At 45.5% G+C, this 115,343-nt stretch carries 100 protein-coding genes, 1 other RNA gene and 5 pseudogenes (1 of these 106 running past the window's edge); 25 read left to right on the top strand and 81 right to left on the bottom strand.

The window, feature by feature from the left end; translation table 11 throughout:
• Positions 1–103: 103 nt before the first annotated feature.
• From sufB to ABR335_RS05260, 12 genes and pseudogenes are all read right to left on the bottom strand, one after another.
• Positions 104–1,501, bottom strand: coding sequence for a Fe-S cluster assembly protein SufB (gene sufB, locus ABR335_RS05315; protein WP_014097530.1), 1,398 nt, complete (start codon positions 1,499–1,501; stop codon positions 104–106).
• A gap of 6 nt (positions 1,502–1,507) precedes the next feature.
• Positions 1,508–1,951 carry a Fe-S cluster assembly sulfur transfer protein SufU gene (gene sufU / locus ABR335_RS05310; protein ID WP_014097529.1) on the bottom strand — a complete coding sequence of 148 codons (444 nt, stop codon included), beginning with the start codon at positions 1,949–1,951 and terminating at the stop codon, positions 1,508–1,510.
• Positions 1,941–3,170, bottom strand: coding sequence for a cysteine desulfurase (locus tag ABR335_RS05305; RefSeq protein ID WP_014097528.1), 1,230 nt, complete (start codon positions 3,168–3,170; stop codon positions 1,941–1,943). The genes sufU and ABR335_RS05305 overlap by 11 nt, the downstream gene beginning before the upstream one ends.
• Positions 3,170–4,480 (bottom strand): Fe-S cluster assembly protein SufD, encoded by a 1,311-nt coding sequence (gene sufD, locus ABR335_RS05300; protein ID WP_017552017.1) that lies wholly within the window; start codon positions 4,478–4,480, stop codon positions 3,170–3,172. The genes ABR335_RS05305 and sufD overlap by 1 nt, the downstream gene beginning before the upstream one ends.
• A gap of 16 nt (positions 4,481–4,496) precedes the next feature.
• Positions 4,497–5,282 (bottom strand): Fe-S cluster assembly ATPase SufC, encoded by a 786-nt coding sequence (gene sufC, locus ABR335_RS05295; RefSeq protein ID WP_014097526.1) that lies wholly within the window; start codon positions 5,280–5,282, stop codon positions 4,497–4,499.
• Positions 5,283–5,617: 335 nt separating this feature from the next.
• Complete coding sequence (locus tag ABR335_RS05290; protein ID WP_014097525.1) at positions 5,618–5,974, bottom strand: hypothetical protein; 357 nt, start codon at positions 5,972–5,974, stop codon at positions 5,618–5,620.
• Between the two features lie 248 nt (positions 5,975–6,222).
• Positions 6,223–6,531 carry a thioredoxin family protein gene (locus tag ABR335_RS05285; protein WP_014097524.1) on the bottom strand — a complete coding sequence of 103 codons (309 nt, stop codon included), beginning with the start codon at positions 6,529–6,531 and terminating at the stop codon, positions 6,223–6,225.
• A gap of 58 nt (positions 6,532–6,589) precedes the next feature.
• Positions 6,590–6,973, bottom strand: a complete 384-nt coding sequence (gcvH, locus tag ABR335_RS05280; RefSeq protein WP_014097523.1) for a glycine cleavage system protein GcvH — start codon at positions 6,971–6,973, stop codon at positions 6,590–6,592.
• Between the two features lie 70 nt (positions 6,974–7,043).
• Positions 7,044–7,403 (bottom strand): arsenate reductase family protein, encoded by a 360-nt coding sequence (locus tag ABR335_RS05275; RefSeq protein WP_014097522.1) that lies wholly within the window; start codon positions 7,401–7,403, stop codon positions 7,044–7,046.
• A gap of 103 nt (positions 7,404–7,506) precedes the next feature.
• Positions 7,507–9,291 carry an acyl-CoA dehydrogenase family protein gene (locus ABR335_RS05270; protein ID WP_014097521.1) on the bottom strand — a complete coding sequence of 595 codons (1,785 nt, stop codon included), beginning with the start codon at positions 9,289–9,291 and terminating at the stop codon, positions 7,507–7,509.
• Positions 9,292–9,556: 265 nt separating this feature from the next.
• Positions 9,557–10,735: an acetyl-CoA C-acetyltransferase gene (locus ABR335_RS05265; RefSeq protein WP_061086882.1), complete on the bottom strand. Its 1,179-nt coding sequence runs from the start codon at positions 10,733–10,735 to the stop codon at positions 9,557–9,559.
• Positions 10,736–10,913: 178 nt separating this feature from the next.
• A pseudogene (locus ABR335_RS05260) lies at positions 10,914–13,297 on the bottom strand (3-hydroxyacyl-CoA dehydrogenase NAD-binding domain-containing protein).
• Positions 13,298–13,495: 198 nt separating this feature from the next.
• On the opposite strand from ABR335_RS05260, the gene ABR335_RS05255 reads away from it, so the two are divergent.
• From ABR335_RS05255 to ABR335_RS05245, 3 genes are all read left to right on the top strand, one after another.
• Positions 13,496–13,627, top strand: a complete 132-nt coding sequence (locus ABR335_RS05255) for a YuzL family protein (RefSeq protein WP_013860151.1) — start codon at positions 13,496–13,498, stop codon at positions 13,625–13,627.
• A gap of 70 nt (positions 13,628–13,697) precedes the next feature.
• A complete protein-coding gene (locus ABR335_RS05250; RefSeq protein ID WP_133536911.1) occupies positions 13,698–13,952 on the top strand; it encodes a hypothetical protein in 255 nt (84 codons plus the stop codon).
• Positions 13,953–14,270: 318 nt separating this feature from the next.
• Positions 14,271–14,618: a spore coat protein gene (locus ABR335_RS05245; RefSeq protein WP_014097517.1), complete on the top strand. Its 348-nt coding sequence runs from the start codon at positions 14,271–14,273 to the stop codon at positions 14,616–14,618.
• A gap of 35 nt (positions 14,619–14,653) precedes the next feature.
• Here ABR335_RS05245 and ABR335_RS05240 read toward each other — a convergent pair whose 3' ends face one another.
• Positions 14,654–15,808, bottom strand: coding sequence for an FtsW/RodA/SpoVE family cell cycle protein (locus tag ABR335_RS05240; RefSeq protein WP_014097516.1), 1,155 nt, complete (start codon positions 15,806–15,808; stop codon positions 14,654–14,656).
• Between the two features lie 236 nt (positions 15,809–16,044).
• On the opposite strand from ABR335_RS05240, the gene ABR335_RS05235 reads away from it, so the two are divergent.
• Positions 16,045–16,365, top strand: coding sequence for a thioredoxin family protein (locus ABR335_RS05235; protein ID WP_014097515.1), 321 nt, complete (start codon positions 16,045–16,047; stop codon positions 16,363–16,365).
• A gap of 40 nt (positions 16,366–16,405) precedes the next feature.
• Here ABR335_RS05235 and ABR335_RS05230 read toward each other — a convergent pair whose 3' ends face one another.
• The gene (locus ABR335_RS05230) at positions 16,406–17,845 is read right to left on the bottom strand and encodes a phospholipase D family protein (RefSeq protein ID WP_014097514.1); all 1,440 of its coding nucleotides are present in this window, start codon (positions 17,843–17,845) and stop codon (positions 16,406–16,408) included.
• A gap of 124 nt (positions 17,846–17,969) precedes the next feature.
• On the opposite strand from ABR335_RS05230, the gene ABR335_RS05225 reads away from it, so the two are divergent.
• Both ABR335_RS05225 and ABR335_RS05220 read left to right on the top strand, forming a co-directional pair.
• The gene (locus ABR335_RS05225; protein WP_014097513.1) at positions 17,970–18,125 is read left to right on the top strand and encodes a lmo0937 family membrane protein; all 156 of its coding nucleotides are present in this window, start codon (positions 17,970–17,972) and stop codon (positions 18,123–18,125) included.
• 374 nt (positions 18,126–18,499) lie between these two features.
• Positions 18,500–21,697, top strand: coding sequence for an efflux RND transporter permease subunit (locus ABR335_RS05220; protein ID WP_026683847.1), 3,198 nt, complete (start codon positions 18,500–18,502; stop codon positions 21,695–21,697).
• Between the two features lie 1,535 nt (positions 21,698–23,232).
• Here the strand turns inward: ABR335_RS05220 and ABR335_RS05215 are convergent.
• Positions 23,233–24,264, bottom strand: a complete 1,032-nt coding sequence (locus ABR335_RS05215; protein WP_035189616.1) for an EAL domain-containing protein — start codon at positions 24,262–24,264, stop codon at positions 23,233–23,235.
• A gap of 307 nt (positions 24,265–24,571) precedes the next feature.
• Here ABR335_RS05215 and ABR335_RS05210 point away from each other — a divergent pair, with 307 nt between their 5' ends.
• Positions 24,572–26,065, top strand: coding sequence for a catalase (locus tag ABR335_RS05210; protein ID WP_014097509.1), 1,494 nt, complete (start codon positions 24,572–24,574; stop codon positions 26,063–26,065).
• Positions 26,066–26,565: 500 nt separating this feature from the next.
• Here ABR335_RS05210 and ABR335_RS05205 read toward each other — a convergent pair whose 3' ends face one another.
• The 7 genes from ABR335_RS05205 to ABR335_RS05175 all read right to left on the bottom strand — a co-directional run bounded on the left by ABR335_RS05205 (position 26,566) and on the right by ABR335_RS05175 (position 32,883).
• Complete coding sequence (locus ABR335_RS05205) at positions 26,566–27,144, bottom strand: undecaprenyl-diphosphatase (RefSeq protein WP_350346641.1); 579 nt, start codon at positions 27,142–27,144, stop codon at positions 26,566–26,568.
• Positions 27,141–27,884: a polysaccharide deacetylase family protein gene (locus ABR335_RS05200; protein ID WP_350346640.1), complete on the bottom strand. Its 744-nt coding sequence runs from the start codon at positions 27,882–27,884 to the stop codon at positions 27,141–27,143. Before ABR335_RS05200 ends, ABR335_RS05205 begins: the two co-directional genes overlap by 4 nt.
• A complete protein-coding gene (locus tag ABR335_RS05195) occupies positions 27,860–29,143 on the bottom strand; it encodes an MGDG synthase family glycosyltransferase (protein WP_014097506.1) in 1,284 nt (427 codons plus the stop codon). The genes ABR335_RS05200 and ABR335_RS05195 overlap by 25 nt, the downstream gene beginning before the upstream one ends.
• Positions 29,144–29,456: 313 nt before the next feature.
• Complete coding sequence (locus ABR335_RS05190; protein WP_013860166.1) at positions 29,457–30,335, bottom strand: hypothetical protein; 879 nt, start codon at positions 30,333–30,335, stop codon at positions 29,457–29,459.
• Positions 30,336–30,338: 3 nt separating this feature from the next.
• Positions 30,339–30,845, bottom strand: coding sequence for an anti-sigma factor family protein (locus tag ABR335_RS05185; protein WP_017552009.1), 507 nt, complete (start codon positions 30,843–30,845; stop codon positions 30,339–30,341).
• A 4-nt stretch (positions 30,846–30,849) separates the two neighbouring features.
• A complete protein-coding gene (locus ABR335_RS05180; RefSeq protein ID WP_014097504.1) occupies positions 30,850–31,383 on the bottom strand; it encodes an RNA polymerase sigma factor in 534 nt (177 codons plus the stop codon).
• A gap of 339 nt (positions 31,384–31,722) precedes the next feature.
• The gene (locus tag ABR335_RS05175; protein ID WP_230090553.1) at positions 31,723–32,883 is read right to left on the bottom strand and encodes an MGDG synthase family glycosyltransferase; all 1,161 of its coding nucleotides are present in this window, start codon (positions 32,881–32,883) and stop codon (positions 31,723–31,725) included.
• Positions 32,884–33,548: 665 nt separating this feature from the next.
• Here ABR335_RS05175 and ABR335_RS05170 point away from each other — a divergent pair.
• The gene (locus ABR335_RS05170) at positions 33,549–35,780 is read left to right on the top strand and encodes a glycosyltransferase family 39 protein (RefSeq protein ID WP_014097502.1); all 2,232 of its coding nucleotides are present in this window, start codon (positions 33,549–33,551) and stop codon (positions 35,778–35,780) included.
• Positions 35,781–36,013: 233 nt separating this feature from the next.
• Here the strand turns inward: ABR335_RS05170 and ABR335_RS05165 are convergent, their stop codons facing one another.
• The 21 genes and pseudogenes from ABR335_RS05165 to ABR335_RS05065 form a co-directional block, all read right to left on the bottom strand.
• On the bottom strand, positions 36,014–37,846 hold the full coding sequence (locus ABR335_RS05165; RefSeq protein ID WP_326242786.1) for a glycoside hydrolase family 25 protein: 1,833 nt from the start codon (positions 37,844–37,846) through the stop codon (positions 36,014–36,016).
• Between the two features lie 444 nt (positions 37,847–38,290).
• Positions 38,291–39,307, bottom strand: a complete 1,017-nt coding sequence (gene bioB, locus ABR335_RS05160; RefSeq protein WP_035184106.1) for a biotin synthase BioB — start codon at positions 39,305–39,307, stop codon at positions 38,291–38,293.
• A gap of 197 nt (positions 39,308–39,504) precedes the next feature.
• Positions 39,505–40,476: a sugar kinase gene (locus tag ABR335_RS05155; RefSeq protein ID WP_017552002.1), complete on the bottom strand. Its 972-nt coding sequence runs from the start codon at positions 40,474–40,476 to the stop codon at positions 39,505–39,507.
• A gap of 161 nt (positions 40,477–40,637) precedes the next feature.
• Positions 40,638–41,468, bottom strand: a complete 831-nt coding sequence (gene kduI, locus ABR335_RS05150; RefSeq protein WP_026104668.1) for a 5-dehydro-4-deoxy-D-glucuronate isomerase — start codon at positions 41,466–41,468, stop codon at positions 40,638–40,640.
• Positions 41,469–41,521: 53 nt separating this feature from the next.
• Positions 41,522–42,298: a 2-dehydro-3-deoxy-D-gluconate 5-dehydrogenase KduD gene (gene kduD / locus ABR335_RS05145; protein ID WP_014097497.1), complete on the bottom strand. Its 777-nt coding sequence runs from the start codon at positions 42,296–42,298 to the stop codon at positions 41,522–41,524.
• A 168-nt stretch (positions 42,299–42,466) separates the two neighbouring features.
• Positions 42,467–43,312 (bottom strand): sugar phosphate isomerase/epimerase family protein, encoded by an 846-nt coding sequence (locus ABR335_RS05140; RefSeq protein ID WP_285958787.1) that lies wholly within the window; start codon positions 43,310–43,312, stop codon positions 42,467–42,469.
• 99 nt (positions 43,313–43,411) lie between these two features.
• Positions 43,412–44,206 (bottom strand): gluconate 5-dehydrogenase, encoded by a 795-nt coding sequence (locus ABR335_RS05135; protein WP_285958788.1) that lies wholly within the window; start codon positions 44,204–44,206, stop codon positions 43,412–43,414.
• Between the two features lie 53 nt (positions 44,207–44,259).
• Complete coding sequence (gene kduI / locus ABR335_RS05130) at positions 44,260–45,090, bottom strand: 5-dehydro-4-deoxy-D-glucuronate isomerase (protein ID WP_211161877.1); 831 nt, start codon at positions 45,088–45,090, stop codon at positions 44,260–44,262.
• Between the two features lie 53 nt (positions 45,091–45,143).
• Positions 45,144–45,263 (bottom strand): annotated as a pseudogene (locus ABR335_RS05125) (2-deoxy-D-gluconate 3-dehydrogenase); the annotation flags it as partial.
• A gap of 293 nt (positions 45,264–45,556) precedes the next feature.
• On the bottom strand, positions 45,557–47,590 hold the full coding sequence (locus ABR335_RS05120) for a polysaccharide lyase family protein (RefSeq protein ID WP_350346639.1): 2,034 nt from the start codon (positions 47,588–47,590) through the stop codon (positions 45,557–45,559).
• Between the two features lie 89 nt (positions 47,591–47,679).
• Entirely contained in the window at positions 47,680–49,011 is a 1,332-nt protein-coding gene (locus ABR335_RS05115; protein WP_350346638.1) for a glycoside hydrolase family 28 protein, read from the bottom strand.
• 286 nt (positions 49,012–49,297) lie between these two features.
• Complete coding sequence (locus tag ABR335_RS05110; RefSeq protein ID WP_350346637.1) at positions 49,298–49,984, bottom strand: rhamnogalacturonan acetylesterase; 687 nt, start codon at positions 49,982–49,984, stop codon at positions 49,298–49,300.
• 142 nt (positions 49,985–50,126) lie between these two features.
• Complete coding sequence (locus ABR335_RS05105) at positions 50,127–51,680, bottom strand: MFS transporter (RefSeq protein ID WP_350346636.1); 1,554 nt, start codon at positions 51,678–51,680, stop codon at positions 50,127–50,129.
• Positions 51,681–51,732: 52 nt separating this feature from the next.
• A complete protein-coding gene (locus tag ABR335_RS05100; RefSeq protein WP_350346635.1) occupies positions 51,733–52,851 on the bottom strand; it encodes a glycoside hydrolase family 88/105 protein in 1,119 nt (372 codons plus the stop codon).
• Positions 52,852–52,950: 99 nt separating this feature from the next.
• The gene (uxaC, locus tag ABR335_RS05095; RefSeq protein ID WP_350346634.1) at positions 52,951–54,363 is read right to left on the bottom strand and encodes a glucuronate isomerase; all 1,413 of its coding nucleotides are present in this window, start codon (positions 54,361–54,363) and stop codon (positions 52,951–52,953) included.
• Positions 54,364–54,397: 34 nt separating this feature from the next.
• Positions 54,398–55,888: a UxaA family hydrolase gene (locus ABR335_RS05090; RefSeq protein ID WP_350346633.1), complete on the bottom strand. Its 1,491-nt coding sequence runs from the start codon at positions 55,886–55,888 to the stop codon at positions 54,398–54,400.
• Positions 55,878–57,314, bottom strand: coding sequence for a tagaturonate reductase (locus tag ABR335_RS05085; protein WP_350346632.1), 1,437 nt, complete (start codon positions 57,312–57,314; stop codon positions 55,878–55,880). The genes ABR335_RS05090 and ABR335_RS05085 overlap by 11 nt, the downstream gene beginning before the upstream one ends.
• 118 nt (positions 57,315–57,432) lie before the next feature.
• Positions 57,433–58,437: a sugar kinase gene (locus tag ABR335_RS05080; RefSeq protein ID WP_350346631.1), complete on the bottom strand. Its 1,005-nt coding sequence runs from the start codon at positions 58,435–58,437 to the stop codon at positions 57,433–57,435.
• Positions 58,430–59,107: a bifunctional 2-keto-4-hydroxyglutarate aldolase/2-keto-3-deoxy-6-phosphogluconate aldolase gene (locus tag ABR335_RS05075; protein ID WP_014097491.1), complete on the bottom strand. Its 678-nt coding sequence runs from the start codon at positions 59,105–59,107 to the stop codon at positions 58,430–58,432. Before ABR335_RS05075 ends, ABR335_RS05080 begins: the two co-directional genes overlap by 8 nt.
• A 148-nt stretch (positions 59,108–59,255) precedes the next feature.
• Positions 59,256–60,026, bottom strand: coding sequence for an IclR family transcriptional regulator (locus ABR335_RS05070; protein ID WP_014097490.1), 771 nt, complete (start codon positions 60,024–60,026; stop codon positions 59,256–59,258).
• A gap of 470 nt (positions 60,027–60,496) precedes the next feature.
• Complete coding sequence (locus tag ABR335_RS05065; protein ID WP_350346630.1) at positions 60,497–62,017, bottom strand: IS5-like element ISBco3 family transposase; 1,521 nt, start codon at positions 62,015–62,017, stop codon at positions 60,497–60,499.
• 91 nt (positions 62,018–62,108) lie between these two features.
• Here ABR335_RS05065 and ABR335_RS05060 point away from each other — a divergent pair.
• Positions 62,109–62,288: pseudogene (locus tag ABR335_RS05060) on the top strand (hypothetical protein); the annotation flags it as partial.
• Positions 62,289–62,517: 229 nt separating this feature from the next.
• On the opposite strand, the gene ABR335_RS05055 reads toward ABR335_RS05060, so the two are convergent.
• Both ABR335_RS05055 and ABR335_RS05050 read right to left on the bottom strand, forming a co-directional pair.
• On the bottom strand, positions 62,518–63,036 hold the full coding sequence (locus ABR335_RS05055) for a DUF6431 domain-containing protein (protein ID WP_225620988.1): 519 nt from the start codon (positions 63,034–63,036) through the stop codon (positions 62,518–62,520).
• Positions 63,037–63,238: 202 nt separating this feature from the next.
• On the bottom strand, positions 63,239–63,367 hold the full coding sequence (locus ABR335_RS05050; RefSeq protein WP_225620997.1) for a fumarylacetoacetate hydrolase family protein: 129 nt from the start codon (positions 63,365–63,367) through the stop codon (positions 63,239–63,241).
• Positions 63,368–63,705: 338 nt separating this feature from the next.
• Between ABR335_RS05050 and ABR335_RS05045 the strand changes: the two are divergent.
• Together ABR335_RS05045 and ABR335_RS05040 are read left to right on the top strand one after the other, a co-directional pair.
• Positions 63,706–65,223: pseudogene (locus ABR335_RS05045) on the top strand (IS1182 family transposase); the annotation flags it as partial.
• Between the two features lie 542 nt (positions 65,224–65,765).
• The gene (locus tag ABR335_RS05040; protein WP_014097488.1) at positions 65,766–66,965 is read left to right on the top strand and encodes a S53 family peptidase; all 1,200 of its coding nucleotides are present in this window, start codon (positions 65,766–65,768) and stop codon (positions 66,963–66,965) included.
• 90 nt (positions 66,966–67,055) lie between these two features.
• Here the strand turns inward: ABR335_RS05040 and ABR335_RS05035 are convergent, their stop codons facing one another.
• From ABR335_RS05035 to ABR335_RS05015, 5 genes are all read right to left on the bottom strand, one after another.
• A complete protein-coding gene (locus ABR335_RS05035; RefSeq protein WP_014097487.1) occupies positions 67,056–67,277 on the bottom strand; it encodes a YdbC family protein in 222 nt (73 codons plus the stop codon).
• Positions 67,278–67,387: 110 nt separating this feature from the next.
• A complete protein-coding gene (locus ABR335_RS05030) occupies positions 67,388–68,995 on the bottom strand; it encodes an IS1182 family transposase (protein ID WP_434063188.1) in 1,608 nt (535 codons plus the stop codon).
• Between the two features lie 132 nt (positions 68,996–69,127).
• The gene (locus ABR335_RS05025; RefSeq protein WP_230090472.1) at positions 69,128–69,496 is read right to left on the bottom strand and encodes a hypothetical protein; all 369 of its coding nucleotides are present in this window, start codon (positions 69,494–69,496) and stop codon (positions 69,128–69,130) included.
• A 155-nt stretch (positions 69,497–69,651) separates the two neighbouring features.
• Positions 69,652–70,014: a transfer-messenger RNA gene (ssrA, locus tag ABR335_RS05020) on the bottom strand.
• A gap of 345 nt (positions 70,015–70,359) precedes the next feature.
• A complete protein-coding gene (locus ABR335_RS05015; RefSeq protein ID WP_014097486.1) occupies positions 70,360–70,710 on the bottom strand; it encodes a hypothetical protein in 351 nt (116 codons plus the stop codon).
• A gap of 479 nt (positions 70,711–71,189) precedes the next feature.
• Between ABR335_RS05015 and ABR335_RS05010 the strand changes: the two genes are divergently transcribed.
• The 5 genes from ABR335_RS05010 to ABR335_RS04990 all read left to right on the top strand — a co-directional run bounded on the left by ABR335_RS05010 (position 71,190) and on the right by ABR335_RS04990 (position 73,661).
• Positions 71,190–71,501 carry a hypothetical protein gene (locus tag ABR335_RS05010; protein ID WP_035191206.1) on the top strand — a complete coding sequence of 104 codons (312 nt, stop codon included), beginning with the start codon at positions 71,190–71,192 and terminating at the stop codon, positions 71,499–71,501.
• Positions 71,492–71,716 carry a hypothetical protein gene (locus ABR335_RS05005; protein WP_017550734.1) on the top strand — a complete coding sequence of 75 codons (225 nt, stop codon included), beginning with the start codon at positions 71,492–71,494 and terminating at the stop codon, positions 71,714–71,716. The genes ABR335_RS05010 and ABR335_RS05005 overlap by 10 nt, the downstream gene beginning before the upstream one ends.
• Before the next feature lie 68 nt (positions 71,717–71,784).
• A complete protein-coding gene (locus tag ABR335_RS05000) occupies positions 71,785–72,312 on the top strand; it encodes a hypothetical protein (protein WP_017550735.1) in 528 nt (175 codons plus the stop codon).
• A gap of 211 nt (positions 72,313–72,523) precedes the next feature.
• Positions 72,524–73,441: an Rpn family recombination-promoting nuclease/putative transposase gene (locus ABR335_RS04995; RefSeq protein WP_350346629.1), complete on the top strand. Its 918-nt coding sequence runs from the start codon at positions 72,524–72,526 to the stop codon at positions 73,439–73,441.
• A 1-nt stretch (position 73,442) separates the two neighbouring features.
• Entirely contained in the window at positions 73,443–73,661 is a 219-nt protein-coding gene (locus tag ABR335_RS04990; RefSeq protein WP_035190577.1) for a hypothetical protein, read from the top strand.
• Here the strand turns inward: ABR335_RS04990 and smpB are convergent.
• The 16 genes from smpB to fdhF form a co-directional block, all read right to left on the bottom strand.
• Positions 73,642–74,106 carry an SsrA-binding protein SmpB gene (gene smpB, locus ABR335_RS04985; RefSeq protein WP_017551314.1) on the bottom strand — a complete coding sequence of 155 codons (465 nt, stop codon included), beginning with the start codon at positions 74,104–74,106 and terminating at the stop codon, positions 73,642–73,644. The genes ABR335_RS04990 and smpB overlap by 20 nt on opposite strands.
• A gap of 39 nt (positions 74,107–74,145) precedes the next feature.
• Complete coding sequence (gene rnr, locus ABR335_RS04980; RefSeq protein WP_350346628.1) at positions 74,146–76,434, bottom strand: ribonuclease R; 2,289 nt, start codon at positions 76,432–76,434, stop codon at positions 74,146–74,148.
• A 27-nt stretch (positions 76,435–76,461) separates the two neighbouring features.
• Positions 76,462–77,211 carry an alpha/beta hydrolase gene (locus tag ABR335_RS04975; protein WP_013860182.1) on the bottom strand — a complete coding sequence of 250 codons (750 nt, stop codon included), beginning with the start codon at positions 77,209–77,211 and terminating at the stop codon, positions 76,462–76,464.
• A gap of 194 nt (positions 77,212–77,405) precedes the next feature.
• Positions 77,406–77,639, bottom strand: coding sequence for a preprotein translocase subunit SecG (secG, locus tag ABR335_RS04970; RefSeq protein ID WP_017551316.1), 234 nt, complete (start codon positions 77,637–77,639; stop codon positions 77,406–77,408).
• 226 nt (positions 77,640–77,865) lie between these two features.
• The gene (gene eno, locus ABR335_RS04965; RefSeq protein ID WP_350346627.1) at positions 77,866–79,161 is read right to left on the bottom strand and encodes a phosphopyruvate hydratase; all 1,296 of its coding nucleotides are present in this window, start codon (positions 79,159–79,161) and stop codon (positions 77,866–77,868) included.
• A 228-nt stretch (positions 79,162–79,389) separates the two neighbouring features.
• On the bottom strand, positions 79,390–80,925 hold the full coding sequence (gene gpmI, locus ABR335_RS04960) for a 2,3-bisphosphoglycerate-independent phosphoglycerate mutase (RefSeq protein ID WP_017551318.1): 1,536 nt from the start codon (positions 80,923–80,925) through the stop codon (positions 79,390–79,392).
• A complete protein-coding gene (gene tpiA / locus ABR335_RS04955; RefSeq protein WP_013860187.1) occupies positions 80,918–81,679 on the bottom strand; it encodes a triose-phosphate isomerase in 762 nt (253 codons plus the stop codon). Before tpiA ends, gpmI begins: the two co-directional genes overlap by 8 nt.
• 26 nt (positions 81,680–81,705) lie before the next feature.
• Positions 81,706–82,890, bottom strand: coding sequence for a phosphoglycerate kinase (locus tag ABR335_RS04950; protein WP_017551319.1), 1,185 nt, complete (start codon positions 82,888–82,890; stop codon positions 81,706–81,708).
• An 89-nt stretch (positions 82,891–82,979) separates the two neighbouring features.
• Complete coding sequence (gap, locus tag ABR335_RS04945) at positions 82,980–83,987, bottom strand: type I glyceraldehyde-3-phosphate dehydrogenase (protein ID WP_017551320.1); 1,008 nt, start codon at positions 83,985–83,987, stop codon at positions 82,980–82,982.
• Between the two features lie 65 nt (positions 83,988–84,052).
• A complete protein-coding gene (locus ABR335_RS04940; RefSeq protein WP_017551321.1) occupies positions 84,053–85,081 on the bottom strand; it encodes a sugar-binding transcriptional regulator in 1,029 nt (342 codons plus the stop codon).
• 135 nt (positions 85,082–85,216) lie between these two features.
• A complete protein-coding gene (locus ABR335_RS04935; protein WP_014097470.1) occupies positions 85,217–85,462 on the bottom strand; it encodes a glutaredoxin family protein in 246 nt (81 codons plus the stop codon).
• A 193-nt stretch (positions 85,463–85,655) separates the two neighbouring features.
• Positions 85,656–86,990, bottom strand: coding sequence for an RNA polymerase factor sigma-54 (gene rpoN / locus ABR335_RS04930; protein ID WP_017551322.1), 1,335 nt, complete (start codon positions 86,988–86,990; stop codon positions 85,656–85,658).
• Positions 86,991–87,189: 199 nt separating this feature from the next.
• Entirely contained in the window at positions 87,190–87,315 is a 126-nt protein-coding gene (locus ABR335_RS04925) for a hypothetical protein (protein WP_014097468.1), read from the bottom strand.
• A gap of 14 nt (positions 87,316–87,329) precedes the next feature.
• Positions 87,330–87,548: a heavy-metal-associated domain-containing protein gene (locus ABR335_RS04920; RefSeq protein WP_014097467.1), complete on the bottom strand. Its 219-nt coding sequence runs from the start codon at positions 87,546–87,548 to the stop codon at positions 87,330–87,332.
• A complete protein-coding gene (locus ABR335_RS04915) occupies positions 87,541–88,047 on the bottom strand; it encodes a DUF1641 domain-containing protein (RefSeq protein ID WP_014097466.1) in 507 nt (168 codons plus the stop codon). Before ABR335_RS04915 ends, ABR335_RS04920 begins: the two co-directional genes overlap by 8 nt.
• A gap of 71 nt (positions 88,048–88,118) precedes the next feature.
• Positions 88,119–91,112 carry a formate dehydrogenase subunit alpha gene (gene fdhF, locus ABR335_RS04910; protein ID WP_017551324.1) on the bottom strand — a complete coding sequence of 998 codons (2,994 nt, stop codon included), beginning with the start codon at positions 91,110–91,112 and terminating at the stop codon, positions 88,119–88,121.
• Between the two features lie 129 nt (positions 91,113–91,241).
• Here fdhF and ABR335_RS04905 point away from each other — a divergent pair, with 129 nt between their 5' ends.
• Positions 91,242–91,460 (top strand): PCI domain-containing protein, encoded by a 219-nt coding sequence (locus ABR335_RS04905; RefSeq protein ID WP_014097463.1) that lies wholly within the window; start codon positions 91,242–91,244, stop codon positions 91,458–91,460.
• A 308-nt stretch (positions 91,461–91,768) separates the two neighbouring features.
• On the opposite strand, the gene ABR335_RS04900 is transcribed toward ABR335_RS04905, so the two are convergent.
• From ABR335_RS04900 to ABR335_RS04880, 4 genes are all read right to left on the bottom strand, one after another.
• Positions 91,769–93,067, bottom strand: a complete 1,299-nt coding sequence (locus tag ABR335_RS04900) for a globin-coupled sensor protein (RefSeq protein ID WP_017551326.1) — start codon at positions 93,065–93,067, stop codon at positions 91,769–91,771.
• Positions 93,068–93,307: 240 nt separating this feature from the next.
• On the bottom strand, positions 93,308–93,541 hold the full coding sequence (locus tag ABR335_RS04895) for a hypothetical protein (protein ID WP_017551327.1): 234 nt from the start codon (positions 93,539–93,541) through the stop codon (positions 93,308–93,310).
• Between the two features lie 230 nt (positions 93,542–93,771).
• Positions 93,772–94,686, bottom strand: coding sequence for a DUF4351 domain-containing protein (locus ABR335_RS04885; protein ID WP_350346626.1), 915 nt, complete (start codon positions 94,684–94,686; stop codon positions 93,772–93,774).
• A gap of 210 nt (positions 94,687–94,896) precedes the next feature.
• Positions 94,897–96,993 carry a transglycosylase domain-containing protein gene (locus tag ABR335_RS04880; RefSeq protein WP_350346625.1) on the bottom strand — a complete coding sequence of 699 codons (2,097 nt, stop codon included), beginning with the start codon at positions 96,991–96,993 and terminating at the stop codon, positions 94,897–94,899.
• Positions 96,994–97,221: 228 nt separating this feature from the next.
• On the opposite strand from ABR335_RS04880, the gene ABR335_RS04875 reads away from it, so the two are divergent.
• Both ABR335_RS04875 and ABR335_RS04870 read left to right on the top strand, forming a co-directional pair.
• A complete protein-coding gene (locus ABR335_RS04875; RefSeq protein ID WP_350346624.1) occupies positions 97,222–97,725 on the top strand; it encodes a universal stress protein in 504 nt (167 codons plus the stop codon).
• A gap of 298 nt (positions 97,726–98,023) precedes the next feature.
• Positions 98,024–98,104: pseudogene (locus tag ABR335_RS04870) on the top strand (YjcZ family sporulation protein); the annotation flags it as partial.
• Positions 98,105–98,243: 139 nt separating this feature from the next.
• Here the strand turns inward: ABR335_RS04870 and ABR335_RS04865 are convergent.
• The 7 genes from ABR335_RS04865 to ABR335_RS04835 form a co-directional block, all read right to left on the bottom strand.
• Positions 98,244–99,260 carry an ABC transporter ATP-binding protein gene (locus ABR335_RS04865; RefSeq protein WP_017551330.1) on the bottom strand — a complete coding sequence of 339 codons (1,017 nt, stop codon included), beginning with the start codon at positions 99,258–99,260 and terminating at the stop codon, positions 98,244–98,246.
• Between the two features lie 132 nt (positions 99,261–99,392).
• A complete protein-coding gene (locus ABR335_RS04860) occupies positions 99,393–100,301 on the bottom strand; it encodes a C40 family peptidase (protein ID WP_350346623.1) in 909 nt (302 codons plus the stop codon).
• A gap of 163 nt (positions 100,302–100,464) precedes the next feature.
• Positions 100,465–102,075, bottom strand: coding sequence for a peptide ABC transporter substrate-binding protein (locus ABR335_RS04855; RefSeq protein ID WP_046721103.1), 1,611 nt, complete (start codon positions 102,073–102,075; stop codon positions 100,465–100,467).
• A gap of 97 nt (positions 102,076–102,172) precedes the next feature.
• A complete protein-coding gene (locus ABR335_RS04850) occupies positions 102,173–103,180 on the bottom strand; it encodes an ABC transporter ATP-binding protein (protein ID WP_017551332.1) in 1,008 nt (335 codons plus the stop codon).
• 5 nt (positions 103,181–103,185) lie between these two features.
• The gene (locus ABR335_RS04845) at positions 103,186–104,139 is read right to left on the bottom strand and encodes an ABC transporter permease (RefSeq protein ID WP_014097449.1); all 954 of its coding nucleotides are present in this window, start codon (positions 104,137–104,139) and stop codon (positions 103,186–103,188) included.
• Positions 104,140–104,285: 146 nt separating this feature from the next.
• Positions 104,286–105,215, bottom strand: coding sequence for an ABC transporter permease (locus tag ABR335_RS04840; protein WP_350346622.1), 930 nt, complete (start codon positions 105,213–105,215; stop codon positions 104,286–104,288).
• Positions 105,216–105,465: 250 nt separating this feature from the next.
• The gene (locus tag ABR335_RS04835) at positions 105,466–106,170 is read right to left on the bottom strand and encodes a gamma-glutamyl-gamma-aminobutyrate hydrolase family protein (protein ID WP_046721104.1); all 705 of its coding nucleotides are present in this window, start codon (positions 106,168–106,170) and stop codon (positions 105,466–105,468) included.
• A 273-nt stretch (positions 106,171–106,443) separates the two neighbouring features.
• On the opposite strand from ABR335_RS04835, the gene corA reads away from it, so the two are divergent.
• Positions 106,444–107,394: a magnesium/cobalt transporter CorA gene (corA, locus tag ABR335_RS04830; RefSeq protein WP_014097446.1), complete on the top strand. Its 951-nt coding sequence runs from the start codon at positions 106,444–106,446 to the stop codon at positions 107,392–107,394.
• A 79-nt stretch (positions 107,395–107,473) separates the two neighbouring features.
• Here corA and ABR335_RS04825 read toward each other — a convergent pair whose 3' ends face one another.
• A complete protein-coding gene (locus ABR335_RS04825) occupies positions 107,474–107,740 on the bottom strand; it encodes a YhdB family protein (protein WP_014097445.1) in 267 nt (88 codons plus the stop codon).
• Positions 107,741–108,112: 372 nt separating this feature from the next.
• Here ABR335_RS04825 and ABR335_RS04820 point away from each other — a divergent pair, with 372 nt between their 5' ends.
• On the top strand, positions 108,113–109,522 hold the full coding sequence (locus ABR335_RS04820) for a SpoVR family protein (RefSeq protein ID WP_071452027.1): 1,410 nt from the start codon (positions 108,113–108,115) through the stop codon (positions 109,520–109,522).
• Between the two features lie 115 nt (positions 109,523–109,637).
• Here ABR335_RS04820 and ABR335_RS04815 read toward each other — a convergent pair whose 3' ends face one another.
• Positions 109,638–110,621: an acyltransferase family protein gene (locus ABR335_RS04815; RefSeq protein ID WP_017551337.1), complete on the bottom strand. Its 984-nt coding sequence runs from the start codon at positions 110,619–110,621 to the stop codon at positions 109,638–109,640.
• Positions 110,622–110,928: 307 nt separating this feature from the next.
• The gene (locus ABR335_RS04810; RefSeq protein WP_328229003.1) at positions 110,929–111,630 is read right to left on the bottom strand and encodes an SGNH/GDSL hydrolase family protein; all 702 of its coding nucleotides are present in this window, start codon (positions 111,628–111,630) and stop codon (positions 110,929–110,931) included.
• A gap of 437 nt (positions 111,631–112,067) precedes the next feature.
• On the opposite strand from ABR335_RS04810, the gene ABR335_RS04805 reads away from it, so the two are divergent.
• Together ABR335_RS04805 and ABR335_RS04800 are read left to right on the top strand one after the other, a co-directional pair.
• Positions 112,068–112,496: a disulfide oxidoreductase gene (locus tag ABR335_RS04805; RefSeq protein ID WP_014097440.1), complete on the top strand. Its 429-nt coding sequence runs from the start codon at positions 112,068–112,070 to the stop codon at positions 112,494–112,496.
• Between the two features lie 19 nt (positions 112,497–112,515).
• Positions 112,516–112,998: a thioredoxin family protein gene (locus ABR335_RS04800; RefSeq protein ID WP_014097439.1), complete on the top strand. Its 483-nt coding sequence runs from the start codon at positions 112,516–112,518 to the stop codon at positions 112,996–112,998.
• A gap of 61 nt (positions 112,999–113,059) precedes the next feature.
• Here ABR335_RS04800 and ABR335_RS04795 read toward each other — a convergent pair whose 3' ends face one another.
• Positions 113,060–113,455 (bottom strand): YhcU family protein, encoded by a 396-nt coding sequence (locus ABR335_RS04795; RefSeq protein ID WP_026104608.1) that lies wholly within the window; start codon positions 113,453–113,455, stop codon positions 113,060–113,062.
• 337 nt (positions 113,456–113,792) lie between these two features.
• Here ABR335_RS04795 and ABR335_RS04790 point away from each other — a divergent pair, with 337 nt between their 5' ends.
• Both ABR335_RS04790 and ABR335_RS04785 read left to right on the top strand, forming a co-directional pair.
• Complete coding sequence (locus tag ABR335_RS04790; RefSeq protein WP_014097437.1) at positions 113,793–114,413, top strand: DUF47 domain-containing protein; 621 nt, start codon at positions 113,793–113,795, stop codon at positions 114,411–114,413.
• Between the two features lie 12 nt (positions 114,414–114,425).
• A protein-coding gene (locus tag ABR335_RS04785) for an inorganic phosphate transporter (protein WP_014097436.1) crosses the window boundary here: on the top strand, positions 114,426–115,343 show its 5' portion. 81 nt of this gene lie beyond the right edge of the window; the window shows 918 of its 999 coding nt (coding positions 1–918); the start codon lies at positions 114,426–114,428; the stop codon falls past the right edge of the window.

The raw sequence follows: 115,343 nt of genomic DNA, 5'->3' as shown, positions 1-115,343 counted from the left end.
TCACCGTTTAAAACTAGGCTTTACAGCAATATATGAGGGGTGATTTGTGGGTAAATCGCACCCCTACGTTCAAAAACTCTCTATAACCGTTGATATATCAAGGTTATCCAATCGAACCTTCCATTTCAAACTTAATCAAACGGTTCATTTCGACGGCGTATTCCATCGGGAGTTCTTTTGTGAACGGTTCGATGAAGCCCATAACGATCATTTCCGTTGCTTCCTGTTCGGAAATGCCGCGGCTCATCAAGTAAAAGAGCTGTTCTTCCGACACTTTTGATACTTTTGCTTCGTGTTCCAAAGAAATATTGTTGTTTAAAATTTCGTTATAAGGCACGGTATCTGATGTGGACAGGTGATCCATAATCAGCGTGTCGCATTCGACATTGGAACGCGCGCCGTCCGCTTTCCGGCCGAAATGCACCATGCCGCGGTATGTGACTTTTCCGCCGTGTTTTGAAATCGATTTGGATACGATCGTGGACGACGTATTCGGCGCAAGATGGTACATTTTCGCGCCGGCATCCTGGTGCTGGCCTTTTCCGGCGATCGCGATCGACAGCGTCATACCGCGCGCCCCTTCGCCTTTCAGCAGCACGGAAGGATACTTCATCGTCAGTTTTGAACCGATGTTGCCGTCAATCCATTCCATTGTCGCATTCTCTTCACATACGGCGCGTTTCGTTACAAGATTATAAACGTTGTTCGCCCAGTTTTGGATCGTCGTATAACGGCAATACGCATTTTTCTTAACGATGATTTCAACGACTGCGCTGTGGAGCGAGTTTGTCGAGTAAACCGGCGCCGTGCAACCTTCGACATAGTGGACGGAGGCACCTTCGTCAACGATGATAAGGGTCCGTTCAAACTGCCCCATATTTTCCGAATTGATCCGGAAATAAGCTTGCAGCGGGGTATCCACTTTTACACCCGGCGGAACGTAAATGAAAGATCCTCCCGACCAGACAGCCGAGTTTAAAGCCGCAAATTTATTGTCCGTCGGCGGAATGACGGTTGCCCAGTATTTGCGGAAAATATCTTCATTTTCTTTTAAAGCGGAGTCCGTGTCTTTGAACACAATCCCGAGTTTTTCGAGATCCTGCTTCATGTTATGATAAACGACTTCCGATTCATACTGTGCGGAAACGCCGGCCAGGTATTTTTGTTCCGCTTCCGGAATGCCAAGTTTATCAAATGTATTTTTGATTTCCTGTGGTACTTCATCCCACGAACGGCCGGCATGTTCCGTCGGTTTGACGTAATACGTAATGTCGTCGAAATTTAACGCGGAGAGATCGCCGCCCCATTGCGGCATCGGTTTATTGTAAAAGTGTTCAAGAGACTTCAGACGAAAATCAAGCATCCATTGCGGTTCTTCTTTCATTTTTGAAATTTCTTCCACAATTTCTTTCGTCAATCCGCGTTTTGCACGGAAAATGGAAACATCTTTATCATGAAAGCCGTACTTGTAATCACCGATTTCCGGCATTTTTTTAGCCATCAGCCATCATTCCTCCAATCCTTTTTCGCTTCTTACCCCTTTTTCCATTGCTTTCCATGCCAAAGTTGCACATTTGATCCGGGCAGGGAATTTGGATACGCCGTGTAACGCTTCAATATCGCCAAGATCTTCAGCCTCTTCATAGTCTTTTCCCTGCACCATTTCCGAGAAAATGTGGGAAAGTTTCAGCGCTTCGTCTACTGTTTTTCCCTTTACGGCCTGCGTCATCATGGAGGCCGATGCCATCGAGATGGAACAACCTTCACCAGTAAATTTCGCATCTTGGATGAGGCCGCCCTCCACTTTCAATGTCAAATGAATCCGGTCGCCGCAAGTTGGGTTATTCATATCGACTGTCAGGCTTCCATCTTCCAAACTGCCCCTATTCCGCGGATTTTTATAATGGTCCATAATCACACTGCGGTAAAGCGCATCAAGATTAGAAGACATTTGTAAAATACTCCTTTGCTTTCACGATACCGGCAACAAGTTTGTCAATATCTTCTTTCGTATTGTATAAATAAAAGCTTGCACGTGCGGTCGCTGTCACGTCCAGCCATTTCATCAACGGCTGTGCGCAATGGTGGCCCGCGCGGATCGCAATGCCTTCCGCATCGAGGATGGTCGCGGCATCATGCGGATGCACGTTTTCTAAATTAAACGTCACAAGGCCGGCGCGTTCGTCTGCGCTTTCCGGGCCGTACACCGTAATCCCTTCTATTTCAGAAAACTGACTGAGGCAATAGGCACTTAAATCCTGTTCATGCGCCGTAATTTCATCAAGCCCGATTTCTTCGAGAAAATCGATGGCTTCCCCGAGCCCGATTGCACCGGCAATCACCGGAGTGCCGCCTTCAAACTTCCACGGAAGTTCTTTCCAGGTGGAATCGTACAGGCCGACAAAATCAATCATTTCGCCGCCGTATTCGAGCGGTTCCATCTCTTCAAGCAGCGCCTTTTTGCCGTACAGGACGCCGACGCCGGTCGGACCGCACATTTTGTGACCGGAGAAAGCAAGAAAGTCGCAGTCAAGATCCCTTACGTCCACTTGCATATGCGGCGCACCTTGGGCGGCATCGACGACCATGTAAGCACCATGGCTGTGTGCGATTTTCGCTATGTCTTTTACCGGGTTAATGGTGCCAAGCACGTTTGAGACAAGCGCTGCAGCCACGATTTTCGTCCGCTCCGTAACCGTTTTTTCCACATCTTCAAGTCGCAGCGTACCGTTTTTTTGCATCGGCACATATTTCAAAACGGCGCCTTTTCTTTTGGCGAGCTGCTGCCACGGGATGAGGTTGCTGTGATGCTCCATGTAGGTAATGACGATCTCATCGCCTTCCTGCACTTGTGCATCGCCGAAACTGTGGGCAACAAGGTTCAGCCCGGCTGTCGTCCCTTTTGTAAAAATGATTTCTTCCGTTGATTCGGCACCGATAAATTTGCGGACTTTTTCGCGCGCGCCTTCGTAATGGTCAGTCGCTTTTGTCCCAAGCGTATGGACGCCGCGGTGAACGTTCGAATTATATTCACGGTAGTATTGGTTGACGGCTTCAATGACACGGAGCGGCTTTTGTGAAGTCGCAGCACTGTCTAAATAAACAAGCGGGTGGCCGTTTACTTCCTGGTCCAATATGGGAAACTGCCGGCGAACTTCATTGATATCCATTATCTGACTTTCCTTTCAATGACTTCCGTCAATTGTTTTTTTACACTTTCGATCGGGAGCTGTGTGACAACCGGTGCAAGAAAGCCGTGGATGATCAGCCTTTCCGCTTCATTTTTCGAAATCCCGCGGCTCATCAAATAGTAAAGCTGAACCGGATCGACACGGCCGACAGATGCGGCGTGACCGGCCATCACATCATCTTCATCAATGAGCAACATCGGGTTTGCATCGCCGCGCGCTTTTTCGCTTAGCATGAGCACGCGCGATTCCTGCTCAGCGTCCGATTTGCTCGCGCCGTGCTCGATTTTGCCGATCCCGTTAAAAATCATCGTCGACGCGTCTTTGACAACGCCATGTTTTAAAATAAAGCTTTCTGTATTTTTCCCGAAGTGGGTAATGCGCGTCGTAAAGTTTTGCGTCTGCTTGCCGCGGCTGACCACAACCGTTTTGGAATGGGAAACGGATCCGTCGCCGACAAGGTTGGTCGTATTATCTGAAATCGTATTGCCGTCGTTCATCATGCCGAGCGCCCATTCAATTTGGGCATCGCGCCCGGTGTAACCGCGGCGGTTCACATATGTGGTGACCCCTTTTGCAAGCGTATCAACCGCGCCGTATTCGATCTTTGCATTGGCGCCGGCAATGACTTCCGTTATGATGTTCACAATGCCTTTCGCGCCATCGTTTGCCGAAATATAGTTCTCCACATAGGTGACGGCACTGTTTTCTTCGGCAACCACCAGCACATGGTTGAAAAGCGGTGCCGTTTCATGGTCGTGCACATAAATGGCCTGAACCGGTTCTTCAAGCACAACATTTTTTGGCACATATAAGAATGTCCCGCCGTTCATGAGTGCAGCATGTAGTGCCGTCAAACGGTGTTCATCGACTTTAACCGCCTCTGTCATGAAAAATTTTTGGACAAGCTCCGGATGTACTTTGACCGCTGTCAATATATCGGTCAAAATGACGCCTTGTGCTTTTGCGCTTTCCGACAAGGACAGATAAGCCGGTGTCTGGTTATGCTGGATATACAAATTTTGCTTCGCGTTTTCGAGATCCACGAGTGCCTTCACTTTTTCCGGCAATTCGTTCAAAGCGCTGTAGGTTGTGCTTTCCACGCTAAAATCGGTAAATTGTGTAAAGTTCCACTTGTTCAGTTTTGTCTTGTCCACTTCCGGAAGCGGCAGGACCTGGGCCCGGGCGAATGCCTGGAGGCGGAACTCCTTCAGCCATTCCGGTTCACCGTTTTGTTCGGAAAAGGTGCGGACATCTTGCTCGTTCATTGCTAATTTCGTTTCTGTCATCAAGTCTCTCGCCCCCTGCTTAAGCTTCCTGGCCGACCGTTTCGTCTTCGATGCCAAGTTCCTGTTTAATCCATTCGTAGCCTTCCGCTTCAAGGCGGTTTGCCAGTTCAGGACCGCCCGATTTGACGATGCGCCCCTGCATCATGATGTGGACAGCATCCGGTGTAATATAGTCTAACAAACGTTGATAGTGGGTAATGATGATGCATCCGAAATCTTCGCTGCGCATCGAGTTGATCCCTTTTGCGACAACCTTCAATGCATCGATGTCAAGGCCGGAGTCGATTTCATCGAGAATCGCAATTTTCGGTTCGATCATCATGAGCTGTAAAATTTCGTTCCGTTTTTTCTCACCGCCGGAAAAGCCTTCATTCAAATAGCGTTGCGCCATGTTCGTATCCATTTCAAGATATTCCATTTTTTTGTCGAGTTCGCGGATAAATTTCATCAGTGGAATTTCATTGCCTTCGCCGCGGCGCACGTTAACCGCCGAGCGTAAAAATTCCGCATTCGTCACGCCGCTGATTTCGCTTGGGTATTGCATGGCGAGAAACAGGCCGGCTTTCGCACGTTCATCCACTTCCATTTCCAGCACATTTTTTCCGTCAAGCGTGATGGTCCCCTGGGTGACGATGTATTTCGGATGCCCCATAATGGCAGAAGACAGCGTCGATTTCCCTGTTCCGTTCGGGCCCATGATCGCATGGAATTCACCGCTGTTTACTTCAAGATTGACCCCTTTTAGAATTTCTTTTCCCTCTACTTCGACGTGAAGATCTTTTATTACGAGTTTTGATCCTGCCATAAAAAATTCCTCCGTTATTTGTATATTCAGTTCCAATTTATTCTCAATTTATTCTCATTATTATTTTATAACAAATGAAAACTATGCGCAACTAGTAAAAACCTGTGGATAACCATGGCATGCCATCTTTTTTCCGCGGTTTTCCGGCCTTGCTTATTCATTAATCATAGCACAAAATGTACCCGGCATAAAATTCCTGATACAGATTTCTTGAATTTCCCTGTATTGCACATTGGAAATCCGGCAAGCTGCCTGAAACAGCATAAAAAAAGCCGGGATTTGTTTTGCAATCCCGGTTATGCTGTGATTCTCATTTTCAGCCTGTTATTTGATAATCAGGCGGATTTGGCCTTACTTTTTGGTGCAGGTTGCGGGGTTCCTGAAAGCCAAAACAAAGATTCCAGCAGCAAAAAATGGCGGTACGTGCCCCTGTACCGGAGTTCGCCCATTTTCAGAAATGTGCCGAGGCGCGCGCGGCGGGAAAGGAGCTGTTCGAATTGCCGGAGCGCCATTTCCAGTTCAAAATCGGCATTGCCGGTTTCAAGCTGCACGCATCGCTCCTTGGAAAAAGCAACGAGGCAGCATTCGTCCCCATCACGGAATAATACGGTAACAGGCACCGCCGGCAGCAGCATTCGCAATTGTTTTTTCCGTGCCAGGCTATTCAGGAAAAATTGGATGGTCTGTTTCATGGCAACACGCTCCAATCATTATTTCCTTTCCCTATTCTGCACAGACGCTGCTGATCCTGCTGAAATCGTTCAACAAATCGTGCGCTTTCCCGGCTGATTTTGGCGGCCATGCTCGAACGGTGTCTGAAAAAAGTTTTTTCTGCGGTTGAACGGCGTTTCCGCGCAAAAGCCCTGCCATTTTTTTCGCCATTCAAGCGAGGTTTCCGTTTATGAATGCCCACACCGGATTGGTTTGCGCTGTTGTCTCATTAAAAAGAAGACAATTTTTCAAATAGTGACGGGACGGATTGAAAAGCGTACACTTTGTCTATTACTTTCCCGTTTTTGAGCAGGAGCAGGCACGGCACGCTTTCGATCTGGTATTTTTCCGCCATTTGCGGCACGTAATTCAGATTGGCTTTGGCATAAGGAAATCGGGGGACAGCCTGTTCTGCAATCTCCAGCATCCTCCCCGCCAGCTGGCATGTACCGCATAATGGCGTGTAAAAGTACAGGGCAAGTTTTTCTTCCTGCAAAATCCGTTCCTCCAGTTGTTTTTCCTTTGTCCAGTCTTGCATCGTAATCCATCCTTTACACAAAAAGGCACCGCAGCTTGGTGTGCAGTGCCTGTTATTTTTATGCTTCGTTGATCATTTCCTCGTACTGTTCCGCCGTCAGCAAATCATCCAATTCAGCCGGGTCGGACGGTTCAACGACAATCATCCACGCTTTTTCGTACGGGGATTCATTAACGAATTCCGGGCTATCGCTTAAATCTGCGTTGACCGCAACGACTTTGCCGCTGACCGGCGCATACAGTTCCGATACCGTTTTCACGGATTCGACACTGCCAAACGGTTCTTTTGCCGTGACTTCATCGCCTTCTTCCGGCAGCTCAACAAATACGATATCGCCGAGTTCGGCCTGGGCAAAATCGGTGATGCCGATCCGGACATGGCCGTCTTCTTCTTTCACCCACTCATGATCTTCCGTATACCGCAGTTCCTCAGGTACCGCCATCTCAATCCCTCCGTTATGTATCCGTAATAGCCTTCAGTTTTAAATTACCGAAAAACAGCGCTTAAATCAATCACTTTTTCAGCAATTTTTCATACGCATCCTCTTTAAATCCGAACACGGCAAAGGCATCGCCTGCAAGAATCGGCCGTTTGATCAGCATGCCGTCGGAAGCCAGCAGTTCAAGCGCTTCTTCTTCGCTCATTTCCGGGATCTTGTCTTTCAAACCGAGTTCGCGGTACTTCTGCCCGCTCGTGTTGAACAGCCTTTTGATCGGCAGCCCGCTTTTTTCATAAAAGTCCTTAAGAAGTGCTTTTGAAGGGGGATTTTCGACAATGTGCACCGCTTCATAGGCAACGTCATGTTCGTCCAACCATTTTTTCGCTTTCCGGCAAGTCCCGCATTTCGGATACCAATAGAAAGTAAGGGCCATTTTTGTCCACTCCTGTCATCTTGTCTTATCTGTATGTTAGCTGATTTTTCCCGGCGATGCAAAAGAAAAGGGACTCCGGCCGGGCCGGAAATCCCTTCTTTTATTACAGCACATAGCGTTCTGCATCGATCAATTTATCCGCGGCTTCGCGTTTTTTCGCAATGACATTGGTTGGCGTATGGCGCGTCAGCTTGCGGAGGGCGGAAAGCGTCATTTGCAGCTGGTCGCCTTCAAGGCAGGCTGCGAGCGATTCTTTTGCAATTTGTTCGCATTGATTGAACGCTTCCTGTGTGAAAATTTGGGTATACAGCAGTTTTTGGTTCTGTTTTTCGGCACCATCTTTGTTGATTGCTTTTTCCGTCCGAAGCACGCACGATTCTGCCGCATATATATTCGAAACGAGATCTGCCACGTTGGCAAGCAGTTCCTGTTCGTTTTCGAATTTTTTGCCGTACGTTTGCAACGCAGTGCCTGCGACGAGCAGGGCGATCTTCTTCATGTTGCGGACGAGGTATTTTTCCTGTTCAAGCGGCGCGTCGCCGACTTGTTCCGGCATCATCATCATGAGTTCTTCCTGCAGGCTTTGCGCTTTTTGTAACAGCGGCAGTTCCCCGCTGAACGCTTTTTTCACGTATGTGCCCGGTACGATCAGGCGGTTGATTTCGTTTGTTCCTTCAAAAATGCGGTTAATCCGGGAATCGCGATAGGCACGCGAGACTTCGTATTCGTCCATAAAGCCGTAACCACCGTGGATTTGCACCGCTTCATCGACGACATAATCCAGCACTTCAGAAGCGAAGAATTTGTTCAGCGAGCATTCAATCGCATATTCGGCGATCGCATTGGCCACTGCCCGCCCGTCTTTTTCTTCTTCCGGTGTAAAGTGGCTCATTCTTTCATCGAACAATCCGACTGTCCGGTAGACGGAGCTTTCGGCTGCATACAGTTTCGATGCCATCGTGCCGAATTTTTCTTTTGTCAGGTTAAACTGCGAGATCGGTGTTTTGAACTGCTGGCGGCCGTTCGCATATTTTAAGGCGATTTCAAGCACGTGTTTGCTGGAGCCGACCGCGCCGACGCCTAATTTATAACGACCGATGTTTAAAATGTTAAACGCGATTTTATGCCCTTTGCCGATTTCCCCAAGCACGTTTTCAACCGGAACCGGTACGTCTTCCAGGATAAGCGTTCTTGTGGAAGAAGATTTGATCCCCATTTTCTTTTCTTCCGCTCCCGTTGAAACGCCCGGGAATGTGCGTTCCACGATAAAGGCCGTGAACTTGTCGCCGTCAACCTGCGCATACACGGTGAAAACATCAGCAAATCCGGCGTTCGTGATCCACTGTTTTTCTCCGTTTAAAATATAATGCGTGCCGGCTTCGTTTAATCTTGCAACCGTTTTGGCGCTCCGTGCGTCCGAGCCCGAGCTTGGTTCCGTTAAGGCATAAGCCGCAAGCCATTCGCCGGTTGCGAGTTTCGGCAAATATTTTTTCTTTTGTTCCTCGTTGCCGAACAAAACGATCGGAAGCGAACCGATGCCGACGTGCGCGCCGTGGGAAATGGCAAAACCGCCGACTTTTGCGAGCTTTTCGGAAATCAGGGCGGAGCTTACTTTATCAAGGGCGAGACCGCCGTATTCTTCCGGGACATCGGCGCTCAAAAGCCCGAGTTCGCCTGCTTTTTTCAACAATTTGACAGAGCGGTCAAATTCATGGTTTTCCAGATATTCAATTTGCGGGACCACTTCATTGTTCGTATAGTCTTCCGCCGTTTTGGCGATCATTTTTTGTTCTTCTGTCAGCTCTTCCAGCGTAAACACTTGGTCCGGTGTGATGTCCTCAATTAAAAAACTGCCGCCTTTTACAAATGCATCCGTTTTGTTTGCCATTTACAATTCCTCTCCTTTTTATCTATAATGATCGGCCGCAGATGTGCTCCGCGGCTCTTATTTCCATTAATAACGATTCAACAGGCGGATCCGGCTCCGGCGTTTTGCCTTTAGAAACAGCTGATCCGCTTTTTACCATGGTCCGGTGTTTTGCCGTTCGGAACCGGCTGCTCTGCTTTTGGCCCCGGCATCTATCCATTTCATGATCCGGTACCTGCACGTTTCCATTTGAAACCGGCTGGCCGCCTGCTTTGGTCCATTGCCATCAAGACACGAGTTCAAATACACCAGCTGCACCCATGCCGCCGCCGATACACATCGTGACAACGCCGAACTGCACGTTTCTGCGCTTCATTTCATGGGCAAGCGTCAAAGTCAGCTTGGCGCCTGTGCAGCCGAGCGGATGGCCGAGGGCAATTGCGCCGCCGTTAACATTGACGATGTCTTCATTAAGGCCGAGCTGGCGGATAACCTGGATGGACTGGGAAGCAAAAGCTTCATTCAGTTCGAACAACCCGATATCCTCAAGGCTCAGCCCTGCCAGTTTCAAAGCTTTCGGCACAGCTTCCACCGGGCCGATCCCCATGATTTCAGGCGGCACCCCGGCAACGGCGAACGAGCGGAATTTCAACAGCGGCTTAAGCCCGAGCGATTCAGCCTTTTCTTTATCCATGAGCATTACTGCAGCCGCGCCGTCGCTTGTTTGCGACGAGTTCCCGGCTGTTACGGTTCCGGTTACCGAGAATGCCGGGCGCAGTTTTCCGAGCGTTTCTACATTTGTATCCGGCCGGACCCCTTCATCCTGCGAAAAGACGACTTTCTTTTCAACAAGTTTGTTGTCTCCGCCGACCGAACGCAATGTGACCTCAACCGGCACAATTTCGTCTTTGAATTTGCCTTCTGCAATCGCTTTTGCCGCTTTTTGGTGGCTGCGCACGCTGAAGGCATCCTGGTCTTCGCGGCTGACGCCGAATTTTTTGGCGACTTCTTCGGCCGTATGCCCCATGCCCATATAATATTCCGGCGCAGTTTCTGCAAGGCGCACATTCGGGCGGACGACATGGCCCATCATCGGGACAAGGCTCATCGATTCCGCACCGCCGGCAATGATCGTGTCAGCGTGGCCGAGCATGATCCTTTCGGCGCCGTAAGCAATCGCCTGCAGCCCGGATGAGCAGTAGCGGTTGATGGTAATCGCCGGCACCGTATCCGGCAATCCTGCCAGGGCCCCGATATTGCGTGCCATATTGAGCCCCTGTTCCGCTTCCGGCATGGCGCAGCCGATAATCAAATCATCAATATTTCCTTCATAGTTGCCGGCGCGTTTTAACGTTTCTTTTACGACAAGTGCACCTAAATCATCCGGCCGTGTTTGTGCGAGCGTCCCTTTTTTTGCTTTGCCGACCGGCGTTCTCGCCCCTGCAACAATGACAGCTTCCCTCATCACATTCCCCTCTTTCCGTGTTTTTGTAAAAGGCCCTTTCATCACCGCCTGGGGTGATGAATCGGGGTTTTCCCATATACAGCCGCTTTCCTTGGGAGAACCCCTTTATGTTGTATGTGAAAAATTTGGACGGGATCTTTTCCTGCCAGAGGACCGGCATTCGCCAATCCGTGTGGCTTTAATTCCGTAACGGTTTTCCTTTTAACAGCATGTGCTGCATCCGCTGCTGCGTTTTCGGTTGTGCAATCAGGCTCAGGAACGCTTCCCTTTCCAAATCGAGCAAGTATTGTTCATCTACTTTTGTCCCGAACGGCACTTTTCCGCCTGAAAGCACAAAGGCGATCTTTTTCGCGATTTCAAGGTCATAGTCGGAAATATAGCCCGACAGATGCATTTGCTGGGCCCCGAGCAACAGCGCCGCATAACCGGATTCACCTGTGACCGGCACTTTTTCGCGGACAGGCGGTTTGTACCCTGCGTCAGCAAGGCGCAGCACAGCCTGTTTTGCATCATAAATCAGATGGTCCTGGCTAAAGCTGACGCCGTCCGTCCGGTCAAGGAAGCCGGACTCGCGCGCTTCTTCAGCAGAAGTGGACACTTTCGCCATTGCAATCGTTTCAAATACCTTGTTCACGACATTTTGCAAGTCAAACTGTACGCCTTCCGGAATGTTTTTCAAATGCTTGATGTACAGCTCTTTGTTACCGCCGCCGCCCGGAAGCAGGCCGACACCGGTTTCGACAAGACCCATATACGTTTCGCTTGCCGCCTGGATATGCGCCGTATGCAGGCATACCTCCGCGCCGCCGCCCAAAGTCATCGCAAACGGTGCCGCGACAACCGGTTTTTGGCTGTATTTGATCTTCATCATCGTGTTCTGGAACTGGCGGACGACCATGTCAAGTTCAAAAATATTGTCATCCTGCGCTTCCATCAGCATCAAAGCAAGGTTTGCGCCGACACAGAAGTTTTTGCCCTGGTTGCCGATCACAATTCCTTTGTAATGCTTTTCTGCTTCGTCCACGGCATAATTGATCATTTGCAAAATGTCGAGCCCGATTGCGTTGCTCTTTGAGTGGAATTCAAGCAGCAGCACCCCGTCGCCGATGTCGATTAAGCTTGCGCCGGCATTTTCTTTCAGCACTTTGCCCTGCGTTTTCAAAGCTTTGAGATTGATTGCTTTCGGATTGGCTGGGAGCGGCTTGTATGCTCCATTGTCATAGTACGAGACAACGCCGTTTTCTTCTTTGTAAAAAGACGTGAAGCCTTTTTCCAGCATGCCTTTCACCCAGCCGGGCACTTGAAGGCCGTCCTGCTCCATTTTTTGCACAGATTTTTCAACGCCGATTGCATCCCATGTTTCAAACGGGCCGAATTTCCAGCCGAAGCCCCATTTCATCGCCTGGTCGATGGCGAGAATATCATCGGCAATCTCGCCTGAAAGTTCTGCCGAATACACAAGGCAAGGCGCGAGAATATTCCAGAGCAGCCGTCCGGCACGGTCATCCGCATACACAATCGTTTTGATTTTATTGGCAGTTCCTTTTGCCTGCCGGGCTGCTTCCAAAGAAGCCGCTTTCATTTTCGTGCGTTCGCCGTATTCCAGCGTTTCCGGATTTAATTCATAGATTTCTTTTCCTTTTTTTCATAAAAGCCTTTGCCGGTTTTGCTGCCAAGCCAGCCGTTTTCAACGAGTTTGTGCATGAATGCCGGCACTTTAAAAACTTCTTTTTCTTCGCCTTCCGTTTTTTCATACACGTTATTCGCAACATGGACGAACGTATCGATCCCGACCACATCGAGCGTCCGGAACGTTGCGCTTTTTGGCCGGCCGATCACCGGGCCTGTCACGGAATCGACTTCGCCGACCGTGTAGCCGCCTTTCATCATCTCCCGCACGGTGACAAGCAGGCCGTATGTACCGATGCGGTTGCCAATAAAGTTTGGCGTATCTTTTGCAAGCACGACACCTTTTCCGAGCACATCTTCGCCGAACTGTTTCATAAATGAAGTGACGTCCGGGTCGGTGTCAGCGGTCGGAATCACTTCGAGCAATTTCAAATAGCGCGGCGGGTTAAAAAAGTGGGTCCCGAGAAAATGCTTTCTGAAATCTTCGCTCCGCCCTTCCGCCATCGCTTCGATCGAAATGCCGGACGTGTTTGAGCTTACAATGGTTCCCGGCCGGCGGAAGCGTTCCACTTTTTCGAATACTGATTTTTTAATATCCAAACGTTCTGTTACCACTTCAATAATCCAGTCGGCTTCTTTCAGCCGTTCAAGATCGTCTTCCAGGTTGCCCGCTTCAATAAGCGCCAGGCTCTTTTTCGATGTAAGCGGGGCCGGTTTCTGTTTTAACAGCTTCTGCAGCGCAGACTGGCTGAAGCGGTTTCGGACGGTTTTGTCCTCCAATGTGTACCCCTTTGCTTTCTCTGCTTCCGTGAGTGCATTCGGGACGATGTCGAGCAAAAGTACCGGAATCCCGATGTTTGCCAGATGTGCGGCGATGCCCGATCCCATTACACCGGAACCGATGACAGCCGCTTTTTGAATGGTATACCGCATAGTGCATCCCCTTTCTTTTTGAATGAATGCTCATTCATTAAGCGCTAAAAAAAATAACGCTTTCATCTTTAATAATAATATATACGAATTTTTTCATTCTATCAATCACTTCATCTCAAAAAATCGCCATTTTTTAAAATTTTTTATATGTCTAGCCGTTTTGGGCAAGCTAAACGAAAAGCGTGGGGAGGTGAACCAATGGCAAAACTAAAGAAAAATCCGTCAAAAGCGGGTGTGAGCGCGGCAAGCGTAAAAGGCAATGCCGGCCCGACAGTGGAGCGTGACGGCGGCGGAAAAGTAAACAGCCAAAACAACCAGTACAAAAAATAAGCAGGCGGCTGCATAGGATCCGCAGCTCATTCAAACAATAAAGGAAGACTTGGATAAAGGAGGAAATGGAATGCAACAACAGCCTTTTTCACAACAGCAAAACGGGCAAACGGTTTACAACGCTCCGCCCGATCGTATGTCAACAAAAGATTTGGCCTATGTGGATGATATGCTGGCCTGGAATCTGCTGGCGATGAAAAAAGCGCATGATGCGGCAACGCGCTGCCAGGACAATGAATTGAAAGCTGTTTTTGAAGCATGCGGGCAAATGCACCAGCGCCACTACAACCAGATTTTGGGGCATTTGAAAAGCCACTTGCAATAACAAAAACGAATGCCAGCCTGCCACAAAAAGCGAACCCTGCTTTTCCCGTTCATAAAGGGCATGCGTTCGCACCCGGAAAGGGGCAGGCACCCCGCTCCGGAATGCGCGCACAGCTCGGGCCAAAGAAAAAAGCAGGCTGTCCGTCCGGGGCAACCGCACTTCCCGGCCTGAATTGGCCGCCCCGGCAACCGTGATTAACGGAAAACGGGCGCTGCCCCGTCCGAGCCCTGGCAGGCGAATCTGCACGTGTCTCGCGGCAGAGATACCTAAATGCGGAACGCGCATAATACGACCATTTTAAAAAAGGAGGTACAACATTTGGATTCCCAACAACAGCAGCAGCAAAAAATTCAAAACCCGAAGACACAATTTCCTGAAACACCAGAAATGAACGACCGCGATCTTGCCAATGACCTGCTTTCGATGGAAAAATATATGACCGCTTCTTATAATACTGCTATGAACGAAGCGAGCCACGAAAAACTGTATCGCGATCTTCTGACCATTTTTACGGAAACGCAGAATGAGCAGCGCAAATTGTATGAGACGATGTTCCAAAAAGGCTGGTACAGTATGGAAGCGGCAGAACAGCAAAAACTGCAACAGTCTTTCCAGCAGCACCAAGGCTACGCTTCGCAATTCCCGTACGGCGGGCAGGTGCAATAGCCGCAAAAAACAGGCGGCACGATGCCGCCTGTTTTTTATTTTTCGTTAGAAAACATATATTTTCTGTAATGGTAACGGATTGAAAAAATAAATCCGACCGCAAGCATATTCCCCATCAGCGAACTCCCCCCGTAGCTGATAAACGGCAGCGGGATCCCGGTAATCGGCAGCACCTGGATCGTCATGCCGATATTTTCAAACACATGGAACGTAATCATCGCAATGACGCCTGCGCAAATGTAGGAATAAAAATCATTTTTCGTCTCAAGCCCTGCTTTTATAATATGGTAAATAAGCATAAAAAACAGGCCAATAACAATGCTCCCGCCGATAAAGCCGAACTGCTCGCCGATCACGCTGAAAATAAAGTCCGTCTGGTTTTCCGGAAGGCTCACTTCAGTTGTGCCAAGCCCCTTTCCAAACGTCTGGCCGGAACCAATGGCCAAAAGGGACTGAATCAGGTGGTAGCCGTCTGTATTGGAATAGTTATAAGGATCAATCCAGGCATAGATCCGGCCAAACTGGTACGAACGGACGCCAAGATATTTTTCGAGAAGTGCCGGCTGCCAGAGGACGAGATAAAAAATCAATCCTGCCAGTGCCGCGCCGCTGCTAAAAATCGGAAGCAATAGTTTCCATGTGATGCCTGACACAAATACAAGCCCGAAAAATATCGCAATAAACACAAGTGACGTTCCCAAATCCTGCCCAATGGTCAACATGAGCGGCACAAACAAGCAGATGCCGAGTTTCACAAACAGCCAGAAATCCGATTTTACTGACCGGTTCAGCACTTTTTCATTATGATCGGAAATAAGGCGCGCCATTGCTAAAATTAAAAATGGCTTCATGATTTCAGAAGGCTGGAATGTCCCAATTACCGGAAACACAAACCAGTTTTTCGCCCCATTACGCTCCGGGGCAATGCTGGCTGGTGCCAGGATCAGCAAAATCAACAGCAAAATCCCGAACCCGTAACCGTACCACGATATTTTTTTCAGCTGGTCGGAGTCAAGGCGGATCACCAATGCGATAATGATCGCGCCGACCACATAGTTGATGACTTGTTTTATCAGAAAGCTGCTGTCAGCCGTATAAATGGCAACAAGGCTGACAATGCAGAACAACATCAGCGTTAAAACCAGCCCGTAATCAATTTTAGAACCTTCATCCCGCGAAGACAATTCCATCACCTGACTTCTCAATGCCGGAACCGCCGGCCGTAAAATAAAATAAATGATACGGATCCTTCAAAACAACTGACCCCCATCATTTTTTCATACAAGCTTTATTATACATCATACGTGAAGAAGCACAATCCTTTTCGTTTTGGAAATATTTCTTTGGCAGGTTGAAAAATGTTGAAATTCCTCTGCCGCTCTATATACAATAAGAAAGAATGATGAAAGGATGGAGATGGTCTGGAGTGGAAGCGATTAAAAGTGCGGAAGAATTTAAAACGGTAACGGGAGGAGAAGCACCGGTTATCGTGAAATTTTATGCAGATTGGTGTCCGGATTGCAAAGTGATGAATCTGTTTATTGGTGATGTGATCAAGGACTATCCGCAATATAAATGGTATGAAATCAACAGCGACGCGTTCCAAGCGATTGCGGATGAAAACCAGGTGATGGGGATTCCGAGCCTGCTCGTTTTCCAAAACGGCGAGAAAAAAGCGCATCTGCACAGTGCAAATGCAAAGTCGCCGGAAGAAGTACGCGAATTTTTAAATCATGTCGTATTGTAAAAAAAGGACCCGGAGCCGGGGAAGGCGTTCCGGGTCTTTTTTAATACGTTGTCAGTTTCAGCACTTCCTGGAGGCGGTAAAGGACTTTTAACAAATAAGTGGAGAAGCCTTCGTGTTTTTTGTACGGGACGGTAAAAGCGCCGTCTTCATTGTTCCACAGCCGCCCGAAGTACCGGCGGATCTCTTTTGTGATGGCCGCATCATTCGGTGCCTTCACAAATAAATCGGTCTCCAAATTATAATCGTCCAGGTTGCGAAGCGTTAAATTGGTCGACCCGCCGAAAAAGAGCGAGCGGCCGGGCTTTTCAATCCAGACCAGCTTCGGATGGAATTGCTCGAGCCCGGTATTATACCAGCGGATTTTGATCTTTCCATCCGTTTTCTTTACGAGTTCCTGTGCAACAGGCTGGTTGGGAAGCCCGATTTTTTTATGCCCGAACGCGTTTAAATTCGGGTCGAGGATAAGCCGGATGCGGACGCCGCGGGAAGATGCCTTCTCAAGCGCACGGACCACTTTCCGGTCAGCCAAATAAAACATCGCCATCGAAATCGAATCGCCTTTTTTTGTCGCCTTGATTTCTTTCATCATCCGGTCGTAAACTTTCCCCTCCGTTAACAGCTGGACGGCAATCCTGCCTTTTCCCCTCTCTTTCCCTTTGTATTGCGGCAGCTCCGGGCCGTCCGACATATCGGAAGCCGCCTGCTCCGATTCCAGAACATCCCGAATGACCGGCCCTTTTACAAGAAAAGCGATATTGGAATGCCAGCCGCTTGCGTCATGCGGGTTGCCGGATGCAATGACCGTGCCGTTTTCAGTCGTAAACGTTTTGCGGTGGTTCGCTTTAATATTAAAAAGTTCAAGATACGAGCGGAGCGTCATCTTCGGCGCATTGTCCCCGAAAGCATTTGGCAGCCAGCCGGTCCCGCCCTGGCCGAACCACTGGAAAAACATATGCCAAATCCCGGAATAAAGCGGCGTCGGGTCACGCAGCGAGTCCAAATGCGTAAAGACCACACGGATGCCATGTTCCTTTAGCCGTTTTAAAATGCCAGCTTCATGGGACCCGTAAGAAGTATTGATCGGATCGGTGATGACGATGATGCGGATACCAGGTTCTTTTTCTTTTTTGGCAATCAGCCGGTCTGCAAGCCTCTCAGCAAGCGGCGGCACTTTCATCTTTTGATCATGGTAGCCGTTAAAAAGGAAGAGATCGGCGACGATATATTGATGGGCTTGGTCAATCATCCGGTAAATTTCAGGATAGACGGTCTGCTCCACCTTTCTTTTTCCTGTCCCCTTTTCCCGGTATGTTAAATCCGAAAGAAAACGGATGTCTTGATCGTGAACGTTATATGTTCTGCCTTCATAGGAAATCCCTTTTGGCAGCGGCTTATATGTATGGTACAGCATGACAGCCGCATAAATGGCAATTAAGACAAGCAACCCATAAGACAGCCATTTCTTTCCGCTTTTTTTCATTATAACCCTCCCGTTTTCCTGTATCTTTCCCTTACACCACGCCTGGCAAACATGCAGGCAAGCGTTTGAAAAGCAACGGAACGGGTAACATAAAAGTACTTTAATTTAGAAAGGAAAAGGCTATATGATCTGGACAATTATTGGGATTTTGCTCGTACTTTGGATTTTAGGCATTGTTTTTCACATCGCCGGCGCTTTTGTGCACCTTCTGCTTGTCATCGCCGCCATTGTGCTGCTGTTTAAAATTTTTTCAGGCATGCGCGGAAATAACAGCCGATAGAGGCTGAGGGTATAGATATATAAAATAAACTTAAGTTTTTACTCAAGCCCGAGCACCAATTTGCATCATGACTACTTTTTACAGTAGGCAACAGAGCTAAAGAAATTTTGTTCATTTTATATAGAAGGTTGAGCCGCACCAAAGGCTTTAACCTTCTTTTTTTAGGCAACCCTTTCTTTATCCAATATTCCTTCCGAAAGCTCCGCTCTTTTTCTAAGCGATCCATCAAGTACTGCAATTCTATCCTGTATCTATAGAAGATGCCGGAAAATACTGGCGCATTTTTGGGTTTAAAGGTATAACTATAATGGAGATAGGCTAGCCCATTTCTATCCGGCTCTAGAACGAAAAGACAAAGGAGTGTTGTAAACACTGTGAAGAAGATCATCCAGTTTTGCCTAAACAACAAATTTGCCATTTGGCTGATGACCCTCATTGTGGCGGGTGCTGGGATTTATGCCGGCATGAATATGAAAATGGAAACCATTCCGAATATCGACGCGCCATACATGCTGGTGACAGCCTCTGATCCGGGTGCCACACCGGAAGAAGTCGAAAATAAAATTACGCAACCGATCGAACAACGGCTGAAAAACCTCACCGGCGTCAATACGGTCTCCACTTCCTCGACGGAAAGCAATTCCCAGATCCAGCTTGAGTATAAATATGGCACGGATATGGATCAAGCGAAAAAAGACATCCAGGATGCGCTCGAAAAAGTGGACCTGCCGGATAATATTGACAAGCCGTCCGTAACAAGGATCAGCATCAATGATTTTCCGATCCTGTCTTTAAGTGTGTCGGATAAAAGCCGGTCTTTTCAGCACTTAACGAAAATTGTCGAAGAGGATCTTGTTCCAAAACTGCAGAGCATTGACGGCGTGTCCGATGTGCAGGCTTCCGGCCAGTACGTGCAGGAAGTCCAGCTGACCTTTAAACAGGACAAGTTGAATGCACTGGGGCTCGATGAGGACACTGTCAAAAAAGCGATCCAGGGCGCAAACGTTTCGGTACCGCTCGGCCTCATCAACTTCGGAAAAGAAAACAAATCGGTAGAAATCGATGGAAACGTGAAATCGCTGAAGCATTTTGAGAATCTGAAAATCCCGTACACCCCGAAAACGGGTGCAGCTTCCGCTTCGTCCGCAGCCGCGCAGGCTTCAGGGGCACAATCCCCAAATGCGGCGCAGACTTCAGGAACGCAGGCCTCGGGTGCGCACGCTTCAGGGGCGCAGCAACCGGCGAATGCCGGAACGCAAGCGACGCAAGCCAACGTCGGTATGCCAACCGTTGCGTTAAAAGAGATTGCCGATATCAAAGTTGTCGGCAAGCATGAATCGATTTCTAAAACGAACGGGAAAGATTCAATCGGCATCCAAATTACAAAAGCTCCGGATGCAAACACGGTGGATGTTGCCGATGCAGTAAATAAAAAAGCCGCACAGTTTAAAGCGGACTATAAAGGCACACAAATTTCCACCATTCTGGACCAGGCAACACCTATCAAAGACTCCGTCAAAACGATGTTCGAAAAAGCAATCATCGGGGCCGTATTTGCGATTGTGGTCATCCTGCTGTCTTTGCGGAATGTGCGTTCCACCATTATCGCGGTCATCTCGATCCCGCTCTCGGTGCTGATTGCTTTTATTATTTTGCACCAGCTTGACATCACATTAAACGTGATGACACTCGGAGCCATGACGGTGGCAATCGGGCGCGTTATTGATGACTCGATTGTCGTCATTGAAAATATCTACAGACGCCTGACGTTGCGGGAAGAAAAACTGCGCGGAAAAGCGCTGATTCGTGAAGCGACGGTTGAAGTTTTTAAACCGGTTATGTCTTCCACGATCGTAACCGTCATCGTCTTTGTCCCGCTTGCACTTGTGAGAGGGATGGTCGGGGAACTGTTCATGCCGTTTGCCCTGACGCTAATTTTTGCCTTGCTAGCATCGCTTCTTGTGGCGATCACGGTGGTGCCGATGTTTGCCCATTCGTTATTTAAGAACGGGTTGAAGAAAAACACGCGGACTACGAACGAAGGGCACGGCCGGATCGCTTTATTTTACAAAAAGATTCTGAACTGGTCGCTCAACCATAAGCTGGTCACGTTCGGCATCGCATGCCTGCTTCTTATCGGTAGTTTGTTTTTAATCCCGCTTATCGGCGTCAGCTTTATTGAAAACGAAGGCCAGAAAGTCGTGTATGCCACCTATGCGCCGGAACCAGGGGAAACCCTTTCCGATGTGAAGAAGATAGCAGGAAAAGCGGAGGATTACTTAATCCACCGTAAAAATGTAAAAAATGTGCAATATTCCATTGGGGAGTCGGCTTTCAGCACCAACAGCAACTCCGCCATCTTTGTTGTCGAATATGACCAGGATACCAAAAATTTCGACCGCGAACCGGAAAAAGTCATTAAAGCCCTGCAACAAAGGACGGACCAGGGTACATGGAAATCACAGGACTTCGCATCTATGTCGAATGATGATTTAACGATGTATGTCTATGGCAACAATCTGGATGAAATCAAACCGGTCATCCATAAAATTGAAAAAGTCATGAAAAACAATGACAACTTGAAAAATGTTGAAACCAGCCTTTCCGAAACTTATCAGCAATACACGCTTGTCGCCAACCAGAACAAACTGGCTGCTCTCGGGTTAACAGCCGGCCAGCTCGGAACCGGCCTTGCGCAAACCGGCAACCGGACCGTGCTTACAACCGTTGAAAAAGGCGGAGAAGAATTAAATGTTTACGAACAGAACAAAACCGGGCATTACGACAATATTGGCGATCTGACCAATCAAAAAGTCACGTCGCCCCTCGGCACAAAAGTAGCGCTAAAGGATGTCGTGGACGTGAAAAAAGGCGAAACACCGGATGCAGTCTCGAAACGGGACGGCAAAATCTATGCCAGTGTAACCGGCAAGATCAAGACAGCTGACGTTGCGAAAGTGACACAACAAGTTCAAAACAAAGTGGATAAACTCGATATTCCAAAATACATCCATGTCGAAACCGGCGGCGTAACGGAAGACATCAATGACTCGTTTACAAAGCTCGGTTATGCGATGCTGGCTGCTGTTGCGATCGTTTATCTTGTGCTCGTGATTACATTCGGCGGGGCCCTCGCGCCGTTTACCATTCTTTTCTCGCTGCCATTTGCCGTGATCGGTGCACTCATAGCCCTGTTCCTGGCGCATGAAACGATCAGCGTCACCGCCATGATCGGCGCCCTGATGCTGATCGGCATCGTGGTGACGAATGCCATCGTGCTGATCGACCGGGTGGTGCATAAAGAAAAGGCGGGGCTGTCCACCCGCGAAGCATTGCTTGAAGCAGGCGCAACAAGGCTGCGGCCGATTTTAATGACCGCCTTCGCAACAATCTTTGCCCTGATCCCGCTTGCTCTGGGCTACGGCGGCGGCGGACTCATTTCGAAAGGGGTCGGCATCACAGTAATTGGCGGCTTGACCAGCTCCACTTTACTGACGCTGATCATCGTCCCGGTTGTCTACGAATTTTTAATGAAGTTCAGGAAAAAAGAAAAACATCCGGAAGAAGTATGAAAAAAGAGGTTGCCGGGGGGCAACCTCTTTTTTTGCATCAATGGAAGCTGCACCGGCGCTTGCGTTCGGATCCGGCAAAACTTGGGAAAGCCGGGATTTATCTGCAAACCCCGGTTCCTGTTCGATTTAGCTTCTTTCAAGTAGGGATGAATAAGCAAAATTCTTAGATTTGGTAAGAATGCTGGAGGCCGGTTTTTTTTCGTGCTTCTTTAACGTAGACGCGCTCTATGTGAAGGAAGGCCTTCGTTTTTCCACGCTTCCTTAACGTAGACGCGCTCTATGTGAAGGAAGGCCTTCGTTTTTCCACGCTTCCTTAACGTAGACGTGCCCTATGTGAAGGAAGACCCTCGTTTTTGCTTGCTTCCTTAACGTAGACGGGGTCTATGTTAAGGAAGGGCTTCGTTTTTCCATGCTTCCTTAACGTAGACGGGGTCTATGTTGAGGAAGGACTTCGTTTTTCCACGCTTCCTTAACGTAGACGCGCTCTATGTGAAGGAACGCCTTCTTTTTTCCATGCTTCCTTAACGTAGACGTGCCCTATGTTAAGGAAGACCCTCGTTTTTGCTTGCTTCCTTAACGTAGACGCGCTCTATGTGAAGGAAGGTCTTCTTTTTTCCACGCTTCCTTAACGTAGACGTGCTCTATGTGAAGGAAGGTCTTCTTTTTTCCACGCTTCCTTAACATAGGGCTTGCTGAATCACCAAACTTCCTAGATTTGGAAAAACTTAATACAATGTGCAAGGGTTAAAGATGGATTCTTCTATATTTTGAAAAAGAGCTTGCTGACAAATTGGGTACAAATTCAGAATCGGATTCGTTCACCAAGCCCCAAGTAGGACATTTCGAGCCAGGATGCAGCTCCTTTTGTCCTTTTGACGGCTTCAAAAGGACATTTCGGGCTCGGATGCAACGTGTTTTGTCCTTTTGACGGCTACAAAGGGACATTTCGAGCCCGGATGCTGCTCCTTTTGTCCTTTTGATAGCTTCAAAAAGACATTTCAGACCCGGATGCTGCTCCTTTTGTCCTTTTGATAGCTTCAAAAGGACATTTCGAGCCCGGCTGAAGCTCCGTTTGTCCTTTTGGCAGTTTCAAAAGGACATTTCGGGTCTGGATGCAACGTGTTTTGTCCTTTTGACAGCTTCAAAAAGACATTTTGGGCCCGGGTGGAGGTCAATTTGTCCTTTTGACGGCTTCAAAAGGACATTTCGAGCCAGGATTCAGCTCCGTTTGTCCTTTTGACAGCTTCAAAAGGACATTTCAGACCCGGATGCAACGTGTTTTGTCCTTTTGACAGCTTCAAAAAGACATTTCGGACCCAAACGCGACTCCTTTTGGTCCTTTTACATCACGCAAAAGAACAATTTGACCTCACTGTACGGCTAGTTTCTCTTTTTTTGCCAGGTCCGCTGATTCGCATCCTTGCTGAAGAAATTAAAAAAGCCGACCTATCTTTCAGGTCCAGCCTCGTAAACGCAATGAAGATTCATTTTTTAGCAAACGCTACAAAAACGGCCATTGCAAAACCCGAAAGCCCCTAATTTCCCCCAAGAATGATCGCAGCGGGTTCGGGAGCGGGTTTTCCAATATAGTACCCTTGCGCCAAATGCATGCCGATCGATTTGCAATAGAGCAGTTCTTCTTCGCGTTCAATTCCTTCCGCTAGCACATAAATACCGGTTTCTCCCGCAATTTCCATGACTTCCTGCAAAAAGCGCTGTTTGACCTTATTCTCGTCGCAATGGGAAATAAAAAAACGGTCGATTTTCACATAGTTCGGATTTAAGATTTTCAAAGTTTCAAGCGTTGCGTACCCCGAACCGAGATCATCAAGCGCCACGCTGACGCCAAGATCACGGTAAATCCCGAGTATCTTTTTTAAAAAGTGGACATCGTTGATCTTCTCGGTTTCCACGACTTCAAAGACAAGGTCCTCGGGGGAAATATCGTACTGTTCAATCAAAGTGAACGTATGCCGCAAGCAAAACTTGTAATCATAAATCGAAGCGGGCAAAAAATTGATAAAGCTCTTCACGCCGCGGGGCAGTTTCTCAACACGGGCTTTCAGTGCCGCTTCCCTGGCGCGCAAATCCAATAACGAATGCAGCCCGGTTTTATGGGCGGCATCAAATAACAGGCCTGGGGGAATGTTCCGGTTCGGCAAACGGGTGCGCAGCAAAGATTCATAGCCGTATATTTGGTTGTCCTGAATGCGGATGATCGGCTGAAAATAACTCGTCAGGCTGCCGGAAATAATCACTTTCACAAGCATCTCATAGCGGATGCGCTCTTTCAATTGAGAAAGCGGCAGGGAGAGCGTCGAAAATCCGGATCCGGACGGATGGACACTGGTGAAAAGATCAACCGTTTCGGGCATATCTTTTATGATATCAAATAAAGTATCCTTTGCTTCAAACGGAATCATTAAATACTCGGAAAGAACTTCGTATACACAGGATTTCTGCGTCATATATTCAATGACAGCCTGCGTTTTTTGTATGTATAATAAACCGCTTTCCGGAATATGAAAAGATGCATCGTTCTCCAGGTTTGGCTTCTCATTCAGCATATGATTCATCCTTATCCAGTCGTTTAACTTATTTATACCAAAAAATGCCCGGCAAAGCCACTATTAAAAGCAGGCGGCATCATCCCGGCCGGAAAAAGCGTCCAAAAGCGCTTTTTCTCCCTTTCCTATTCCGCAATTGAGAATTAAATATCGAAAATGAAAATAGAAAATTTCTATCTCACTTCTATTTCCACCCCTTTTCTTTTGATATAAAAAACTTTACTTTAAATTTATTATAAATAAATATTGATTTTTATAATGAATCAGTTATAATATAGACATCAAAATAGCAAAAGGTGGGAAAATGATGAGTGATCAAAAAGACAACAAAAAAATGACAACTGCATTCGGTGCCCCGGTTCCGAATGACACAGATTCAAAAACCGCCGGCAAAAGAGGGCCGTTATTGATGGAGGATGTCTGGTTTATTGAAAAGCTGGCCCACTTCGACCGAGAAGTGATCCCGGAGCGGCGGATGCATGCAAAAGGTTCCGGCGCCTACGGGACATTCACGGTGACAAACGATATAACGAAATATACGAAGGCAAAACTTTTCTCAAAAGTCGGCAAAAAAACCGATATGTTCATCCGTTTCTCAACCGTTGCCGGCGAACGCGGCGCGGCGGATGCCGAACGCGATATCCGCGGAACGGCCATGAAATTTTACACAGAAGAAGGCAATTGGGACCTTGTCGGGAACAACACGCCTGTATTTTTCCTCAGAGACCCGAAACGTTTCCCGGATTTGAACCATGTCGTCAAACGCAACCCGCGCACCAATATGCACAGTGCACAGGCAAACTGGGATTTTTGGACGCTGCTTCCTGAAGCGCTCCACCAAGTAACGATTACGATGAGCGACCGTGGCATTCCGGCAAGCTACCGGAATATGCATATGTTCGGCAGCCATACGTACAGCATGTTCAACGCAAACAATGAACGCGTCTGGGTCAAATTCCACTTTAAAACACAACAGGGCATCAAAAACCTGACGGATGAAGAAGCACAGGAAATCATCGGCCGCGACCGCGACAGCCATCAGCGCGATTTGTACGAAGCGATTGAAAGCGGCGACTATCCGCGCTGGACGATGTACATCCAGGTGATGACGGAAGAAGAGGCGAAAAACCTTCCGTATAATCCGTTCGATTTAACAAAGGTATGGTACCATAAAGATTTTCCGTTGATTGAAGTGGGTATCGTGGAACTGAACCGCAACCCGGAAAACTATTTTGCAGAAGTCGAACAGGCCGCGTTCGCCCCGACCAATATTGTGCCGGGCATCGGGTTCTCGCCGGATAAAATGCTGCAGGGCCGCCTTTTCTCTTACGGCGATGCGCAGCGTTACCGGTTAGGCGTCAACCACTGGCAAATTCCTGTCAACTATCCGAAAAAAGCGGAACACTTCCATCCGTACCACCGCGATGGCGCAATGCGGGTTTTCAATCCGGCTGAAGGCGGTTCCGTTTCATACAGCCCGAACAGTTACGGCGAATGGGAAGACAGCAAGGAGCACGCAGAACCGGCACTCGATATTTTAGGTACGGCTGACTATCACAATTTCCGTGAAGATGACGACAACTATTATGAACAGCCCGGCAAACTGTTCAGGCTGATGGCGCCGGAAGAACAGCAACGACTGTTTGCAAACACCGCCCGCAATATGCAGGGAACGACAAGAGAAGTCCAGCTCCGCCATATTACGAACTGTTATTATGCAGATCCGGCATACGGCGAGGGCGTCGCGCGCGCACTCGGCATTCCGATGAGCGAAGTAGAGGCGGCTGTTTCGAGGAAATAACTGGCGGATGAAGGTTTGCGGTGCCGCTAAATGCACATTTATAAAATGCTCTTCAGTTTTTGCATCAAGCCCGCGCACCAATTTGCCGGATGATGACTTTTTGCGGCAGGCAAAAGAGCGGCAACATTTTGTTCACTTTATATAGGGCTTGCTGAACGAATCCGGTTCTGAATTTGTACCCAATTTGTCTGCAAACTCCATCGCAAAATATATGCGAAAATGCGTGAGTTTGTCTTCTCCATACGTTGAATCGGCTTTCGCGTGCAGGCATTTCCCTGGATTTGTTGTAAAACCTTTGCATTTAAATGGTTGCCAAAGCTGTCAGCATCCTTTCCAAATCTAGGAATTTCGCTTATTCAGCAAGCCCTATATAGATATAAAATACAAAAGACGTTGAGGCACCATTTCGATTCGTGCCGCAACGTCTTTTAAATTGATTTAGAGTGACAGGGCACAGTGCTAGATGGTGTCCCGCCCTCTTTTCGATAGATTTTGCCGGGTCATTTATATCCTTTTTTTGTAATTTTCGCCCATATGTCATGATACCAGCCGATCAGCGTGCTAAAAGCCGGGTCAAACAACCCTTTCATTTTTTGGATGGTCCATACTGTGAACAAGGCAACAATAATGCTTGCCGCAATATCCCCCGGATAATGGTGCCCGACCCATACACGGGAAATGCCGGTCAAAACGGCACAGAGCATCATCGCTAATCCGAGTTTCCGGTTCCGCACCCATAAGGCGAAAGCCATGGCAAACGTGCCTGTCGCATGGTCGCTCGGAAATGAGTCGTCGGCCGCATGCGGAATTAAAATGCTGGTATGATACGTGACAAATGGCCGCGGTTCATAATAAACAAGCGTAATCAAATAATTGACCAGCAAAGCGGCAATACCGGCAATGCCAGCATAAAGTACCATGTTTTTCATTCTATCATTGCCTAAAAACCACACAATCAATAAAACAGCGGCAAAAAGCGGCAAGGCATCCTGTGTAAAAAAAATCATGATGTCATCCAGTAATTTGTCATGCCCTGACAAGTTGTGGACCATAAAAAACAATCTGGCGTTCTCATTCATGGCTCCATTTCCTTTCTTCTATAGCTGGTATTGATAGAAGAATGTTTGTCAAACATTTCGTCCATCCGCACGAACCGGAAGCCGCGCGCTTTTAATGCCGGAATCGCAACCCGCAAACCTTCAATTGTATACTGCGGGGCATCCTCATCTGCGCCCGGCGTGACGCCGCAATCATGCAGCAAAATCACATCGCCGCTTTCCACCCGGGTGATCAGGCCGTTTGAAACCTTTTCCGAACCGCCTTTTCTCTTCCAATCGCGGAACATTTTCGACCAGTGCACCATGCGGAACTGCTTGTGCAGAAAAAAGTCCAGCAGATGCATCATTCCCCACGGCGGGCGGTAAAAAACCGGTCTCTCGCCGGTGATGTTTTCAATAATCCGTGCCGACTGCTCAAGCGTGCGCGCATTTTTCCAAGGGCTGATCAGCCAGTTGCACTGGTGCTTATAATTATGAAGGCCGATACAATGCCCTTCACGCGACATGCGCAAAACGAGTTCCGGATACCGGGCCGCCCTTTCCCCGACGAGAAAGAAAGTGGCCTTAATTCTTTCCCGCTTTAAAAGATCAAGCAGTACCGGCGTATAGACCGGGTCCGGCCCGTCATCAAAGGTGAGCGCAATCTCCGCATCTTTTTTTCCTTTCCAACATACCCAAAAACCGAGTTTGGCCGCTAAAACATATGGAATAATAGCATATATGAGAATGAATAAAATCAATACCCAGATGATGACTTCCAAACCGTGCCGCTCCTTTCATCCAAAGATTCATGCGGGTGATGCACAAGCAAAGCCTTTTTTCGCATCCTTGCATACTTTCCGTGCGCGGTATCCGGCATTTCCGGATCAGACGCATGAATGAGCCGTGCATATTTCGCCTGGTCAATAACGGAAAGCACCCGAAAAGCGGCCTCTCTGTTTTGAATCGATAGCGTGTTTCTTTTCATCTTCGCAAGCTGTGCCCTGTTTTCATTCAGGCGGGCTAAACACCGGATTAACGTGCCTTCATCTGCTGCCTCAACTGCTGCGCCCGCTTGTGTTAAAAAGGCTGCGTTATCTTCTTCCTGGCCCGGCAGCGCTTTGTATAAAATCATCGGCAGTTCCATGGCCAATGCTTCCGCTGTTGTCACGCCGCCCGGTTTCGTAATCATCACGTCCGAGACAGCCATTAAATCACGCACATAATCAATATAGCCGAGCACGAAAACCTTATGCTTCGTCCCTTTCAGATCATCCATCAGGCGGGCGCGTAGTTTTTCATTATGCCCGCACACGATCAACAGCTGCATGCGGAAAGGTACCTCGTCCAGTTTTTCAGCCGTGAACAGCCCGTCTCCGAACAGGCCTTCCCCGCCGCCCATGACAAGCACGGCCGGTAACGCCGGATCGAGGCCGTATTTTTTGTACAAAGCCTGCTTGTTCACCGGTTTCAGGAAACTCGGTTTAATCGGGATCCCTGTACAGGAAATTTTTCGGCCGGGAATGCCGAGCCTGATCAACTGCCGGCGCAACATATGCGAACCAACGACATAGTGATCTGTGTACGGGTGCAGCCATGAACTGTGGTGCGTATGGTCGGTAATGACGGTAACGAGCGGAATATCCGTAAGCCCGTATTCCTTTAATTTTGAAATCATAGAAGACGCAAAAGGATAGGTGCTGACAATAACGGATGGGCGTATCGTTTCGAGCATCCGCAGCGTCTTTCTCATCCCCGTTGAAAATAAGCCGGTCAATGTTTTTGACAGGGCATTCCTTCCATACGTTTTACGGTACAAATACCCGTAAAGATTCGGGAACTTTTCAATACCTTTCATATAAACATAGTGGCTGACCGGGAATAAGGTGGGATGGACCCATTCCATGAAATCGACGACAACCGGGTCTGCTTTTGGGGAACGAATTTTCATCGCCTGTTCAATTGCCCGGGCGGCCTGCAAATGCCCTTCCCCAAAAGCGCCTGTTAATATCAACACTTTGTCTTTTTTCTTGTTGGCCATTCTCTTTTCCCCCCTGCTTTTCGGTCTGTTTACAGAAAACGCGCCGCTTCTCCTTCTCATGCGGCCTCTTTCGATACAATACAATAGACTTTGAGGGTAAAAGAAAAGTTCATTTATAGGCGATAAAAATTTGCGGTCATTGTTTTCCTACTCTTCCATTTAAACGAATTATGGAAAACACTGTAAAAATTTGCTTCGAAAAAAAGAAACAGGCAAGGCTTTTTTCGGAAACAAAAACCCCGTTTGGAATTTTTTTTCAACAAGGACAGGCAAAAAAACGCAACCGGGTACTCACAAAAAAACATGCGGCTCCTTATTTTGCGGCCGCATGTTTTTTCCTGTTTCTCCATTTTTGAAATAGCCATGTGACCGAAAGCCCGAGCGAGTACCAGAACAAAATCAGGAAAATGACTTCCCCGACGAGCGGGATGCTGCAAAGGGCAATCAGGATCGTCACACCCGTTAACAGTTTCAGCCATTCCTGCCTGCCGTTTAAAACGGCAAAGGTGCTACCGATTTCCCGGCCAAGAAACACGAGTCCTGCCAGGAGGGATACAAAAACAGCAAGGCATAACAGAAGGACAACCGGTATTAATACCACTGTAATCGTCAAAAACAGGCTGAGCGCAAGGACGACAAGCGACAGCAGGCAGCCGGTAATGATCATCCTTCCGGGCCGCGTGTAGAAGGACCGAATCCCAGAAAAAAACGGTTTTTTCGCGACTAAGCCGAACAAAACAGTGCACACAATCAACAGTAGGCTTGCGGAAAGCCGGAAAAACCAGAGGGCAAGAAGCATGACAGCGGCAAAAATCATACTGTCAAGCGTTTTATTGTTCATATTGATAGATAGGACATGTTCCGTTACACGGGCACCCGGCTGCTGTTTGATATTTCCACCGAGCACAAATACAGAGCCGCGGATATCCGCTGACTTACGAATATTCAAATTCCCATTGATCACAATGACGGCTGTTTTGACATATCCGCTGACGGTCGCGTTATTCCCGATCACAACGACATTTTCGACTTTTTCATTTTTCGGGATGACCGTATGCCGGTCGTGGATGATGATTCTCATTCTTTTTTCCTTTGCAAACGCAGGGTGGAAACCCGCCCCTGCGCTCAGAAAAAGCAGGAGCAAGGACAATAAGCAAATCAATATTTTTGCGGCTTTCATTTTTTTCTCCATCCCCTACTCCTTCACCGGCTTCATGGTGAGAAGGCCAAACAAAATCCAGATACAAACGGCCAAAATCACCGCTATCACCACCATAATCCCCGCAGACAAAGCCGGGAGCGCGGAAAGAATGGAAAGCGCAATATGAAAGCCGCTTGAAAGAATATTGAAGAGGGCCTGAAAAATATTCATGCCGACATAAAACGGTTTTCTCATCACCGGGTAGGTGGCAAGCACAGAAGCGGCACAGCAAACCGCAAAGAACCAGACAAACACGCGGTAATGCATCGCCAATTTTTCCTGCGGCATAATTTTAGCCAGAACCGCCTTTTCAAACTGGATTCCCGGCACCTCAACCGAATGGTAAAAACGGCTGATTTCCGCCTGGACCGCCTCCAATTCTTCCAGTTCGCGGCGGCAATCCGGGCAAAGGGCAAGATGGGCTTCAACCTTTTTTCGGTCCGTTTCACTTAACGCATCATCCATGAAGGCCGGCAATAAATCCCGGACGTGTGTTTCCATGTGATCACCCTCTTGAAAGTTCTTTTTTCAAAATATTTCTCGCTGTGTTGATGCGCGACTTGACGGTACCAAGCGGGATGTTCAAGATGTCTGCGATCTCTTCATAGGAATAGCCCTGGATATCGCGCAATACGATCGCTGCCCGGTGTTCCGGCGACAATTTTTCCATCGCGCTGCGGATGTCAAATCTCAAATTGGCGTTGTCGATATTGGAAGTTGGCCTCCTAAGCGGCTCCTCTTCTATTTCCGCCTGAAGATCCACTTTTTTTCGCATTTTTTTCAGCCGGTCATAGCATAAATGAGAGACGATCTTCGACATCCAGGAGGCAAAAGCATAGGCATGTTCCAGTTTATCCAGGGCGTACCAGGCTTTCACAAATGCTTCCTGGGCGATATCTTCCGCTTCCATCCGGTCGCCTGTCATGGCATATGCATGCCGGAACACCTCCCCTTTAAACCGGGCCACCAGCACGGCAAACGCATCTGTATCTCCTGCTTTTGCCTGCCGGATCAACTGTGTTAAATCCTGCTCCACCATTTTCAACTCCCTGCTTAAGCAACGCGATCTTTTGTCGTTGCCCGGGCATGTGCAAAAGCGGCCGGGAAATTGCAGGTGCACTTGCCCATTTCATTCCATGTTCATTATGGCATATTTTCCTTTCCGCCATCAGGAAGTTTTTTTCATCCGCTTAGCGCCTCATTTGGATAGGAGTACCCCATACCGGCCGGAAAACGGGCGGCAAAAAGCCGATGCAAGCGTTGGGCCGGCCTGAAACATGCGCCCGAACTCCACGGCAGGAAGATGGTAAAAGTACCCGGAAACAAAAACGACAAGTCCTTTCCAGCAATACGGCCCCATAGACGCCCCGCAAAAAAATCAATAAGAGGTTGAAACATAGTACTGGTCCTTCAGCACTTTATCCGGCGTTTGGTTTGCTTTGCGGCCGAGCAGACCGCGGATCAATACATCAAATTCTTTCCCCCTGAGTTCGATTTCGCTCCCGTATTGGCGCAGCCGCCGGTAAAACCGGGCCAGTTGCTTCCCGTCTTCCAAAATTTCCATCACCTGTTCCTCCACCGGTTTGGTGAAGTCCAGTTCAAAGACAAGACCGTGTTGTTTCAAAAAAGCAAGATTGATTTCTTCCTGACCGGGGAGGACGGAGTGGATAAAAATCGGCAGCTTTTTTTGAATCACTTCGCTGATCGTGACACCGCCCGGCTTTGTAATGATCGCATCCGCTTCATCGTACAGCCGGCTCATTTCCTTTCTGGACTGGATATAGGGAACCGGGATGATATGTTTCATCCCCCATCCATTCAGCTTGTTATACAGTTTTTCGTTTTTTCCGCATAACACATAATAATCGGCCCTGCCCGGCTGTTCCCGTTTCAATGCTTTCAGAAGGCGGTACAGATCGCCGAGGCCGCTGCTGCCACCGGATATTAAGATTTTTTTTCGTGACGTATGGCGCAAAACCGTTCTTTCTTTAAACGCTTCATGAATCGGAATGCCGGTGACAAAAATGTTTTGTTCGGGAACGCCGTTACAGATGAGCGTCGTTTTGATCGTTTGGTTCGGCACAAAATGGATGTCAATTTCTTTCTTTCCCCACAAGCCGTTGACGAAAAAATCAGTGTATGCATTGATAACCGGGACATCAATTTTTCCTTTTGACTTCAGCCGGCTGAGCAGCATCGACGGAAAACTGTGCGTGCAAATGACAAGATCCGGATTTTCCTCGGCAATCAGTTTTTCCATTTGCTTAATAAAAGAGAGTTCATAGAATTTCATTAATGCGGTCTGGTCGGCATCCGCATAAATAAAATGTTTGTACACCCATTGGTATGTCCGCGGTGCTTTCTGGATCCATTTCAAATACATTTTCGTGACGATTTTCTCCAGCGTCCCGCTCGTATAGGAAATCAAATCAACTTTTTTCATTTCAATGGTACTGTCCATACATTTCAATTTATGCATTAACGCCTCTGCGACCTGATGATGGCCGGACGGCATTTTTAAAAGCGGTAAAATGAGCACTTTAGCCAAGCTGTCTTCCTCCTTTTCCGGAAGCCTGTTCTTTTTACAATAAATAGACTTCCGCAATTGCCGGGAAGTTCATTCTGTTTTTTACCAAAAAAGCAGATTTTAAACAATTGAATTGTATACCGGATGGATGTCTTACAACAAGTATTTTGCCAATATTGGCCGTATTTTGAGCAGCAGCCGCCTGCACGGCTTTTAAGGGCGTTTTGGACCAACATTTCACCTCCTTAAAACGACCATGCAAAAGGATGGAAATCAACCGACAATTTTTTCTAAATATATCGCAGTTCTGTTGCCTGCTGTAAAAAACAGTCATCGTGCAATTTGGTGCTCAGGCTTGATGTAAAAACTTATATAGAACCGTGCTGCGCGGTATTTCGCTCGGAAAACCTTTCACGTAAATCACCGGCCGGCTTGTCGCCAGTTTCCCGCGTGCCGCATTGGTTGCTGAAAAACTGCGGGTTTTTTCATTGAATTCTCACGGTTTATTCAGAATAAGCCGCTATACTGGTCCCTTGAGAAACCTGGAAAATTATGCAAGAATACGAAGTGCAGGCGGCGGGGCATGATAAAAAAGACTGTTTTCATGCACCACCAACCCATTACACGCCAGAGAATGGATTCTATGCGTAAAGAACATTACATGAGGTGAGTCCTCCATGTTCGTGAAGAAGATAACCATTAGTCTTTTCAGTATCATATTTACGGTGTCATGCGCTCTTATCACAATCGGCAGTTTCTTTATCGCACCGCTGTGGGCCAAAAAAGATGACCCGCATTTCGTGCTGCTTGATGGAAAATGGAATATTTCAACGGGGCAGATGGCAGCGCTGTTCCTCTTTTCCGTAGTGGCCATCCTGTTTTATCTTGGCTGTTGCCGCATTTTTGCAAGGCTTTCAGACAAAGGGCTGAAAAGAATGGCAGCCTTTTTGTTTGCCGTTATTTTGTCTATTGAAACGGCGATTCTTATCCTGTTTCACGGGGTGCAGCCGCCCAAGGTGGATGGTGGCCATATTTATCTGGAAGCTTTGTATTTATTAAAGCACGGGACATTGCTCGGAAATGAGTACTATTTACAGCTGTACCCGAACAATGTACCGATTACCATTGCCCGTTACCTGCTTTACCGTTATGCTGCGTTTGGAAATCCGGACTGGTTTTTGATTGTTGATAAGCTGGCAGCGGCTTTGTTCCTGAATATTGGGATCTTTTTTCTCTGGCTGCTAGCGGTGAAAACATCCGGCCGCAAAACGGGAAATTTACTGCTTGTTTTCACAATCACATGGCTGCCGCTCTTTCTTTATATCCCGTATTTTTATACAGAAAGCCTTGCGATCGCCTTTCCGTCCATGGCGGTGTATTTTTGGTACTGCCACAGCCGTACGGGGCGCCCGGTATACCTTTTTCTGCTTGGTGCAGTGCTTGCTGTTGGATGCCAATTAAGGGAAAATATGGTATTGCTTTTGCCTGCCCTTTTGATCTACATGCTCTACACGCTCCGGCTGAAACAAACCGTGCTGCGAATAGCGTTCATTATGCTTGTTTTTTTGCCTGTCACTTTTGGGGCAGAGGCGTATTACCATCATCTCGGCTACCGGGAAAACGCGACCATCAAGGCACCGGTAACCCACTGGCTGGCGCTTGGCCTTTCAAATGAAGGCCGATACAATGTCGCGGATACGAGATTGTCAGAAAGTCTTCCCACCCAACAGGCAAAAAAACAGGCGGATTATGCACTGATCAAACAGCGGATCGAAACGAGGGGTACATCCGGTCTGCTCAAGCTTTGGGCGGTAAAAGCCTTCCGCACATTTTCACAAGGCGATCAGGCCTACGCCAAGTACAATCAGCGGATGGACCATTACAACGCCGCATACCGTTATGTTTACGGAGACCAGAATCAAGTGCTGTTGTTTATCATCCAGGTATTTCATATCGCAACGCTCTTTTTGCTGGCCGTTTCGGGCTTAACGTTCTTCCGTAAAATAAGATTTGATGTTCAATTACTCATGCAAATTTGCTTATTTGGCAGCTACTTGTTTTTCATTTTTATTTGGGAAGCAGAACCGCGCTACTCCCTCCTGTTCACGCCATTGATGATTTTTTGCGCTGCACGGGGTCTTGAAAAGATGCATCAGTTCTTGGAAGCAAAAAAATGGCTGCCGGCACAAAAAAGATGGAAACTGCAAACAGCAGGAAACTGGCTGCTCGTTTTAAGCCTTATTGTCCTGCTCGCCGTTTGCGCCAAATGGAATGAAAAAGCATTCACAGGAACAACCGAAAAATACGAGGATTATATCGTCAACCAGCAGGCGGCCAGAGGAAAACCTGTTGCGCTTGTTGACCGGCATCATACCGTTACCCAAACGTTTATCGCAGACAAAGCTTTCGACCGGGTCGCTTTTATGCCTGCCCGATTCCACGGTAAAGCCGCATACCGCGTTTCTTTATGGCATAAAAGCGGCGGGCGGCAAAAAATGGTGTTTGAACGAAAATTTACAAACCATAAGCGAAAAACAAACGGCTATAAGGCATTTCTTTTGAAAAAAGCCTTGCCCGGTGAAAACAGGCATTATGCACTCCGGGTCGAACAACTCTACGGACCGGCGCATGCCCGGATGTTCCTTCATGCGAACGGCCCAAGCGGACATTTTGAGCAGATGGATTTGTACGGAGGGGGCCAATTTTACCAAAACGGCAAACCGATGGCAAAAACAGACCTTACGTTTACCGTATCAAAACAGATTACCGGTCCCCATATAAACCGGCACCTGTACAGATGGCTGTTTGGATGTGCTTTCTTTATGCTTTTACTCTATGGGCTTACTGTCCTGCCGGGAGGGGCAAGCAGAAAAGCAGCTAAAAAAATCCGCGAATTTGCGGATGCCTGATCAAAATCTCCCCGCCTGAGCCGTTTGGCAGCCCGGCGCTTGACCAATAGAAAAGTTGGCAGATGCGAAAGACCTGAGCCGGCAACAAACGGGAAGCTTGTGGAGGCCTGAACCAGCGGGCGGGGAAAATTTCTGCGATCATACCGCGCGCTGGCCCGGATGTTCCAATGCTGATGGAAGCCAAATCAAAACGGCGAGAGCAGTTTCTCGCCGTTTTTTTTTGAGAACATCTTTTAAAAATCAGGATCATAGCTGATATCAAGGTCAAAATGGCCGGTGATGCCATCGATCGTTCCGGTTTCGGTGTACTGCCAAACGTCTGCATTCGTACCGAGCGTGATGTTATATCGTGCCAGCCAGATTTTGGTATTGCTAGGCCAAGAATCTGTATGGCCCTCAAGATAGCTTTTCCAATTAAAGTAGCCGGCATAAATGCCCACTTTCGCCTGCCCGAGCGTCTGCATTTCATTTAAGAAATAGCCAGCACAAGCCGGGGCCGCATTTGCCCACCAAGTTGTTGTAATGCTATTCGTCCCGGTAGGTTCTATATCTTCGAAAGCGTAGCCCGTAAACGCATAGCCGGTTTTCGCCTTTGCTTGGGCCAGCACTTGATAAAAATGCTTGGCTTCTGCAATATGCTGTGCGGAAGTGGTGGTGGAATTGCCGATCATATGATAAGCATGGACCGACAAGCCGGCGTTTCTGGCATACTTATAATAGGTATAAAACTTCGAATCCGTATATCCGCTTCCTTCTGTTGCTTTCAGAATGATAAAATTGTAGCCCTGGCTCTTCATAAGGTTAAAACTGTCTTGTGTCAGAGTTTGATAATGGCTGACATCCAGTCCCTTTGTCGTCGTGGCGGATGCAGTGGCTGATCCGGTACTGCCCGCTGTGGTCGTTCCGGACGTAGAACCCGATCCGGTGTTGCCCGTTGTGGTCGTTCCGGATGCAGAACCCGATCCAGTGTTGCCCGTTGCGGTCGTTCCGGATGCAGAACCTGATCCGGTATTGCCGGTTGTAGTCGTTCCGGATGCAGAACCTGACCCAGTGTTGCCCGTTGTAGTCGTTCCGGATGCAGAATCTGATCCGGTACTGCCCGCTGTGGTCGTTCCGGACGTAAAACCCGATCCGGTGTTGCCCGCTGTGGTTGTGCCGCTCGTTGCTGTGACAGACCCTATTGTGCCGGACGCAGATCCGGACGTGCTGCCGGTTGCCGTTCCCGTCGTTTTCCCACCCGCTGCCGGTGCAGGTTTTGTGAAGTGGCTCGTATAAATCCAGCCGCTTTGGGTCGTCCCAACGACGCAGATATGGGACATATTTTGGCTACTTTCTTTCACATACACTTGCTGATTCGGTCTAATCACAGCCGTGTACTTTGTATGGGATGAAGTGGTATACAGTTTGGAAGAAGCATAGACCGTTTTTTTCGCGAGCAAGCCGGTTAAGTTGTTCGCATAAATATATCCGGAGCTATTGCCTGCTTTTACTTGGTAACGACCGTGCGACCCGTTAAAAACCGACACCTTTTGCCCATCTTTAATCGTCTTGTTATACGAATTTCCGATTGCGGATGTGTATAATTTAGACGGCATCCACGTATATTTTACAACTGGTTTAATAAAATGGGTTTTGTCAACATAGCCGCTGTATCCGGTTCCGATCAAGTGGGCCAGATACATGCCGTTTTTCGTTGCTTCCATTTTGATATACATCATCTTCCCCGCCGGTACGGAAGCAACATACGGGCCGCCTGCCGCCTGCTTATAAATTTTCGAACCAAAATAGTCCTCTTTTTTCACTTTGCTCCTTGTCAGGTTATCAGCATAAATGTAACCTGTTTTCCCACCTGCTTTCACCTTATAGCGCTTGCCTGACTTGCTGTAGACGGTTACCGCTGTCCCGCTGTTCACATTTCTGGAGTAAGCCGCGCCGGACGCCGTTTTATAAAGCTTCGACGGTGTCCACGTATACATGGTAGACGAGGCGGCTGAAGCAGGCTTCACAAAACTTAGCGCAAACAGCAATAAAAAACCCGCACCCCCGAAAAAAATCAATCTTCGCAATCTGTCTCCTCCTTTTGTTCTATGTATCAAACACCATTATAATCAATAAATCTCGTAAATTTTATCCCGAATTTGAAAAAAATAGTGAACAATCATTCTAAATGAGTCTATATACCTATACAGGGTTACATTTTGCCTATTTGAAAGGGGATCGATCAAAAAAATTGCAAAAACCACTCCAAAACGGAGAATTGCCTGGATTGAGAGAAGAAATTTATCCGCAGCAACTGAGATTTAAACCATTTAGACTGAAATATTTCCGCGAGATCACGAGAGAATGATAAAAAGAATGGTTTGGGGGGCGCCACAGTTTTTACCATTCCATAGCTAAAAAGCATTCCTTTCCTTTGGCAAGTGGATCAGTACCAAAAAAAGAATGCTTTTCATTTGCTATGAAAAAAGGTCGCCAAGCGTGAATTAGGGGTGTTTAAGAGTGAAGCGTATCTACGAATGATACAAAGTGAACTGCTGGCCTTCTGTTTCGAACGGATTTTCTTCTATTTCAAATCCGAGATCTTCAATTAACTGGTAATCTTCTTTTGCGTCCTGGCCCTCTGTCGTTAAATAATCACCAATAAAAATGGAGTTGGCAATAAATAGCCCTAAATTCTGCAAAGAGCGCAAATGATATTCCCGCCCGCCAGCAATCCGAATTTCCTTTGTGGGATTGATAAACCGGAACAAGGACAAATTCTTTAAACAACGAATCGGTGTCAATTCGTCCATATTTTCAAGTTTTGTTCCCTTAACAGGATGCAGAAAGTTGACCGGAATGGAATCAGCGTCCAAATCCTTGAGCGCGAATGCCATATCAATTATGTCCTGATCCGTTTCCCCCATGCCACAAATCACACCGGAACACGGGGAGATTCCTGCTTTTTTTACGTTTTCAATGGTGTTGACCCTATCTTCATAACAATGTGTGGTTGTAATATTCGGATGGTGATTTGCACTCGTATTAATATTGTGATTAAATCGGTCCACACCCGCTGCCTTCAGCTTAAACGCCTGCTCTTCAGTAACGAGTCCCAAACAGGCACAAATTTTTAATGGTTCCACATCACGTTTAATTTCCTCAACTGCCGCAATCACTGCATCCACTTCACGGTTGGTTGGTCTGCGCCCACTCATCACAATGCAATATGTACCAATTTTATTCTTTTTCGCTTCCTTTGCCCCTTCCACAATCGTTTGTTTGTTGACCAAAGGATACCGGTCGATTTTTGTTGCTGCCTTAATCGATTGTGCACAGTAGCCGCAATCCTCAGGGCAAAGTCCGCTTTTGGCGTTAATAATCAAATTCAACTTTACCTTTTTTCCATAAAAATGCCGGCGAATCTGATAGGCTCCATGGACAAGTGCCAATACTTCATGATCACGAACCATTAAAATTTCCTTGGCCTCTTCTTCCCTTATCACATACCCTTCAATCACCTTTTCTGCCAATTTCGACCAATCCACTACCGTCACCCCTTTTTATATGTCAACCTAAAATAATTTATGGTTTACATTAAAAATTATAAGACACTTTCATTTTTGGTCAAGTACTTTTTTTATTTTTCACACAAAAGGTTAAAAAAGTCCGGCACTCTAGGAAAAAACAAGAATGCCGGACGATTTCTATTCTATGAGGCTTCGGAAACAGGAATGCCAGGCTTTTACCTCGCCGCTATCAAGGCGGCCGATTTCATAAACGCATCCAATGCTGCCCGCGTCGGCAGGCCGTCATTGTCCCCGAGTCTTTGCATCTGGATGGAGCAAATCGCATTGCCCTGCATTAAAAGCGCCTGATCGTCAAGATGCTCCAGCATGCCGGCCAGAATGCCGGATACAAAACCATCACCTGCCCCAATGCGGTCAACCAAATGTTTCACTTCATATTTTGGCACTGCCGCTTCAGCAAATGAACCATCTTCCAATTTTTTCTTTGAATACGAACCTTTTTCCACTAAATTGATGATCACTTGCCGCACACCTCTGGATAAGTAAAAATCCGCCATCTTTTCTTTTTCATGCTCGCCGGTTAAAATCTGTGCTTCTTTTGCATTTGGCATGACGACATCACAAAGGCAAGCGATTTCATTTGTCCGTTCCATCATCTTTTCTTCCGATTCCCAAATTACCGGACGCAAATTCGGATCAAACGTAATCGTAAGGCCGTATTTCCGGGCTTTTTCAATCAGTGCCAAAGTTGTCTCGTAACCACTTTCGCTTAATCCCGCCAAAATGCCGCCAAGATGGAGGATCTTTGCTTCTGAAAAATCAACCTGGCGAACGGCTTCTTTTGTTAGTTTAGAAGCAGCACTGTTCTTCCTGAAATAAACGGTTTCCGGATCGCCAATCTCCGACAGCCCTTTTAACATGAAACCCGTTGGATATGTTGGTGTTGAAAAAACATAGGTGGTATCAATGTTCTCATTGTTTAAGAAATTTTTCACATATACGCCGAAAGGGTCTTCCCCAATCTGCGTCAAAAACGAAACCGTGTGCCCGAGCCTGGAAACCCCGACAGATACATTCACATCCGCACCGGCCATATAACGGGTATAATGCCGGACAGCATGGAGCGGCCCCTTTTCATCCGCAATAAACAACACAAGCGGCTCACCGGCAGTGATGATCTCGCTCATTTGATTCGCCTCCATATAATTTCTAAATAAGAAATTAAGTTTACTATTTATATTACAATTTCATTATAGAGGATTATGGCGATTGGTCAAGAAATTCCGGTATTGTTTTTGTAAAAAAAGAAAGCTCCTCTTTGGAGAAGAGAAGCTTATTGCTATACATTCTATTTCAACTCTTCCATTGGGACAAAATCCATATCATCATAGGTGATATTTTCCCCGCACATTGCCCAGATGAACGTGTAATTGCTCGTCGCTACCCCGCAATGGATCGACCAACTCGGGGAAATCACCGCCTGTTCTGAAGATAGGATAAGGTGCTTGGTTTCATCCGGTTTGCCCATAAAATGGAATACCCGTGTATCCGGTTCCATGTCAAAGTACAAATACGTTTCCATACGCCGATCATGCGTATGGCTTGGCATGGTGTTCCAGGCATTGCCCGGTTCAAGCACAGTGTAACCCATTTGCAGCTGGCAGGACTCGCAAATATTCGGATGAATATATTGATAGATTTTCCGCTTGTTCATAGACAGATCTTCGCCTGTTTCACGCGGCGTAATCTGGTCAATGCTGATCTTCACATTTGGATATTTGTGATGCGCGGGCACTGAAACAACATAAAACTTCGCCGGGTTAGTGGGGTCGTCCGATTCAAACACGACGTCTTTTGTCCCTTTTCCTATGTAATAGCCGTCCTGTTTTTTCATCGGGTCTTTTTTGTCTTCTATCGTGATACTGCCGGGCCCTCCGATATTGATGACGCCCAGTTCCCTTCTTTCCAGAAAGTAGTCTACACCAAGTTCTTTTGAAAGCCGGATCTCTAGCGGCTCATTTGTCGGTGTAACCCCACCGAAAATCTGCCGATCATTATGGGTATAAGTCAGCATGATTTCGCCGGGAACAAAAATCTTTTCCACTAAAAACTCTTTCCGTAACTGTTCTGTAGTGTAATGCCGGATGTCTTCCGGGCTGTGGGTATATCTTGTTTCCATGGTTTGGGACATTTCAATCACTCCTTGTGAATTTTTTATAAATCAAAGTTGATTTACCGCACGAGCCAGCCACCGTCTACTGCAAGAATATGGCCGGTCACATAGTCAGATGCAGGGCTTGCTAAAAAAATGATGGCGCCCATTAAATCGAAAGGTTGTCCCCATCTGCCCGCCGGTATTCTGCTTAAAATTTCTTCATTCCGGTTTTCGTCCGCACGAATCGGGGCAGTATTAGCAGTCTCAATATATCCTGGGGCAATCGCATTGACCTGGATATTGAACGTGCTTAATTCATTGGCAAACGCTTTCGTAAGGCCTGCAACACCATGCTTGCTGGCCGTGTAGGACGGAACGAACTTCCCGCCCTGAAAAGAAAGCATAGAAGCAACATTGATGATTTTCCCGCTTTTTTGTTTCGCCATTTCTTTTGCGGCTGCCTGGCTTAAGTAGTAGACGCCATTTAAATTCACATCAAGAACGTTCTCCCAGTCTTCATCTTTATACTCCAACAGCGGCGCCCGTTTAATAATGCCAGCGTTGTTCACAAGAATATCAATCTTGCCGTACGTTTCAATGCAGCCATCAATCACTTTCTTTGCTGCTTCTTTCCCGCTCAAATCTGCCTTTACGAGCACGGCTTTCCTGCCCTGTTTTTCAATGAGAGACTTCGTCTCCTCGCCGCTCGACCGGTGCACCGGCAAATACAAATCGGCCCCCGCTTTCGCCAGCGCAACGGCATATGCCTGCCCAAGCCCTGTCGCCGACCCGGTTACCACCGCCACTTTGCCTTTTAAACTGAAAAAGTCGAGGGTGAAGTCGTCTAAATCCATGTGAAAGCCTCCTTTGCCTCTTATGCTGAATTAATGTTTCTAAATGAATATGTTTCTCTATAAGAAACCATTTTTTTCATTTAGAAACATTCTATGCATTTATTATAATCTAAATAATAATCAATTACAACTTTATTAAAGTGTAATCACATGCGGCAAAGGCTGTTTTCAAGCATTCTCAAATTTTCTTAAAAGAAAGTCCCTTCCTTGATCAACAAACGGTTCCTTTGTCGCTTCCATCAAAACATTGATGGATGGTTTATGATGTTTTAACCATTCCATGATGACATTGTAATTTAGAACTCCTTTACCAATGGGGACTTCTTTTATTTTATTATTTTCAATAGTGATGTCTTTAGCGTGTATTACTGCGATCCTGTCGCCTAATAATTGAAAAGCTTCCCGGATCACTTTCTTCTGGCTTCCCATGGTTTCAGGTGTTAACAAATTAGCCGGATCCAAAACAACTTGCAAATTATTGGACTGGACCGTATCAAGCAACCTTTTCATTACTTTTGCAGAATAAATCGGGTGATTTACCCCCGGTTCAATTCCAACGATGACCCCAAACTTTTCGGCTTCCTCTACAAGTACGTTTACCTCTTTTACTACTTCCTGAAAAGGCTCTTCCCTATAATTTTTTTTTGTATAAACGATCTCTGAATTTACATTTCCTGTTTCAGTCGCCACTACGCTGCAACCAAAATCGCGTGCATAGCGGATATGTTCTTTAAAAATGTTAATCCCTTTTTTTCTTTCATTGTGGTCAGGGTGAATCAAATTAAAATAGCAACCTAAAACTGCGATATTCACATTGGCTTTGTTCAGACAATTTCTTATATAATTTGCCAGACCCGGACTTAAATTGCCAGCCCCCGGATACAAATTTGGAAAAGATTTCCCCAATGCCAGTTGTATGGAATATAAATTTTTTTCAGCCACTGCTTTTGCGAGTTGCTCCGGAGAACCTGATTCAATATCATGCCCTCGTATACCGAGGTTAAGAAAGCCCATGATTTTCCACTCTCCTTTTTGAAATTTCCCCCGAAAAAAACAGACTAATATGACAAGAACTCAAGTATATTAGTCTGTTTTTTTATTACAATATAAATTTTATTGTGGCTGTTTGCCGATGTATGCCAAAATTCCACCATCTACATAAAGAATATGCCCATTGACAAAATTGGAAGCATCAGATGCCAAGAAGACGGCCGGACCTTGTAAATCCGATACATCTCCCCAACGGGCGGCAGGTGTTTTTGATATAATGAAACTATTGAATGGATGACCTTCTTCTCTTAATGGTGCTGTTTGTGGTGTAGCAATGTAACCTGGTCCTATGCCATTACACTGGATATTGTATTCACCATATTCAGAGCAAATATTGCGGGTCAGCATTTTTAAACCGCCTTTGGCCGCGGCATATGCACTGACAGTTTCTCTGCCAAGCTCACTCATCATTGAGCAAATATTGATGATCTTCCCGTGACCCTTTTTAATCATGGAAGGAATAACAGCTTTTGCAACAATAAATGGTGCATTCAGGTCGACATCTATTACTTTCCGAAAATCTTCTGCACTCATGTCTAACATCGGAATTCTCTTAATGATTCCCGCATTATTAACCAAAATATCAATAATACCCAAATCATGTTCTATTTTTTCCACAAGATTCTTTACTTGTTGTTCATCCGTCACATCTGCCACATAGCCGTGAGCGTCAATTCCTTCTTCTTTATAGGAAGCTAAGCCTTTATCTACAAGGTCCTGATTTATGTCGTTGAAGGCAATTTCCGCTCCAGCCTTCGCCAATGCTGTAGCAAGTGCAAAGCCGATTCCATATGATGCACCAGTTACGAGAGCAATTTTCCCTTTTAACGAAAATGTGTCTAAGTTAAATTCTGTCATTTTTATTTTCCTTTCTAAATTAAATTGAACTTATTTCACAAAATTAACAACGATTACTTTAATTCTTCCATTGGGACAAAATCCATATCATCATAGGTGATATTTTCCCCGCACATTGCCCAGATGAACGTGTAATTGCTCGTTGCTACCCCGCAATGGATCGACCAGCTCGGGGAAATCACCGCCTGTTCTGAAGATAGGATAAGGTGCTTGGTTTCATCCGGTTTGCCCATGAAATGGAATACCCGTGTATCCGATTCCATGTCAAAGTACAAATACGTTTCCATACGCCGTTCATGCGTATGGCTTGGCATGGTGTTCCAGGCATTGCCCGGTTCAAGCACAGTGTAACCCATTTGCAGCTGGCAGGACTCGCAAATATTCGGGTGAATATATTGATAGATTTTCCGCTTGTTCATAGACAGATCTTCGCCTGTTTCACGCGGCGTAATCTGGTCAATGCTGATCTTCACATTTGGATATTTGTGATGCGCGGGCACTGAAACAACATAAAACTTCGCCGGGTTAGTGGGGTCGTCCGATTCAAACACGACGTCTTTTGTCCCTTTTCCTATGTAATAGCCGTCCTGTTTTTTCATCGGGTCTTTTTTGTCTTCTATCGTGATACTGCCGGGCCCTCCGATATTGATGACGCCCAGTTCCCTTCTTTCCAGAAAGTAGTCTACACCAAGTTCTTTTGAAAGCCGGATCTCTAGCGGCTCATTTGTCGGTGTAACCCCACCGAAAATCTGCCGATCATTATGGGTATAAGTCAGCATGATTTCGCCGGGAACAAAAATCTTTTCCACTAAAAACTCTTTCCGTAACTGTTCTGTAGTGTAATGCCGGATGTCTTCCGGGCTGTGGGTATATCTTGTTTCCATGGTTTGGGACATTTCAATCACTCCTTGTGAATTTTTTATAAATCAAAGTTGATTTACCGCACGAGCCAGCCACCGTCTACTGCAAGAATATGGCCGATCACATAATCGGATGCTGGGCTGGATAAAAAGATAACGGTCCCCATCAAGTCAAAAGGTACACCCCATTTGCCTGCTAGGGGTTGTTCAAAATTTCCTCTACATTGAACATTTTTTCACTTAAACAAAGTAAATACTTCTAATCAGTTCAGGACTTATTAAGTATTCATGCATTTTGATTACAATGTAGTTTAGTACCACCCTCTTTCAATCACCATATTATTTCCAAATAAGAAATACGATTTTCATATAAGGAACTATATTTTTATTATAAATTTTATTTGAAGGGTTTTCAAGCTTCAAATGCATCACGAATAAAAAAACACAAAAAAAAGAGCCATTTTATTACATTGACTCCTTAAACTTACTTTTACTTGTTTAGTAAGCTAACGGCATCCGTGTGGAGAATTTCTTTAGCGTCACCTTTAATATGCCTGTCAGATGAGCCTTTTAATAACTTTATAAAATGCTTTATATGGCCCGCAGCTTGCGCATTTTTGCCTCGGTCAATTGCAATTTGAGCCTGATATAACGGCTTTATTAATTTCTCAGCAAAAAGGGGTGAAATTTCTTGATTGGCCACACCATCACGAATCAACTGTTGAATAGTTGAAACATCTCCTACATCATCCGTTCCCAATATTATTGTATCATACATCACTGAACCGCCGGTCAGCGAAAAAGTTACGGTGTTCAATCCATTCTTGAGCAAAGATGCATTAAACTGGATATCCTCAAGATGGTATCGGCCGCTACGGTTAGCACTTCTGTAAATCGCCTGGTCGTTATCCGTATAAGCTATATTTTTTACAACGGTACCGTTGACTTTAATTGTAATTTTAGGGTTACTTGAAGCCGCGGCAAGTGCCACTTTTAAATAGGCATTTCCGTTGTACTGTTTGTCAAGATTAAAATTGATAGACCAGCTGCCTTTTTTTGTTTGTGCATAATACCAATCATCTCTTGCGTTACTGCTCCCAATTGTATAAGTCAGGTTCGGAGGCACGTTGGTGCTCAAATCGTAGGATCGCAACGTATTGCCGAGCTTAAACTCTTCTGCCATATGGTCAGATTTCCCGATTTGCCAGATATAATTATCCAGTTGAAATGGTGACCAAGTGATCGTACCTATGTCCTTAATAGAACCGGCTACTTTGATGTTATCTTTCTCAAGCTGGTCTGTAATGGACCCATGGGATGAATACGCATAAAGTGCATAGTTTCCCGGACGTACATTAGAAATTGTAAAGTTTCCATTTTTATCAGTCTTGCTATAAAAAATGTAACCCGTTGTTTGCTTATATGGTTCTCCACCCGGTTGTGCGAGCACAACTGTTGCTCCGGAAACAGACCGGCCATCCGTTACTTTTAATTTTCCCTTTACTGTCGCTCTGTTCAGTGGATAAAGTGAATCGTCCATCCACTGATACGGCCATTTCGCTTGCTCTTTTAATGCTTTTCTTTTTGCATCCTTCACTACAGTATTATTGTCACCTGTATTAATATATACGAACCATGGCCCATATAGCTTTTGCCACCCGGATGGTGCAGTCATATTTCCAGTTCCAAAGTGAGCGCCAGTCATATAGTTAAGGGCAATTGCATCCTGGTGTACCAATAGCTCCTGCTTTAACGGGCCGCCTGAATAGTATTCTGTACTTACAGGAATAAACCAGGCGCCAAATCCGTTGCCAAAATGCCCCCATACCGGGTTTTCTTTAAAATAGCCTGCGTAATCATACTTTGTATAAGAGGAACCATCCGGCAACCTCCAGGTTTCGTCCTGAATTTTTGTCATCTGCTCCAAATCTTCATATCTCGGTTGAATACCCGCTTTTTCCGACATATAGGCATGATCAAAAATATTTCGGTCAAACCTGTAAATGGAACGCAACTCTGCTATGCTCTCGGTTTGTTCATTTTCATTTTTGGCGACCACATAAGAATAGATACCGCTTTCACCCTTCATCATAATAATATGATATTCCAAGTTAAGTAAATCGGTTGTATCAACGTAAGCGATATGTGCCATTTTGGATGTATTCTTAATCACCTTCAATTCATCGGGCACCAGCTCATGGACACCACTGGAGTTATAATCAACATAAAATGTACGGTTTTTATCCGGATCTCTACTTGCCCCCCTCAAGTTTCCAACCAGTTCTTTTCCATCTTTCACCAAAGAGTGCACACTGCCATCACTACCGAAGTCCATTTTTATTAACCCGTTTGACAAAGTTGCATCCATGCCATCCACTTTAAGCGTCACACCTTTTGAACACGAATTTGCCCCATGGTGAGATGCTCTGGATTTTACCTTTGCTTGAACAAGATAGCTGTCTCCTGTAAAAGTAAAAACAACCAACAGAATAGCAATAAATAAACTTAACCGTTTTTTGGACAACGTTGAAATCCCCACTCAATGTTTTATTTATACGGATATTGTATTCAAAGATATCCCGAATTCCCAGAGTTTACAAACTGGAAAGTTTTTTACTTTGTCATTTTTGCAGTATGAAATACGAGAGGAAGTTCCACACGCTTGCAGTTTTCTACTTCAAGTTCTTTATTTTCACCTGTGTAAAGTATGACATTCTTCATCTTCCAATCTTCTGCATGTTTAATGAAACCAGCTTCCCTTGCATGTATTTCAATGTTTGAGAAATGAACATTTTTAATTGGTTTTTCTGCATATGCTTCGGTCGCTAAGGCTACTTTTGCATTATCCGCTTTAATATTGGAAATCCTCAGATTTCTGAACTCCGGAATGCCACGTTCAGGCGGGACAACGGATTCTGCCAATACTCTCCAATAATCTGGGATCTCCCCTTCGTAATTTCCCGGGATTTTGCAATAACTGTATGCAGGAAACCAGTTCAACTCAAACATGAGTGGGTTTTTTACATTATTCATTTCAATATCATGGACACAGATATTTTCAATCAAACCACCACGCGTTTTAGCAGACTTCAGTCTGAATCCATTCATCGTTTTCTTTGCCTTTATATGGTGTATCTCTATGTTTTTAATATCTCCTGAAGTCTCACTTCCTATGGTGATTCCTTCTCCTTGCCCGATCTCACAATCACGGATTACAATATTTTGACATGGTTTTTTAACCCGCAGTCCATCATAATCCCGGCCCGCTTTTATGCATATATTATCATCGTTGCAGTCTACAAAACAATTTTCAACCAGTACATGTTCCGAAGAATCCACATCAACACCGTCAGTACTCGGGCCTTTGCTTCCGGCTATTTTTAAGCTGTCAATTTTAATGTTTTGAGAGTAGCAGATATGCACATTCCAAAATGGAGACCGGATAAGTGTCAATTTAGAAATCTCAATTTCGCTTGATTCATGGACAATGATCAACCGCGGACGTTTACAATCATAGTCAGTCGCCCAGCGCAGTCCTTTTGCTTCATAAACTTTACGCATTCCCCCCTGCTGGTCTTCTCCCCAAAACTTATTCCACCAATATTCACCTTGACCATTAATCAACCCTTTCCCGGTAATTTTAACGTTTTTCTGGTTGAATACATTGATCAGACCGGCCGGCCAGTCCATTTCAACCCCAGCAACCCGTGTCCATACCTCAGGATATGCAGTTTCGTCCACTATTCCCCGGATTTCTACTCCTTCATCTACTCTGAATTCTACATTGGATTTTAGAAAGAGTGAGCCTGTTAAATAAACCCCCGGTTCAAAAACAACTACTCCTCCCGCCACGGCAGCATCATCAATTGCCCTTTGAATGGCATCTGTCCCTCTTTTTTTTCCATCTCTCACAGCACCATAGTCATTCACTTTAAACTTTTTCATGGACACAGCCCCCCTCATTCTTTTATCTTATTTTAAGTTTATATATTGTTCCTTTCCGAACTATTATATTTTTTTAAAAATTAAATTCTGACTTTTACCCAATTTATCCCCAAGTTCTGTCTCAGTATTATAAAAAATGCAACCAGGAAAAAATATGATTTTACCTTTTCATTACATTGGAGGAGCATTCGAACACAATGTTTTCCTCATATTTTTATAAAGCTCTCCCTCTCGTAACTTGAATAATATTTCAGAATTCTATCCAAAATTCAAGGGTTATGCTCATTCAGCAAGCCCTATTTAGAATATAATTTCTCAATGGTATAGAAAAATTTAAAAGTTCTTTTACTATTAATCCTGCAATTTCTTTTGCACCAACTTCATTAAAATGAGTGTTATCACTTGACCCATCGGGGTAATTAACATGTTCACCCGGTTTGAGCCATACGAATAAACGTTTTGACTCTTCCGGTCCTAAGCTCTCTAATAAGGCAGTACTGGAAGAACAAAGGTCGATTACGGGTACATGGAGATCGCGTCCGAGAATCCGAACTGCCTCCGGATAATCGCCGTGAGTCTGTTTTAAATTTCCGTTGTCATCAAAAATACGTCGGCTAACTGGTGTTATAAGAATTGGTGTTGCCCCTTTTTTTCTTGCTCCATCGACATATTTTCTGAGACACTCCTGGTATGTGGAAAATGGTTCTGTATACAGGGCTTTACCAGGTTTTTCATCATTGTGGCCAAACTGAACCAGCAAATAATCATTTGGTTCAATGCTATTTATTATTTCATCTAGCACGCTTTCGTTAATAAAACTCTTTGAACTTCTCCCGCAAAGTGCTTTATTTATGACTACCACATTAGTTGTAAAAAACCTGTCTATCATTTGACCCCACCCCGCCATGGGAGCCTGACTTTTTGGGTAATTTGCTGCTGTTGAGTCCCCTGCAATAAATAGGTGAACTGACATTTTTACTCCCTCCCTTCTTGAATCTTATTTTAAAAATGGAAAAGGTAAAACAAACCGCTTAAAAAATTGCCATGCTCATTCTACCATTTCCACTAAGGTAGAGGGCTTTCATTTTAGAAACTGATAAATTCGTAGCCTCTTATTATTTGGCCTTTAAGTGCGATTCCGCATATCCTGGTATATGATTTTCCTTGTATTTTATAAGATTTTCATAACCAACTGTATTATCGCCCCAAGTTTCTTCATATTTCCAGCCAGTTAACTCTTCAAATACTTTCCGTGCTTCTGGCGTAGCATCAATTTTAGAACCGCCATTTTTCAAACGATTAATTTCATCAAGCAAGACAACATGGTTTTCTTTCGTTAATTTATATTTGAAGGAAACGAACAGCCCCCAAATCAAGAAGGCAAGCGTACCAAATAAGAGAATAGATACAATTGCCGTGATAGCTGCATGAGGCTGATTTGCCTTACCTGAAACAAATCCTGATTCTTGTAATGCGATCCCCACTAAAAATACGGCCAAAGCTTGTGATGCTTTTCTAATTAGACTCATAACACCAGCGAACACACCTTCACGTCTTTGGCCTGTTAATGCTTCATCAACATCGGGAATAAAAGTATAGTTATTCCAAGGAATATAGTTCAATCCGCCACGGCCTAACCCACAAATTCCAATCATAGTATAGATCAACATTATACTGTTTGAACCCCCGCTGTAATGGAGTATTATAAAACCAGTAATCCCGAGAATGAAAAACGAGATTGCTGCGCGATAGGCAGGGGCTGGATTCATTTTTAGTGTGATCCACAATGCAATTCCAACACCTGCAATCTGGAACAAATACATGACTGTGAGTAAGTTGGAAGCCAGTACTGAACTTTGCAACAGCGCAAAGACTACAAAATAAGTAAATACAGCATTAAAGATATCCTGGCTGATATAACCTCCTAAGTACATTCCCAAATGATGCCGGAATGTTTTTACTCTTAGCGTTGAAAATAAATCCCAGTAAATTTTGTATACATTTTGCCAGAAATTCCTTTCCTCCTTTTTTTCAACCTTTGGAATTTCATCATACGGACGTTCCCATGTAAATTTGTAAATCAGAACCAGGCAAGCCATAATGATAACTGTAAAAATCATCCCGGAATAAAGGAAAGACATTGGATCATCCTGTCCTAATGCATGAATCAAACGTCCCGGAATGTACGCTGCAAAAACAGCAGATGCTTGAGCGATAAACATTCTTGCACCCGTAAATTTAGAACGTGTTTGATAGTTGTTGCTCATTTCTGCAGCGAGTGTGTCATACGGAATCAGAATCATGGAGTAAACGATTTCAAATAAAATGTAAGTCGTTAAATAGTACCAATAACTAAAGCCGGATATCCAGATTAATGTATAGACTACCATAAGCGGAATCGAAATTAAAATAAAGAAATGCCGTCTTCCAAACCTTTTGCCCAGTTTTGTTTTATGAAAATTATCTGTAATGTAACCCATTGTTGGTGCCATTACAGCATCAACAACACGGGCAATGGCAAAAATTGAACTTGCTTCAACCGCTGATAAGCCGCAAAAAGTTGTTAAGAAAAATAACAGCCATGCTGAAGTCAAAGCAAAGGCTCCGGCACCCAAAAAATCACCCATTCCATAAGAAAAATAGTTAATGAATTTTGGCTGTCTAACCATTATTTTTTCCTCCTGTTTTTAGTAAGAATATATAGAGCTTAAAAATGGATCACTAATAAGCAAGCCGAGGCAACTCTTCGTTAGCATTAATACTGTAGAGCAAGAATTCAACCAAACAGAGAATCGCCATTGATTGGCCGTATGGCATAGTTGTAACGGCAATTTTCTTATAAAAATCCAGGGTGTCTCCCATTGGGGTCCCTGCTGATACATTATGCAATGCACCAGTTTCATCAATATTGTCAAGAACTGCTTGCACAGCATTTAAGCCCATATTTAAAAACTTTTTATCAACATAACGTTTTCGAATAGATTTTAATATTCCATAAGCGAAGCCAGCAGTACAGGACGTTTCCACATATGACGTTGGATCATTTAACAATGTATGCCAAAGCCCATCCTTATCCTGGTACTCACTTAAAGCATCCAATTGGCGATTCAGCGTTGAGAGTAAAACTTGTCTGATTGCATCGTTTTCATTTAGACCAACTAAATCAATAAATTCAGGTATTGCAATGGTAATCCAGGAATTTCCCCGTCCCCATAGTGCTCCCGCGAAATTATGGTTTCCTTCAAATGTCCAGCCATGAAACCACAGTCCGGTTTTCTTATCAACTAAGTATTTAATATGAATCAAAAATTGTTTCTTGGCTTCCTCTATATATTGAGGTTTATCTAATAGCAATCCGAGTTTTGCTAAAGGTATGACACTCATCATTAAAGTGTCATCCCATAGCTGCTGATAATTCTCCGATCCAAAAACGACGTGTTGAATGCCGCCGTCTTTTGTTCTCGGCATATCGTGAAACAGCCAATCTCCCCAAGCTTCTAAATATGGAAGGTAAACAGGATTCTTTGTTTCTTCGTACAAATATGCAAGTGTTAACATTTGAACCATCGTGTTGACATTCTTTTCTACAGGAAGATTTTTAAACTGGTCATCATACCACCTGATAATAACATCCAATACTTCCTTCTTATTTGTTAATTTATAATATTTCATCATTCCATATAATCCGATTCCGGAGGTCCACTCCCAGTAATTAAAACTTTTATTATCAATTTTGCGGCCATCCTTGAGCGTAATCGCATATTTGCCTTCCGGGTCCTTTAAATTGACCAAGTTATCAATCAATAAATCTATTTTTTCTTCAATGTCTTTTCTAAGCATTGGTCTCACCTCTATCTCTTTATTAAAAAGCAAAAATATGTTAAACTGAAAAAGTAAATATTTCTTATACTACAATTGAAAATAGTGTTATATAGGATATTAGCCAAAGAAATTAAAATAGTGATGTGCGTTATTGTAAGCAATATCTTCAATGATTTTCCCGATCTGTTCTTCATCATCGGGGATTTGTCCCCGTTCTGCCCATTCGCCAAATAGCTCGCATAGTACCCTGCGGAAATATTCGTGGCGCGGGTATGACAGGAAACTGCGTGAATCGGTTAACATGCCGACAAAATTTGGCAGGAGGCTTTCTTCTGCAAACATTTCCAATTGCCTGCGCATCCCGCTTCTTGTATCGTTAAACCACCAGGCGCATCCCAGCTGTAATTTCTGAACCGTATCTTTTTGGAAACAGCCCATCATTGTGACAAGCGGGAGCCAATCATTCGGGTTTAAAGAATAAAGAATCGTTTTTGGAATGATATCTTCATTTTCTGCACGGACAAATAATTCCCCGTAAGATTCTGCAATACTTCGATCATTCAATGCATCATACCCCGTATCAGGCCCCATTTTTTCAAACATGGGCCCATTTAAGTTCCTATAAGCATGAATGTGATATTGCATGACCCAGCCTTTTTCGTGATAAATGCGCATAAGTTCTATTAACAGCGCTGTGTGATATTGATTGATTTCATTTAAACCCAACGCTTCTTTTGATAACGCTTTCTCAACGATCGCATCCAATTGCTGCGGCGCCGCTTCTGCATACGTAAAAGTATCCAGGGCATGGTCGGATAACCGTCCGCCTCTTTCATGGAAATATTCAATTCGGTTTCGAACAGCCGAAACGAGATCTGAGAAATTTTGGATTGAAACTCCTGAAACAGTTGCTAATTTGTGGACATACTCAGCGTATTCTTTGTTCTGGATATTCAATGCCTTATCGGGCCGGAAAGCCGGCAGCACCTTAAAACCATCTTCCGTCTCGGATTCCTGTAACAATTTATGGTATTGAAGGTCATCCACCGGGTCATCTGTTGTGCAAACCACTTTCACATTACTGTTTTTAATTAAATTCCGTGGTTTAAAATCATCTGTCGCCAGCAATTGATTTGCCCTTTCCCAAATGGCCGGTGCCGTTTTGCGGTTTAAAATCTTATCGATTCCAAAGAAACGCCGCAACTCCAAATGCGTCCATTCATAAAGTGGATTGCCCACTGATTTTTCAATCGTTTCCGCCCATTTTAAAAATTTTTCGTAAGGGTCAGCATCACCCGTAATATATTTTTCCGGAACACCGTTTGCGCGCATTAAACGCCATTTATAATGGTCACCGTAATGCCCTTCATTGATCCACACCTGTGCCAAATCCCTGAAATTTTTATTTTCGTAGATTTCCTTCGGGTTCAGGTGGCAATGGTAATCAATAATCGGCATTTTTTCGGCATGGTTGTGAAATAATTTCTTGGCAAAATTTGTTGTTAAAAGGAAATCTTGATTTAAGAACATTTTCTATACCTTCTTGTTTCAGTTAAAAAATTGCTTATTCAGTAACGCCGTTCTTAAATATTGCAATCTCATGCATATGGCGGATCTCATTTTTCGTCTTCTTCCCGCTCGCGACTTCAAGAATAAAAGAAATAAATTGTTCCACTACTTCGTCCATTTCTTCATCAAGCAGCCGTCCCGCGTTGAAATCAATCCACTGCTTTTTCTTTTCATAAATTTCGGTGTTCGTCGATACTTTCACAGTTGGCACAAAGGTTCCAAACGGTGTGCCCCTGCCGGTTGTGAACAGGACCATCTGGCAATCCGCCGCTGCAAGCGCTGTTGAGGAAACAAGATCATTTCCGGGTGCCTGAAGGAGGGATAACCCTTTTTCCTTTAGTTTTTCTCCGTATTCCAGCACATCGACCACTGCGGATGTCCCCGCTTTTTGCGTGCAGCCGAGCGATTTGTCTTCCAAAGTGGTGATCCCGCCGGCCTTATTGCCCGGAGAAGGATTTTCATAGATTGGCTGCCCGTAAGAAGCAAAATAATCTTTAAATTGATTAATGAGCTTCACAATTTTATTGAATACGATTTCATCTTTTGCCCGTGCCATTAACATTTTTTCGGCACCGAACATTTCCGGGACTTCCGTTAAAACAGTGGAGCCGCCTTGAGAAATGACAAAATCTGAAAATCTTCCAAGCAGTGGATTGCCGGTAATGCCCGAAAATCCGTCTGAGCCGCCGCATTTTAATCCAATTTTCAATTCTGATAAAGGCAGATCGGTCCGCTTGTCCTCTTTTGCAGCTTCATTCAATTCTTCCAGTAGTTGGAGGCCTGTTTCCACTTCATCTTCAACATCCTGGCAAATCATAAACTTTACGCGCTTTTCATCAAACTCTCCCATTTGTGCCTTCATTTCATCTAGCTGGTTGTTTTCACAGCCAAGCCCGAAGATGAGCACACCGCCGGCATTTGGATGGGCGGCCGCATCCATTAAAATCTTGCGGGTGTTCTGCAAATCATCCCCCAGCTGGGAACAGCCGTATGGATGTTTAAACAAAATAATTTCATCAAATGCGCCGTTATCAGGGTGATTCGCCTTAAATTGGTCAACGAGGAGATCACCGATCATATTGATGCACCCGACAGTCGGGATGATGTATAAATCATTGCGTATCCCGGCTTTTCCGTTTTTCCGCAAATAACCTTTAAAAGTGCGGCTGTCTTTCGGAAAGGTGCGGGGATGCAGTTCCGGCTTGTACTCGTATTCCACTTTTCCGGAAAGATTGGTGCTCACGTTATGGGTATGGACCCAGCTGCCTTGTTCAATCTTTTTTGTCGCATGTCCAATGGGTGACCCGTATTTTATAATGTCCGCGTTCTCCTCGATATCTTCTAAAGCAATTTTGTGTCCTCTTTTTATTGCCTCGTTTACGGTGATCGCCCTATCCCCGGATGTAAGGACATCACCCGGCTCTAAATCCTGAAGAGCAACGAGTACATTATCCCGGGGGTTTAGCTGAATGGTTTTATTTTTCAACCGGTAATGCCTCCTCGTTGGCCTGCTGCACTGCCCTGCGAACGCCCTCTTTTTCTATCAACTGTAAGCCTTTTTCAACTTGAGCGGGCAGGCCGTCAATTTTTGTCAGATCCATTCCCCATAAGGTTTCGTTGCTTAAAATGTCCCAGACATAGCGGTCGGAGTGATACGCCATTGAAAACTCTTTCAAAACATCTGGCAAATCAATCGCTTTAGCAGAGGCATGATCCTGCTCTCCGTAAATTTTCAACAGCCCGGATAAGGCTAACGTAATTCTTGACGGGATTTTGTGGAATCTTTTTACATGCTCCGCCAATATGGGCAGGAGGCGTGCCTTAAATTTTGAAACGCTGTTTAAAGCAATCGCGTCCAGCTGGTGTTCCATATACGGGTTTCTGAAACGTTCCTGAATTTCCGCCGCGTAACTTGTCAACTCTTCTTTTGGCAAATCCAGTGACGGGATGATTTCCGCAAACATTTCGCGGTCAATCAACCGGTAAAAATCGGGATCTTCCATTACCCCGCCGACTGTTTTAATGCCGGCAAGCCGCGCCAGGCAAGCCATTGTTGTATGGGGGCCGTTTAGTAAGTATACTTTCCGGTCGCGGTACGGTTTTAAATGATCGGTGACCACGACATTCAGCCCCGCTTTTTTGAGCGGCAGTTCTTCTTCCAGCTCCTTGGGCCCTTCAATCACCCAAATGAGAAATGGTTCTGCTTTTGCAATTAACGTATCTTCATAGCCCCATTCTTCCCAAAGTTTTTCTGCGCGGTCTTTCGGGTAGCCCGGGACAATCCGGTCGACCAGGCTGGAGCAGAAAGTATTTTCTGATTCAAGCCAGCTGCTGAAATCTTCGCCAAGCTTCCACTCATCCGCATAGCGGTGCACAATTTCTTTCAGTGCCTTGCCGTTATTTTCAATGAGCTCGCAAGGAATGATGTAAAACCCCTTTTTTCCGGCCTTATATCTTTCATAGAGCAGTGCCGTCAGTTTTGCCGGGAAACTTACGGGAGGCCGGTCGGATAATGCATCTCCTTCATGATAGACGATGCCGGCTTCCGTCGTATTGGAAAAAATAAACCGGATGTTGTCATCATGTGCCAGTTGTAAATAAGCGTCATAATCTTCATAAGGATTGATCCCGTTATTTACGGATGAAACAATCTCATGGGATTGGACTTCTTTTCCATTTTGCATTCCTTCCAGCATGACTGTAAATAAATAGTCCTGTCCAGCAAGCTGCCCGACTCTTCCGCGTGGCAATGATTGTACAATTGTCACCCCGCCTTGAAAAAGTCCGCGTTTGTTCATTTGCTGAATTTGCCAGTCGACAAAAGCCCGAAGAAAACTTCCTTCTCCAAACTGGATGGCTTTGGTTGGATACCGTTGCAGGTCTTTCACGTATGAATAAGATAATTTTTTCAAATTCCTCCCTCCTTTATTTCCTATTTGGAAATCAAGTTTCTTATTTGTTCTTACACTCCTTATTATAATCCGCTTTCAAATTTATTCAATAGTTTTTTTGATTTTTTTGAGCACCTGTTTACCGAACGACTTCCCGGCCGGAAGCGCCTTCCCATGATCGGACTTCGTCTGCTGAAAGCGGCAGGGCATCCCCGTTCACGGAATGTTTCAAAACAGATGTAGCAGCCGCAAATTGTACGGTTTCTTCCGGATCCATCCCGGTTAAGAAGCCGTGAAGCATCCCGGCTGCATAGGCATCCCCGCCGCCGATCCGGTCTACGATCTGCTCCATACGGTAACGCTTGGATTGTATAAAAACGCCGCCAGTCCAGAGCATGCCCTGGAGTTCATGGCAGGTCGGGGAGATGACGTTCCGGTCTGTCGCATAGAGTGCGCGGAGATTCGGGTACTTGCGGCTAATTTCCCGGTAACATGCTTCTATATTGCCGGGCACAGCCACCGATGCATCGATGCCAAAGAAGTTCCGGGCATCAAGATAGTTGGCACAGCAGTAAGTGAGCATCGGCAAGATCGGGATAATGGCTGCCCTCGCCTCTTCCATCGTCCACATTGCCGGCCGGTAATTGATGTCGAAGCTGACAGGGATGCCGCGGTCAAAAGCCGCTTTAACGAGAATTTGCCCGTAATATTTCCATGATTCGGACACAGCAAAGGTAATGCCGGTTAGGTGGAAAAGGGCCACATCCGCAAAAAGCCGTTCAAAATCCCACTCGCCAATATCCATCTGTGAAAAGCTGGAACTTTCCCTGTCATAGATCACTTTGGAATTGCGCAATGTGCCCCCCTGTTCCAAAAAATAGATGCCGAGCCGGTTGCCGCCCATTAGAAGACGGGAAGTATCAATACCGCTTGCCCGGAGGCTTCTCACTGCAGCCGCTCCCAAAGGGGAATCCGGCACTTTGCTCGCAAACGCAACGTCATGCCCGAAACTGGCAAGCGTTGTGGCAACATTCGCCTCCGCCCCGCCGTAGTTTACATTGAAAGAATGGCTGCAGGATAAAAGATCTCCCGGGGAGGTGGAAAGGCGCAGCAAAATCTCTCCAAGTGTTAAAATTTTAGGCATATTGACCCCTCGATTGCTGATGCACGGCTTCTGTTAGTTGCTGATATTTGTCCACAAACGCTCTTGCTGTCTCGGTCACTTTCGCAAAATCATTGGTTTCGGCAGGTTTCAATAAGCTTCCGCCTACGCCAAGGATTTTACAGCCTGCTTTGATCCAATTTCCCATATTGTCCAGACTGATTCCGCCTGAAGGCATGATTTCAAGTTGCGGCAGCGGAGCTTTTACGTCTTTTACAAATGCCGGCCCGACAATATTGCTCGGGAACAGTTTAATCACTTCTGCCCCTGCCTGCATGGCCGCTTTCATTTCATTTACCGTCATACAGCCCGGGATATAAGGGATTTGATAAAGGTTACAAAAAGCAGCCGTTTCCGGATCAAATGTCGGCGCGACGATGAATTTTGCCCCGGCCATTTGCGCGGTCTGGGCGGTCTGGGCATCCAGGACAGTGCCAGCTCCAACGAGGACATCATCACGGTCTTGGTACAGTTCCGTCAATTTTTTGATGGCAACATCCGCATTCGGAACGGTAAAAGTTAGTTCGATGCTTTTGATCCCGCCGGCAATCAGTGCATCCGTAATACGCAAAGCTTTTTCAACAGAGTCTGCACGCAGCACGGCCACAATTCCATTTTTTTCTAACGCCTGCAAAGTCTGCATTTTTTTCATGGTGGACGCTCCTTTTAATTTCTATATAATAAACTTTATTTATGAATAATAAATTCAATTTCATTTTACAACACACTCTCTCCTATGTAAACCATTTCATGAAAGAGAAAATAAAAAACTTGCCCCGTGTCGGAACAAGTTTTTTCCATTAGCCATTCAATTTGCTTTCAATTTTTTGTCGTGCCTCTAAGATGCTTGTAATCATTTTTTGCTTCTTTTCTTCTGTGATCCGGAACCGCGGGGCACTAACGCTCATCATGCCTTCGATCTTTCCGTTCCGCTTGATAACCACCGCAATACAGTAAATATCTTTTTCATTTTCTTGGTTGTCAATTGCATACCCACGCTGTTTGACTTCCTGGAGATCTTGAATCAGTTTTTCCGGGTCCGTAATCGTGTTTTCAGTCCTTTTTTCAATCGTAATCCGGGACAAATAATCACGCACATCTTTCTCGCTCTGTTCAGCCAAGTACGCTTTTCCCATCGCAGAACAATACAGCGGCAGCGTATGCCCGACCTGCGAGCTTAAAATGATTTGCCCTTTTCCGTTCAGCTTTTTCACGTACACCACATGATCCTGTTCATAAATACCAAGGTGGACGGTTTCGCCAATGGTGTCATTCAGTTCTTCGAGCACCGCTTCCGCCACGTTTACAATATTAAAAGATTTGCGGGCGGTTTCCCCGTAACGGATAAGCGCGGTACCGAGCGTATATTTCTTTGTCTCTTCATCCCGTTTTACAAAATCAATCGAGCAAAGGGTATTTAAAATTTTTAAGACCGTGGATTTGCTCGTATTTAAAGCCGTGCAAATTTCCTGCAGACTCACCGGGTCCACCCGGTATTCCAGATAGTCCAGTATATCTTTCGCACGGATCAACACCGTGCCGTACGGTTTTTTTTCCGTTGTCGTCTCCATCTTTTTATGCTCCCGTCTTTTTGAAGTAGCCAAATAAGAAACTTTGAATACCCTCTTTATAACATAATTTAAAAAGGTTGTAAAACGGGACGTGATGGATTTCCAGAAGAGGAAATGATGGATAAGAATCGTGAAGTTGTCCGAAGTATTGGACAAACGTATGATGCGCATCATATCATTGAGAATAACTTTGATGGCCCTCATGCGTGGTGGAATATGGAATATTCATCTTGCAAAATATCCGAATGAAACCAAGCTGGCATACATGGAAAGGGAGTGCCGTCAGAAAAACTGTTTTCAAGGAGGTAAAAGGTCAAATTGGCTAATTTTGAATTTATGAATAGGTACAAGCATAAAATTTATAATGTAACGGAAAATGATATTTTAATCGCTGAGCAGAGAATGAACCTAAGTTTTCCAAGCGATTTAAAACAATTTTATTTAGGGTTTGCTGAACGAATGAGATTCTGTCAGATACAAGCCAAATTACGGTTAAAAAAATATAAAATAGTGTTGTGTAAAAATTTCAAAAAAAGAACCCTGAGCTTCCGCTCCAGATTCATTATAAGGAATTGAAGGGCTACTACTGTTTCACTGGTCTCCTGAAGGCGTGCTCGAATAAGGCCTAGCCCATACTTGCGCTTGCCTTCGCCAAATTTGCTTTCAACGGCATTACGTTCAGAGGCATCCTGCCTTGCCACGCGTTCTAAGGTTTTGTCTTCCGTTTTGGATGGGCGTCCCAACCTTGGCCCACTCAGACGAATGCCAAGAGATTTGCAGTATGCCAGGTTGTGACGGTTTCGGTAGATTTTATCTGCTAAAATCGCTTCTGGATAAAATCCGAACCGGTTGTAGTAGTTCTCAATAGATTCTCTAAGGGTGATCCCTTCATTGTAATTTTCCCAGTCGAGTTGCTCAATCAAGGCATAGCCATCTACAACGCTAATGGCGACTTTTGAGCCGAATTCCACGTTCGCTTTTGCCTTGCCACGCACAATTGGACGGACATGCGGCTGGGAAATACTCACAATCCGGTGGTCAATCCGATATGTTTTCTTTTTGTACATTTCTGCCTGTTGGCGGTAAAGTTCATGAATCACGAGGAGTTGTCGGTATTCATCTTTGCTCAAAAGAGACAGGGAGCTTTGGGAAATGAGATTTCCAATGATCTCCAGATTCCGTTTCACATATCCAAGTTGTTTGCCGACAGCTTTCCGGATTTTCCGGGCTCCAGCTTTGCGTTGCTTAGCGACAGAAAGATAGTCCCTGCGGGCTCTTTTTCTGTAGGTCCTTGGCTTTCGTAATTTTCCTTTGTGCGGTTCATGCAGTACATCAATGATATGCTCCAGTTTCTCACGGGCTTCGTTCAAAAGCCCCAGGTCAGTAGGGTAAGCAATATCAGCCGGTGCACAGGTTGCGTCCAGAATGAGCTTTCCTTTGTTCTTCGTTTTAGGAGAAGCCGATCCAGTTGAATTCTCTTCCGAAGCAGGACCGGAAGGTTGATGATCACCACTACTATGATCGTCATCATCATGGTGATCATCATCGTTGTCATTTTCCTTAGATGCTTCTTCCGATTGGCGTTCTTGTTCTTCCAGAACAATCCATTCATTCAGTTCATTGATGATGTTTGCACCCAAACGTTTTCTAAAACGAGTCATCAGAGAATGATCGAATGGGGCTTTTTCCTGGAATTCAGGCAACCCAATAAAATACTGAAGATACGGGTTTTCCGTGATCTGTTCGACTGTTTCCCGGTCAGATAGCCCAAGCCGTTCTTTGATATAGAGAGCCCCAAGAGCAACTCTGACAGAATAAGCCTTTTCACCTTTGAATTTTTTCTTGAAGGACTTGGCATACTTTTCTTCAGCCTTCCACCAAGGGATTAATTCAGCAAGACGGACCCAGCGATTTTCTTTATTTAATTTTCCACCGAATGGTAGAAAAAAATCTTCTACAAAAGTTAATTGATGTTCGGTCTTTTTGTACATCGTAACGGCCTCCAAGTGCAAGGTTTTTTACGTGTTCCCTATGAAATCCTTGCACTTTATATTCGACAAAAGTGGCCAAAATCCTTGTCAAATCTGGAATTTTTGTTTATTCAGCAAACCCTATTTAGAGGTGGGTTATGGTTTTATTAAAGGTCAAAGTGCTAATGCGATAAATAGGATATTAGGGCCGGGGGCTGTAGCAGATTTCAGATTAAGAGAAGGGATTTTTGAATTCGCCGCGAATTTAGATGTACTTTATGATGAAAACCATCTGTGAAAATTTGCTCAGTTACTCCTGAATACCTGATTCTTGTCGGACAAAGTGAATTATGGGACCGCCTGCGCCTGGCCCGTATTTACCGATTGGCCCAAATTCCGGCATCCAATCCATCCGCCAATAATGAAGAAATGAGTTAAAACCTTTGGGCTGCCATTTCATCTGCTTTCTTGTGATCCATTCATGATAGACTCCTTTCCTATTTATCTACCATGAGTGTAAATCAACCCCCGCCGGACAAGAATGCAGAACGGGTATGTACCCATAAATAAAAATTTACAACGGGTCGGACAACACGCGCCAGCCATCCGGAGGCATTGCCCACCAATCGCCCTAATCTTTGGAGTGCGGTCCCCGAAGTTTCGGGCAAAACTTTCAGGTCGTCCCCATCTTGTTTGGTCTGATGTTTAATGGAAACAAGGCAATGGATCCAGTATTCTACATAAAAATAAAACCAGTCTATCCAACGATAAAGTGTTGATTCATCTGCCGGAATATCATGATTGGAACGATTAGTCAAAACCGTTTCAATACATTCCGATTTATATCTTTTATAAGGCACCAGAAATTCTGGAAGTTCGTGATGAATCTTTCCGCATTGTTCACATTGTAAACGTCTGATATTATAAATATGCTTCTTTCCAGATCTATCAATGGCTTTTCGATCTCTTGTCCCAATAACCTTCATATGTTTACCACAACAAGGGGAAGGTACTTTTTCCGCACCCCTAACCAAAAACACCAAGTTGAGTATTTTCAATTAGCTTATAATCTGATACAATAACCATAATCGTTATTTTTGGTGGGACATTCCCCGTATAGCTGATGGTACAGTTATACATCATGGGGGATGTCCTTTTCCTTTCTCAAGAATAAATACGAGGACATTATACTCGTCAAATTCCGGACAGGCAATACCGTCAACTTTCGGTTATTTTTGGATGTCAGAAACATCTTCTTCCGTTCTTGCCTATTACAACTGCAATTTCAACTTCATAATCGAGCTTATTAGACTCACATGGGATAGTCATTGGATGCAAATGGCCTGTTTGAGACTTTGCTAATCTATGAATGACAGCCGTGGTTTGCTAAAAAAGTAATCGAGTAGGTCGGCTAATCATTATTTGATTAGCCGACCTCTCACACCACTTATCCAGACTTCTGGATAACCCCGCCGTGCGTACGGTTCGGTACATGGAGTCCAAAGTTTACGATGGTATAGACAGATAATAATCCAGAAATTCTCTGCTTTTTCATCAACGCAGTGTCCTTTAGATCTTTCGGGACCACTGAAAAAGTCAATCTGAAAATTCAAAATAATTATATGTACAATAAATTGAAAAAAAATACCCCCAGTATTTGGTATAATAAAGTTATACTACAAACCAAAACCAAACTGGGGGTATCTATCATGCTTAAAGAAAAAGATAATCAATTAAGCATCTATTCCATATTATACGATAAAATTCCTGAAAATCATACACTTAAATTATTAAGAGATGAAGTGGATTTTAGTTTTATCAATAAAATGCTTGAAAAAACTTACTGTAAAGAATATGGAAGGCCAGCAAAAGAGCCCGAACTTATGGTTAAAATCTTGGTGTTACAAAAACTCTATGACTTATCTGATGAGAAAGTTATAGAAAATTGCTCATTAAACCTTGCATATATGTATTTTTTAGGAATCAATCCGGAAGACGACCTCCCTCACCCAAGTCTTTTGGCAAAATTTCGTAAAAGTAGATTAGAAGGCAATCTCACTATAGATGAAATTATTATTGAAATCATAAACCAATGCATTGAAAAAGGAATTTTACAAAAGGTTTCTGGTATAACGATTGATTCCACTCATACAGAAGCCAACACCAAAAAATATAGACCGGAACGAGTCATGAAACAATTAGCGAAAAAAATCTTTAAAACCGTTAAAGAAGAAAACGGAGAAATACCAAGTGAAATCAACCAAGAAATCCCTGATTATAAAGAAATAGAAAACCATGATGAAGCTAGAAAAACAATGAAGTCCTATCTTGAAGAAACGGTATCAAAGGTAGAAGAACTAGTTGAACTGGAGAAAGCACCTGAAACAAAAGCACTCGTTAATAATGCGAAAGAAATTTTAGCAGACCCGAAGTTTATGGAGCAAAAAGGGGTACGATCGATTGTCGACCAAGAAGCGAGAATAGGGTATAAAAGCAAAAATGATCCTTTCTTTGGTTATAAAACGGAATTTATGATGACAACAGAAGATCGAATGATTACAGCTGTTCATACTGGTAATGGAGCTTATGTGGATGGAACGAAGTTTGATGAATTATTAGAGTTAACCAAGAAAACGAGAATAAAAATACCAGAAGTATATGGTGATAAAGCCTATTTTAAAAAGCCAATCTTAGACAAAATCTCTGAACTTAAAGCAAAGGCATACATCCCTGTAAGTGAAGCTGCATATCGCATAGACGAAGAAAGATTCAGTTATAACAAAGATTCTGACGAGTGGTTCTGTAGTCAAGGAAACAAAACAATCAAAAAGAAACACTATATAAGAAAATGTGGAAAAGAAACGTATAATTACTATTTTGACAGAGAACAATGTAGAAATTGCCCAATGCGAGAAGTTTGCATAACCGGAAAAACAGTCGGAAAAGTATTAGGGATCGGAATCAACACCCCAGAATTTTATGAGTATAGTCAACAACAGAAATCGGAGGGATTTAAAGAGAAGTATAAAAAAAGAGCATGCCAAGAAGGGAAAAATGGCGAAATGAAGAATTTCCACGGGTTAGATCGTGCCAAATGGTACGGTCTAAAAAGCATGGGCTTACAAGCCAAGCTAACAGCCTTGGCAGTAAATTTAAAGAGGATAGCCGCCATACTATCCTCTAAAAAGGCGAATTATAGCCAAACATTTGTCATTTTTACTAATTTCTATGGTAAAGAGTACCATTTACAGAAAATTTCTTACACTACACAGCAAATTTTACATAAAAAAATGGCTTTTTTCAGTGGTCACGATCTTTCTATAAGACACTTCTCTGTTTTTTTCTTCACCCATTTGTTCTTTAAGTAAGCATGGTGTTAACCATAATATATTGATAAAATACGCTTCAATTCCTTGCCGGCAGATTTTAAAAGTTCAATAGCTGTAAGCATTAGGATTCGGTATAGATTTTTACAGATTCGTTGAATGGGAAAAAAGCGCTATCATCAGGCTAATAGACTAGTTACATTTTACTATTTTTTATTTTTTATGTAAATTCACAATATTTCGTCAATAATTTTATATTTCGCATGCTAAGATTGATTTTACTATTGATGTTGAAACAAGAAAAAAACCGCCGCAACAGGATACGTGGTATTCCCCGCAATCTATGATTCTTCCATCCTTCAACAAAAATAGCAGGTTCAAGCAAGGAGGTGAGGATTTTTTTCTTTTTTGCTGCCATTCTTACAAAATCAGGAGGGATCAAGTTGAAAAAACTGGTAAAAAAACTGGAAATTTGCTTTATTGCCGCATCGATTACGCTATTTGCGGGAACAGCTGCCACAGCCACGACTGCCAGTGCAAAAACAATAGCAGCAGCCGATAGGGTAAAAGGCTGGGTTGCACATCATCCGCTTCATTACAAACACAACTCAAACGGGATTCATCCAAATGCTGTCTCAACTGTTTACTCACCAGCACAAATCAAAAAGGCTTACGGCATTGATCAATTAAGCAAGACAGGTGCCGGCCAGACCATCGCGCTGATCGAAGCGTATGGCAGCCCGACCATTACCAGCGACCTCAACACGTTCGACCAGCAGTTCGGACTTCCAAGCGCCAACATTGAAGTCGCTTATCCAGGCGGCAAACCTAAAAAAGACGAGGGTTGGGCGCTCGAAATAGCCCTTGATGTTGAATGGGCACACGCGCTTGCCCCGAGTGCAAAAATTATGGTAGTTGCTGCTAAATCCGCTTCAATCACTAATTTACTGGCAGCAGAAGATTACGCAACAAGTCATGGAGCAACCGTTGTCTCTAACAGCTGGGGAGGGTCAGAATTTTCAACCGAATCTTCCTATAACAGTCATTTTAATCATACCGGCATTACTTACCTCGCTTCTTCCGGAGATAACGGGAGTGGCAGTTCGTGGCCTGCATCCTCACCGAATGTTGTTGCGGTGGGCGGCACAACTTTAAATTTGACCAGCGCTGGCCAGTACGGTAGTGAATCTGCATGGTCAGGTTCTGGAGGGGCTACCAGCACTTACGAAAGCCGGCCTTCCTATCAATCCGGTTGGACAAGTATCGTCGGCGCAAAACGCGGTATCCCGGATGTATCTTTTGATGCGGATCCGAACACAGGTGTCTATGTCTACTCCAGCACAAAAGACAATGGCCAATCCGGCTGGTTCCAAGTTGGCGGAACAAGCTTTAGTGCACCTGCCTGGGGAGCGCTCATCGCACTGGCAAATGAAGGACGCACGCAATCCTTATCAAGTGCACAAGTCCTTAGCACTGTTTATAATACCGCCGGCACAACCGGAAGCAGCGGCTATACTGCGAATTACCATGATATTCAAACCGGAAGCAACGGTTATGCCGCAGCAGCCGGTTATGATCTCGTCACCGGCATCGGTAGCCCGATTGCAGATAAAATTGTGCCAGCACTTTCATTAACAAAATAAAAATCCTGAGGCTGTCCCGAAAGCAGGATCGGGACAGCCGTACTGAAAAGAAGCCGCCCAAATGACGTTTCAGACTTTTAAGAGCATCCTTTATAATTCCATCTGATTCAGTAAGTCCTTCAGCGCCTTCAGTTCATCCGTATTCAGCGTAATCCCTTTCCCCATTTTCTCATGTTCCGGCGCCCAGTCACGCAGATCAAATTTCGGCGCCTTTCCGTTCCAGCTGACTAAGTTCAGTTCTTTTGTCCATCCTTTTGGAGATTCAGAAATTGTTCCGATTGTTTCTTTGATTTCATATTTAAAATCTGCCATGTCAATGACCACCTTTTCCCATCATAAAAATTTGGAACCTTACTTTAATAGTGCAGGATTCCGGTCTGGAAATCAATACGGTTCTCATCACATTTTTATGTTCAAAAGTATTAATAGTGACCACTGAAAAAAGCCATTTTTTTATGTAAAATTTGCTGTGTAGTGTAAGAAATTTTCTGTAAATGGTACTCTTTACCATAGAAATTAGTAAAAATGACAAATGTTTGGCTATAATTCGCCTTTTTAGAGGATAGTATGGCGGCTATCCTCTTTAAATTTACTGCCAAGGCTGTTAGCTTGGCTTGTAAGCCCATGCTTTTTAGACCGTACCATTTGGCACGATCTAACCCGTGGAAATTCTTCATTTCGCCATTTTTCCCTTCTTGGCATGCTCTTTTTTTATACTTCTCTTTAAATCCCTCCGATTTCTGTTGTTGACTATACTCATAAAATTCTGGGGTGTTGATTCCGATCCCTAATACTTTTCCGACTGTTTTTCCGGTTATGCAAACTTCTCGCATTGGGCAATTTCTACATTGTTCTCTGTCAAAATAGTAATTATACGTTTCTTTTCCACATTTTCTTATATAGTGTTTCTTTTTGATTGTTTTGTTTCCTTGACTACAGAACCACTCGTCAGAATCTTTGTTATAACTGAATCTTTCTTCGTCTATGCGATATGCAGCTTCACTTACAGGGATGTATGCCTTTGCTTTAAGTTCAGAGATTTTGTCTAAGATTGGCTTTTTAAAATAGGCTTTATCACCATATACTTCTGGTATTTTTATTCTCGTTTTCTTGGTTAACTCTAATAATTCATCAAACTTCGTTCCATCCACATAAGCTCCATTACCAGTATGAACAGCTGTAATCATTCGATCTTCTGTTGTCATCATAAATTCCGTTTTATAACCAAAGAAAGGATCATTTTTGCTTTTATACCCTATTCTCGCTTCTTGGTCGACAATCGATCGTACCCCTTTTTGCTCCATAAACTTCGGGTCTGCTAAAATTTCTTTCGCATTATTAACGAGTGCTTTTGTTTCAGGTGCTTTCTCCAGTTCAACTAGTTCTTCTACCTTTGATACCGTTTCTTCAAGATAGGACTTCATTGTTTTTCTAGCTTCATCATGGTTTTCTATTTCTTTATAATCAGGGATTTCTTGGTTGATTTCACTTGGTATTTCTCCGTTTTCTTCTTTAACGGTTTTAAAGATTTTTTTCGCTAATTGTTTCATGACTCGTTCCGGTCTATATTTTTTGGTGTTGGCTTCTGTATGAGTGGAATCAATCGTTATACCAGAAACCTTTTGTAAAATTCCTTTTTCAATGCATTGGTTTATGATTTCAATAATAATTTCATCTATAGTGAGATTGCCTTCTAATCTACTTTTACGAAATTTTGCCAAAAGACTTGGGTGAGGGAGGTCGTCTTCCGGATTGATTCCTAAAAAATACATATATGCAAGGTTTAATGAGCAATTTTCTATAACTTTCTCATCAGATAAGTCATAGAGTTTTTGTAACACCAAGATTTTAACCATAAGTTCGGGCTCTTTTGCTGGCCTTCCATATTCTTTACAGTAAGTTTTTTCAAGCATTTTATTGATAAAACTAAAATCCACTTCATCTCTTAATAATTTAAGTGTATGATTTTCAGGAATTTTATCGTATAATATGGAATAGATGCTTAATTGATTATCTTTTTCTTTAAGCATGATAGATACCCCCAGTTTGGTTTTGGTTTGTAGTATAACTTTATTATACCAAATACTGGGGGTATTTTTTTTCAATTTATTGTACATATAATTATTTTGAATTTTCAGATTGACTTTTTCAGTGGTCCCGTATTAATATTGACTTTCAATCCTGCTGACTTGGCTGCCTGGCTGTTTTAACTGCATTGCCGAGCGTTGGGCAATTGTCGGATTTTTCAGCTCCTCGCTTTTGACAAGGTTTCCGGCTAAAAATACCATCGAATAGATTTTTCCGCTTCCCTGTGTATCCCAAATAACTTTGGCACGCCGTTCCGTTCCAATGGCTTTAATGGTGGAGAGAAGCGCTTTTTTCATGCCGTAATACTGGTGGATAGACCGCCATGATTTTTGCTTCCCCTGTAAAGATGCTTGAGATTCGATGAAAACAAATAAAGCGAGAGAAAGAAAAAATTCCTCGATAATATAAGGATATTGGCACTGGCTAAAATCAGTGGACCTCACGTGATAGAGACATTGCCATTCGGAATGCAAAATTAATGCAAAAAGTTTGCCGAAACGTCTGTTTCCTTCCCCATTCTCCACAAAAACAAAAAAGCCCGCAAACCCAGTCATATCAAGGGTTCACGGACTTTTTATCCCGTTCTTTATTTTTCTTAAAATGGAGACGGTGGGAGTCGAACCCACGTCCAGAAATATCGCCACTCAAGCGTCTACGAGCGTAGCCGATATATTCGCATTTCGCGCAGCCATCTGCCTATCGGCGGGCGTCCGGTGCGCTAGCCTGATTGGTCTCTTCCTTCGTCCCCAGGCGGAGGACAGCCGGCGTATCCCACTGAAGTTGAGACCCTTACCCTACCACGTGGGCGATGGAGGGAGGATCCGCTTAGCGCTTATTAGGCAGCTAAAGCGAGTTTAGTGTTAGATTTGCCAGTTATTTTTAGGCGTTGCGTTGTTACGGGGACGACCCCCCGGCTCGCAACTTGAGCTCGATCTATCCCTGTCGAATCCGTAACGTCCCCGATATAAAAGGGCGCTTCAGATTTTACTTATTACTGGTCTTGCATATCCTATTATAACATGAATTCCGCAAGATGCAATTGATCAATTTTCCCGTACGTGTAAAGTTTTTCTAGTTTTCAAATGAGCTGAATAAGAGATGAAGATTTGTTACGTCATGATCCATTGCAATCTTATATCCCACACCTTTTCTTTCGTTGTCGGTAATCCGCTAGTTAAAAATTCATTCTCGGAGGCTTTTTCAGAAGGTCTTTCTCAATCATTAAAAATCTCGATCGTACGGAAAGAATGGTAGCGGGTCAACAGGCGCACATAAAAACATCCGGCAAATGCGGAGTGCATGTCCTTTAATCTCTCAGCATATTCAAAATATGATTAATTTTAGTATCATGCCTGCCGGTTTTTCCACTTAGAAATTCGATATCGCCTTTTACGCCTTTCAGTTCATTTGAAACAACAGTAAAAACTTTTTTGTGCTCTTCCAGTTTATCATTTGTAAATTTAAAATTGCTTCGTAATTCTAACGTAAGATTGTCAACTTTGGTTTCGATGCGTTCCTGGCCTGCTTTTAAGCCGGAGACATCACTTTCCAATCGATCCTGGCCTGCTTTTAAGCTGGAGACGTCGTTCTTTAAACCGGAGACATCACTTTTTAAATCCTTTAGTTCACTAAGAATTTGCTTCAAAATTTCATCCATCGTCTTTCCCCCTTTGTTGCGGATAGGATAAGTATAACATAGAGGCTATTTTCTTTACTATACCCTATATTTACACTTCACTGATCTATCTTTCGTGTCTTTGGCAAGCGGGATGATTATTTTCTTAAAAAGGAAGAAGCCAAGTGGCAACCAACCTGGCCGTTATGGTCCTGTAGCTTAATTCCGCCGTTTGACGAGGATTAAACCGCTGATGCCACCAATGAAGGGAAATATCATTAAGAGCGGAAAAAACTGTGTTGGTAACCCCTTATCTTTTTGATCGGTTTCATTTCCAATTCTGTTGCGCTTTTATCATATCGTTCACAGCATTTTTACCGTCCTAGTAGTTGATCCACTGTACCTATTAGAATATTATGAAAATGATTTCCTGTCATGACAATTTAGAAAAAATACTGTGCGAGTTTTCCTGACAGTATGATACAGCAGAAAATACATACAATACCTCATAGGTGAAAATAATGAATGAAAGAAAACTGTATAAGTCCCCCCTTTCTGCCCTGCTGTGGTCGGCTGCCTTTCCGGGCTTCGGGCAGCTTTACAACGGTGATTATTTTATCGGATTTCTGCTCATGCTTTGTACGGCAGTCATCAATTTCGGGTCGAACTTGAATATGTCGGTTTACGTTGCGTTCAAAGGAAATTTTGGCATGGCCAGCGAACGATTCCATCCCGAGTGGGGGATTTTTTTCCTGCCGTTTACTGCTTCTCCCTGTGGCAAGCCTTTAACCAGTCGGTATCCATTAACCGGAGATTGGCATCATTGGGGGTAAAAAAGCCAAAAAAAGCAACACATTTAACCGGTTTCTTTTTCGGCATGTTGGCGGGTTTCCACTTTGGCCTCTTCTGGCACTTCTCTTTTTTCAGGTTGCTCGGATGTTTGCGTGTTCTCGATTTGCCAGTGATTAATGGGCTGGTGATCGGCTCTATTTGTGCTGCCTTAGGCCACTGGATTGAGTCTCTTTGTGATAAACACGATAAAAAGTAGATCCTTTAGCGTTTCGTACATACTCAACAAGAAACAAAAAAGAAATTGAAATAAAGGAAGTATGCTTTTTGGAAAAGCCAACAAATTATAAGTCCCCGGTTGCGGCACTCTTGTGGTCTTTTGCATTGCCTGGATTTGGTCAATTTTATAACGGTGACTATTTGCTCGGTTTTCTTTTTATGGCTTTGGAATTGACCATTAACCATCAGTCCCGTTTGAATTTGGCCATTATTTATGCATTCCAAGAGAACTTTGAAAATGGGCATCATGTGATTAATTATGAATGGGGCATGTTTTATCCATCCGTACTCTGTTTTTGTCTTTGGCAAGCTTTTAACCGCGCAAAAGAAATCAATTGGCATTTAGAACAGAAAGGGGTTTCACCTCCAAAAAACAAAGTCAGTCTCACAGGAGTTCTATTTGGACAAGTAATAGGAATGAATTTTGGCTTTTATTGGCACCATTTTTTCTTTTACGAAAAATTCCGTATGCTGCGCTTTCTTGATATTCCGGTTATGAACGCATTCGTTTTTGGGCTTATTTTTGCTTTATGGGTTATGGAATCGAAAAAATTTTTCGTTCGTCGAAAAAAGTAAAGTTCAATTAAAAGACTTGCAAGCAGTGGCACTTTCTTGATTCCGGTAACGGTAAAAAAAGCTCGTCCTGCAGGGTAGTCTGAAGTTTTTAAAGCAGGGAGGCAAACAATGCAAAAGCCGGTTTTGTTTATAAAAAAAGATAAGCCGGTATTGAAAAACGAACGTTTGTCCTTTATAATAAAACTGAAAAATAAGAAAAGGAGTGCTGCCATTGGAACTGGTAATGGAAAAACATGCCGGTTATCACGTGCATGATCGTTTTTTTAAGGAGCTGATCCAAAACTTTTTTCAGGAGTTTATGGAGGCGTTTTTCCCGGATCTTTCAGCGGATCTCGACTACCGCCGGGTGCGGTTTTTGTCGCAGGAACAGTTTACGGACTTTCCGGGCGGTGAGCAAAAACGGGTTGATATCCTTGCCGAAACGAAGGTAAAAGGGAAAGACACGGTGATTCTCATCCATGTAGAGCCGCAGTCGTATTACGAGAAATCTTTTCCTGAACGCATGTTTCGTTATTACATGATGATCAGTCTGCGGCACCGGAAACCGGTATTGCCGATTGCCGTGTTCAGTTATGAGGAGAAAACAGAAACCCCTGATACGTACACCTTTGCGTTCCACAACATTGAAATTCTTCGTTTTCACTATTTATCCATTCATCTGATGAAACAAAATTGGAGAAATTATATCCGGAGCAACAACCCTGTTGCCGCGGCATTATTAAGCAAAATGGGGTATACAGAAAAAGAACGGGTGCAGGTCAAACTGGAGTTTCTGCGGATGCTGGCCCGGATGGAACTCGACCCTGCAAAAATGAGGCTGTTACACGGTTTCTTTGATTATTATTTAAAATTGAACGAAAAAGAGGAGGCGGAAGTAATGGAAAACATTAAAATGCTGGATCCGGACGAAGCAGAGCAAGTATTAAAGCTGCCGAATTCTTACTTTGACCGCGGGTATAAGAAGGGGAAAGAGGAAGGAAGAGAAGAAGAGAGAAAAGAATTGCTGCAAACGATTCCAATTGCCATCAAAATGTTGCTGGCGGGTATGGATCTTCAATTAATTGTAGAAAAAACCGGTCTGAGCCAGACGGAAGTGGAAAAAATAAAACAGCAACTGGAGAATTTATAAGATGGAAGTCAGGCTCCCTGGTGAGGATGGAAAAGAAGTTGTCTTAGACTTGCCAAATGCAACAGTTGGAACAATGGCAAGGCAAAAGCCGTTAGACCCCTCTTTCCCTCAATTGAAAAAGCCATTTCTTAAGGGAAGCGCGCAATCTTCAATCCGGCGCTTTCCCTTTTTTTCGCTCAAAGAGCCGTCATCCTGTTTTTCTAGTGCTGGCGTGCTTTAAAGGCACGTTCAATCTCGCGGGCGGCTTCTTTCTTCTTCAGGGATTCACGCTTGTCATAATTCTTTTTCCCGCGGGCGACGCCGAGCAGCACTTTTGCATACCCATTTTTAATATAGATTTTGAGTGGGATTAAAGCATAACCCTTTTCTTTTGTCACACCGGCCAGCCGGTCAATTTCTTTCTTGTGCAGCAAAATTTTCCGCGGGCGAAGCGGGTCATGATTGTACCGGTTCCCCTGCTCATACGGGCTAATGTGCATCCCGTAGACAAAGACTTCCCCTTTTTCCACACGGGCAAACGAGTCGCGCAAATTTACGCGGCCGGCCCGGATCGATTTGATTTCTGTCCCCTGCAGGACAATGCCTGCTTCATATGTTTCTTCGATAAAATAATCGTGGCTTGCTTTCTTATTTTGCGCCAGCACTTTCCCTTCGCCTTTTGGCATTTCGTTTCCCCTCCGGTGAAGGTTCCCGGAAAAATCCGGTTACCTTCGATTTGCTTTTTTCTTTTTCGGCGGCCTTGTCGCCCAGTCTTCGCCGGCATGGCGCGTTTTTTGCGGCCGGGCAGAATGGGCGCCGCGCACTTTGACGATCTTTTTCGGGCGTTCTTCCGTTTTTTCGCGGCGGTTGTTTTTCATGCCGACAATTTCAAAATCAATATTGTGTTCGTCTTTGTTCACATTGAGCACGCGGACGCGGATTTCATCGCCAATGCGGAATACATTTCCTGTCCGCTCGCCGATCATGGCATATTGCCGCTCATTGTAATGGTAATAGTCATCTGTCATATAGCTGACATGGACAAGCCCTTCAATGGTGTTCGGCAGTTCGACAAACATGCCGAAATTCGTAACCGAGCTGATAATCCCATCGAACTCTTCCCCAATTTTGTCTTCCATAAATTCGGCCTTTTTCAGCTCATCCGTATCCCGTTCAGCTTCTACTGCCCGGCGTTCCATTTTCGAGGCATGGTCCGCAATTTCCGGCAGCAATGCTTTCCATTTTTCTTTTGTCTTTTCATCCAATTTTCCGCTGATCAAATAAGCGCGGATCAACCGGTGGACAATCAGGTCCGGATAACGACGGATCGGCGAGGTGAAATGCGTGTAAAATTTCGTTGATAAGCCGAAGTGGCCAATGCATTCCGGATCGTACTTCGCCTGCTGCATCGACCGCAGCATGACCGTCGACACGACCATTTCCTCAGGCCGCCCGGAAACCGTATCAATGATTTCCTGCAGCGCGCGCGGATGCACTGAATTGGCTGTGCCGCGCACAATCAGGCCGAAGTTGGTAATAAATTCAAAGAACCGCTGCAGTTTCTCCGCTTTCGGCTCTTCGTGGATCCGATAAATAAACGGCACGTCCAGCCAGTAAAAATGTTCGGCAACCGTTTCGTTGGCAGCAAGCATAAATTCCTCGATCAGCTTTTCTGCAACCGACCGCTCACGCAACACAACATCCGTTGGTTTGCCCTTTTCATCGACAATGACTTTTGCTTCTTTAAAATCAAAATCAATAGCGCCGCGCTCCATCCTTTTTTTGCGCAAAATCTCCGCGAGTTCGGCCATTTGTTCAAACATTGGAACGAGCGGCTCATAGTGTTTTCTAAGCGCTTCGTCGCGGTCGACAAGGATTTTATTAACGTCCGCATACGTCATCCGCGCGGTCGTTTTGATGATGCTTTCAAAAATTTCATGATGGACAACGTGGCCTGTTTCATCAATTTCCATTTCGCATGACAGCGTAAACCGGTTGACTTGCGGATTCAGGGAACAGATGCCGTTTGATAAACGGTGCGGGATCATCGGGATGACGCGGTCAACAAGGTACACGCTCGTCCCGCGTTCAAATGCTTCACGGTCAATCGGTGATCCTTCCCGTACATAATGGCTAACATCTGCGATATGGACGCCGAGCTTGTAATGGCCGTTTGCCAGTTTTTTCACGGTAACGGCATCATCGAGGTCTTTTGCATCGACCCCGTCAATCGTTACAATCATTTCCCCGCGCAAATCACGGCGGCTGCCAATCTCGTTCTCATCAATTTCTTCCGGCACCCGGTTTGCCTGTTCGAGCACTTCATCCGGAAATGCCTGGGGCAGCCCGTACTGATGGATAATCGACAAGATATCGACACCGGGATCATTTTTATGGCCGAGAATTTTGATGATTTCGCCTTCCGCATTTTTCGTGCCTTCCGGATAGGCGGTAATATGGACAATCACTTTATGGCCTTCGACAGCACCGCCGTTTGCTGTTTTCGGAATAAAAATATCGCTGCCGAACCGTTTGTCATCGGGTACGACAAATCCGAAATGTTTGCTTTCGACGTATGTGCCGACAAGTTCTGTCTGGCCGCGCTCAAGAATGCGCACAACGGTTCCTTCCTGGCGCTGGCCTGAGCTTTTGGTGGACACACGGACAATAACGGTGTCTCCATTTAATGCATGGTTCGTTTCATGCGGCGGGATAAAAATGTCGTCCATCCCGGGTTCATCGGGTGCGACAAAAGCAAAGCCTTTCGGGTGGCCGATCAGTTTCCCGCGTACGAGATTCATTTTTTCCGGCAGGCCGTAACGGTTGCTTCGCGTGCGGACAATGAGGCCTTTTTCCTCCATATAAACGAGCACTTTTACAAATGCTTTGAACTCGGAAGAATCGTCAATGCCGAACGCTTTTTCCAGTTCCTGAACCGTCAGCGGCTTGTACGTCTCTTCTTTCATATAAGATAAAATTTTTTCAACATCTTGCTGTAGTTGGTCTTGTTCCATTTATTTCCCTCCTTTTTCGGGAAAATTTTAAACCGACCAGTCAAGCGACTCCAGAAATGTGTATACATCTTCGTGAAGTTGGTCTTTTTCGCCATCGAGTGTAATGACATGGCCGGAGTTCTCATACCATTTGAGTTGCTTATGGTCTGTTTCCACTTCTGAATAAATAATATTGGCGCTTTCCGGGCGGATCATTTCATCATGGCGCGCTTGTACGACAAAAACAGGCGCATAAATGTGATCGACATGGTTGCGCACATCCTGAATAAGCTCTTGCAGCGATTGCAGCGTATGCATCGGCGTTTTTTTAAATTCCCGCATTTCCTGTTCGATCTGCGCTTCGCTTTTCCCTTCGAACTGTTTATATTTGCGGGCATACGCAACCACGCCTTCATACATCGTTTGCTCGCTTTTTATGTACATGGGCGCGCACATGGTGATAATTCCCTTTACAGGTACAGTGTAACCTAATTTTAAGGAAAATACCCCGCCCAGTGACAATCCGGCCACTGCAATTTCATGATACCCTTTTTCTTTCAATAACTGGTAGCCGTTCATGACATCCTGCCACCAGTCGCTTGGGCCCGTATGCAAAAGATTTTCAGGCGGTACCCCGTGCCCTTTATATTGCGGCGCATGGCAAGTGTATCCTTTTTTTTCAAGGAAGCGCCCGAGCATCCTGACATCGGCGCTGCTTCCGGTAAATCCGTGCAAAAGCAGTACAGCCCTCTTGCCGGCTTCAAATAAAAACGGTTTGGGTGGTACAATTCTCATCATCCGTAAAAAACGCCTCTTTCCTGCTGTTTTTCTTTGGGGCCTTTGTTCATTTTATTTGTAACAAAGACGTTTCGGAATTGCCAGCAATCCGCATAAAAATACCCGGCCTGGATTTTGGGACCGGGATGGGTGTCTTAAAGTTTACAGGCATGTGCGGATAAGGCTTCTGAATAAGTTGCCTGATTTGCATACCCTTATAGGTTTACATATGCAAGTCCGATGGCCAGCAGGAAAAATAAAACAGCGAGCACAATCGTAATCCTGTGTAAGATCAGGTCAATACCACGCACTTTTTGTTTCCCGAAAAGCTGTTCAGCACCGCCGGAAATGGCGCCGGACAATCCCGTGCTTTTCCCGGGCTGGAGCAGAATGACTGCAATCAACAGAATTGAATCGATGATTAGTAACGTTAATAACAATGTATGCACAACTGCACACCTCCTGAGACGGGCAATACCTAATCTTGAGTGTACCATATTGGAGAGCGGGGTTCAACTACATTGGAACAATTGTCCGAAAAGGAACAGCGTCTTCCTGATCCGGCCCCCGTTTTGTCTTTTAGGGGTCCGGTGATGAAGGACGTTTTTTGGGTTCCGGGTTTTCCCATACAATCAAAAACTGCCCGGCTCTCACCGGGCAGCGTACCAAAGCCAATTATTTTTTCAAGTTGTAGAAAGTTTTTTTGCCAAGGAACTCGGCTGTTTCAGCCAGTTCGTCTTCGATGCGGAGCAATTGGTTGTATTTTGCTACGCGGTCGGTACGGGATGGCGCACCTGTTTTGATTTGGCCGGCGTTTGTTGCAACGGCGATGTCCGCAATGGTGCTGTCTTCTGTTTCGCCAGAACGGTGGGAAACAATTGCAGTATAGCCTGCACGTTTTGCCATTTCAATCGCATTGAAAGTTTCCGTCAAAGTACCGATTTGGTTTACTTTGATCAGAATGGAGTTGCTAATGCCTTCTTCAATACCACGGGCAAGTTTTTCAGTATTGGTTACGAACAGGTCGTCGCCCACCAATTGGACTTTCTTGCCAAGGCGTTCTGTTAACATTTTGAAGCCTTCCCAGTCATTTTCATCCAAACCGTCTTCAATGGAGATGATTGGGTATTTCGAAATTAATTCTTCATACCAGTTGACCATTTCTTCAGCAGTCAAAGCTTTGCCTTCGCCGGCTAAATGGTATTTATGGTCTTCGTCGCTGTAAATTTCGGAAGATGCAACGTCCATTGCAAGCAAAACTTGTTCGCCTGGTTTGTAGCCGGCTTTTTCGATGGCTTCAATAATGGTAGAAAGGGCTTCTTCATTCGATTTCAAGTTTGGTGCAAAACCGCCTTCGTCCCCGACAGCAGTATTATAACCTTTTGCTTTCAAAACAGAACGCAGGTTGTGGAAAATTTCAGCACCCATGCGCAACGCTTCTTTGAAAGTCGGAGCGCCGGCAGGCATGATCATGAATTCCTGAATGTCCACGTTGTTGTCAGCATGCGCACCGCCGTTTAAGATGTTCATCATCGGAACCGGCAGTTGTTTTGCGTTGAATCCGCCAAGGTATTTGTACAAAGGCAAATCCAATTCGTTTGCTGCAGCACGGGCAACAGCAAGGGAAACGCCAAGGATGGCATTTGCGCCAAGTTTGCCTTTGTTCGGTGTGCCGTCAAGTTCGATCATTGCTTTATCAACGCCGACTTGGTCAAATACATCGTAACGGCCGATAATCGCTTCAGCGATCGTGTCGTTCACATTTTTAACAGCTGTTTCGACACCTTTACCGAGGAAACGGCTTTTGTCGTTGTCACGGAGTTCAACGGCTTCGTATTCACCTGTAGAGGCACCGCTTGGCACCAATGCGCGGCCAAAACCGCCGTCTTCTGTGTAAACTTCTACTTCAACAGTTGGGTTGCCGCGCGAGTCCAATACTTCGCGTGCATAAACATCAGATATTAAAGACATCTTCTTATCTCTCCTTTTTCAATGCATAAATGGGGTTTTCATCACTTTGCCCGGCACTTTCCAGGCATGGCGCTAAGGGCACGTCTGCGGGAAATTTTCCCGGCATGCCCCCGGGTGTCATCCCTTTCCATGCCGCAGCACCTTCCAGGCATGGCGCTCCCGTTTTTAGGGCGTCACTTTCAACGCATTTGGCCCGATTTTCCTTTTATCAGGCTTCCCCACACAGGGTCATTTTTTAATCAGGCTTGTGCCTGTCATTTCTTTCGGTTTTTCAATGTTCAGCAGATCAAGCATGGTCGGTGCCAAGTCGGCAAGAATACCGCCGTCACGCACTTCAACGCCTTTTTTCGTGATGATGACCGGAACCGGGTTTGTCGTATGGGCTGTCATCGGTTTGCCTTCCGGTGTCAGCACTTCATCCGAGTTACCGTGGTCCGCCGTGATAATGGCATAGCCGCCTTTTTCAAGGATCAGGTCCACGACTTTGCCGAGGCATTCATCGACTGCTTCGATCGCTTTAATGGTTGGTTCCAGCATGCCGGAGTGGCCGACCATATCCGGGTTTGCAAAGTTCAAAATGATGGCATCTTGTTTGTCATTCCGAATTTGCTCCAGCAAAGCATCCGTTACTTCATAGGCGCTCATTTCCGGTTGCAAGTCATATGTTGCCACCTTAGGGGAGTGAATTAAAATTCTTTCTTCCCCTGGAAATGGTTCATCACGCCCGCCGTTCATAAAGAACGTCACATGCGGATATTTTTCAGTTTCTGCAATCCGCAGCTGTTTTAACCCGTGCTGTGCCAATACTTCGCCGATTGTATTGTCAAGGCCGACCGGTTTGAAGGCAACATAGCCTTTGACCGTTTCCGAAAAATGCGTCATGCAGACGAAGTACAAATCTTTCGGATGATTCGGGCCGCGGTCAAATGCACGGTAATCTTCATTCGTAAAAGCATTTGAAATTTGGATGGCACGGTCCGGGCGGAAGTTGTAGAAAATGACCGAATCATGGTCCTGAACCGTTGCCACCGGTGAGCCGTCTTCTTTTGTAATCACAGAAGGAATAACGAATTCATCAAAGATCCCGTTTTTATAGGAATCTTCAATCACCGCCATTGGGTTCGGATATTTCGGGCCTTCGCCGTATGCCATGGCGCGGTACGCTTTTTCCACACGGTCCCAGCGCTTGTCACGGTCCATGGAATAGTAACGGCCGGTAATCGTTGCGAATTCGCCGACACCGTATTCTTTGAATTTTTCTTCTGTTGCTTTGATGTATTTTTCCGCTGTTTTCGGGCCCACGTCACGGCCATCAAGGAATGCATGGACGTATACTTTTTTCACACCTTGATCGGCTGCGAATTTCAACAGCGCGAACATATGGCGGATATGGCTGTGCACGCCGCCGTCCGACAACAAGCCGAATAAGTGAAGGCTTGTCCCGTGTTTTTTCACATTTTCAACCGCGCCGAGGAAGGTTTCGTTCTTTTCAAACTCGCCTTCTTTGATCGACATGTCTACGCGCGTCAGATTTTGGTAAACGATACGCCCTGCACCGATGTTTGTATGGCCGACTTCCGAGTTCCCCATCTGGCCATCAGGAAGGCCGACGGATTCGCCGCTTGCGCCGAGCTGATTGTGCGGGAACTCTTTCCAGTAACGGTCAAAATTTGGTTTTTTTGCTTGGGCTACAGCATTGCCGTATGTTTCTTTCCGGCAGCCGAAGCCGTCTAAGATGATTAATGCCACAGGTGCTTTACTCATGGCTTACCGCCTCCAATAATTGCAAATAAGATTGCGGGTCAAGGCTTGCGCCGCCCACTAATGCACCGTCAATATCCGGTTGTTCCATGAATTCTTTAATGTTGCCGGGTTTTACACTGCCGCCGTATTGAATTCGGACACTGTCAGCAACATCCTGGCTGAATTGGTCCGCGATGGCACTGCGGATATAGGCACAAACTTCGTTGGCATCTTCGGCAGTCGAAGATTTGCCTGTTCCGATTGCCCAGATTGGTTCATAGGCAACGACAACCTGTTTTGCCTCGTCGCCGGAAAGCCCGGAAAAAGCAGCTTTTACCTGTGAGCCGACGATTTGTTTTGTTTCATTGTTTTCCCGTTGTGCCAGTGTTTCTCCCACGCATACGATTGGTGTTAAATGATGGGCAAAAGCAGCTTTCACTTTCTTATTGACTGCTTCATCCGTTTCATTAAACATTTCACGGCGTTCAGAGTGTCCCAGTATGACATATTCAACATGCAAATCCGCGAGTGCAACCGGGCTGATCTCGCCTGTAAAAGCACCGCTTTCTTCATAGTGCATGTTTTGGGCGCCAATTTTTACGCGGGTGCCTTTTGTTGCTTCCACCAGGCGTTCCAAAAAGAGCGCAGGCGCACAGATGACGCTGTCGACAACAGATTCGCCAGGTACCGAATGTTTTACCTCTTCGACAAAAGCCAGCGCTTCCGGCAAGGTTTTATTCATTTTCCAGTTCCCCGCAATGATCGGTTTACGCAATAAGGACACTCCCTTTCCTGATAAAATTATTTGTCATTTAAAGCTGCGACGCCAGGAAGTGTTTTCCCTTCCATAAATTCAAGCGATGCGCCGCCGCCCGTTGAAATATGGTCCATTTTTTCTGCCAGATGGAATTTTTCAACAGCTGCCGCAGAGTCGCCGCCGCCGATGATGCTGTAAGTGCCGGTTGCAGCCGCGAGCGCTTCTGCAACGCCTTTTGTCCCGTTGGCATACGCGTCCATTTCGAATACGCCCATCGGTCCGTTCCAAATGACGAGTTTCGATTCTTTGATGACTTTGGCATACAGTTCAACCGTTTTCGGGCCGATGTCAAGTGCCTGCCAGTCAGCCGGAATTTCTTCAATTGCTACTTCTTTTTTGTTGGCCGTTTCGGAGAATTCGTCTGCTACGACCGCATCAACCGGCATATAGAAGTTGACGCCTTTTTCTTTCGCCTTTGCCATAAAAGATTTTGCAAGGTCAATTTTGTCTTCTTCAAGCAGCGATTTGCCGATTTCATGGCCTTGTGCTTTGACGAACGTATAAGCAAGGCCGCCGCCGATGATCAGGTTGTCGACTTTATCCAGCAAATTGTCGATGACGCCGATTTTGTCTTTGACTTTCGCGCCGCCGATAATGGCAGTAAAAGGGCGTTCCGGATTGGACAATGCTTTGCCGAGCACATCGAGTTCTTTTTGCATTAAAAAGCCGGATACTGCAGGAAGGTAGTGGGCGATGCCTTCCGTTGATGCATGTGCGCGGTGTGCAGCACCGAAAGCATCATTGACATAAAGGTCAGCAAGTGCAGCAAATTCTTTTGCCAGTTCCGGATCATTTTTTTCTTCGCCAGGGTAGAAACGGACGTTTTCAAGCAAAAGCACGTCGCCGTTTTCCATTTTCGCGATTTCCGCCTTAACCGATTCGCCGTAAGCTTCATTTGCTTTTTTGACGTCTTTTCCAAGCAGTTCACTCAGGCGTTTTGCAACCGGCGTGAGGCGCAGTTCTTCAACAACCTGGCCCTTAGGACGGCCGAGGTGGCTGGCAAGAATGACTTTCGCGCCGTTTTCCACCAAATATTTGATCGTTGGAAGGGCAGCGCGGATCCTTGTGTCATCCGTTACATTGCCGTCTTTTAACGGAACATTGAAGTCGACGCGGCAGAAAACGCGTTTGCCTTGCAATTCAACATCTTTAATCGATTTTTTGTTCATGGCAAAACGAACCTCCTTTTGTTTTACAGGCATTGAAAAAAGGGAGAGGGGATTCTTCCCCACCCCCCTGCAACGTTTTATCGTTCAAATTAAAGGCCTTTAGAAGCGATGTATTCAACAAGGTCAACAACGCGGTTGGAATAACCGAATTCGTTGTCATACCAGGAAATGACTTTCACCATGTTGCCTTCGATAACCATTGTGGATAATGCATCAATGGTCGAAGAAACAGTTGTATGGTTGTAGTCACGGGATACAAGCGGTTCTTCGCTGTAAGCGAGGATGCCTTTCAATTCGCCTTCAGCCGCTTCTTTCAATGCTGCGTTTACTTCTTCAACCGTTACGTTTTTGCCAAGTTCAGCAACAAGGTCAACAACAGAAACGTTTGGAGTCGGAACGCGCATAGCCATACCGTTCAATTTGCCTTTCAGTTCAGGCAATACAAGTGCAACTGCTTTGGCAGCACCGGTTGTGGTCGGGATGATGCTTTGTGCAGCTGCACGCGCACGGCGGTAGTCTTTGTGCGGCAAGTCAAGAATTTGCTGGTCGTTTGTGTAAGAGTGAACAGTTGTCATCATACCGCGTTTGATTTCGAATTTTTCATGCAGCACTTTTGCAAACGGCGCCAGGCAGTTTGTTGTGCAGGATGCATTCGAAATGACATTATGTTTTGCAGGATCGTATTTGTCTTCGTTAACACCCATAACGATCGTGATATCTTCGTTTTTAGCCGGAGCAGAAATTACAACTTTTTTCGCGCCTGCTTCCAAGTGTTTTGCTGCAGCATCACGGTTTGTGAAACGGCCTGTGGATTCAACAACAACGTCAACACCGAGGTCGCCCCATCCGAGATTTGCAGGTTCGCGTTCAGCCAAAACTTTTACTTTATGGCCGTCTACAACAATGGAATCACCGTCAACAGTGACTTCTTCTTCGAGGTTGCCATGAACTGAGTCATATTTTAACAAGTGTGCAAGCATTTTTGCATCTGTCAGGTCATTGATTGCGACGATTTCAACATTAGGATTGCCTAGAGCAGCACGGAATACGTTACGTCCGATACGTCCAAATCCGTTAATACCAACTTTAACTGCCATTTGTATTTCCTCCTTGAGTCGTAAAGATTTTATATTTCAAAAGGGTTATCCCTTTTAAAAACAGGTTAGCGCCAAGCGAGAATTTGTTTTGCCGCCCCTTCGTCCGTAATCAGAACAGTGGATTCCGGCTTCGTGTTCATGTAGGCTTTAATGGCCTTTGCCTTGGATGCCCCGCCGGCAACCGCAAAAATATGGCGGATCTGGTGTAAATCTTCAAGTTGCAGGCCGATCGTCCGGACCTTGTGAACAATTTCACCATGTTCATTAAAATAGTACCCGAACGCTTCGCCGACTGCATGTCCGCGGATGATTTTCTCCATCTCTTCTTTTCCGGTCTTGCGGCGCTCTGCCATCGTCATGGCTTCGCCAATGCCGTGCAGCACAATATCCGCTTGTTTAATAAGGGTAAGAACTTCTTTAATGGACGGCTCATTTACGACCGATTTGTACACTTCCGGGCTGACCTGGTCAGGCACATATAATACCCTGTGTTTTCCGCCGGTCCTTTCCGCCATTTTTGCGCAGATCGTGTTGGCCTGGTTTGCGACATCTTCACCGATCCCGCCTCTGGCCGGCACGAACAGCAGCTGCCTCTTGGCACTGATATCGGGAGTTAACACATCTGCGACTGCGGCCATTGTCGATCCTCCGGTTACAGCGATTATATTGTTTCCCGTTAAGGCGGCTTTCATTCTTACAGCACAAGCCCTTCCAAGCTCGTTTTTCACCCACGGTTCTTTATCGCTGTCCCCTTGAACCACGACCACGTCTTCGAGGCCCAAAGCTTGTTTCAGCTTTTCTTCCGTTTCATTTATACCCGATATTTCTCTCATCATGCTTTCCATATTTTGTAATAAGGCAGCACCGTCATTTGTCACCGACATGCCCGAGGGTTTTACGTCAATGAGCTTTTGATTTTTCAAAAAATCCGTTTCGCTCCTCAGTACGCGTTCTGACATGCCGAGCATTTGCGCCAATGTTCTTCTTCCGACCGGTTCCGCAAAAGAAATGGAACGAAGGATCCGGTACCGTTTTTGCATGACAGCGAGGATATCGGGGTATAATTTTTTTTGAACCTCTATCAACGATCGCATAGATGATGTACTCCCTTAAATAATTATGTAGGTCGTGTTGAGTCCCATAGAGACATTTTTTGTCCCACATGCTTCAAAAAAAATTACCCTCGCTACATGTTTCATTCTAGCAGGATAAATTTTGCATTTCAACTATTATTGCTCATGAATTTCATGTAAGCGCTCCTTTATGGCAAAAAGGTGAATCCGCCCATATCCGAGCAGTTCCCCTTTGTACTCGATAACCGGGATCATAAGGCCGTATTTTTCCGTCCATGCATCGCACGCTTCGATGTCTTTTTCAATCAGCCGGAACGGGATTTCCTTTTGCAGGAGTTGCAGCTGTTCTTTTGCTTCCGCACAAAGCGGGCATTGTTTTCTTGTATATAGCACCAGTTCCATTTTAAAATCCTCCCCCTTTCCGGCCATTCGTGGCAGGCACATGGGCTGTGCTCCCGACCCGATATACCCAAATGCCTGATCCGTTATTTATTTATTTCAAAGTGTGTGCGAAATTTGCCCGTTCCCGTCCGATTCGTCCTTTTTTGCCGGCGGATGAAACGCGAAACTTCCGTTTTGAAAAAATATTCCCGGCTTATTCGTACCTTTTTCTTTTGGAAGATGACGGAATGCCGAGCTGTTCGCGGTATTTCGCCACTGTCCGGCGCGAGATTTCAAACCCTTTTTCATTTAATACGGTCACAATCGCCTGGTCGGAAAGCGGCTTCCGCTTGTCTTCCCCGCTTATAAGTGCTGAAATTTCATTTTTGACCTCGGCGCTTGATGCTGCTTCTTCCCCGCCGGCAGAACGAACCGGCAAGGCGGTCGTGAAAAATGTTTTTAATGGGAAAGTCCCGAATGGCGTTTCCATATACTTTTCTCTCACTGCACGGCTCACCGTCGACTCGTGCATCCCGATGTCATCCGAAATTTCTTTCATCGTAAGCGGCTTCAAATGCCCTTTTCCATATAAAAAGAAATCCCGCTGTTTTTCAAGCAGTGCTGCGCCGACTTTTAGCAGCGTTTCTTTCCGGCTTTCGATGCTTTTTCGGATCCAGTAATATTCCTGCGTTTTTTCTTTTAAATAACGGGTGACGCCGGCATCTCCGGCCGGGTTCATGCTTGCATAACTTTCATTCAAACGGAGTTTTGGAACCTGGTTTTCTACAAGATACAATTCGAGCTTTCCCGCATGATTTTTGACCAAAAGATCGGGAACGATGTATTGCGGCCGATCTGCCATAAAACCGGATCCAGGACGCGGGTTTAACGTCTGCACATAATCAGATACCCGCTGGATTTCCTGCAGGGATATATCAAGTTTTTTCGCAATGCCTCTCCATTTTTTTTCGGCAAAATCGAGAAAATGGCGGCTGATCAATTCTTCCGCATGCCCGGGCGCATCCGGATCCCTTTTTATCTGGATCAGTAGACATTCCTGAAGCGATCTTGCGCCGATTCCGGCCGGATCCAGCGACTGGAGAATGCCAAGTGCTTTTTCGGCGTCTTCTTCGGAAATGGCAGCCATTTTTGCCGCTTCCTGAACCGAGATGGCAAGGTAGCCGTTTGCATCCAGATGGCGCGCATAAAGTTGGACCGCTTTCAAAATCTTGTTTGATAACGCTTTCATATCCAATTGGCTGATCAAAAAGTCTGGAAGTGTTTCCGTCTGTGCAGGAATTTGTTCAATCCAGTTTTTGTCCTGGCTTTTTTTCTGCCCCTTTACACGGCTCAGCCCGGAAAAACGGGAATCGACCAGTTTAATATTGGCGCTGGACAGTTCGATGAGAGGATTTTCCGCAGCTTTTTCTTCCAAAAAAGATGCGAGCTCCTGGGATGAGAACTGAAGAACCTCGATTGCTTGTTTTAATTCCTGGGTCATTGCCAGTTTCATTGACTGCTTTTGCCACAATCCGACTTGAAGATCCATAACATTCCCCCCTTGGCAATGATAAAAGGCTTCTCTTGCTATTGTCTTTTATTTTACAACATTTTTGTGTTTTAGTATATGCAATGGCAAGAAGTCCCATGCTTCCGGGGATATGGGCAGCCGGCAAACGCAGACGCCATTTTTTTTGCCGGAAAATTTGCGCACATAAATGGCGTTGCGGTGCCGCAACGCCATTTGCTTAATTTTCTTCTTCAAAATCGAATTTCCGGTCGGTCCGGCAGTTTTCACAGACATAAAGCACTCTTCTTGATTCCGCTTCGTTTTCTTCCGGTGTTTGGGAACCGCAGATTTCGCATACTTTCAAGTGCCTTCCTCCTTTTATGGTTCCATCATTTCAGCACGGTAACCCTGCTCCGTCACGGCTTGCATCATATCGTGGCAGGATGCCGATTGGTCATTATAGGTAAAAGTCGCTTCTTTTCTTGCCAAACTGATTTCAATATCGCGGACGCCCCAGACTTCATTCAGGGCGCGGCGGACTTTGGCGGCATCTTCTTCATTCACCATATCACTTACTTTCAACATCCCTTTAGCCAATGTCCGTTCCTCCTTCAGGAAGCGAATGGTTTTGCTCCATGGCTTCCCCCATCCCCGCCAAAATGCTTGTCATCATGGCAAGCGACCGTTTCACTTCCGGGGAGCGCATGCTTTTTCCGAGCTTCCACAGACTCTCCTGGCCCCCGGATTGGGCTGCTTTTTCAAACCCGCTCGTGATGCCTGACAAGATCGTTTGCAGTTGTTCCGGATCGATGGCGCCTAAAAATTTAAATACGTTCATCCCGTTTTTGACGACATGGTACATGGTGGGCTGGTTTAGTTGCCCTAAGGCAATTTCGGCAACGTCAACGCGGTTTTGGAGCAAACCTTCCATCGCATTAAGCACGCCCATGCCATCCAGCTGTTTGATGATCTCTAACAGTTTAATCAGTGATTCCCCGTTTTCGGCGGCTGCCTTTACAACCGCCGACAGAGAGGCTGCCTGCCATTCTTCCGGGGCCGGATCCACTTGTTTAATTTGCCTGATCGCCTTCGCCATATGCTTTCCCTCCCGGCTTTATTAATTTCACGGCCGGAACAGAGCCTTCCCGTCCGCGGATTTCTTTCTCATTACCGGCCCGTCCCGTTTGCCTGATCACCTTCGCCATATGCTTTTCCTCCCGGTGAAAATAATGCCGTGATCGGGATAAAGTCATCCCGCTTCCATTTTTCTTCCACTCTTACACTGATTTGCGGAATCCGATTGCCATAACGGTGGTTCACCTTTGGCAGCGGCGGTTTTCCTTTTTCCTCTAAAATCTCCATTTTTACGCCCATTTCTTTATAGTTCGGGGTATGGGTCACCCTGTCATGATAGCTGCTCGTCAGCCGGTTCACCATTTCATCCTCTTTCCGGGCGTTCATCGTTAAGTACAATTCTTTTCCTTGTACCCGCCCGGTCACAACGGCCCGTACTTTCACCTTTCCGTAAGGCGATGTCAGCCGTACAAGCGCCCCGTCTTTTATCCCCCGTTCACTTGCTGCCTCCGGTGAAATCTCAAGCCACGGCTCCGGCACTTTGTGATGGATGCCCGGAGAACGGTCCGTCAAATTCCCTTCATGGAACTGTTCCAGCAAGCGGCCGTTGTTAAGATGGTAATCAAATCCCTCCCCGGCTGAAAAAGGCGGTTCCCAGTCAACCGGTACCAGTCGGGCTTTACCGTCCGGAAAGGCAAAACGGTCTTGATATAGAAGCGGTGTGCTCGTACCGTCTTTTTTAACCGGCCATATTTGGCTGTTAAACCCTTCCAGTCTCTCGTAGCTGATGCCTGCAAAGTACTTTGCTAGGCTTGCCGCTTCTGCCATGATTTCGCCGGGGTGCTGGTAATGCCACTGGGCTCCCATTTTGTTCGCGAGCTCCTGAAAGATGACCCAATCCGGCTTCGATTCACCCATCGGTTCAAATACCTGGTAAAAGCGCTGGATGCGCCGTTCCGTATTTGTAAACGTCCCTTCTTTCTCAAGGCTCGGCGCAGCCGGCAGGATCACATCGGCAAATTGGGCCGTTTTGCTGAAAAACACATCCTGTACAACAAAAAAGTCGAGCTTTTCCAGATGTTCTTCCACAAAATTAATATTGGAATCAACGATCGCCATTTCTTCACCGAACAGGTAGAGGCCCCGGAGCTTGCCGCTTTTTATCCCGCCGATCATTTGATGATTGTCAAGCCCCGGGTTTTCCGGAAGTTTGACCCCCCAAGCCTTTTCGTACCGTTCCCTCACTTCATTATCTTCTACTGGTTCGTAGCCCGGGAACCAAGCGGGCATCGTTCCAAAATCACAGGCGCCTTGCACATTGTTGTGCCCTCTGAGCGGATATGCCCCCGTCCCAGGGCGGCCGTAATTACCGGTAACCAATAACAAGTTGGAAATGGCCGTGCTTGCATCCGTCCCGCATGTGTGCTGGGTGATGCCCATCGCCCAAAGAATGCATACGGATTTGGCTTCATGGATCATCGTTGCCATTTTGATTAAGTTCTCTTTCGAAATGCCGGTTTTCTCCTCGGCAAACGCCAGCGTGTATTTTTCCAGTGAAGCTCTGAACTTGTCTAGCCCTTTGACCCTGGCTTCAAGAAATGCTTTGTCTTCCCAGCCCTGATCGAGAATGTATTTTGTCACGGCGTTAAGCCAAATCAAATCTGTGCTTGGCTTCGAATGAATAAATAAATTGGCGCGGCTGGCCAGTTCGTTTTCCCTTAAATCGACGACCATAAGCTTTTGTCCATGCAATTTGTGCGCCCGTTTAATGCGTGTCGCAAGGACAGGATGGGATTCGGCCGGGTTCGCCCCCACCGTAACCACCAAATCCGCCTGCTGGATATCCCGGATGGTGCCGGAGTCCCCGCCAATACCAACGGTCCGCAAAAGCCCTGACGTTGCCGGCGACTGGCAGTAACGCGAGCAATTATCCAGATTATTTGTACCGATGATCGCGCGGGCGAATTTTTGAAAGAGATAGTTTTCTTCATTCGAACATTTAGATGAAGCAATAAAGCCAAGCGCGTCCGGCCCGTGCTGTTCTTTTATTTCCTGCAATTTGCTTGCGATCAGATTCAGGGCTTCATCCCAGCTTGCTTCAACAAATTCTTCCCCTTTGCGGATCAACGGCTTTGTTAAACGTTCTTCGCTGTTGACGAAGTCCCACCCGAACTTTCCTTTGACACATGTCGAGATGCCGTTTACTGGCGCATGTTCCTGCGGCTCGACTTTTAAAATGTGGCGCCCTTTTGTCCAAATTTCAAAACTGCAGCCGACACCGCAATAGGTGCAAACGGTTTTCGTTCTTTTGATTCTCGATTTTCGCATTGCCGCTTCCATTTCGGATATTGCAAAAATCTCTTTATATCCCGGTTCGACTTCTTTAGTGAGATCGATCATCGGCTCCAGCACTTTTTGCGGAATGCCGGTTAAATACCCTGCTTCCCCGAGCATGGACTTTTCCATAAGCGCATTGCACGGGCAGACCGTGACGCAATGGCCGCAAGATACACAAGAGGACTCATCGATGGGAACATCATTGTCCCAGATCACTCTTGGCACTTCCCGGTCCCAGTCAATCGTCAATGTTTCATTGACTTGCAAATCCTGGCAGGCCTCAACACATCTTCCGCAAAGAATGCACTGGTCCGGTTCATAGCGGTAAAAAGGATGGGATTGGTCCGGCGGGTAGGGTTTAGCTTCAAACTGGTATTTTTGATGCTCGATTTCAAGATGCTCGGCCGTGTTATGGACAACACAATTGCCATTATTGTTGTCACACACGGTGCAATAAAGCTCGTGGTTTTTCAGAATCCGTGACATTGCTTCATATTGGGCATCTTTTACAGGTTTGGAACCGGACTCCACTTCCATTCCCGGCTCTACCTTGGTTGCACATGCCCGCACCAGATTCCCGTTTACGTTCACAAAACAGGTATCACAAGTTTGAATCGATCCGAGATTCGGATGGTAACAGATCGCGGGGATGTACATATCGTGGGCGTTGGCCACTTCCAAAATCGTTTGCCCTTTACGCGCCGCCAGTTCTTGCCCGTTTATTCGAATCGAAAAGGTTGCTTCTTCCATCATCGGTCCCCCAATCATGCCTTTTTTATTAGGATTGCCAATTGACTTTCTTCTATAACTGATTTGGGATTGTTTCTTTACCATTTTGCGTATAATAAAAGTAGATTTTTTTAAAAAGGGGATCAAACCATGGAACAAGCGGAATTGTTTGAACGAATCAAAAACATGATTATCTCATCCACAAAAGAACCGAAATATACTGCACTGTCTACTGTCAAGCTTGCCGATCTATTTGACACGGACCCTCGTGAAATAGAGAGGGTCATCGGGGAATTGGTTGAAAAAGGAAAACTGAAGAAATCCAAACTTGAGGAACCGCCGCACGCGGAAATCTATTCCTTGCCTTGACTTGTCCCGCTCCCTGCATCCGGCAAAGCGGTTTCGAAAAAATGAAAAAACATGGGTGTAAGCTTGCATAAGCCGGCTTTGGATGCTACCTTTAAGAAAGGGAAAGCTGCAAACGGTTTAAATGGCCGGAGCATTTTGTGTGGGGGAGGGGAATCTATGAACGGGTTTATGAAAAAACAATATTTACCTATGATAATCGTTGCCATCGCCTTGGGCATTGTGATGGCCCCATTTGTTTTAAACTTGATTGCCTATCTTGCTTTGCGATAAATTTTATTGGTAGTTTCTGTTAAAAAAGCGGGAATTTTTCAGATTCCCGCTGCATTGTGGAGTTTTTCAGCCGCGGCCGCGACCCCGGCGCTGGCTGTTTCAATTTCTTTTACAGTATTGACGAGTTCTGCTATATGGCCTTGGACGGTTAAAGCAGTTTGTTTGCTTTGTTTGACCGTGGCGGTAATTTGCTGGAACGATTGCCCTGCCTCTTCCGCGCTGCCCAATCCGGAGTGAATGGCGCTGTCAACTTGGATTAAAGAATTTTTAACATCCAAATTGTATTGCCCTGAGGCGGATAACATCGATTGGATCTGCCCTGCCAGCTTTTTCGTCTCCTCTGATAACTTCCGGATTTCTTGAGAGACAATCGAAAATCCTCTACCATACTCTCCGGCCCGTGCTGCCTCGATGGCTGAGTTTAACGCGAGCAGGTTGGTCTGGTCAGCGATCTCTTTCACAGACAGCACCACATCTTCAATCTGGCGGGAAGAGTCGCTCAGATTCTCGATCGTTTCCATCATTTCTTTTGTACGGGTGGCAATCATTTTGACATCGCGGATCAGGATGCCCAGCTTTTTTTGCCCCTCTGCTGCCGATGACTCGGCATAGCTTGCTTCCCGGCTGCTCTCAATAGCCATTTCATCCGTTTTTTGCAGATTGAAACCTAAAGATTCTACCGAAGCTTGGGTTTCCTCTGCCAGCGCAACCAAACCTTCACTGATTTGTACCATTTGTTCTTTCAAATCGTGCTGCCCGTTTTGATACTGCTCATTCAGTCTCCTGATCGTCTCATTTTCGTAAGCTTCAAGAACGATTTGTTGTTCAAAACTCAATATTTTGCTGATGGCAGCCGAGATGATCCGGACTTCTTCTTTCCTGCCGATTTCTTGAAAAAGGATATCGTTCAAGACATTTTGAATATTTTGGAAAGAACCGATATACCAGCCGTGTTCAAGGCCGATCCGGTAATGCGTGCTTGCAATCTGCAAGCGTTTTTCGACAAAATTTTTGTTGATGTTGCCTTGAAACATTTCAATAAGATGGACCCTTAACGTTTTTTGGAGCCGCTCAACCGTACTGTGTTTTTCAATGATATCCCTCAGCTCCTGCACTTGCAAAATCGCATCATAAAAGGCCTTGACAATTTTGTCAATATATTTTTGTACAAGGGGTTGTGCACTTTTTATGATTTTTAAATCTTCTTCTGTCAGGTGAATCAATTTCAATCGTTCCGGAATGCCAGGTTGATCGAGATCGATGGAAACCTCCATTTTTTCTGCATTTTCCAATACGCTGCTGTGTTTATCTGATTTCAACTTATAATACAGACCCATTCTGCCTTCCCTCCTATCGATGCCAGTCAAAAATGAACATCAGATACGCCCCACCTATGTCTTTAGACCTATTATACAATAATTTTTCCTTATTTCTATCTTTTCAATAAAAGAATCGTTCCCCTTTTTCTGTTGAAGCATTGTATGAGTGAGCGGGGTGAGGAGGAATGGCACAAGTTCTGAAAGGGAGGGGCTTATGTATAAGCCCCTCCCTGTTTTTTCGGTGATGGTGAAAAGCATTTACGGCTCCTGCCCTTCTACCTGCCTTTTGATTTTCATGATCTCATCTTCACTCAAGCCGGATGCTTGGGCAATGAGTTTCACATCCACTTGATTTTTTAACAAATTGACAATAAATCTTCTTAACCTTTCTTCACCTTCTTCTTTCCCCTTCTTATACCCGCGGTCAAAGTAAGAATTCGGCAAGTCTAAGACAACTTCTTTTCCATCCACACCGGGAAATTTGACTTCCATCTTATGAATACTCCAGTCGCTGTTTTATTTTTTCCACTTCTGTCTGGCTTAGGCCGGTCATCTCAACTATCAATTGTGGGTCCAGGCCATTCTTAAGCATCCTAACCACAATTGTTTGTAATAATTCCTTTCTCCCCTTTTCTACTCCTTCTTCTAATCCTTTTTATACCCGCGTTCAAAATAGGAGTTCGGCAATTTTAATACTTGCTCTGCTTCGTCATAGCTCAGGTTCAAGGCTTTTCCCCTTCTATCTGCCTTTTGATTTTCATGATCTCGTCTTCACTCAAGCCAGATGCCTGGGCAATGACCTTCACATCCACTTGATTTTTTAACAAGTTGACAATAAATCTTCTTAATCTTTCTTCACCTTCTTCTCTTCCTTCCTCTTTCCCCTTCTTATACCCGCGATCAAAGTAAGAATTCGGCAATTTCAATACTTGCTCCGCCTCGTCCGGGTCCAGCATTTTAATGTTTTCCATTACTTCCGCCTCCTCTTTTTCGTTCAATTTTAAATAATAATCAAAGAAACCGTATAGCAGCCTCATTTTTGCAGGGTCGAGTTCCATCCGGGCCAGCATCCGCAGAAACTCCAGTTTGACCTGCACCCGTTCTTTTTCTGTATACCCCATTTTGCTTAATAATGCCGCAGCAACAGGGTTGTCGCTCCGGATATAATTTCTCCAATTTTGCTTCATCAGATGAATGGATAAATAGTGAAAACGAAGAATTTCAATGGTGTGGAACGCAAAGGTGTATGTATCAGGGGTTTCTGTTTTCTCCTCGTAACTAAAAACGGCAATCGGCAATACCGGTTTCCGGTGCCGGAGACTGATCATCATGTAATAACGAAACATGCGTTCAGGAAAAGGCTTCTCGTAATACGACTGCGGCTCTACATGGATGAGAATCACGGTATCTTTGCCTTTTACCTTCGTTTCGGCAAGGATGTCAACCCGTTTTTGCTCACCGCCTGGAAAGTCCGTAAACTGTTCCTGCGACAAAAACCGCACCCGGCGGTAGTCGAGATCCGCTGCCACATCCGGGAAAAACGCCTCCATAAACTCCTGAAAAAAGTTTTGGATCAGCTCCTTAAAAAAACGATCATGCACGTGATAACCGGCATGTTTTTCCATTACCAATTCCAATGGCAGCACTACTTTTCTTATTTTTCAGTTTTATTTTATAGGACAAAAGTCCGTTTTTCAAGTACTTTTCACTCTCGTAAGCTGCCGAGTTTAACGGCAAACAGGGGAAAAACATGCAGTCCCCGCAATCCTTTTTAAAAGCAATCAATCATTAAAGCCGAAATGTCTCACCTTGATGGAAGACATTTCGGCTTTATAAGTGTGTACTGTTTATTGACCAAGAATCCCTTTCAGCTGCTTTTTAATCTTATCTGTCGCACCTTTCCAAAATCCTTGGTTATCCTCAATTTTTTTCTGCAATTTATCGGCTTGTTCTTTTATCGCTTCATCGATGTTTTGCAGTTTTTCTTTTAACGGGTTACCGTTTTCCTTCTGGTCATTGATGGATTCCACCCCGAAGTCACCCGGTTTTGTATATTTCAGTGTGGCATTCATCACACCATTGAAAACCGGCACAATGCCCTGTTCACTCAGACCGTATAAATAATGGTTCCGGTCTGTCTGGTCATATCCCATCCAGACCACCCCGACAAGATTTGGCGTATAGCCCGCAAACCATTGATCCATTGTACCGTCGACCCCGCTGAACGGCAATTGGGTGGAGCCTGTTTTTCCGGCAATTTTATAGCCGGGGACCGCTACCCCTTTGCCGGTTCCGGATTCCACAACGTTCAGCAGCATAGATGTCATTTCCTGGGAAACCTTTTTCGATATGACCCTTTCCTGCTTGTCTTTATGCTCTGCCAAAACTTTTCCGGTCGGGCTCACGATTTTTGTAATGATGTGCGCTTCGGAACGTTTTCCGTTGTTTGGAAACGTGGTGTAGGCCTCTGCAATGTCTTCGGGGGAAACGCCGTTTTGAATATTCCCGAGCGCAATGCCGAGCTGCTTATCCTTCTTTGTGACCGGGATGCCGAATTTTTTCGCCGACTCGTACCCTTTTTCCACCCCGATTTTATTCAACAGCCAGACAGCAGGAAGATTAAGCGATTTTTCGACCGCCATGTACATCGGCACTTTACCGAGATATTGGTTGTTATAGTTTTTCGGCGCATAACCGCCTTTAAACGTCATTTCTTTATCTTCTAGCATCGAGTCGGGGCTGTACCCTTCTTCAAGCGCCGGCGTATAAACGGTAATCGGCTTCATGATCGATCCGGGTTGCCGTTTCAGCTGCGTTGCCCTGTTGAAGCCGCGGAATACTTTTTCTCCCCTTCCTCCGACAAGCCCGCGGACGCCGCCGGTTGACGGATCTACAAGTATTGCGCCGCTTTGGATGATCTGACCGGATGTGCCGGAAGGAAAGAGTGATGATTGCTGGTAAACATTTTCCAATGCTTTTTGAATATTTTGATCCATGGCGGTATAAATTTTATACCCTCTTGTTAAGATCTCTTCTTGTGTCAGTCCATACTGATCGATTGCCTCGTCCAGCACCGCATCGACGTAATACGGGTATTTTCCTGTCAGTGCATCTGTTTTTTTATCTTTTAGCACAAGCTTTTCGCTTTTTGCCTGTTTATACTCGGATTGCGTGATCATCCCGTACTCTTTCATGGCGAAAAGCACGACATTACGGCGGTGAATGGCGCGTTTATAATGACGGTACGGGTCGAGTGCATTCGGTGAATTAACAAGGCCCGCCAAAGTTGCCGATTCGGATAAGTCCAGATCTTCCACGTCTTTTCCAAAATATTTATTGGCCGCTTTTTCAACACCCCAGGCGCCTTCCCCGAAATAGACCTGGTTTAAATACATCTCCAAAATTTCTTTTTTTGTGTAATGCTTCTCAATTTCAATCGCCAAAAAAAGCTCCTGAATTTTCCTTTTTAATGTCCGTTCCGGGGAAAGCAGCGCATTTTTCGTTAACTGCTGGGTAATGGTGCTTCCCCCGGCAGCCGCCCCTCCGATCCGGATATCTTTTAAAAGCGCGCTCAAGGTACCGATGATATCAAACCCGTGGTGTTTGTAGAAACGGTGGTCTTCGATGGCTACCACCGCATTTTGCAGGTCTTCCGGCATTTTTTTAATCGATACGCCTTCCGAGCGGTTTGCAGAAATTCTGCTTGCTGTGTCCCCGTCTTTGTCATAAATAACGGTCGTCTGTTCCAGCCCTTTTTTTAACTGCCCGACATTCGCGCTTTTTGCATAATAAGCAAAAAAAGCTAAAAAGCCAAGCAATGAAAGAGAAGCTGCCAGAATGATGATTTGAGTCATATGGGCTCTTTTCCAAATTTTTTTGAACCCGTCCCAAAACACCCGGAAATAAGGTTTGATTTTATCTATATAAGGTTTGAATTTGTTCATATCTGTTGATGTCCTCATCTTTCCCCAATCTGTGAACCTTCTATCTCAAACACCATGCTGATTTGCCCTTTAGCAAAAGGATATTATGAATGGCCGGAAAAATCAATGACGACTATAGAAAATACAGTGCTTTAAAACCGTAAAAATGCACTGAAACCGTTTTTTTCCTTCTGGTTCCGGGTAAAGAAAAGAGGGTGTTTCAAGCCATACATGAAAGGATGATGGTACATGTACAAGCATATTTCCATTGCATACGATGACTCAGAGGGGAGCCGGAAAGCGCTGGACAGAGCCTGTTCATTGGCCCTTGCCTTAAGAGATATAAAATTATCCGTTGTTTACGTGAACCAGGAAAGTGAAGTGGCAGCACCGGTACCGGATGAAAACATCGGCGTGCCGCCAACCATTTCCGTGCCGGGGCTGGACGGTAGGGTTTACCCGGTTGACCCACCGCCGGTTGATGAACCTTCCACACAGCAATTCATCTTAAACGATGCGGAGGAAGTCATGAATCATGCCCGCGAATTATTAGATGCAAAAGGGGTCAAAGCCGATACCCATATTTTAGAAGGCAAGGTGGCCGACAGCATCATTGATTTCGCCCGCAACGAGAATGTAGACTGCATCATTACTGGAAGCAGCGGAAAAAATGCTGCGAAAAGTCTATTCATTGGAAGTGTGAGCAAAAGCCTTGTAAAAAATGCGGAGGTGGATGTGCTTATCGTGAAATAACCAACCATCGGCACCGCTAATGGCAAAAATGGAAGGGAAACAACTATTTTGACAATAGACAAAAAATTGTATCCCTATAAACGATAACAGATTGGCAAACATGATCACATTCTGGTGGAAAACCGTGGCGGACGTACAGGAAAGTCGCAATTCCAGAATGCTTTTTTGTATTCTTTGATAAACGTCCAAACTTCTGTCTTCCGTCTTGCATACATTAACATTGCATGACGGAAAGATGGAGGTGAAAAATATGGGCTTTTGGGGCTGCGGATACGGCGGCTATGGCGGTGGCTATGGCGGCGGATACGGCAACAGCTTTGCGCTGATTGTTGTACTGTTTATTCTGCTGATTATTGTAGGTGCCGCATACCTGTTCTAAGAACCGAGGCCCGGCCTTATTGGGCTTGGGCCCGGCTTCTTTTTCCCAAACGCTTATAAGAAAACCATTCGTACGGTTTCTACATACCACTCCCGCGCTGTTCCACCGGCTTGCCGCAGCTGCATGTCTTTTCAAACAATCAAACTTTTCCTACCTGATTTGCACTGGAAGAAACGGTTGCTGCCGGACTGCCCTTTCCATCGTAAAGATGACATGCGACATAATGGTGGTCTTCAATCTCCAGCCATTCCGGTTTTACACTTGCACATATATCCATTGCTTTCGGGCATCTTGTCCGGAATACACACCCGCTCGGCGGCGTAACCGGGCTCGGGATTTCCCCTTTTAAAATAATTCTTTCCCTTTTATCTTCAATTTTCGGATCCGGAATCGGAATGGCCGACAGCAACGCTTTCGTGTAAGGATGCAGCGGTTTGCGGTACAGGCTCTTGCTCTCCGTCAATTCGACTAGATGGCCGAGATACATGACGCCGATCCGGTTGCTGATATGCTTTACCATCGATAAATCATGGGCAATAAACAAGTAGGTGAGGTTTTTTTCCCTTTGCAGTTTTTTCAATACATTGACAACTTGGGCCTGGACAGAAACATCCAGTGCGGAAATCGGCTCATCGCAAATCACAAACTCCGGGTCAAGCGCGAGCGCCCTTGCAATCCCGATCCGCTGCCGCTGCCCCCCGCTGAATTCATGCGGGTACCGGCCTGCATGCTCTCTGTTTAGCCCGACTTCTTCGAGCAATTCATATATTCTTTCAAGCTCTTCACGTTTGTTTTTATAAATGCCATGGACTTCAAGCGGTTCAGCAAGGATCTCGCGGACAGTGGAACGGGGATTCAGAGAAGCATACGGATCCTGAAAAATCATTTGGACATTTCTTTTCATCAGAAAGCGCTCCCGCTCATCCAGTGCGTGGATATCTTTGCCGCCGTAAAGGATTTGCCCTTCAGTTGGGGTGTAAATCCCCATCATCAGCCGCCCTGCCGTCGATTTTCCGCATCCCGATTCCCCGACAAGCCCGAACGTTTCCCCTTTATAAATATCAAAAGAAAGATCGTCCACCGCTTTTAAAAATTGTTTCTTTCCAATCTCAAAATATTTTTTGACATGCTTGACTTCCAACAGTTTTTCCATCATGGTGCACTCCCTTCACCCGGCTGCCGCAACCCGTATTGCTTTTGCGGCAGGTTTGCCGCATTCTTCCGGCCACCAACGCCGCGCTGCACTTCATTCGCAACCCGTGGCGTTACGGATTCCCATTGCGCGGCTTTACATCCAGTAACGCCGCGCACCGCATAGTTCTTTTTCGTAAATCGTTCCTTCCATATCCAGCAGTTCAACAGGCCGGCCTGTTTTCGGCGAGTGGAGCAGCTTCCCCTCCCCCGCATAAATCCCGACATGGTGGATGGCGCCTTTTCCTTCCTCATGGGCAAAAAATAAAAGATCGCCGGGTGTGATGCTTCCAAGCGGGACGGCTGCTCCTCCTTTTGCCTGTTCATGGGCGTCACGGGCAATGGTCCTGCCTGTCGCAGCAAGCACCATCGTATAGGAAAATCCTGAGCAGTCATAGCCGTATCCGCTCATGCCTCCCCATAAATACGGCAGGCCGAGAAACATTTTTCCTGCGTCAAGCATATACCTGTTCTGGCTGCCGGGACTGCTCCCCTTCAACTGCACATCTTGTTTTTTTAGCGATGCCGGGTTCCCGTGCACCGTTTTTACAACGAACTGGTCCTTTGTTTCATCCACTACAAAAAAGCGTGTTTGAAAGCTCACTTCAAATAAAGGGAGTTGATTTTCATCATAGAGCATTGCAAATGGTTTTTTGACGGCACAAACAGCAGCATCTTGCGGCCATCCTTCTCCCTGCTTCAGCTGGCAGCGGGGAACCCAGCCGGGATAGCCGTCCGGATGTTTGCTGGAAGGCTGTTCCGGAACAGAAATATACGCCCACTTCCCCTCTGTTTTGTGGACAATGACTTTCCGGCCGTAGAGCACCTGTGTCTGGATTTTATTTTTCCGCCAAAGTTCGTGCCGCTGTTCCAGTGAGAGGCTGGTGAGCCACTGCTTCATATTCGCCGGGTTCCGGAGGGCTTCTTCGTCTCCGGCACCCGGTGATTGTGCGGAAGTCCAAACGGTGGCGACAGGGGTATCTACCAAATAAACTTGCTTTCCCATGTTCAGCCCCCTTTCCCTCAGATTTCCATTTTGGGCAGTATCAAGCGGGAACTCCCCCGCTTGATACTGCCCATTCTTTTTCATTCGTCCAGACAGCCGGGCTGCGGATAATGCCTGTCATATGGCTTTCACGGGCAAACCGTCCCCTGCCAAAAACAGAACATTATTTTACATTGGCCCATTTCAGTTCAAGATAGCCGACAGGATGGCGGACAATGCCTGTTACATGATCTTTTTGCAAAAATACCTGGTTGTAAAAATAGAGCGGGAAGATCGGCATGTCGTCAAACAGCATTTTTTCCGCTTCGTGCATCAGCTCGTAACGTTTCGTTTCATTGGTTTCATTTTTTGCCTGCTGGATCAACTGGTCATATTTCTTATTGCCCCATCCAGTCCTGTTCATCGCTTGCCCGGTTGTGAAGCTTTCGAGGAAGTTAATCGGATCCCCGTAATCAGCAAGGAATGAACTGCGGGACAATTGGAATTTCAATTTTTTCTGCTCAGCCTGGAAGACATTCCATTCCATATTGGCAAGTTTTACCTGGATGCCGAGATTTTCTTTTAGCATCTGTTGGATTGTTTCAGCAATTTTTTTATGAACCGGGTCCGTGCTGTAAGTGAGGGTGACCTCAGGCAGTTTCGTATACCCCTCTTCTTGCATTCCCTTTTTCAGGAGGGTTTTCGCTTCTTTTGCATTTGAAGTATACAAATTGCCGCCTTTTTTCCGGAAGTCGTTGCCGTCAGGTTCGGTAAACCCGTAAGAAACAAAACCGTAAGCCGGCTTTTCATCATTTTTTGTGACATATTTGACAATTTGTTTCTGGTCAATGGCCATCGCGAATGCTTTCCGGATATTTTTATTCTGGAACGGTTCTTTATTGACATTAAACCGGTAAAAATAAGTGCCGGCCTGGTCCTCTACTTTCACTTTTCCTTCCTTAAACAGCCGGGCTGCCATATCTGCCGGAACATCTGAAACATCCAGTTCCCCGTTTTGGTACATTTGGTATTCAGTGTTCGGATCGTCAACCTCCGCCCATTTCACTTTATCAAGTTTTACATTTTTGGCATCCCAATAGTTTTCATTTTTTTCCATGATGAAATGATCATCGTGTTTCCATTCTGTGAGCTTAAACGGCCCGTTCGAAACATACGTTTTCGCTTCTGCAAACCATTTCGGATTTTTTTCTGCCACTTTCTCGTTGATCGGGAAGAAAGCAGGGTTTGCGATGACGTTCAGAAAATAAGATTGCGGCCCGGTTAACGTGACTTCCAGTGTTTTGTCATCGGCCGCTTTCACTTTGACGCCGTCTTTTGATCCTTTTCCGGTGTTATACGCCTCCCCGCCTTCAATAAAGTATCCTAAAAATGCGGCAGGCGAAGCAGTTTTCGGGTCGAGCATTCTTTTCCACGCATATTCAAAATCACCCGCTGTCACCGGATCCCCATTTGACCATTTTGCATTGTCCCGGAGGTGGAACGTATACGTCTTGCCTCCATTTGTGACATCCCAGCTTTTTGCAATCGCAGGGTGCGGCTTATTGTCTTTGCCGAGGCGGACAAGCCCTTCCATTAAATTGTTCAGTGCATTCCATGAAACGGAATCGAACCCGATTGGCGGGTCAAATGAGGTGGGCTCAGACCCATTGTTTAAATTTAATACCTTTTCTTTGCTGCTTCCACCCGGACTGTTTTTTGAGCTTGACTGGCTCGTACAGGCAGCAAGCGAAGCAATAAGCGCCAAACTGACAATCATACTCCAAAATTTCTTCATACATTTCCCCCTTTTCTTTTCCGCATTGCGGGCAGCCCTGACCCGTTTGTCCCCCTTGCAGTATCCGGGCGCCGTAAATGCCTGTTTTCTATTTCATCTACAGGCGTACACCCGTAGTTGAAAACGCAAATTTTGCCCGTTCGTCCTGCAGCCAACAATAAACCTGATGGGAAGCTGATTTTTTCGTGCGAAAAGGTTCCACACGGCTGCATACTTCCATTGCCATTGGGCATCTCGCCGTAAACGGGCAACCGGGAGGCGGCGCAAATAAATCCGGCGGCGTACCGGGAATCGGAATCAGTTCTTCCTCTTCCATATCAAGCCTTGGGACCGAGTTTAGCAATCCTTTTGTATAAGGGTGTTCCGGATGATAAAAGATTTCTTCTCTTGTGCCGGTTTCGACAATCTTACCGGCATACATCACCGCTATCCGGTCGGCAACCTGGGCCACAACACCGAGGTCGTGCGTGATCAAAATAATGGATACGCCCGTCTCCCGCTGGATTTTCTTAAACAGTTCAAAAATCTGCGCTTGAATGGTGACATCCAAAGCAGTAGTCGGTTCGTCCGCGATAATGATCTCCGGATTGCAAATCAAAGCCATCGCAATCATGATCCGTTGGCGCATGCCGCCGCTGAACTGGTACGGGTATTGTTTTAACCGTTCATGCGGGCTCGGAATGCCGACCATGTGCAACATGTCAATGACCGTTTTTTTCGCTGCCTCGCGGGATAGATTTTGATGCTCCTGAACCGCTTCAAGCAACTGGTTCCCGATGGACAAAGTTGGGTTCAGACCTGTCATCGGATCCTGGAAGATCATGGAGATTTCCGCCCCGCGGATTTTCCGCATTTGCTTTTCGCTGTATTTTAAAATATCCGTTCCTTTAAAGTGGATCGAGCCGCTTAATTGTTTCACATTATTATTGGGAAGAAGCTTGAGGATCGCTTGCGATGTCACGCTTTTGCCGCATCCGGATTCACCGACAATGGCAAGCGTCTCGCCTTTGTTTAAATAAAAGTTCACCCCGCGCACAGCCTGCACCGTTCCGCCGTATGTCGAAAACGAAACGTGCAGGTCTTCCACTTCCAGAATCTTGTTCATTTCCGTCACCTCCTCAGCTTCGGATCGAGCGCATCCTGCAGCCCGTCGCCAAGCACATTAAATGCGAACATCGTCAGCGAAATAAAGAATGCCGGGAAAAATAAGCGCCACCACTCGCCCGTTAAAATCGCCGACAACCCGTCATCCGCCATCACGCCCCAGCTCGCATGCGGCGCCTGAACCCCCAATCCTAAAAAACTGAGGAATGCTTCACTGAAAATGGCACTTGGCACGGTCAGCGTCATTTGGACAATAATTGGGCCCATTGTATTGGGGAGCAGGTGTTTGCGGATGATCCGTGACGTTTTGGTGCCGAACGTTTTGGAGGCCATTACAAATTCATAGTTTTTTATCTGTAATACCTGGCCGCGGACAATCCTGGCCATGCCGACCCATCCTGTTACGGTAAGCGCAACAATAATTGTGCCGAGCCCCGGCCCCATCACAACCATCAACAAGATCACAACAAGCAAATAAGGAAGGCCGTACAGCACTTCAATAATCCGCATCATCACTTGGTCGGTGCGACCGCCTTTGTAACCTGCAATACCGCCGTATATCACCCCAATGAAAAATTCAATGATAGCCGCCATAAACCCGACAAACAGCGAAATACGCGCGCCATACCATGTTCTTGAAAACATATCGCGCCCGAGCTGGTCGGTCCCGAACCAATGCTCCTTGGAGGGCGGCAAATTCTGGTTCGTTAGTGACAGTTTCGTCACGCTTTCAGGTGCAATCAGCGGGCCGATGATGGCCATCATGATCAAAAGAATCAGCACGACAAGGCCGAGCATCGCGAGCTTATTTTTGGCAAGCCGGTTCCATACATCATGCCAGTATGATATGCCCGGCCTGACAACGGCTTCCTGCATTCCGGCTTCTTTCTTTTTCGGGACAAACCATTCATCCGGAATCTCTGAAATGGTATCCACTCTATCCTGATTGGCTGTTTGCAAGATGTCCACCCCTTATTGCTCTATTTTATGCACCAGATTTTGTGAATCGGGACGATGGTTGTTTTTGCTCGCCTGCACCTTGTGTTACGAAAAGCCAAGGCCCGATACTTATGTAAAGCCGGGCTGCTTCTTTTCGAAACCAGGGCTCACTGTTCTTTTTTATGTAATTTGATCCGCGGATCGAGAATGCCGTACGCGATATCCACGAGAAACAGCATAATAATCAAAAAAATGCTGTAAAATACGGTTGTCCCCATGATGACAGGATAATCCCGATTATTGATGCTTTCGACAAAATACTTTCCCATGCCCGGAATGGAGAATATTTTTTCAATGACAAAGCTTCCCGTCAAAATGCTCGCCGTCAATGTCCCTAAAATGGTAATAACCGGCATCAGCGCATTTCTGAGGGCATGTTTGATGATAATTTTAACAGGAGAAAGACCTTTTGCACGGGCGGTTTTGATGTAATCCTGCGTCAGCACTTCCAATAGGCTTGACCTTGTCAGGCGGGCGATGATGGCCATCGGGCTGACTGCCAAGGCGGCAGTTGGCAGGATCATATGCGCCAGGGATGTCCACGTTGCAGCCGGCAGGATTTTCAGATTGACCGCAAACTCCTGGATTAACATCGTTGCCAGAATAAAGTTCGGAATCGAGATGCCAAGCACGGCGATGGTCATCGCCAGATAGTCGATGATGCCGTTATGTTTTAATGCAGCAAAAACGCCAAGCACGATGCCGGATAAAACCGCAACCAGAAGTGCTGTCATACCAAGTTCGAATGAAACCGGAAAGCCCCTGCCCAGCATGTCGTTTACCGTCTGGGACGGCTGTTTGATGGACGGGCCGTAATCAAATAAAAGAATGGATTTCACATAATACAAATACTGGATATAAACCGGCTGATCCAGATGGTACTGCGCCTCCATATTTCTTTGCACGGCTTCGGATGTATTGCGTTCTTGGTTAAAAGGCGATCCCGGAATGGCCTGCATCATGATAAAAGTCAGGGTGGTGATCACCCACAGTGTGACAACCATGGCGGCAAGCCTTTTGAGTACATACTTTGCCATACGCAGACACCTTCTCACGTTTAAAATGGGCATACTGTTGTGGTATATTTTTATTATTAAATAAATAGACGAAAAATTCAATAGCGTTCAATATTTATTTTAATTCCACAATAGCAATATTTTCGGAATACAGGAAGCGCTTTTATTTTTTCTTGTTCTCCACCGGTAGAAGACAGGAGTTAAGCAAGCGCCTGCAAATTTTCCGGTTTAAAAAATACGAGGAGGCAAGCATTTCATAACAGCAAACGGACTAAACGGTTTTACAGGAAGCGATAAAGGCGGAAAATATTTTCAAGGAAACAGGATCCTTTATGGCGGCCAAAGCTTCAGGATGCCACTGAACGCCAATCATAAAACGGGCATTGCGATTTTCCACCGCTTCAATGATTCCATCAGGCGCACGAGCAGAAACCATAAGCGGCGCTTTCACGGTCCGGACTGCCTGGTGATGAAAAGAGTTTACTTTCATCGTTTCGCTTCCGGCCCATTTTTCCAGTAAACTTCCCGACAAAACATGGACCGTGTGGGAAAGATGGGAACGGGCGGCCCGCTGTTTGTGCTGCAACAGCGGGGGTTTTCCCTGGCTGTAAATATCCTGGAACATATCCCCGCCGGATGCAACAGCGAGAATCTGGATGCCCCTGCAAATGGCGAGAATCGGCACATCCGCCTGAATCGCAAACCGGCATAGCGCAATCTCAAATGCATCGCGGCCGGGCTCAATTTCACCGAGCCCCGGAACCGGCTCTTCCCCGAACCAGGATGGATCTACATCACCTCCCCCGGAAAGCAGAATTCCGTCCGTTTTGGACAATAATAAAGGGATGTCCGCTTCACCGCCGGCCGGAAGCAATACCGGGACGCCGCCCGCCATGCGGACAGCCTTGATGTAGTCATCAGCCAAATACTGGGAAGTCTGATTGGCACTGCATGTAATGCCGATCACCGGTTTCATTTTTCATCATCCTTTCGCATTTTTTGTATCAACAGCACGGGCGCCTGTCTTTGCGCCCGGTTTTTCTGCCAGGCCCAGCGTGAATGGCCGTGACGTTTATGTTCTTGCTGCTTTCGATATCGCGGATGCCCTTCTTTTTTCGCGCCCGTTATCCCGAAAAAAAGACGAGCGAATTGCCTTTCATTTTGATTTAATGCAAGGCCGTCTGCGACATAGTAAAATAATGCTAAACGGACGATTGGCAAACCTCATGTGAAAAGGATGTGCCTTTTTATGATACATATTATGGCGATGACAAAAGAAAATGTACTGAAAGCCCCCGCTTCCATTGAAGAATTGGAAGGGACCAGCTGGAAATGGTATTGGATTGATTTCGACCAGCCTTCACAAGAAGAAATATTAAAACTGCGCCATCCGCTCGGTTTCCATCCGCTGGCCATCGAAGACTGTATTCATAAGCTGCAACGGCCGAAACTGAATGATTACGAAGACCATGTCTTTTTTGTATTCCAAAGCCTGAATCCCGACAGGCTGCAGAAAGAAGAATTGAACCTGTTTCTCGGGGAGCATTTTGCCGTGACCTTTCACCATCTCCCGTCAAAAGAAATCAGCGAAGTGCGGGATAAGCTGAAAAAAACGGATAAACCGGGCAAATGGGGGCCGGCCATTATTCTTTATGAAGTACTGGACAAGATTGTCGATCAATATTTTCCTTATTTGTATAAGATTGAAGACCGTCTGAATGAAATTGAAGATAACTCAAAAAATGAATCGATGGAGGATCTGCTTACAAGCCTGTATTCAACGAGGCATGATTTGCTTGTGTTAAGGAATACGATTATGCCGATGACGGATCTTGTGTACCGGATGCTGAATTCCCATACGATTCCAGGCATTCAGGAAAAACGCGCGTATTTTCATGATATCCATGACCACTTGCTGAAACTATCCGGGATGGTGGAGTCCAATCGTGAGTTTACGACCGATATCCGGGACAGTTATTTGTCTTTAAACTCACACCAAACGAACCGGGTAATGAAGATTCTTACCATTTTCACTACGATTTTTATGCCTTTAACTTTTATTGCAGGGGTGTACGGCATGAATTTCAAATATATGCCCGAACTGGAATGGAAATACGGTTATTTCGCTACCCTTATTGTCATGTTTCTGATCGGCGCCGGCATGACTTACTGGTTTTTCAAAAAAGGCTGGCTGAAATGAATTTGCAAACACCCCGCATCCGCCCAGAATAAAGCAGGACTGGAACAAGGTGCAAAGCAAAAAAGCGGAGGCGCCTTTTTCAGGCATGGCCTCCGCTTTGGTACACAAAACCCGGTTCCGCCCCGCTCCGGTCCGCCATTTCGTTGGCATGGTCAATATAGCGGTGCAGCGCAAACAGGCATCTTTCAATTACGTTATAGTCATGCGAAAAATGATAAGCATGTAAGACATGCTCAATTTTTTTGGAAAGAAAATCATCTTTCGTCCGCACCATCAAAATCAGCAAATTATCCCATTGCGAGCGGTGTGTGTAATATAAAGCGCGGTCATAATCAATGGGATTCATCCCGGCTCCCCCTTTCTTGTGCATTTGCTTGAAAAAAGCAAATCCTAATAAAAGGAGTCAACATTATTGTATGTGTTTTTCCTGATTTTGCGCGCTGAAAAACTTGCCTGGAGGGAAAACAAAAGGCTGTTATCATTTGGAATGCATTTTGCTGGTTTTCAGCCCGTGGCAAGCTTTTATGCAGCCGGGTCAGAATCATTCGGATCTTTTTTACCGGAAATAACGGGTGATTTCCAGTGCTTTGTCGCCTGCTCGTGCGCGGGCTGTTTCATTTCTCGTGATCATGCGAAAATCCTTCTTTGTGTCCTCATGTTTTTTCCCTTTCATTCATACATTGGAAAAAAGGGTGACTTTTAAAGGGAGGAACATTTCATGCGTGATCATGAAAGCCTGCAATATGCGATTGATGAGATAACGGAAATCGCGTCCGGTTTTGGGCTTGACTTTTACCCGATGCGCTACGAAATCTGCCCGGCGGATATTATTTATACTTTTGGCGCTTACGGCATGCCGACCAGGTTTTCGCACTGGAGTTTCGGTAAGCAGTTTTTCAAAATGAAGTTACAGTATGATCTCGGGCTGAGTAAAATTTATGAGCTTGTCATCAATTCCGATCCGTGCTACGCCTTTTTGCTGGATTCCAACACGCTTGTTCAAAACAAGCTGATTGTGGCGCATGTTTTGGCGCATTGTGATTTTTTCAAAAACAATGTCCGTTTTCAAAACACGAAGCGTGATATGGTGGAGAGCATGTCTGCAACGGCGGAAAGAATCCGGGCATATGAGCTGAAATACGGTAAAAAGGAAGTGGAGCAATTTATTGATGCCGTGCTGGCAATTGAAGAGCATATCGACCCGTCGCTCATGCGGCCGAAATTGAACTGGAGCATGGAAGACGCGGAAGAATGGGATGAGGAACCGAAACGCAAAGAGGGACCTTATGATGAATTATGGTCGCTTGATGAGAAAAAGCCGGAACAAAAAGCAGTGAAAAAAACGAAAAAGTTCCCGCCACAGCCGGAAAAAGATATTGTCCTTTTTATTGAACAATACAGCCGGGAATTGACGGAATGGCAGCGTGACATTATGACCATGATCCGCGAAGAAATGCTCTATTTCTGGCCGCAGCTCGAGACAAAAATCATGAATGAAGGGTGGGCCTCTTTCTGGCATCAGCGGATCATGCGCGAACTTGATTTGACAACAGATGAAGCAATTGAATATGCGAAACTGAATGCGGGCGTTGTCCAGCCGTCCAAAACCAGCATCAATCCGTATTATTTGGGAATCAAAATTTTTGAAGATATTGAAGAACGCTGGAACAACCCGACGGAAGAAATGAAAAAACGGGGCATACGGCCTGGGACCGGGCGTGAAAAAATATTCGAAGTGCGCGAAATTGAAAGCGATATTTCATTTCTGCGCAATTACTTGACAAAAGAATTGGCCACAAGGGAAGATATGTATTTGTTCCAAAAACAGGGGCGGGACTATAAAGTGGTGGACAAAGAGTGGGAACATGTACGCGACCAGCTTGTCAGCATGCGGGTAAACGGCGGTTTCCCATATTTGACCGTTACGGACGGAGACTACCGGAAAAACGGGGAATTGTATATTAAACACTGGTATGAAGATATTGAACTTGATTTAAAATACCTGGAAAAAGTGCTGCCCTACCTTTACCAGTTATGGGGCAGAAATGTCCACCTCGAAACGGTTGTGGAAGAAAAGCCGATTGTCTTCTCTTATGACGGAAGAAGCGTGCAACGGAAATACATGTAAAAAACACGAGCCCTCCGCTCAATAAAAAAACAGCTTTCATGATTGGGACGCAGCATACCAAAAAGCGGCGAAAAACCATTTGATTTTCCGCCGCTTTTTAGCTATTTTATTTTTTCTACAACCGGAATTCAATAATCGGCCTTGTAAATTTCCGGATATAGTAACTGCCGAGAAATAAACAGATGCCAAGTGAAAAAACAATCAGCAACAGGTAATTGCCCGCCAGCCAGTCAAGCACATTGGGGGAAGCGGCTGCTTCTATTGTCTTAATGATAAAACCGTGCAGCAAATACACATAGAGCGTACGCTCGCCAATTTTTGTCCACTTGTACCCTTTGCTCGGGATTAACAGGAAGAACCCGAGAATGACAAGCAGCGTGACAGCATATTGGGCCAGGCGGATTAGCCCGCTAAACCAATATTCCATCCCCATGCCGGCGTAAGAGGTATCGCCAAGGAGCCACGGCACAGCATCTTTCGGGAAAAACTGGCCGGTTGCAAGCGTGACGGCACACAAAATCAAAATGCCGGCTGCCGGCGCGTAAGGTATATTGCGGATTTTTTGCAAATGCTTCCCTTCCAGCAAAAATCCGAGCAGAAAATACGGAAAAAATACGAACGTGCGGGAGAGGCTCAGAAAACTTCCGGCCTCATCCCAGTAGCCAATCCCTATGCCGAGCGCCGCCGCAGCCGCGAGACCGAAAAAGTGGAAGCGGGCAAACAGATGGAGCAAAAGGTTCCAAAAAAACAAGCTCAGCAAAAACCATAATGTCCAGTGCGGTTTCAGAAAATTTACTGTCAGGTGCGATTCTTCGCCTGTATAGTAATAATAAACGGAATAAATACATTGAAAAATGAAATACGGGACCAAAATCTTTTTAAAGGATTTTGAAATATGGCCTTTTTTTCGGTATCCTTTTGAAAAATAGCCTGAAATAAGAATAAATGCTGGCATATGAAACAGGAAAATGACGGTATACAGCGTAAAGAGGAAATTGTCTTCGGTTTTAAACGGGCTGATCAGATGCCCGAGAACGACAAGATAAATCAGAATAAATTTTGCATTGTCAAAATACGAATTTCTTTTTCCTGCTGACATCTGCCATCCCCCGTTCCTGTTGTACAGCAAGTATTGCGATGTCGACGTCTTCCGTTTTCTATACCCCCTGTACGGGAAAATGAATCAATATTCATGCAGGAAACCCTGCGGTTCCTATTATACAAACTTTATATTACAAAACGGTAAAAATTTATTTAAACCATGAAGATTTTTAACAGCATTGCAAAAAGGCCGGTCACCGGCCTTTTTGATCACAAATATGGTTGGTTTGTTTTGTGCAAGGGGCGGGCAGCATCTGTGACGTTCGGTCAAACCGCCGGAAACCCCTCTTGCCTGCTTGTATTGCTTAAATTCCGCTCCCGGCTTTTTGCCCGGCAAATTGCGCAGTTAAATCCGTGTAAATTGTTTTCGCCATTACTTTATAACCTTCTGCTGTTAAATGGATGCCATCATCACTGATCAAGTCCTTCAGGTCACCGGCTTTTTTGATCGCTGTCCGGACATCAATGGCCGGGACGTTCAACTGGTTGATGAGTTTTTTCAGGCACCTGTTATATTGGCCGTGCCAGTGTTCAATACCGCCCGACAATCCGATCCAGTGGCCGATGCTTTTCCCAAAGCGTGCACTGATGGACTGGTAGTAGCGTTTCGGGTCAAGCGGCGGGAGCGTCAGCAAAATGGGCGTAATGCCCTGTTCTTTTACGGTTTTGACTAGATGCCTGATATTGTTCGCATATCGCTCAAGGGGTACAACCGGGACATGCGTATCATCCGGTTTCTCTGCTACTTCGTTCCATTTGAAATTGCAGTCATTACCGCCAATACAGATCAGCACGGCATCGGGATGCTCGCCGATCACATCCTTGTCGAGACGCCGAACAAGCAGGTCGGAATTATCATTGAACACGCCTTTATTAACAATCTCTGTGCTGCTGTCACCAAAATACTGCTGAAGTACTGTGGGATAATTGTCTTTTAAAATCCGGAGCCTTCCTTTTATACAAGTGACACCTCTTGTAATACTATCCCCGAAACAAACAATTTTCATTTGAGGCCCTCCCTTGAATGCATAATCATGCAAAAAGTCAGAATGATAGACATATTTTATTGTAAACTTGCCGGGCTTATTCGACAAGTGATTGTACTGCCCGCGGGCGAACGCTCTCCGCTTCTCATTGTCCAGGTGCGGGGGCTGTCGGCTTGTGAATTTCCAGTCCCCTCTCCTACGATAGGCGGGCGACGATTCATCGTGTTTCCTTTCGCTCGGCCGAAGACGATAAAATCCGTACGCCGCTGTACAGTCGCCTCCGCCTTTCTTTGTCCGGCTGTTGCTCCTAGCCCATCGAGTGGAATAACCCGTCCATCATGAAGCGCATGTCTATTCCGGCCGGAACAGTCGCCAGGCTGAACAGTCGCCTCCGCTTTTCATTTTTTGGGATGGATACTATAATTTACAAGGAAGGGATTGATGAAGGAGGTAAGGGATTGAGTAGAGGACGGAGGGAAGAGATTTGGTTTTTTGCCTGGGCGGTTTCGGTCGTTGCTACGCTCGGCAGTCTTTATTTTTCGGAAATTAAGGGGTATGAACCGTGCGAACTGTGCTGGTACCAGCGCATTCTCATGTATCCAATGACGGTCCTGATCGGGATGGCCGTTGCCAGGAAAGATACCCGCATGTCGCTTTATACCGCTGTTTTGTCCGGAATCGGCATGTGTGTGTCACTTTACCATTACTGTCTGCAAAAACTTGCTTTTTTTTCGGACAGGCTTCCTGCATGCGGCCGCATCCCCTGTACGGCGGAATACATCAACTGGTTCGGCTTTATCACCATCCCCTTTTTGGCTCTCACAGCATTTGTCCTGATTTTTATTTCAAGTCTCATCGTTTGGAAGCAGGCTGGCACTTCCAAGTAAACACAACTGGAGGATTATCATGAAAAAAATTATCCTTTTTTTGGCCATTGTTCTCATTGTTTTTGGCGGGATTGCCGGAATCACAAAGTATAAGCAATCCCAGCAGGCGAAAAACAATCCGTATGCACCCGCAAAAAGTGTAAGCAAATTATCGGCGGAAACGCGTGACCAGCTGGATGACCCTCTTTACCAGAATATTATTTTGCCAAAAGAACTGAACCGTGATTTAAAATCCGGCAAAGATGTCACCGTTTATTATTTCATGCCGACCTGCCCGCATTGCAAACGGACGACGCCTGTTGTATCACCGCTCGCGAAAGATATGGGCATCGATTTGAAGGAATTTAACCTGACTGAATTCGAAAGCGGCTGGGATGACTACAAAATCAAAGCGACACCGACGATCGTCCATTACAAAAACGGCAAAGAAGCCGCACGCCTTGTCGGAGAGCATACAAAACAGGAGTTCCGCCAATGGTTTAAAGCACATGTAAAAAAATAAGGCTGCGTGCTTGCAAGGAACCCTCAAAAAAATAATGCCCGGTTTTTCCGGGCATTATTTTTTACACAAGCAGGCGATTGGCTGCTTTTTTAAACATACTGAACGTATCCGTATGCTTCTTCTGAAAATGGGAAAACGAAAAAGGAAAATGCAAACCAAACTGTTCAAGCGTAAATTTATTAAATTCAAACAGGCCGGCGTAATGCTCGTCCCGCTTATTCTCTTCCGTTTCCAAAATGGAAATGATGGTCTGCAGACTGGCAATCATCTGATACCCTGCTTTTAAAGTGCCGATTTGTTCTGTTGGGTCATCCGGCAGGGCAAGCACCCTGTCGCGCTGGAATGCGGTGATCTCCTCATCCGTAAAGTAATCAGGAAATACTTCTGTAAACATATGGCGGACCAATTCCGCGATCTTATCCATCTGTTCTTCCGTAGCAGCATAAACGATCTTCACAGCAGTCCCACCCTTTTTGAAAAATCCATATGTAAGCCAAATCATAGGCGCAATATAAGTACAGCATAGCATAGGAAAACGGGAAAAAAGTATGGTAAATGTGACCATGGCCCTGCCCCCTAAAAAGATTGGATTTTTTCTGAAAAAGCGGGACAAAAGCCCAAGCCTCATAGCCGGACTTTCTTCCAACAAAGCAACCTGTTTTTAGCTTTTTGACGAAAGTCGAAAATTGGAACCGTATACAAAATTTTATTTTCGACATTCTTCTTTTATCTTCGCAGGAAATCAGATAAAATAAAGACGTTTGATAATGAAAAGGATATGAGGAGGATCTTACATGGTATTTAAAAACAAGAAAGACAAGTTTACAGTGCTGTTTGGCCATATTTCGACCAACCTCCGGGAAGCCACCAATTACTTTGCCGACTATAAAATCCATAATAAAGACGATTTAAAAATTTTTACTGAAAAAATGAAAGAATACGAAACGACCGGGGATACTTACGTCCATGACATGATTCTGGAACTGAACGATGCCTTTATCACCCCGATTGAACGGGAAGACCTTTTGTCACTAACGAACAGCCTCGATGACGTGCTGGACGGCATTGAAGAAGTTTCCGGATTATTTGAACTGTACAATATTTACCAGGCGGACGATTTTATGGTCGAATTTGTTGAAATGATCCGCCGCTGTACCGACGAAATTGAAAAAGCAATTGACATCCTTTTTTCGAAAAAACTCGACAAGATCCGCCCGCATGCCATTAAAATTAAAGAATTTGAATTCCATTGTGACGAAATTTTAAGAAAATCATTAATTCACCTCTTTCAAAACGAAAAAGACCCGATTCGCCTGATCAAATATAAGGATTTGTATGAAAAGATGGAAGATGTGGCCGACTACTGCCAGACGGTGGCCAACATTTTAGAGACGATTATCATGAAAAATGCGTGAGGAGTCTGCTGAATGGATAGCATTTTAGTATTAACTGTCTTAATAGTAATTTTTGGATTTGGATTCGACTTCATCAATGGATTCCATGACACGGCTAACGCGATTGCAACGGCCGTTTCGACAAAAGCATTAAAACCCCGGCATGCGATCGTAATGGCCGCGCTTATGAATTTTCTCGGCGCCATTTCTTTTACAGGTGTTGCCGAGACCATTACGGAAAGTATTGTAAACCCGTTCACCCTTGCAAACGGACAGGTGGTCATTTTGTCCTCACTGATGTCAGCGATTATTTGGAATTTGATTACATGGTATTTCGGCATTCCGAGCAGTTCTTCCCATGCCATCATCGGATCCATTGCCGGCGCGGCGATTGCCTCGTCAGGTTTTCATGTAATCGAATATCGTGGTTTTATCAGCATTATTGAAGCCTTAATTTTATCCCCGATCCTCGCTTTTACGGTCGGTTTTACGGTTTACAGCATTTTTAAAGTTGCATTTCAGAATTTTAAGCTTGCGAAAACGAACCGACACTTCCGGCTGATCCAAATTTTCACCGCCGCTCTCCAGTCTTACTCCCATGGGACAAATGATGCCCAGAAATCGATGGGGATTATCACAATGGCTTTGATTGCCAACCATTATATTGCCGAGAACCATATTCCATTCTGGGTCCAGGTCGGTTGTGCGGCGGCAATGGGGCTTGGGACATCGATCGGCGGCTGGCGGATTATTAAAACGGTCGGCGTCAATATTATGAAGATCCGGCCGATTAACGGGGTTGCAGCCGACTTGAGTTCAGCTTTCATTATTTTTGGTGCAACATTTATCCACTTGCCGGTCAGCACCACCCATGTCATTTCTTCTTCCATTCTCGGGGTTGGTTCGGCCCACCGAATTAAAGGGGTCAAATGGGATACTGCAAAAAGAATG

It is taken from the genome of Heyndrickxia faecalis (assembly GCF_040267745.1).
GTDB classification, from domain to species: Bacteria; Bacillota; Bacilli; order Bacillales; family Bacillaceae_C; genus Weizmannia; species Weizmannia faecalis.
The sequence above is the reverse complement of the archived record's forward strand: the minus strand, read 5'-3'. Positions and strand labels throughout refer to the sequence as shown.

Coding starts and splice junctions, on each gene's coding strand:
- sufB (WP_014097530.1), bottom strand. CDS start 1,501: ATGGCTAAAAAAATGCCGGAAATCGGTGATTACAAGTACGGCTTTCAT.
- sufU (WP_014097529.1), bottom strand. CDS start 1,951: ATGTCTTCTAATCTTGATGCGCTTTACCGCAGTGTGATTATGGACCAT.
- ABR335_RS05305 (WP_014097528.1), bottom strand. CDS start 3,170: ATGGATATCAATGAAGTTCGCCGGCAGTTTCCCATATTGGACCAGGAA.
- sufC (WP_014097526.1), bottom strand. CDS start 5,282: ATGGCAGGATCAAAACTCGTAATAAAAGATCTTCACGTCGAAGTAGAG.
- ABR335_RS05290 (WP_014097525.1), bottom strand. CDS start 5,974: ATGAAACAGACCATCCAATTTTTCCTGAATAGCCTGGCACGGAAAAAA.
- ABR335_RS05285 (WP_014097524.1), bottom strand. CDS start 6,531: ATGCAAGACTGGACAAAGGAAAAACAACTGGAGGAACGGATTTTGCAG.
- gcvH (WP_014097523.1), bottom strand. CDS start 6,973: ATGGCGGTACCTGAGGAACTGCGGTATACGGAAGATCATGAGTGGGTG.
- ABR335_RS05275 (WP_014097522.1), bottom strand. CDS start 7,403: ATGGCCCTTACTTTCTATTGGTATCCGAAATGCGGGACTTGCCGGAAA.
- ABR335_RS05270 (WP_014097521.1), bottom strand. CDS start 9,291: ATGGCAAACAAAACGGATGCATTTGTAAAAGGCGGCAGTTTTTTAATT.
- ABR335_RS05265 (WP_061086882.1), bottom strand. CDS start 10,735: ATGAGGGAAGCTGTCATTGTTGCAGGGGCGAGAACGCCGGTCGGCAAA.
- ABR335_RS05255 (WP_013860151.1), top strand. CDS start 13,496: ATGGCAAAACTAAAGAAAAATCCGTCAAAAGCGGGTGTGAGCGCGGCA.
- ABR335_RS05250 (WP_133536911.1), top strand. CDS start 13,698: ATGCAACAACAGCCTTTTTCACAACAGCAAAACGGGCAAACGGTTTAC.
- ABR335_RS05240 (WP_014097516.1), bottom strand. CDS start 15,808: ATGGAATTGTCTTCGCGGGATGAAGGTTCTAAAATTGATTACGGGCTG.
- ABR335_RS05230 (WP_014097514.1), bottom strand. CDS start 17,845: ATGAAAAAAAGCGGAAAGAAATGGCTGTCTTATGGGTTGCTTGTCTTA.
- ABR335_RS05225 (WP_014097513.1), top strand. CDS start 17,970: ATGATCTGGACAATTATTGGGATTTTGCTCGTACTTTGGATTTTAGGC.
- ABR335_RS05215 (WP_035189616.1), bottom strand. CDS start 24,264: ATGCTGAATGAGAAGCCAAACCTGGAGAACGATGCATCTTTTCATATT.
- ABR335_RS05210 (WP_014097509.1), top strand. CDS start 24,572: ATGAGTGATCAAAAAGACAACAAAAAAATGACAACTGCATTCGGTGCC.
- ABR335_RS05205 (WP_350346641.1), bottom strand. CDS start 27,144: ATGAATGAGAACGCCAGATTGTTTTTTATGGTCCACAACTTGTCAGGG.
- ABR335_RS05195 (WP_014097506.1), bottom strand. CDS start 29,143: ATGGCCAACAAGAAAAAAGACAAAGTGTTGATATTAACAGGCGCTTTT.
- ABR335_RS05190 (WP_013860166.1), bottom strand. CDS start 30,335: ATGGAGAAAAAAATGAAAGCCGCAAAAATATTGATTTGCTTATTGTCC.
- ABR335_RS05185 (WP_017552009.1), bottom strand. CDS start 30,845: ATGGAAACACACGTCCGGGATTTATTGCCGGCCTTCATGGATGATGCG.
- ABR335_RS05180 (WP_014097504.1), bottom strand. CDS start 31,383: ATGGTGGAGCAGGATTTAACACAGTTGATCCGGCAGGCAAAAGCAGGA.
- ABR335_RS05170 (WP_014097502.1), top strand. CDS start 33,549: ATGTTCGTGAAGAAGATAACCATTAGTCTTTTCAGTATCATATTTACG.
- ABR335_RS05155 (WP_017552002.1), bottom strand. CDS start 40,476: ATGAGCGAGATCATCACTGCCGGTGAGCCGCTTGTGTTGTTTATTGCG.
- kduI (WP_026104668.1), bottom strand. CDS start 41,468: ATGGAAACAAGATATACCCACAGCCCGGAAGACATCCGGCATTACACT.
- kduD (WP_014097497.1), bottom strand. CDS start 42,298: ATGGATTTAGACGACTTCACCCTCGACTTTTTCAGTTTAAAAGGCAAA.
- ABR335_RS05140 (WP_285958787.1), bottom strand. CDS start 43,312: ATGGGCTTTCTTAACCTCGGTATACGAGGGCATGATATTGAATCAGGT.
- ABR335_RS05135 (WP_285958788.1), bottom strand. CDS start 44,206: ATGACAGAATTTAACTTAGACACATTTTCGTTAAAAGGGAAAATTGCT.
- kduI (WP_211161877.1), bottom strand. CDS start 45,090: ATGGAAACAAGATATACCCACAGCCCGGAAGACATCCGGCATTACACT.
- ABR335_RS05115 (WP_350346638.1), bottom strand. CDS start 49,011: ATGAAAAAGTTTAAAGTGAATGACTATGGTGCTGTGAGAGATGGAAAA.
- ABR335_RS05110 (WP_350346637.1), bottom strand. CDS start 49,984: ATGTCAGTTCACCTATTTATTGCAGGGGACTCAACAGCAGCAAATTAC.
- ABR335_RS05105 (WP_350346636.1), bottom strand. CDS start 51,680: ATGGTTAGACAGCCAAAATTCATTAACTATTTTTCTTATGGAATGGGT.
- ABR335_RS05100 (WP_350346635.1), bottom strand. CDS start 52,851: ATGCTTAGAAAAGACATTGAAGAAAAAATAGATTTATTGATTGATAAC.
- uxaC (WP_350346634.1), bottom strand. CDS start 54,363: ATGTTCTTAAATCAAGATTTCCTTTTAACAACAAATTTTGCCAAGAAA.
- ABR335_RS05080 (WP_350346631.1), bottom strand. CDS start 58,437: ATGCCTAAAATTTTAACACTTGGAGAGATTTTGCTGCGCCTTTCCACC.
- ABR335_RS05075 (WP_014097491.1), bottom strand. CDS start 59,107: ATGAAAAAAATGCAGACTTTGCAGGCGTTAGAAAAAAATGGAATTGTG.
- ABR335_RS05070 (WP_014097490.1), bottom strand. CDS start 60,026: ATGGAGACGACAACGGAAAAAAAACCGTACGGCACGGTGTTGATCCGT.
- ABR335_RS05065 (WP_350346630.1), bottom strand. CDS start 62,017: ATGTACAAAAAGACCGAACATCAATTAACTTTTGTAGAAGATTTTTTT.
- ABR335_RS05035 (WP_014097487.1), bottom strand. CDS start 67,277: ATGGCAGATTTTAAATATGAAATCAAAGAAACAATCGGAACAATTTCT.
- ABR335_RS05030 (WP_434063188.1), bottom strand. CDS start 68,995: ATGCTTAAAGAAAAAGATAATCAATTAAGCATCTATTCCATATTATAC.
- ABR335_RS05015 (WP_014097486.1), bottom strand. CDS start 70,710: ATGGATGAAATTTTGAAGCAAATTCTTAGTGAACTAAAGGATTTAAAA.
- ABR335_RS05010 (WP_035191206.1), top strand. CDS start 71,190: ATGAATGAAAGAAAACTGTATAAGTCCCCCCTTTCTGCCCTGCTGTGG.
- ABR335_RS04990 (WP_035190577.1), top strand. CDS start 73,443: ATGGAAGTCAGGCTCCCTGGTGAGGATGGAAAAGAAGTTGTCTTAGAC.
- smpB (WP_017551314.1), bottom strand. CDS start 74,106: ATGCCAAAAGGCGAAGGGAAAGTGCTGGCGCAAAATAAGAAAGCAAGC.
- rnr (WP_350346628.1), bottom strand. CDS start 76,434: ATGGAACAAGACCAACTACAGCAAGATGTTGAAAAAATTTTATCTTAT.
- ABR335_RS04975 (WP_013860182.1), bottom strand. CDS start 77,211: ATGATGAGAATTGTACCACCCAAACCGTTTTTATTTGAAGCCGGCAAG.
- eno (WP_350346627.1), bottom strand. CDS start 79,161: ATGTCTTTAATATCTGATGTTTATGCACGCGAAGTATTGGACTCGCGC.
- gpmI (WP_017551318.1), bottom strand. CDS start 80,925: ATGAGTAAAGCACCTGTGGCATTAATCATCTTAGACGGCTTCGGCTGC.
- ABR335_RS04950 (WP_017551319.1), bottom strand. CDS start 82,890: ATGAACAAAAAATCGATTAAAGATGTTGAATTGCAAGGCAAACGCGTT.
- gap (WP_017551320.1), bottom strand. CDS start 83,987: ATGGCAGTTAAAGTTGGTATTAACGGATTTGGACGTATCGGACGTAAC.
- ABR335_RS04940 (WP_017551321.1), bottom strand. CDS start 85,081: ATGCGATCGTTGATAGAGGTTCAAAAAAAATTATACCCCGATATCCTC.
- ABR335_RS04935 (WP_014097470.1), bottom strand. CDS start 85,462: ATGGAACTGGTGCTATATACAAGAAAACAATGCCCGCTTTGTGCGGAA.
- rpoN (WP_017551322.1), bottom strand. CDS start 86,990: ATGGATCTTCAAGTCGGATTGTGGCAAAAGCAGTCAATGAAACTGGCA.
- ABR335_RS04915 (WP_014097466.1), bottom strand. CDS start 88,047: ATGGCGAAGGCGATCAGGCAAATTAAACAAGTGGATCCGGCCCCGGAA.
- fdhF (WP_017551324.1), bottom strand. CDS start 91,112: ATGGAAGAAGCAACCTTTTCGATTCGAATAAACGGGCAAGAACTGGCG.
- ABR335_RS04905 (WP_014097463.1), top strand. CDS start 91,242: ATGGAACAAGCGGAATTGTTTGAACGAATCAAAAACATGATTATCTCA.
- ABR335_RS04900 (WP_017551326.1), bottom strand. CDS start 93,067: ATGGGTCTGTATTATAAGTTGAAATCAGATAAACACAGCAGCGTATTG.
- ABR335_RS04895 (WP_017551327.1), bottom strand. CDS start 93,541: ATGGAAGTCAAATTTCCCGGTGTGGATGGAAAAGAAGTTGTCTTAGAC.
- ABR335_RS04880 (WP_350346625.1), bottom strand. CDS start 96,993: ATGAACAAATTCAAACCTTATATAGATAAAATCAAACCTTATTTCCGG.
- ABR335_RS04875 (WP_350346624.1), top strand. CDS start 97,222: ATGTACAAGCATATTTCCATTGCATACGATGACTCAGAGGGGAGCCGG.
- ABR335_RS04865 (WP_017551330.1), bottom strand. CDS start 99,260: ATGATGGAAAAACTGTTGGAAGTCAAGCATGTCAAAAAATATTTTGAG.
- ABR335_RS04860 (WP_350346623.1), bottom strand. CDS start 100,301: ATGGGAAAGCAAGTTTATTTGGTAGATACCCCTGTCGCCACCGTTTGG.
- ABR335_RS04855 (WP_046721103.1), bottom strand. CDS start 102,075: ATGAAGAAATTTTGGAGTATGATTGTCAGTTTGGCGCTTATTGCTTCG.
- ABR335_RS04850 (WP_017551332.1), bottom strand. CDS start 103,180: ATGAACAAGATTCTGGAAGTGGAAGACCTGCACGTTTCGTTTTCGACA.
- ABR335_RS04840 (WP_350346622.1), bottom strand. CDS start 105,215: ATGGCAAAGTATGTACTCAAAAGGCTTGCCGCCATGGTTGTCACACTG.
- ABR335_RS04835 (WP_046721104.1), bottom strand. CDS start 106,170: ATGAAACCGGTGATCGGCATTACATGCAGTGCCAATCAGACTTCCCAG.
- corA (WP_014097446.1), top strand. CDS start 106,444: ATGATACATATTATGGCGATGACAAAAGAAAATGTACTGAAAGCCCCC.
- ABR335_RS04825 (WP_014097445.1), bottom strand. CDS start 107,740: ATGAATCCCATTGATTATGACCGCGCTTTATATTACACACACCGCTCG.
- ABR335_RS04820 (WP_071452027.1), top strand. CDS start 108,113: ATGCGTGATCATGAAAGCCTGCAATATGCGATTGATGAGATAACGGAA.
- ABR335_RS04815 (WP_017551337.1), bottom strand. CDS start 110,621: ATGTCAGCAGGAAAAAGAAATTCGTATTTTGACAATGCAAAATTTATT.
- ABR335_RS04810 (WP_328229003.1), bottom strand. CDS start 111,630: ATGAAAATTGTTTGTTTCGGGGATAGTATTACAAGAGGTGTCACTTGT.
- ABR335_RS04800 (WP_014097439.1), top strand. CDS start 112,516: ATGAAAAAAATTATCCTTTTTTTGGCCATTGTTCTCATTGTTTTTGGC.
- ABR335_RS04790 (WP_014097437.1), top strand. CDS start 113,793: ATGGTATTTAAAAACAAGAAAGACAAGTTTACAGTGCTGTTTGGCCAT.